The following is a 115,343-nucleotide window of genomic DNA, read 5'->3' as shown; positions in this document are numbered from 1 at the left end:
TGCTAACGAGAGAGACGATGCCAGCCGATCCGGATGGATCCCCGCCGCAAACAGAGATTCGCTGGCGTAGATATTCCCTACGCCTACCACCAGCTTGTTATCCATCAGCCACGGTTTAATCGCCGTTTTTTTCTTCACGCACTTCTGATGCAGGTACTCACCGTTGAAATCGTCGCTAAGCGGCTCCGGTCCAAGATGGGCCAGCACGTTGTGCCCTTCCAGCTCTTTGGTCCACAGCCAGGCACCAAAGCGACGCGGATCGGTGTAGCGCAGCACTTTGCCGTTGCTCATCACCAAATCAACATGGTCATGCTTTTCGGGGGGAAGTTCTTCTGGAAGGATGCGCAGGCTGCCAGACATCCCCAGATGAATGATAATCCAGCCCTCAGGCAGCTCCAGCAGCAGATATTTAGCACGGCGCTGTACACTTAGCACTGGTTGATCGCTTAAACGGTAGATTTCTTCCGAAACCGGCCAGCGCAAGCGTCCGTTGCGCACCACCACATGAAGAATGGTTGCACCAACGAGATGCGGTTCTATGCCGCGACGGCTGGTTTCAACTTCGGGTAATTCAGGCATAGCATCTCCAGGAATGAACAGATGCAGTCAATATGGGGGCAGGCAGATAACAAAAAACCCCGCCGTAGCGAGGTTTTTCGTTACATCAAAGCGAAAATTATTTGATTTTCGCTTCTTTGTAGATCACGTGCTGGCGAACAACTGGATCGAACTTTTTCAGTTCCAGTTTTTCCGGCTTAGTACGTTTGTTCTTCGTAGTGGTATAGAAGTGACCAGTACCAGCAGAAGAAACCAGCTTGATTTTCTCACGAATACCTTTAGCCATGATTTATTTCCTCTAAGTACTTAGTACTTTTCGCCACGGGCACGCAGTTCAGCCAGAACTGTATCAATGCCTTTTTTATCGATTACACGCATACCTTTAGCAGATACGCGCAGGGTGACAAAACGCTTCTCGCTCTCAACCCAGAAACGGTGAGAGTGCAGGTTCGGCAGGAAACGGCGTTTAGTCGCGTTCAGTGCGTGGGAACGGTTGTTACCGGTCACCGGACGCTTGCCAGTAACTTGGCAGACTCGGGACATGTCTATTCTCCAAAAATCAAATTAGCTCGAGCTTCGTATGGGGTATTGGCGCCTCGTCAGGCTTTACAGCCCGGTCATCGCAGTTCTATGTGAACTCTCGATTGCCAGGCCCAAATGCCAAACCCGAGATTCTCAAAGGTGGCGTAGTATACGCTGACTCGGCGATGTGCTCAAGTCCCGAACAGACAAAGATCCCGAGGGATCGCGCATAGCGGATTAAATCCAGCCGCGTTCGGCAAAAGAAACATATTCTCCACGCCCAATCACGATATGGTCGAGCACGCGTAAATCCATGAACTGACAACTTTTTATTATCCGTTCGGTAATGAGTTTATCCGCTTTACTGGGTTCAGCACAACCAGAAGGGTGATTATGGGCAAGGATCAGCGCCGAGGCGTTTATTTTTATCGCTTCACGAATAATTTCTCGTGGATGGACTTCCACATGATTTAACGTGCCGGAAAAGAGTCGGCTGTGAGTAAGGACCCGGTGTTGGGAATCGAGAAAGATCACCATAAAGATCTCTCGTTCCTCTCCCGTAAGTTGGCTTTGTAAAAACTCCCTCGTCATCTCTGGGCTGAGCAACGGGCTTTCTTCGCGCATCCGCACGTTGTAGTAACGCCGCGCCAGTTCCGCAACTCCCTTTAACTGGGCGAATTTCGCCACACCAATTCCATGAACGCCACTAAATTGTTCATATTCAGAGGATAACAAGCCGTAAAGCGACCCAAAATTCTCCAGCATCTCTTTCGCCAGGGTTAACACATCCTTACCGCGCGTCCCCGTACGCAGAAATAACGCCAGCAGTTCAACATCCGTTAACGCGCCAATGCCCAACTTCAGCATTTTTTCGCGCGGCATCAACAATTCTACCTTGTTTTTCACCTTCACCTCCTTTGTGGAGGGCGCATCCTGTCATAGTCGTTTGGTTAAATCGACGGCCAGTTTTCAATCCTGGAAAGCGCCTCGCAAAGTGATTCTCAGGTGAAAGCACGACAACAAAAGTATTGTGATAAAATCGCCAACTTCTGGTGTCCCCCTACAGGAAAAATCATCATGAGCCTGGCCGGTAAAAAAATCGTTCTCGGCGTCAGCGGCGGTATTGCTGCCTATAAAACCCCTGAGCTGGTGCGTCGTTTGCGCGATCGCGGAGCAGACGTCCGCGTAGCCATGACCGAAGCGGCAAAAGCCTTTATCACCCCACTTAGCTTGCAGGCGGTTTCGGGTTATCCCGTTTCCGATAGTCTGCTGGATCCAGCAGCCGAGGCGGCTATGGGTCATATTGAGCTGGGTAAATGGGCTGATTTAGTGATTCTCGCCCCAGCCACCGCTGATTTGATTGCCCGCGTAGCTGCCGGGATGGCGAATGATCTGGTATCAACGATTTGCCTGGCCACGCCTGCGCCTGTTGCCGTACTGCCAGCCATGAACCAGCAGATGTATCGTGCTGCGGCTACCCAACATAATTTAGAGGTACTTGCCTCACGTGGTTTGCTGATCTGGGGGCCAGATAGCGGCAGTCAGGCCTGTGGTGATATCGGCCCTGGGCGAATGCTCGATCCATTAACCATTGTGGATATGGCGGTAGCGCATTTTTCGCCCGTCAACGACCTGAAACATCTGAATATTATGATTACCGCCGGCCCGACGCGTGAACCGCTCGATCCCGTGCGTTATATCTCTAATCACAGCTCCGGCAAGATGGGCTTTGCTATCGCCGCTGCCGCTGCCCGTCGCGGAGCGAACGTTACACTGGTTTCCGGACCGGTTTCGCTACCGACACCGCCGTTTGTTAAACGTGTTGATGTGATGACCGCACTGGAGATGGAAGCCGCTGTGAAGGCCTCTGTACAGCAGCAAAATATTTTTATCGGTTGCGCCGCCGTGGCTGATTATCGCGCAGCCACTGTCGCCAGTGAAAAAATCAAAAAGCAGGCGACTCAGGGGGATGAATTAACAATAAAAATGGTCAAAAACCCTGATATCGTCGCCGGAGTTGCCGCACTAAAAGACCAAAGGCCTTATGTTGTTGGATTTGCGGCCGAAACAAATAATGTGGAAGAATACGCCCGGCAAAAACGTATTCGTAAAAACCTTGATCTGATCTGCGCGAACGATGTTTCCCGGCCAACTCAAGGATTTAACAGCGACAGCAATGCATTACACCTTTTCTGGCAAGACGGAGATAAAGTCTTACCGCTTGAGCGCAAAGAGCTCCTTGGCCAATTATTACTCGACGAGATCGTGACCCGTTATGATGAAAAAAATCGACGTTAAGATTCTGGACCCGCGCGTTGGGAAGGAATTTCCGCTCCCGACTTATGCCACTTCTGGTTCTGCCGGACTTGACCTGCGCGCCTGTCTCGACGACGCCGTAGAACTGGCGCCGGGCGACACCACCCTGGTACCGACCGGGTTGGCGATTCATATTGCCGACCCTTCACTGGCGGCGATGATGCTGCCGCGCTCCGGGCTGGGCCATAAGCACGGCATCGTGCTCGGTAACCTGGTGGGATTGATCGATTCTGACTATCAGGGTCAGTTGATGATCTCCGTGTGGAACCGTGGTCAGGACAGCTTCACCATTCAACCTGGCGAACGCATCGCCCAGATGATTTTTGTTCCGGTAGTACAGGCTGAATTTAATCTGGTGGAAGATTTCGACGCCACCGACCGCGGTGAAGGCGGCTTTGGTCACTCTGGTCGTCAGTAACACATACGCATCCAAATAACGTCATAACATAGCCGCAAACATTTCGTTTGCGGTCATAGCGTGGGTGCCGCCTGGCAAGTGCTTATTTTCAGGGGTATTTTGTAACATGGCAGAAAAACAAACTGCGAAAAGGAACCGTCGCGAAGAAATACTTCAGTCTCTGGCGCTGATGCTGGAATCCAGCGATGGAAGCCAACGTATCACGACAGCGAAACTGGCCGCCTCTGTCGGCGTTTCCGAAGCGGCTCTGTATCGCCACTTCCCCAGTAAAACCCGCATGTTCGATAGCCTGATTGAGTTTATCGAAGATAGCCTGATTACTCGCATCAATCTGATTCTGAAAGATGAGAAGGACACCACAACGCGCCTGCGTCTGATTGTGTTGTTGCTCCTCGGTTTTGGTGAGCGTAATCCTGGCCTGACCCGCATCCTTACCGGGCATGCGCTGATGTTTGAACAAGACCGCCTGCAAGGGCGCATCAACCAACTGTTCGAGCGTATTGAAGCGCAGTTGCGTCAGGTATTGCGTGAAAAGAGAATGCGTGAGGGTGAAGGTTACACCACCGATGAAACGCTGCTGGCAAGCCAGTTGCTGGCATTTTGTGAAGGTATGCTGTCACGCTTTGTCCGCAGCGAGTTTAAATACCGCCCGACGGATGATTTTGACGCCCGCTGGCCACTGATTGCTGCGCAGTTGCAGTAATTCTCCCCTAAACGTTCAGGCAGAAACGTCTGCCTGACGCTTTTCTTACCATGCCACCAGCATTCGCTTTACACTTTCCCTCGCCTGTTTAAAGGCCTCATCCTCAGGGTTGATTTGCAATAACCAGTTTATTCTTCCCTGCAAAGCATACAGATACGCCGTTGCCTGTGCGTGGAGATCGCCTGAAGGATCAAGTTCACCACGATGACTAAGATGCGAAATAACGCCATATTTTTGGCACAAATGCACCTCCTGACGCAGCGCCCGGCGAGCTTCACGGGCAAGCTGTGGTTTGTGATTAACAACAATCCCGGTTACCTGCTGGCGCTTACAGGCACCTATCAGGCAGCTTTTGCGTTGATTGAGGCTCAGGCCCAGTTCCGCTAACAATCCGCACACTTTATTTTTAACCTGGCGGGCATTGAAGTGACCGGAAAAGGTCATGTCATCGCAGTAGCGGGTGTAGGTAATTCCCCGAGTCTGACACCATTCCCCTATGCGCTCATCAAAACAGCGCATCACAAGATTGGAAATGGCTGGCGAAGTTGGTGCCCCCTGCGGTAACGCGTCGTTATAACAACAAAGCCAAGTCAGCATGGTTACCACATTACGTGGCAACTGGGCCTGGCGAAATACACGCCAGACCTGTAACCAGCTAATGCTATCGAAAAAGTTTTCGATATCGAGTTTCAGGATCTGCGGCTGTTGGCAGTGTGGCTGCGCGTTGCTGACGATTGGGCAACCTGGCCGGTAGGCGGTAGCAAAAGGGGAAAGCGGAAATCGTGAAAGTACGTTCTTAAGAATGTTGCGCTGTACGGTTTTGAGCAAGTAATCAGGGGCTAGCACCATCCGCTGACCACCGTGGCACTTAGAAAGAATAATGCGTCGGTAATGGCGTCCGACATGATTACTGAGCGCATACAGCCGCTGTATTTCTTTATCGGCACTCCAGCCCGGCGAGCCGAACAAATCGAGCGCCAGAAGGGTTATCCGGGTAGCATCCATTCCACTCTCCACATCACGGCGGCCAAAAGAGGCACCAACAGCGGCAATACCATCAAACCATCCCGAAGGCGCGTAACTGTACTGAGCGCGTCAGCGCGACGTACGCGAAGCGTACTTAAGTACAATGAAGCGGCTTTGGGTATATGGACAAACTACTGGCGTTAAGTCGGCGACTCGCCGACCCTCCCGGCACAAAAGGCCGGAAACGCTATCGCCACTGCTGGCGAAAGCAGATTAACACGATATCTTAAAGCGCATCACGCTGCGCACAGCAAAAACCCTGCGCAGCGCATATTTTTAAACGCCAAACTCTTCGCGATAGGCCTTAACCGCCGCCAGATGTTCCGCCATTTCTGGTTTCTCTTCCAGATAGGCAATCAAGTCTTTCAGGGTGATGATAGAGATCACCTTGCAGTTGTAATCACGCTCAACTTCCTGAATCGCCGAAATTTCGCCGCGACCCCGTTCCTGACGATCGAGCGAAATCAGCACGCCAGCAAGCGTCGCGCCATTGGCCTGAATAATTTCCATCGACTCGCGAATCGCCGTCCCGGCGGTGATCACATCATCCACCAGCATCACACGGCCTTGTAACGCGCTACCAACCAGATTGCCGCCTTCACCGTGATCTTTTGCTTCTTTGCGGTTAAAGCAGTACGGCAGGTCCAGGTCATGATGCTCCGCCAGCGCCACGGCGGTTGTGGTGGCAATCGGGATCCCTTTGTAAGCAGGGCCAAACAGCAGATCGAACTCAATGCTGGAATCCACCAATGCTTCAGCGTAAAAACGGCCTAACAGTGCCAGGTCGCGCCCGGTATTAAACAGCCCGGCGTTGAAGAAATAGGGCTTTTACGCCCGGATTTCAGCGTAAACTCGCCAAACTTTAACACCTGCTTGCTAAGCGCAAATTCAATAAACTGGCGCTGATATGGTTTCATGCCTTCGCTCCTCATCTTACTTTTCTACAGACAAAAAAAAGGCGACTCATCAGTCGCCTTAAAAATCAGTTTGCCAGCGCCGCCTTCTGCGTCGCTACAATGGATTCGATTCCCCCTCGGGCAAGCGCCAACAAGGTGAGTAGCTCTTCATGGGTGAACGGCTCGCCTTCTGCCGTCCCCTGCACTTCAATGATGCGCCCGTCTTCGGTCATCACCACGTTCATGTCCGTTTCAGCCGCTGAGTCTTCAACGTATTCCAGATCGCAAATCGCTTCGCCGTTAACAATACCGACAGAAACCGCGGCTACCATCCCTTTCATTGGATTGGTTTTCAGCTTGCCATTTTCAACCAGTTTATTCAGGGCATCGGCTAGTGCAACACAAGCACCGGTGATAGAAGCAGTGCGGGTGCCGCCATCGGCCTGAAGTACGTCGCAATCCAGCGTAATAGTAAACTCACCGAGGGCTTTCAAATCTACTGCGGCGCGCAATGCACGAGCGATCAGACGCTGGATTTCCATCGTGCGGCCGCCCTGCTTACCTTTCGCCGCTTCACGGGCATTACGGGTATGAGTAGAACGCGGCAGCATACCGTATTCTGCGGTGATCCAGCCCTGGCCCTGACCTTTCAGGAAGCGCGGCACGCCTTCTTCAATAGAGGCGGTACACAACACTTTGGTATCGCCAAATTCGACCAGCACCGAGCCTTCTGCATGTTTTGTATAGTTACGAGTCAGGGTAACGGGACGCACCTGATTATTGCTACGGCCTGCTGGACGCATATTGAAATCTCCGGCTTGAAACAAATGTGGCTGCGCATTATACGGACTTCCGGCGGTTATTCCTATCCTGACAAGGCATCGATGGCTATAATCCTTCCACCTCTCCTTTTATAAACAGGAACGTCTATGATCCGCAGTATGACCGCCTACGCCCGGCGTGAAATCAAGGGTGAATGGGGGAGCGCAACCTGGGAAATGCGCTCGGTAAACCAGCGTTATCTGGAAACTTACTTTCGTCTGCCGGAGCAGTTCCGTAGCCTTGAACCTGTCGTTCGCGAGCGTATTCGTTCTCGCCTGACGCGCGGTAAAGTGGAATGTACCCTGCGCTATGAACCCGATGTCAGCGCGCAAGGTGAGCTGATCCTCAACGAAAAACTGGCTAAACAGCTGGTAACTGCCGCGAACTGGGTAAAAATGCAGAGCGACGAAGGGGAAATCAACCCGGTTGATATTCTGCGCTGGCCAGGCGTGATGGCAGCCCAGGAGCAGGATCTCGACGCCATTGCTGCTGAAATTCTTGCGGCGTTGGATGGCACCCTGGACGACTTTATCATCGCGCGTGAAACCGAAGGTCAGGCGCTGAAAGCATTGATCGAGCAGCGTCTGGAAGGCGTCACCGCCGAAGTGGTCAAAGTCCGCGCCCATATGCCGGAAATCCTGCAATGGCAGCGCGAGCGTCTGGTCGCAAAGCTGGAAGATGCCCAGGTACAGCTGGAAAATAACCGTCTGGAGCAGGAGTTGGTTCTGCTGGCACAACGAATTGACGTTGCCGAAGAGCTGGACCGCCTCGAAGCGCATGTTAAAGAAACGTACAACATTCTGAAGAAAAAAGAAGCGGTTGGCCGTCGTCTGGACTTTATGATGCAGGAGTTCAACCGCGAGTCGAACACTCTTGCGTCGAAATCTATCAATGCCGAAGTGACAAACTCCGCCATCGAGCTGAAAGTGTTGATCGAGCAGATGCGCGAGCAGATTCAGAACATCGAGTAAGCGACATATCTCCGTAGGCCGTTGTTAATTACAGCGGCGCTACGCATATAGTTTCGTCCTCATATTTATTTACTCCATACTTTTTCTAATGCATTTTACTTATCACAAAATCAGAAAAATGCATTCTTACTACAGAAAATAGCAATTTCACATAACTACAAATTATCAATCCATTCTCTCCTTAAAAAATCTCAATCGTGACATTGCACACAAATCGCTACCCTGCCAGGCAGATTTTTAGGGAGAGAACCATGCTGTTACACATTTTGTATTTGGTTGGCATTACTGCCGAAGCCATGACAGGGGCGCTGGCGGCCGGACGGCGGCGCATGGATACATTTGGCGTAATTATCATTGCTACCGCCACCGCAATTGGCGGAGGATCAGTACGTGATATTCTGCTGGGCCACTATCCGCTTGGCTGGGTCAAACACCCGGAGTATGTGATTATCGTCGCCACCGCCGCCGTGTTCACCACCATCGTTGCTCCCGTGATGCCTTACCTGCGTAAAGTCTTTCTGGTCCTCGATGCACTCGGACTGGTGGTTTTTTCTATCATTGGCGCACAGGTCGCGCTGGATATGGGACACGGCCCGATCATTGCCGTTGTCGCGGCTGTGACGACTGGCGTGTTTGGCGGCGTTTTGCGCGATATGTTCTGTAAACGCATCCCTCTGGTATTCCAGAAAGAGCTGTACGCCGGGGTTTCCTTTGCTTCCGCCGTGCTGTATATCGCGCTGCAACACTATGTTTCCAACCATGATGTGGTGATTATTTCCACCCTGGTATTCGGCTTTTTCGCTCGCTTGCTGGCGCTGCGTCTTAAACTGGGATTACCGGTTTTTTATTACAGCCACGAAGGTCACTAAGGCACAAAACCTGTGATCTGCTGGGCAGCCAGCCAGTTGCCCAGCATCTTGATTTGCGCATTATTCTTCCATTCCATAACCTGACTTGCGCGACGCAGCCCTGTCCCCGGTAGTTGCTGCCAATACTGTTCGCTTCTCTGCAAAAGTTGCGCCCAGGAGCTGAAGTCGTTGGCATTAAGCGCCGTTTGGGTTAACGGTATTCCCATTGCCATCACCCAGCGAGTAAAAGGCTGCTGACGTGCCAGGTTAAACTGATGCCACAACTGCTCACCTTTACTCTTCGCGATCCCCGGCGTGTGCTGCAATTGCTCTGGCGTTAATGAAAGCCAGGAAAAAATATGCTCAAAGCGATGCGTCTGATGTAGCGAGCGCCAGCCAGATTCACCGATGCCCTCCAGCCCCAAAACCTGTTTTGATCCCAGCCAAACTAATCGCGATATGAATTGTTCCTGACAAACATCAGAAGCGAAGTAGCATGTCAACGCGTTAAAACGGTTTTCTGGCGGCGTCGGTTTTGTGCGTTCTGCTCCGCGCCAGACCACTTCATCAATGCGTGGAATACCCTGACCGGCAAGACTCACAAGGATTTGATCGCCAGGTGCAATGTCCCACTCCTGCCAACGTCTGACGGAACCAATGTTCACCCGCTGGACTTTTTTATCATCCAGCATGACAGGCGCGAGTGACGCCACCACCGAGATTTTTCCGCTCTTACCGACAGCAAACTGTATCGCGTTTACTTCAGTAACCTGGGCCACAGGCTGATATTTCCACGCTATCAGCCAGTCCGCCTGACCCGGTAGCCAATGACGGGATTCGGGTTCCTTAGCCGCTCGCACCACCACGCCATCGGTGACGAAGGGCAATTTCGCTTTCCACCACTCATTACGAGCTCGCTCAACCTCTTCTGCGCTTTTCACCGCAAGGGTATACTTCTGCGTCAAAGTAAAGCCCGCAGTAGCAAGCTGCTGTAATCGCTCGGCCATCAACTGTGGTCCATCCGGCCACGCCCAGATAAACACGCCCAGTGAATGCAGCGTGTCGCTATTGTCCTGACGCATCAAAATGCCAGCGACCTTTGAACGGGCATTCATTCCTCCCATTTGTTGTTGGATATGCCCATCACGCTGGAGAAATATCTCACCCTGCAGGGTGCTGTTGGCCAAAGCTCCGCTAACAGATTGCGGAACAGAAGGAATCAAGCGTATTTTCTGCGTCCAGTCCTCACCTTTAAGCCCATTGCCACGACTGATCGCTTTAATCAGTTTTCCATCACGGTAGACCAGTGTTACCGCAACGCCATCAACTTTTGGCTGCACCCAAAGATCGCTGTGCTCATGCATCCACAGACGTAACGCATTTTTATCCGCTAACTTACGTACCCCCGTATGCGCAACCGGATGGATAACCGTGCCACTCAACGGCGGCGGCATAGCGTCACCCGTTGTCTCTTCGCCAAAACAGCGTTGCCACTGTGCAAGGCGGGCGCTTAACTGATCGTAAACCCCATCCTCCACGTCACTTTTCCCTTTTTTCCAGTAATCATCGTCCCACTGTTTTACTTGCTGTTGTAGGCGGGAGATTTCTTCATGCGCTCTGGCTGGAGACCAGGCCGGGCAGACCGCCTTCGCTGATGATTGCCAGCACAAAATACTCATTAACACTGCAATCCATACTTTCATCGTCACCTCCGCTGTAGTCAGGCGGGCAGATATACAACGAGATGAATGCAAAACCGAGAGGCAAAAATAAAGTGTGAGATGACGCTTCCAGAGAATCGTCTTTGTTGCAGTAAATGACCGGGAATTGCGGAAACAGGTACGCAAAACGCAACAACTTTGCGCAAAAAGTGTGAGCAAGGGCTACGTCACATGACCGCGCCGTGTATAATAAGCCCGTATGTAGGCTTTATTTCGCTTAATCACATACGAAAGATACTCATGGCTCAAGGCACGCTTTATATTGTTTCTGCCCCCAGTGGCGCGGGTAAATCCAGCCTGATTCAGGCTTTATTAAAAACCCAACCGTTGTACGACACTCAGGTTTCTGTTTCACACACCACGCGCGCACCGCGTCCGGGTGAAGTACATGGCGAACACTACTTCTTTGTTAATCATGATGAATTTAAAGAGATGATTAGCAGAGATGCATTCCTTGAGCACGCGGAAGTGTTCGGTAATTACTATGGCACTTCACGCGAGGCCATTGAGCAAGTACTGGCGAGCGGCGTGGATGTTTTTCTGGATATTGACTGGCAGGGCGCACAGCAAATTCGCCAGAAAATGCCGCATGCGCGGAGTATCTTTATTCTACCGCCGTCAAAAATTGAGTTAGACCGCCGTTTACGGGGTCGAGGTCAGGACAGCGAAGAGGTCATTGCAAAGCGTATGGCGCAAGCAGTTGCAGAAATGAGCCATTACGCCGAATATGATTATTTAATAGTGAATGATGATTTCGACACCGCTCTGGGTGATCTAAAGACTATCATTCGCGCCGAACGCTTGCGCATGAGCCGCCAAAAGCAGCGTCATGACGCTTTAATCAGCAAATTGTTGGCAGACTGAACCTTCTTTCAGTATCATGCCCAGTCATTTCTTCACCTGTGGAGCTTTTTAAGTATGGCACGCGTAACTGTTCAGGACGCTGTAGAGAAAATTGGTAACCGTTTTGACCTGGTACTGGTCGCCGCGCGTCGCGCTCGTCAGATGCAGGTAGGCGGAAAGGATCCGCTGGTACCGGAGGAAAACGATAAAACCACAGTAATCGCGTTGCGCGAAATCGAAGAAGGTCTGATCAACAACCAGATCCTCGACGTGCGCGAACGCCAGGAACAGCAAGAGCAGGAAGCCGCTGAATTACAAGCCGTTACCGCTATTGCTGAAGGTCGTCGTTAATCACAAAGCGGGTCGCCCTTGTATCTGTTTGAAAGCCTGAATCAACTGATTCAAAACTACCTGCCGGAAGACCAAATCAAACGTCTGCGGCAGGCGTATCTCGTTGCACGTGATGCTCACGAGGGGCAAACACGTTCAAGTGGTGAACCCTATATCACGCACCCGGTAGCGGTTGCCTGCATTCTGGCCGAGATGAAACTCGACTATGAAACGCTAATGGCAGCGCTGCTGCATGACGTGATTGAAGATACTCCCGCCACCTACCAGGACATGGAACAGCTTTTTGGTAAAAGCGTCGCCGAACTGGTAGAGGGGGTATCAAAGCTTGATAAGCTCAAGTTCCGCGATAAGAAAGAGGCGCAGGCCGAAAACTTTCGCAAGATGATTATGGCGATGGTGCAGGATATCCGCGTCATTCTCATCAAACTCGCAGACCGTACCCACAACATGCGCACGCTGGGCTCACTTCGCCCGGACAAACGTCGCCGCATCGCCCGTGAAACTCTCGAAATCTACAGCCCGCTGGCGCACCGTTTAGGTATCCACCACATTAAAACCGAACTCGAAGAGCTGGGTTTTGAGGCGCTGTATCCCAACCGTTATCGCGTAATCAAAGAAGTGGTGAAAGCCGCGCGCGGCAACCGTAAAGAGATGATCCAAAAAATCCTCTCGGAAATCGAAGGGCGTTTGCAGGAAGCGGGAATACCGTGCCGCGTCAGTGGTCGCGAAAAGCATCTTTATTCGATCTACTGCAAAATGGTGCTCAAAGAGCAGCGTTTTCACTCGATCATGGACATCTACGCCTTCCGCGTGATCGTCAATGATTCCGACACCTGTTATCGCGTGCTCGGCCAGATGCACAGCCTGTACAAGCCGCGTCCGGGTCGCGTGAAAGACTATATCGCCATTCCCAAAGCGAACGGCTATCAATCTTTGCACACCTCGATGATCGGCCCGCACGGCGTGCCGGTTGAGGTCCAGATCCGCACCGAAGATATGGATCAGATGGCGGAGATGGGTGTTGCCGCGCACTGGGCTTATAAAGAGCACGGCGAAACCAGTACTACCGCGCAAATCCGCGCTCAGCGCTGGATGCAAAGCCTGCTGGAGCTGCAACAGAGCGCCGGTAGCTCGTTCGAATTTATCGAGAGCGTTAAATCCGATCTCTTCCCGGATGAGATTTACGTTTTCACACCGGAAGGGCGCATTGTCGAGCTGCCTGCCGGTGCAACGCCCGTCGACTTCGCTTATGCGGTGCATACCGATATCGGCCATGCCTGCGTGGGCGCGCGCGTCGATCGTCAGCCTTACCCGCTGTCGCAGCCGCTTACCAGCGGTCAAACCGTTGAAATCATTACCGCACCGGGCGCTCGCCCGAATGCCGCATGGCTGAATTTTGTCGTCAGCTCGAAAGCGCGCGCCAAAATTCGTCAGTTGCTGAAAAACCTCAAGCGTGATGATTCTGTAAGCCTGGGCCGTCGCCTGCTCAACCATGCGTTGGGTGGCAGCCGTAAGCTGAATGAAATCCCGCAGGAAAATATTCAGCGTGAACTGGACCGCATGAAGCTGGCAACGCTTGACGATCTGCTGGCTGAAATCGGCCTTGGCAACGCGATGAGCGTGGTGGTCGCGAAGAATCTGCAACATGGGGACGCTTCCATTCCACCGGCGACCCAAAGTCACGGACATCTGCCAATTAAAGGTGCCGATGGCGTACTGATCACCTTTGCGAAATGCTGCCGCCCTATTCCTGGCGATCCAATTATCGCTCACGTCAGCCCCGGTAAAGGTCTGGTGATCCACCATGAATCCTGTCGTAACATCCGTGGCTACCAGAAAGAGCCAGAGAAATTTATGGCTGTGGAATGGGATAAAGAGACGGCGCAAGAGTTCATCACCGAAATCAAGGTGGAGATGTTCAATCATCAGGGCGCGCTGGCAAACCTGACGGCAGCGATCAATACGACCAACTCCAATATTCAAAGTTTGAATACAGAAGAAAAGGATGGTCGCGTCTACAGCGCCTTTATTCGTCTGACCGCCCGTGACCGTGTGCATCTGGCGAATATCATGCGCAAAATCCGCGTGATGCCAGACGTGATTAAAGTCACCCGAAACCGAAATTAATGTTTTATGAACCCAACACGTTATGCACGTATCTGCGAAATGCTCGCCAGGCGGCAGCCTGATCTGACCGTCTGCATGGAGCAGGTCCACAAACCCCATAACGTTTCTGCGATTATTCGTACTGCAGATGCCGTTGGCGTACATGAAGTCCACGCCGTCTGGCCTGGCAGCCGGATGCGCACTATGGCTTCGGCTGCGGCTGGCAGCAACAGTTGGGTACAGGTGAAAACGCACCGCACCATTGGCGATGCCGTCGCCCATCTGAAAGGCCAGGGCATGCAGATTCTGGCAACCCATCTTTCTGATAACGCTGTCGATTTCCGCGAAATTGATTACACTCGCCCGACCTGTATTTTGATGGGTCAGGAGAAAACGGGCATCACTCAGGAAGCATTAGCCCTGGCGGATCAGGACATCATCATTCCGATGATCGGCATGGTGCAGTCGCTGAATGTTTCCGTTGCCTCAGCCCTCATTCTTTACGAAGCCCAGCGCCAGCGGCAAAACGCAGGCATGTACCTGCGTGAAAACAGTATGTTGCCGGAAGCAGAGCAACAACGTTTGTTGTTTGAAGGCGGCTATCCGGTGCTGGCGAAAGTCGCAAAACGCAAAGGCCTGCCTTACCCCCACGTCAATCAGCAAGGCGAAATTGAAGCCGATGCCGACTGGTGGGCCACGATGCAGGCCGTAGGGTAAGCGCCATGAAAGGTCGCCTGTTAGATGCTGTCCCGCTCAGTTCCCTAACGGGCGTTGGTGCAGCGCAAAGTAACAAGCTGGCGAAAATCAATCTGCATACCGTGCAGGATTTACTCTTACACCTTCCCCTGCGCTACGAAGATCGCACCCATCTCTACCCCATCGGTGAGCTACTGCCGGGCGTTTATGCCACGGTGGAAGGCGAAGTGCTGAACTGCAATATCTCCTTCGGCGGTCGGCGAATGATGACCTGCCAGATTAGCGACGGTTCCGGCATTCTCACCATGCGCTTTTTCAATTTCAGCGCGGCGATGAAAAATAGCCTGGCGACGGGCCGCCGCGTGCTGGCCTATGGCGAAGCAAAGCGCGGTAAATATGGTGCGGAGATGATCCACCCGGAATACCGCGTACAGGGCGATCTCAGTACGCCAGAGTTGCAGGAAACGCTCACGCCGGTTTACCCAACCACCGAAGGCGTAAAGCAGGCGACGCTGCGTAAATTAACCGACCAGGCGCTGGATCTGCTCGACACCTGCGCCATTGAAGAACTCCTGCCGCCGGAACTGTCACAAGGAATGATGACGTTACCGGAAGCGTTGCGCACTCTGCATCGCCCACCGCCAACGCTGCAACTTAGCGATCTGGAAACCGGGCAGCATCCGGCGCAACGTCGTCTGATTCTGGAAGAACTGCTGGCGCACAACCTTAGCATGCTGGCGTTACGCGCCGGAGCGCAACGTTTCCATGCCCAGCCGCTTAGCGCCAATGACGCGCTGAAAAATAAACTCCTCGCCGCCTTACCGTTCAAGCCAACGGGCGCACAGGCACGCGTAGTGGCGGAGATCGAGCGCGATATGGCGCTGGATGTGCCGATGATGCGTCTGGTACAGGGCGATGTAGGTTCCGGTAAAACGTTGGTCGCCGCCCTCGCCGCGCTGCGTGCGATTGCGCACGGCAAACAGGTGGCGCTGATGGCACCCACCGAGTTACTTGCCGAGCAGCACGCCAATAACTTCCGCAACTGGTTTGAACCGCTCGGTATCGAAGTGGGCTGGCTCGCCGGTAAGCAGAAAGGTAAAGCGCGACTGGCTCAGCAAGAAGCCATCGCCAGCGGTCAGGTGCAGATGATTGTTGGCACTCATGCCATTTTCCAGGAACAGGTGCAGTTTAACGGCCTGGCGCTGGTGATTATCGACGAACAGCATCGCTTTGGCGTGCATCAGCGTCTGGCATTGTGGGAGAAAGGCCAGCAACAGGGCTTCCATCCACATCAGTTGATCATGACCGCCACGCCGATCCCCCGCACGCTGGCAATGACCGCGTATGCCGATCTCGACACCTCGGTCATTGATGAACTGCCGCCAGGACGTACCCCAGTGACGACAGTGGCAATTCCTGATACGCGCCGTAACGATATTATCGACCGCGTGCGCCACGCCTGCATAACGGAAGGCCGTCAGGCGTACTGGGTTTGTACGTTGATTGAAGAATCGGAATTACTGGAAGCGCAGGCGGCGGAAGCCACGTGGGAAGAGTTGAAACTGGCGCTACCAGAGTTGAATGTCGGTCTGGTGCACGGGCGGATGAAACCAGCCGAGAAACAGGCGGTGATGGCATCGTTTAAGCAAGGTGAGCTACACCTGCTGGTTGCCACCACTGTTATTGAAGTCGGCGTTGATGTGCCTAACGCCAGTCTGATGATTATCGAAAACCCGGAGCGTCTCGGTCTGGCGCAGTTACACCAGCTTCGCGGGCGTGTAGGTCGTGGCGCGGTGGCTTCTCACTGTGTCCTGCTCTACAAAACACCGCTCTCCAAAACGGCGCAAATCCGCTTGCAAGTACTGCGCGACAGCAACGACGGTTTTGTGATTGCGCAGAAAGATTTGGAGATACGTGGACCGGGTGAACTGTTAGGCACACGTCAGACGGGTAATGCCGAATTTAAAGTGGCGGATTTACTGCGCGATCAGGCGATGATCCCGGAAGTTCAGCGCCTGGCGCGACATATTCATGAACGTTACCCACAGCAGGCAAAAGCCCTGATAGAACGCTGGATGCCAGAGACTGAACGTTACTCGAATGCGTAAAAGGCGGCGGTGAGAAGACCGCCGTTTCAGGTTGATCTACCTTCCTGCCGGATGCGGCGTGAGCGCCTTATCCGGCCTACAGAAACTTACGAACTCAATAAATTGTGAATCAATATGTAGGCCTGATAAGCGAAGCTCATCAGGCATTTGTCTTTGTTGAAGCGGCGCTTACACCGCCGCTTCATCGGTTAACCCGCAAAAATCGGCAACATCAAATACAGCTTAATCACCAGGGCGTTAACGATATCGATAAAGAACGCACCAACCATCGGCACCACCAGGAAGGCCATATGTGAAGGGCCAAAGCGTTCAGTAATCGCCTGCATGTTGGCGATTGCCGTTGGTGTTGCACCAAGACCAAAGCCACAGTGACCCGCAGCCAGCACCGCCGCATCGTAGTTTTTGCCCATCATGCGCCAGGTGACGAAGATGGCATACAACGCCATGAAGATGGTCTGTACCACCAGAATCGCCAGCATCGGCAGCGCCAGCGAAGCCAGCTCCCACAGCTTCAGGCCCATCAGCGCCATCGCCAGGAACAACGACAGACTTACGTTACCCAGCACCGATACCGCACGTTCAAAGACGCGATAAAAGCCCATCATTGACAGACCGTTGCTTAGAATCACGCCTACAAACAGCACACAAACGAAGGTTGGTAATTCAAAAGCAGTGCCAGCCAAAAGTTGCGCAACAATTTTCCCCACCGTCAGGCAGATAGCAATTAGCGCGATAGTTTCAATCAGCACCAGCGAGGTGATCATGCGCCCTACATCTGGCTTTTCGAACGCCGTCGGGACTTCCTGGTCATCCGGAATACCGTTCGGTGTAGTGGAGTGTTTCACCAGATAACGCGCCACCGGGCCACCAATCAGCCCGCCCAGCACCAGACCGAACGTTGCACAGGCCATTGCGACTTCCGTCGCATTAGTAAAGCCGTAACGTTCAATGAACAATTTACTCCACGCCGCGCCAGTCCCATGACCGCCAGAAAGCGTAATAGACCCTGCTAACAGCCCCATCAGCGGATCAAGACCTAACAGACTGGCCATACCAATACCGATGGCGTTTTGCATCACCAACAGACCAACAACCACAATCAGGAAAATACCCACCACACGGCCACCAGCACGTAAGCTGGCAATGTTGGCGTTCAGCCCGATGGTGGCAAAGAAAGCCAGCATCAACGGATCGCGCAGCGACATATCAAAGTTGACTTCCCAGCCCATGGTTTTTTTCAGCACCAGCAGCGCCAGCGCCACCAGCAAACCACCCGCAACAGGTTCAGGTATGGTGTATTTCTTCAAAAAGGAGACAGAGTGAACTAATTTGCGCCCGAGCAGCAACGTCAGAGTTGCTGCAACAAGCGTTGCTAAAGTGTCGAGATGAAACATAGATAGCTCCTTTGTATCCGCACCACTCTTTCATACTCGTCATACTGCATCGCACATGTACTGTAAGGTGCAGTATGACGAGTTTCGAGTCATGCTTTCCCGGTTCGAATTCTTAGCTGAAAATAAAAAAATGGCATGGATTTTAAGCAGAAAACAACCAAAAGTTATATAAAAAAGTGCATTTATCGCATTTAAATATTTAGAAGAATGCATGGCAAACGTTTGCTTTTGCCCTTCGGTCAGCTAAAATGCCCGCTTTGCTACCACGGGATTGTTTTCGATGTCTGTTTCCACCCTCGAGTCAGAAAATGCGCAACCGGTTGCGCAGACTCAAAACAGCGAACTGATTTATCGTCTTGAAGATCGTCCACCGCTTGCTCAAACTCTGTTTGCCGCCTGTCAGCACCTGCTGGCGATGTTTGTCGCGGTTATCACCCCTGCGCTTCTCATCTGCCAGGCGCTAGGTTTACCGGCACAGGACACACAACACATTATTAGTATGTCGCTGTTTGCCTCCGGTGTGGCATCGATTATTCAGATTAAAGCCTGGGGGCCGGTAGGTTCCGGGTTGTTGTCGATTCAGGGTACCAGCTTCAACTTTGTTGCCCCGCTGATTATGGGCGGCACGGCGCTGAAGACCGGTGGTGCTGATGTTCCCACCATGATGGCGGCACTGTTTGGTACGCTGATGTTGGCAAGTTGCACGGAGATGGTGATCTCCCGCGTTCTGCATCTGGCGCGCCGCATTATTACGCCGCTGGTTTCTGGCGTCGTGGTGATGATTATCGGCCTGTCACTAATTCAGGTTGGGTTAACGTCCATTGGTGGCGGCTATGCGGCCATGAGCGACAACACCTTTGGCGCACCGAAAAACCTGCTGCTGGCGGGTGTGGTCTTAGCCTTAATTATCCTGCTTAACCGCCAACGTAACCCTTACTTACGCGTGGCCTCGCTGGTGATTGCGATGGCGGCCGGATATGCGCTGGCGTGGTTTATGGGTATGTTGCCAGAAAGCAACGAACCGATGACGCAAGAACTGATTATGGTACCAACGCCGCTCTATTACGGTCTTGGTATTGAATGGAGCCTACTGCTGCCGCTGATGCTGGTCTTTATGATCACCTCACTGGAAACCATTGGCGATATCACCGCGACCTCTGACGTTTCCGAACAGCCGGTTTCCGGCCCGCTGTATATGAAACGTCTGAAAGGCGGCGTGCTGGCAAACGGCCTGAACTCGTTTGTCTCGGCAGTATTTAACACCTTCCCGAACTCCTGCTTCGGACAGAATAACGGTGTAATTCAGCTAACGGGTGTTGCCAGCCGTTATGTCGGTTTTGTGGTGGCGCTGATGTTGATCGTGCTGGGCCTGTTCCCGGCAGTGAGCGGTTTCGTGCAACACATCCCAGAGCCAGTTCTGGGCGGCGCTACGCTTGTGATGTTTGGCACCATCGCCGCATCCGGTGTACGCATCGTTTCCCGCGAGCCGCTGAACCGTCGGGCAATTCTGATTATTGCACTGTCGCTGGCCGTCGGTCTGGGCGTTTCTCAGCAGCCGCTGATTTTGCAATTTGCCCCTGACTGGCTGAAAAACCTGCTCTCTTCAGGTATTGCCGCTGGTGGTATTACTGCCATTGTGCTGAACCTGATTTTCCCGCCGGAAAAACCGTAATTCACTTAGCGGCGGTAAGTTTCTTTACCGCCGCAGCGGCCCTCTTTCACCATTCCCGCCTTGAGGAATGCGCGTAAATCGTGCATAACTCCCTTATGTGTATTTCGCGGGATGGAAGACTATGAAATTTATTGGGAAGCTGCTTCTCTACATTTTCGTCGCGCTACTCGTAGTGATAACTGGCCTCTATTTTCTTCTGCAAACCCGTTGGGGTGCGGAGCATATCAGCGCATGGATTTCCGAAAATAGCGACTACCATTTGGTCTTCGGGGCAATGGATCACCGCTTTTCCGCGCCGTCTCATATCATACTGGAGAACGTCACGTTTGGTCGTGATGGACAGCCCGCTACCCTGGTGGCAAAAAGTGTTGATATCGCCTTGAGTAGTCGGCAACTGACCGAACCGCGCCATGTCGATACCATTCTGCTGGAAAACGGGACGCTGAATCTCACCGACCAGACCGCCCCGCTACCGTTCAAAGCCGATCGCCTGCAACTGCGCGATATGGCATTTAATAGCCCAAATAGCGAGTGGAAATTAAGTGCTCAGCGGGTAAATGGCAGCGTCATTCCGTGGTCGCCAGAAGCCGGTAAAGTGTTGGGAACGAAAGCGCAGATTCAGTTCAGTGCTGGCTCCCTGTCGCTCAATGATGTTCCTGCCACCAATGTGTTAGTTGAAGGCAGTATTGATAACAATCGCGTTACGCTGACCAATCTGGGTGCCGATATCGCGCGCGGTACATTAACCGGAAACGCGCAGCGTAACGCCGACGGTAGCTGGCAGGTGGAAAACCTGCGCATGGCGGATATCCGTCTGCAAAGCGAAAAATCGCTGACTGATTTCTTTGCGCCATTGCGCTCTGTGCCTTCGTTACAGATTGGTCGCCTGGAAGTGATAGATGCTCGCCTGCAAGGCCCGGACTGGGCGGTGACCGATCTCGATCTCAGCTTACGCAACATGACCTTCAGTAAAGATGACTGGCAGACACAGGAAGGAAAGCTGTCGATGAATGCCAGCGAGTTTATTTATGGTTCGCTGCATTTGTTTGACCCGATTATGAACGCAGAATTTTCCCCGCAGGGCGTGGCGCTGCGCCAGTTTACCAGCCGTTGGGAAGGTGGCATGGTGAGAACGTCAGGAAACTGGCAACGCGACGGGAAAACGCTGATCCTCGATGATGCGGCAATTGTCGGGCTGGAATATACCCTGCCAAAAAACTGGCAACAGTTATGGAGGGAAACAACACCCGGCTGGTTAAACAGTCTGCAACTGAAGAGATTTAGCGCCAGCCGCAACCTGATCATTGATATCGACCCTGACTTTCCATGGCAACTCACCGCGCTCGATGGCTATGGCGCGAATCTGACACTGGTTGCCAATCACCAATGGGGCGTCTGGAGTGGCACAGCGAATCTGAATGCCTCCGCCGCCACGTTCAATCGTGTTGATGTTCGCCGTCCGTCGCTGGCACTGGCCGCCAACAGCAGCACGGTGAATATCAGCGAACTTAGCGCGTTTACCGAGAAAGGCATTCTGGAAGCCACTGCCAGTGTTTCACAAACGCCGCAGCGCCAGACTCATATCAGCCTGAATGGACGCGGTGTGCCGGTGAATATTTTGCAACAGTGGGGATGGCCTGAATTACCGTTGACTGGCGACGGCAATATTCAGCTTACCGCCAGCGGCGATATTCAGGCCGATGCACCGCTAAAACCCACGGTTAGCGGGCAACTCCATGCTGTGAACGCTGAAAAGCAGCAGGTAACCCAAACCATGAATGCTGGCGTAGTTTCCAGTGGCGAAGTTACGTCAACGGAGCCAGTGCAGTAAAAATCAATCTCACCGGGTACGACACAGCCGTACCCGGCATTTTTTCAATAAATAACAAACAGTAGAGTATCCAATTACCATGTTCGTTCCCGCTCATTGCACGGCGTAAACCATCCTTAAGAATACGGATAGTGCTATTTTTTGTTATCAACTTACGTTTCTTTTTTCTGGGAGCGCGGTTGTGCCAAAGTGTAACTTATGGATTTGCCGAGAGTTTCTGTGAAGAGGATCATGGCAAGGCGAAACGAAGCGGAAAAAAGTGTGATGGGGGATGTGATAAGGCGAGGAAGTAGCTATAATGCGCCCCGCCTCCATGTAGCAATCGAGGCGCGGAAGATCGTCGTCTCCGGTGAGGCGGCTGGACTTCAAATCCAGTTGGGGCCGCCAGCGGTCCCGGGCAGGTTCGACTCCTGTGATCTTCCGCCAAAATGCCTCTTCTGACGTTTACCAATCCCTTGTAATACCGTTTAAAGCAGATAATTTCTTCTGTTCATGATTCAACCTGCTTTACCGAAGTTGTTCTTAATATTTATTACAGCGGAAGCGAGATGTCAGACAAACGCTTAACCCAATCCCCGACAGGCGAATTTAACGAATCAACAACAGGCAGGAGAGATCGTCCCCGGCATTGATCATGTCGATCGCTTTATCCATCCGCTGGTTAATCGTTGACGAATGCAAGGTTTTCTCGGCAAGGCTCGCCACAATTTTCAGTACCGTTGCCTCATCCAGAGTTGCTTCCAGCGATGTCAGACTCAACAAATGCTTAATATAGAAATAGTCGAGAATTAAACGGTAAACCTGGCGCATGACCGTTGAGAAATCAGCATCCGGAAAATGGCAGTGGTATATTTTGTAGGTCAGTAAATTGCGCAATACATGCGGAGCACTGAGGATAGAATCCTGGCAAAGCTGCTGCCACTGTTTATTCAGGACAGCAAACTTGTCAGCCAGAACCTGCTTATCCGGGCTGTTTGCTACGTCTAAATACACCGCCATCTTTCGATGCGCGTCAGCAATAATACGATCCCTGCTGCTCTTATTCGCGACAAGCGACCCCAATACCGTCAGCGCACGCACCTTCAATCCCACCGACTCCGTAGGCGTTGATTGACTCATCAGGCTAATACCTGCCGCCAGCTCGCTTAATAGCTCCTGATGGTACTGTTCAGCCTGCGCAAAATGGTTGTGCAGATCGAACTCAATGCGCTGCAGGTAAACCATAAACTGTGCCAGTGCCATCAGGTTTTCTTCAACGTTCAACGATGGCGCCTGCAGGAGGTGCCAGGCAAAGAGATGCACAATCTGGTGGATCTGATTAACCGGCTGCCTGGCGGTGAAGGTGTTTTTCGCCTTCGCCAACAGATCATCCTGTTCGTGCACTAACATGCTGTCGGCATCAAACAATACCAGTCGGGCTACTTCTGGACATGAGAGCACCATCGAATGGCGAGTTGTATCCGCGTAGTACTTTTTGCTACGTGGATAAGTAGAACAGGTTTCTGAAAGTGCTTTTTCTCCCAGATCGCGATGGACCAGGCAGAATTTATTTTCATCGAGAAACGGACACTGACCCTGCGCGTCCAGTTTGATTATCGAATAGCGGCTTTTACCATTTCTCACCCGTAATAAATTCTCTTTCGCCAACAGGGCAATTTTCGGGTGTTGTTCGTTGAGGTAAGTATGATGGGTTTTCTTGTCGATGTGTATCTGCCATCCCTGACAGCAGGAAATCAGGCAGCTGGGGCCGACGCAGGCAAACCTCTTCACAAACTCGGGGGTTACTACTTTATGGATTTGCATAACATTCTTCGCGTTTAAAAAGCGAACAGTAGCACGCTGTCAGAACAAAATGATAACGTCATAACCTGACGGTTTAACAAGTATTTCACTCGTTTCATAAATGCTCGCCCCATCAAATGACGGGTTTACCTGAAGGGGTCATTCTCACCATTTTTGCTATCATGCCTGCATACATAAACGACAAAACAGTATGCAGAGGGAAAAATGGGTTCCACCAGAAAGGGGATGATAAACGTTCTGATTGCCGCCGTATTATGGGGAAGTTCAGGCGTTTGCGCGCAATACATCATGGAACAAAGTCAGATGTCATCGCAGTTTCTGACCATGACGCGACTGATATTTGCCGGATTTATTCTGCTGACGCTCTCTTTTGTCCACGGCGATAAAGTCTTCTCAATCGTTAAAAATCATAAAGATGCCATCAGCCTGCTTATTTTTTCCATTGTTGGCGCCCTGACCGTCCAGCTAACTTTCTTACTGACGATTGAAAAATCCAATGCAGCTACAGCAACGGTGCTGCAATTTTTATCACCAACGATTATCGTGGCCTGGTTCTCACTGGTACGAAAATCGCGCCCCGGTATTCTGGTATTTACCGCGATTTTGACCTCCCTGATAGGCACATTTTTACTGGTCACCCACGGTAATCCAACATCGTTGTCGATCTCTCCTGCTGCGCTGTTCTGGGGAGTTGCTTCAGCCTTTGCTGCCGCATTCTATACGACATACCCCTCAACGCTCATTGCCCGTTACGGCACGCTGCCCGTCGTCGGCTGGAGTATGCTCATTGGTGGGCTGGTCCTGCTGCCCTTTTATGCCGGGCAAGGAACAAATTTCGTGGTTAATGGCAGCCTGATTCTGGCTTTTTTCTATCTGGTGGTAATTGGAACTTCGCTGACCTTTAGTCTGTATCTGAAAGGCGCACAGTTAATTGGCGGGCCGAAAGCCAGTATTTTGAGTTGTGCAGAACCATTAAGTAGCGCGCTGCTCTCTTTGCTGTTGCTGGGGATCACCTTCACATTACCAGATTGGCTGGGAACGCTGCTGATTCTGTCATCGGTGATTTTGATTTCAATGGATTCCCGCCGCCGCGCCAGAAAAATGTAATCGTCCGGCGCGGCACGGTTGATCATTACCAGCCAGGCACCGCGCCACCGTTAAAGAGGGTTTCTGCCGCTTTAGCAACTTCTGGTGACTGATAAGATTGCAGAAACGCCTTCACGTTTTCTGCATCCTTATTATCTTCCCGCGCCACCAGAATGTTCACATACGGTGAATTTTTATCTTCAATAAATACGCTGTCGTGCACCGGAGAAAGTCCTGTTTGCTGGATGTAGGTGGTGCTGATAATCGCTACATCCACTTTCGGGTCGTCCAGTACACGTGGCAACTGTGCCCCTTCCAGCTCCATTATCTGCAAATGGCGTGGATTCTCAGTAATATCCAACGCCGTTGGCAGTAAACCTTTCCCCTCTTTTAAGGTAATAAGTTTCTCTTTTTGCAACAGTAACAGCGCACGCCCCAGATTGGTCGGATCATTCGGAATCGCTACTGTCGCTCCTTCTTTTAGCTGATCGACTGTTTTAATTTTTTTCGAGTAGCCAGCCATGGGGAAGACAAAGGTATTTCCTACCGCCACCAGTTTGTAACCGTGCGCCTGGTTATCCTGTTCAAGGAAAGGACGATGCTGGAAGACATTGGCATCCAGTTCACCCTGATTAGTTGCATCGTTCGGCAACAACGAACCACTAAATCCAACCAATTCAACTTCAAGGCCATACTTCTCTTTGGCCACTTTTTTAGCGACTTCTGCCACATCCTGTTCGGCACCGTTAATGACGCCAACTTTAATGTATTTTGCATCGCTGTTTTGCTGGTCGCAGCCTGCCAGCAGGATCCCCGCCAGAAATAATGCTGCCCCTGTCCGTAGATGATGTGTTGTCAGTTTCATTTTTTTATCCTTTTATTAATGATTACCTGACTATAGCGGTAAGGTCGCTGCGGTTTAAAAAACGAAACGCTATCGATAAGAATAAAAAGGAATAAAAGTGGAATATAAGGTCTGGCACTTCTTACTGACCACGCAAGCGCGTTTCGTACAGCATGATGAGAGCGATGAAAGCAAACTACACTTATGCTTCATTCGATACACATTTGTAAAAGGTTGAATCCATGAAACCAACGACACTACTGCTTATTTTCACTTTTTTCGCTATGCCAGGCATCGTATACGCCGAGTCGCCTTTTAGCTCACTGCAGTCCGCAAAAGAGAAAAATACGGTATTAGAGGATTTGCGGAAAATTTGCACCCCGAAGGCATCGTTGTCAGATGAAGCGTGGGAAAAGTTAATGTTGTCAGATGAAAACAATAAACAACATATACGCGAGGCCATCGTGGCGATGGAACGTAATAATCAGAGCAATTATTGGGAAGCGTTGGGTAAGGTAGAATGCCCGGATATGTAAGAACGGCAACAACCACTGACCAACGCTTCTTTGCCTGATATCAGGATTTCTTCATTTTCACCTTTGCAGTAACCAACAATGCAGTCAGCAACATCAATGTGCCGGACAACATCAGCGGCGAAGTCAGACCAATGTTATCCAACGCATAACCGCCGATTGCCGCACCGCAGGTATTGGCAAGCTGAATAACGGCCACCTGAATAGACCCAGCCTTTTCTGCCTGATCGGCCAATGAGCGAGTGATCCACGTTGACCAGCCAACAGGAATTAAAGCAAAGGTCAGCCCCCAGATAATCGCCACACCGGTAGCAACAATTTTATCGCTTCCCCACAGCGTCAGTACCAGCGCGCTCAGGGCGAGCACAAACGGTGCGCCCGCTAAGGCCAGTTTCACCGAACGTTTGAGAATGAACGACGAAAGCGATGTACCAACAAAACTGGCGATACCAAAACTCAACAGCACCAGCGTTAAGCCATCAACGCCGAATCCCGCCAGATTCATATACACTGGGCGAATATAAGTGAAAAAAGCAAACTGCCCGGCAAAGGACATAAAGATGGCGATCATCCCGGCCATCACCCCCGGACGCTGCAACAGGCGAAAGGCATTTTGTTTCTGATGTGACGGTTCGCCAGGCAGCGAAGGCAATGATTTGATAATCCAGATAATACATAGCACACCCATCACCGCCGCCGCATTAAAGACATTGCGCCAACCGATAAGCTCGCCTAAAAAACTGCCCAATGGCGCGGCAATTACTAGCGCAATGGACACCGCACCGAAGATCACCGACAGCGCCTTCGGCACTGTACGAGGCGGTACCAGGCGCATGGTCAGCGACGCCGACATCGCCCAGAATCCACCCAGCGCCAACCCCAGACAGGCGCGACCGATTAACAGCAGACTGAATGAGTTGGCAAAGGAAACCAGTAAGCAGGAAAGCGTCAGCAAAATGGCGAACAGAATGACAACGTAGCGGCGGTCAGTGGCCTGAATGGTCTGGGTAATAAACAAACTGGCAAACATCGCCACAAAAGCGGTTACGGTCACCGATTGCCCGGCAACCCCTTCCGAAATGCCTAAATCGTGCGCCATCGGCGTCAACAAACTGACGGGCAAAAACTCAACGATAATCAGACAGGCGACGCAAAACGCCACCGAGAAAACGGCTGACCAGTTCGGTCGGGTAATGGCGTCCGCGCCGCGGTTTTCTTCGATATATTCACTCATGGTGTTACCCGTGGCATGTTTCAGGGGAAAAGCCGACCAGTCTAACATTGAAATGTGTGATGCATTTAACGTTTTTGCAACTTTTACAGTGTTGCATGAGGTAGGGGTAAGATCGAAACGGAACAAGACAAAGATTGCCGGATGCGGCGTGAACGCCTTATCCGTACTCGGTCTGTAGGCCTGATAAGACGCGCCAGCGTCGCATCAGGCAAAGCGGTTTTAATGCAGCCAGTAAACGCCCTCAGCAGGCTGAAAAAACGCGTTGTAGCGCATCTGGAATGCATTAATCTCCTGCATTTCAGGCTCTATTTCGCGCAGAAAACCCAGCGCCAGCCTGACCTGAGCATCGGTAATCGGCGCGGCAAGGCGGGCTTTTTGTAAAATCCGATGCCATTGCAGCAGGTTCTGTTCGCTGCCATCGACAATGACAACCTGCCAGATAAGCAACACCTGCGCGGCATTTTGCAGGTGCGACTCATCCGGGCGATGCAGATAACGTAAAAATTCGTCACCGGCTGACTTTCCCATTTGATCGACCATTGACTCAACGGGTACAACATCAATATTCAACCGATCGCTGAGGCGGCGAATCGCTTTTCTGGCCCCGGATGTCAGCACCCGAAAACCAACCACAAACACCACCGCCAGCGTAGCGAGCATTATCCAGATCATGAGTTCTCCTGCGTAACCGGCACTCATGATATCTGGAAACGCTTATCAGATACTAATCCACCAGGATGATTTTCAGCGCAAACAATGCCGCTACAACCACCACACACAGATTCAGATCGCGCCAGCGACCAGTACACACTTTCATGATGCAGTAAGACATAAAGCCGAGCGCAATCCCTTCAGTGATCGAGAACGTAAAGGGCATCATCACCGTGGTGATAAATGCGGGTACCGATTCGGTAAAATCATCCCAGTTAACGCGTGCCAGGCTCGATGTCATCAATACGCCAACGAAGATTAAGGCCCCGGCGGTGGCGTAAGGTGGAACCATCGCCACCAGCGGTGAGAAGAACATAACCAGCAGGAACATAACGCCAACAACAACCGCAGTCAGCCCCGTGCGACCGCCGACCGCCACGCCAGAAGTACTTTCAATATAGGCGGTAACAGAGGAAGTTCCGATAAACGCGCCAGCCACCGAACTCACGCTATCAACATATAGCGCCTTATTCATGTTAGGGAATTTACCGTTACTATCTATTAAGCCAGCTTTATCAGTTACACCAATTAATGTTCCTGATGAATCAAATAGGTTGATCAACATAAAGGAGAAAATGATACCGGCAAGCTCAAGCGATAATGCCCCGCTCAAATCAACCTCGCCAATAACACCGCTAATATCAGGTGGAATAGAATAGATTCCGCTGAAATGAACATCTCCGAAAAATAATCCACAACAGGAAGTGACGACGATAGAAACCAACACCGCCGCATGAAAATTACGCGATGACAACACGGTTATAATAAAAAAACCTAAAATACCTAACAACACGCCGTGGGAACTTAAATCACCAATCATCACCAGCGTGTCTTTATTGGCGACAATAACACCGGTATTTTTTAATCCCATTAAGGCAATAAATAGCCCGATACCACTGGTGATACCAATACGTAAACTTAACGGAATGTTAGAGATCATCCAGTAACGGATACGAAAAAGAGTCAGCAAAAATAGCCCAATTGCGCCCCAGAAAATAGCGCCCATTCCCGTCTGCCAGGTGATACCCATTGCTCCCACCACTACGAAGGCGAAAAACGCATTCAGCCCCATCGCAGGCGCCAGCGCGACGGGAAGATTAGCAAAAACTCCCATCGCAATACTGCCAATGCCCGCAATCAAACAGGTAGTAACAAACACCACCTTTGGGTCCATTTGCGCTGCACCAAGAATTTGTGGGTTAACAAAAACGATGTACACCATAGTTAAAAAAGTAGTCATACCCGCAATCAATTCTGTGCGAACGGTTGTCCCGTGTTGCGGTAGTTTAAATAATCGCGAAAGCGTCCCTGATTCATTACTCACGTAATCGGTATTGTCATTATTCATTTTTTTGTCCATTGGAGGAGATTTAATCCCTTGCTTTTGTAAAACAAATGACAACAACGGTTCAGTGATAATTATCACATTTCAATTGCACATTAATGGATATTCTTTAATAATCTCGCGACGTTTCTTTATGATAAATAATAATCAAATTGATAAAATCAAAATGAGAAAAAATATGAACAATCCTATTAGCCATAAATTTCATCACATTAGTCGGGTAGAATACCAGGAATTGTTAGCCGTTTCCCGTGGCGAAGCCGCTGCCGATTATATTATTGATAATGTCTCTATTCTGGATCTAATCAATGGCGGAGAAATTCCCGGCCCAATCGTGATTAAAGGACGTTACATTGCCGGTGTCGGCGCAGAATACGCTGATGCTCCGGCTTCGCGCCGAATTGACGCCCACGGCGCAACGGCAGTACCGGGATTTATTGATGCTCACCTGCATATTGAATCCAGCATGATGACCCCAGTCACCTTTGAAACCGCCACTCTGCCGCGCGGCCTGACGACTGTTATTTGCGACCCTCATGAAATCGTCAACGTGATGGGCGAAGCCGGGTTTGCCTGGTTTGCTCGCTGTGCCGAACAGGCAAAGCAAAACCAGTATTTGCAGGTCAGGTCTTGCGTACCCGCACTCGAAGGCTGCGATGTTAACGGTGCCAGTTTTACCCTCGAACAGATGCTCGCCTGGCGCGACCATCCGCAGGTTACCGGCCTTGCAGAAATGATGGACTACCCTGGCGTAATTAGCGGACAAAATGCGCTGCTCGATAAACTGGACGCCTTTCGCCATCTGACACTGGATGGTCACTGCCCCGGTCTAAGCGGTAAAGAACTTAACGCCTATATTGCCGCGGGTATTGAAAACTGCCACGAAAGTTATCAGCTGGAAGAAGGACGCCGAAAATTACAACTCGGCATGTCGTTGATGATCCGCGAAGGGTCCGCTGCCCGCAATCTCAACGCGCTGGCTCCGTTGATCAACGAATTTAACAGCCCACAATGCATGCTTTGTACTGATGACCGTAACCCGTGGGAAATCGCTCACGAAGGGCATATCGACGCCTTAATTCGCCGCCTGATTGAACAACACAATGTGCCGTTGCATGTGGCATATCGCGTAGCCAGCTGGTCGACGCGCGCCATTTTGGTCTGAATCATCTCGGTTTACTGGCTCCCGGCAAGCAGGCCGACATTGTCCTGTTAAGTGACGCGCGTAAAGTCACAGTGCAACAGGTACTGGTGAAAGGCGAACCGATTGACGCACAAACCTTGCAGGCAGAAGAGTCGGCGAGACTGGCACAATCCGCCCCGCCATATGGCAATACCATTGATCGCCAGCCAGTTTCCGCCAGCGACTTTGCCCTGCAATTTACCCCCGGAAAACGCTATCGCGTCATTGATGTCATCCATAACGAACTGATCACGCACTCCCGCTCCAGCGTCTACAGCGAAAATGGTTTTGATCGCGATGATGTGTGCTTTATTGCCGTACTTGAGCGTTACGGGCAATGTCTGGCTCCGGCCTGTGGTTTGCTCGGCGGCTTTGGCCTGAATGAAGGCGCGCTGGCGGCGACAGTCAGCCATGACAGCCATAATATTGTGGTGATCGGTCGTAGCGCAGAAGAGATGGCGCTGGCGGTCAATCAGGTGATTCAGGATGGCGGCGGGCTGTGCGTGGTCCGTAACGGCCAGGTACAGAGTCATCTGCCGTTGCCCATTGCCGGGCTGATGAGCACCGACACGGCGCAGTCGCTGGCGGAGCAAATTGACGCGTTAAAAGTCGCTGCCCGTGAATGTGGTCCGTTACCCGACGAACCGTTTATTCAGATGGCGTTTCTTTCCCTGCCGGTGATCCCCGCATTGAAACTGACCAGTCAGGGGCTGTTTGATGGCGAGAAGTTTGCCTTCACCGCGCTGGAAATCTCTGAATAATAAAAAAAGCCCGGCGTCATGCCGGGCAAAAGTCACCAGTTACGTTTATGCCACTGTCAACTGCTGAATTTTTTTCTCGCGGCGGATTTTTCGTTCTTCCATCACCGCGACTATCGCCATCAGGCAGATACAGCCAATAGCGGCGATATCCAGTGCGGCGAAGGTGCCAGCCCAGCCGGTGAGGCCGAACACTGGCGTACCATCGGCAATCATTCCCAGACCTAATTTGGCAAAGCTGTCACCAATCAGGTAGGCGAAAGTGCCTTTAATCCCATCGGCAGCGCCGATCGCTTTTTTCGGTACGAAGCCAACAGCCGCCACGCCAATCAACAGTTGCGGACCAAATACCAGGAAACCTAATGCAAAGAGAGAAGCCAGATAGATATATTGGTTGCTGGCGTGTTGATACACACCAAGCGTGGCGATAATCAGCGCCAGTGCAACACACGCCACCAGGCCACGGCGCCCGTTCGCCAGGTCAGAGAGCCAGCCCCACAGCAGCGTGCCAACCAGAGCACCGGCTTCAAATAGCGTAAAGCCCTGAATCGCCACCGATTTAGAAAGTTTCAGTTCCTGAAAAGCGTACACGGTTGACCACTGGTCGATACCAATGCGTACCACGTACAGAAAGATGTTGGCGAAGCACAGCAGCCAGATCACTTTGTTTTTCAAAACATATTCGACAAAGATCTGCCACTTGGTCATGTCGGTGGATTCCGTCTCTTTGTCCTCTTCGCTGATCTCTTCACCGAATAGTTCTTCAGCTTTGCCAAGACCATACGCTTCAGGGGAGTCGCTGCCGTAACGCAGACCGATAAAACCGACAATCAACGCGATAATCGACGGGAAGATAAACATGCCGATCACGTGACCGTCGAACAGGTAATTTGCGCCGAATAGCGCCACACCCGCCGCACCCGCGCCGCCGAGGTTGTGGGAAATGTTCCAAAAACCGAGGAAGGTCCCGCGCTTACGACGCGGCGTCCATTTGGTAATCGTGGAGTAACTGCACGAACCGCCGGTACTCTGGAAAAAGCCGCTTAAGGCGTAGAAGGCAATCATCAGGAACAGGCTAACCGAGCCGCTGCCCATGCTGGCGCTGAAGCCCAGCATACAAATAGCAGACAGGATCAGCATGAACGGCAGGAATTGTTTGGTATTTTTGCCGTCGGCGTAGTAGGAAACCAGCGTTTTACCCACGCCGTAAGTGATGGAGAAGCCCAGGCCAATCATCCCCAGCTGCGTCATGCTCAACCCGTAGGTCGAGATCATGTCGTTCTGTGCGATGTTGAAGTTCTTGCGAATCAGGTACATCGTCAGGTAGCCAATAAAGACCACCAGATAGGATTGCATGAACGGTTTGAACCACATTTTGCGCCGCACTTCGAGCGGAAGATCCAGGGTCGGCTTGCGAACCTGGTTTAAGAAAGCCAGCATGGGTTACTCCTGATTTCCCTTCATACTTCAGGCCGCAGGTGCCTTAGCTGCTCGCGTTCCTGCAACTTGAATTATTTTGGGAAAGAATTAACGAATGATGGCATTGTAAAAACCTGCAGCAAATCAGGCTTGAGATAGCGTCCAGGCAAAACCAGGAAAATTTCTTAGTTTTGCCGGATATGAGGTAGAAAAGTGAGATGCATCACGCTTCGCGTGGAGCCTGGGCGTTCAAAAAGGGCAGTAACAACAGTGCCGAGACCCCGGCGGCAATGGCGATAACCACGAAAAAACCACTCCAGTGCCAGGTATCCAGCACTTTCGCCAGCGGCCAACCGGCAAGCGACGCCCCCAGATAAGCAAACAAGCCGACAAACCCCGTCGCCGCACCTGCAGCCTCTTTGTGGGAACACTCTGCCGCTGCCATACCGATTAACATCTGCGGGCCAAAGACAAAAAAACCAATGGTGAAGAAGCAGGTTGCCTGCATCACGTAGCTGGCAAATGGCATCAACCACAGCGAGCCGACGGAAAGCAAAATCCCCGCAGCAAAAATCAAATTCATCGGCCCACGGTTGCCGTTAAACAGTTTGTCCGAGCCCCAACCTGCAACCAGCGCACCGATAAACCCGCCCAGTTCAAACATCGTTACTGCCGTATTCGCCGTGACCAGATCGACGCCCAGCGTCTCGGACATATACAGGTTGCCCCAGTCGTTGATCGCCGCACGAACCACATAGACCAGCACATAACAGAACGAAAGCAGCCAGATATACGGATTCAGCAACACATATTTGGTGAGGATCTCTTTACGCGTCAGCCCTGCCCCTTCTTGTTGTTGGGCGATTTCCAGCGCATCGTGCCGCCATTCTCCGACCGCCGGTAAACCTAACGCCTGCGGGCGATCGCGCAGCCGCCAACAAAGAAAAATCCCCACGACTATCGCCATACAACCGGCAATCATCATCCCGGCACGCCAGCCATAATGCACCGCAGCAGCGGCCATCACGATGGGGATCAATGCGCCGCCGACGTTATGCGCCGTATTCCATAGCGCCCACCAACCGCCGCGCTCGGTACGAGAATACCAGGCAGTCAACAGACGCGCACAAACCGGCGAACCCCAGCCCTGGAAAAAGGCGTTCAGCACCCACAGCACGGCAAATGCCCACAACGAGGTGGAGAAGCCAAACAGAATGTTGATGATGCCCGTGGCGATAAGCCCAATCCCCATAAAATAACGGGCATTAGAGCGGTCACTGACAATGCCGGAGACAAATTTCGATACGCCATAGGTAATGTAAAACAGCGTTGCTAACAGGCCGATGTCGCTACGGCTGAGCACGCCGTTAGCAAGGATTTCTGGTACGGCGGCGTTAAAACTTTTACGCGTGAAGTAAAACAGCGCGTAACCCAGCCAGATGGTCAGCAGAATATGCCGACGCCAGTAGCGATAACGGGCATCAATTTCATGTTTATCAGTCATTAATGGCGCATCGGCAGGCGCTTTCAGAAACGGCAACATCATCGAACCTTAGACATAACGTTGAGGTAGAGAAACGCTGACACGCGTGCCGTGCAGACAGGAAATGTGTAATGTGCCGCCCAGCGCCGTTACGCGCTCGCGCATTCCGGTGAGGCCAAAACCTTGTTGCCCGGAACCCGGCGGCAAACCGCTGCCATCGTCTTCAATCACCAGCATCAACCGTTCATCCTGCTGCCAGCCTTGCAGCGTGACCGCGCTGGCATCAGCATGTTTCACAATGTTGTTCAGCCCTTCCTGGCAGACACGAAACAGCGTCACGCGCTGGTTTTCACTTAATGCTGATTCATCGATTCGCCATTCGAGATGGCTGACAATGCCGCGCCCTTCCAGCTCCATTTCCCGCATCAGTGAGCGGATGGCCTGCTCCAGGGTGAGATCATCCAACTGGCGCGGACGTAACCGTCCTAATAAACGGCGCACCGCGTCGTAAACGCCCAGCGATAGTTGTTCGATGAGCTGCCCGCTCTGCTTCACGCTGGCGTTATCTGCCGCCAGTCGCTGGACAATGCCCGCTTGAGTACGAATGGCAGTGATGGTCTGACCGATATCATCATGCAGCTCACGCGCTACGTCGCGACGCACGCTCTCTTCAGTTTCAAGCAACCGCTCGGCAAGATGTTGATTACGCGCCAGTTCCTTTTGCAGCGACTGGTTAAGTTCACGCAACCGCTGGATGCCTGCGCCCAGTAACAGGCCAGTGAGGCTTTGCACCAGCAGTGAAAGCAATAAATCGACCGGATGATCGCGCCAGGTTTGACTGGCGATCAGCGCGATGGCGTTCATCAGCGTCGCAATCAGCGCCCCTTGCCAGCCATAGTGCCAGGCCAGGGCGATAATCGGCAGCGCCAGACAAAACGGGGTAAAGCGCGAAAGTTCGTTCGGCAGCCCCAGTTGCAACCACAGGCTGATAACAAACAACAGCAAATACCAGACCAGATGCCGCCCACGCCAGTTGATCGGCTGGGAAACCAGCGATGGCCCCAGCGGCAGCCAGGTGTTATTCGCCAGATAGTGCCAGAACACCAGGCAAATGGGGGCCAGCGTCAGGCCGCCGGTTAAGGTCATCAGTAGGGCGTTCCAGGGCTCGTTTCCGTACCCATGCCAAAGCCAGGGGGATGACTGTAATAACGCCGCCGCCGTCAGTGCCGCGCCCTGTAACAGCAACGTGCGCCAGTCGCGCTGGTGGCGATAACGGGAAATCAACGCCACAGGTAGTAACGTCAGCAAACTACCGATCATCAATAACGGATCATGCGTTAACCCAACCGCCTGCGTCAGCCAGTAAATCAGCAGCCATTCTGCGCCCATCAGCACCAGCCAGTATCTGCGCGGGCATTGCAACATCAGCCCCAGTCGCAGACCGAACGGAAACAGCAATACCGCCAGATCCGGTCGTTCAACCAGGTGCAGGCTGATACTCCACAGGCAAAACCATGCGGCAGAGAAGATAAAAAAGCAGGAAACTACAGTATTTAAGCGGGAGAAAAATGTCTTCATCACCAGCCATCAAACATGCGGCGCGCCAGTTCAACGTCGTTGCTGACGCCCAGTTTTTCCATCAGATTGGCACGATGTACATGCACAGTTTTTGGCGACAACCCCAGTTCGGCAGCAATCTCTTTCACCGCCATCCCTTGCGCCAGTTTTTCCGCCACCTGGCGTTCGCGTTTGGTTAGCGGGTCCTGACGGCCAGATGCCAGTTTAATAGCGATATCCGGCGTCAGATAACAGCCGCCAGTTGCAACCGTATGCACGGCAGCGATCAGCTCGTCCGGGCTACAGCGTTTAGAGAGAAAGCCGCGCGCCCCCGCGTTAAGCGCCTGTTCAACCAGCGCCGGACTGTCGTGAACGGAGAGCATAATTGTCGCCATACCTTTCGGTAGCTGGCTTAACAGCTCCAGCCCAGAAATATCCGGCATTGAGATATCGCAAATACACACCTGAACACCGCGCCCAGGCAAGCCAGTCAGCGCCTCACGCCCGGAACCAAACTCGGCAACTACCTGCAAATCAGGTTCCAGCCCCAGCAGCTGCGCAAAGCCGGAGCGGACGATAAGGTGATCGTCTATAAGGGCAACGGTTATCATGGTCTTGTCCTGGCGGGTAAAAAAAACGCGCTTACCTTAACGATAAGCGCGCCACTGTTCAAGCCTTGAGCGGTTACTGAAAAAATACGGCTATCTTGTTAAACATTGTCGGGTCAGACTGATTACGCTGCACTTTCACCACATCCTCCAGTTTGTCGATTTGGCTTATCATTTGTTCCAGTCGCTGATCGTCATTGACCAGTAGCCAGATGTGGCTTTTATCACTGTTCTGAATCGGCAGACAAAGAATGCCTTCGACGTTAAAAGCACGACGGGCAAAAAGCCCACACACGTGGGTCATTACACCGGGATGGTTGCGAACGGTGAGTTCCAGAATCACGTTGTCATGAGTTGTGTTTTGCATGGCTTATTCCCCCACCATTTCAGTATTTGCCGCGCCTGGCGGCACCATTGGGTACACTTTTTCTTCGGCATCAATGCGTACGTGGATCAGCGCCGGACCAGGGCGACTGATAATTTCCTGTAATGCCGCCTGCGGATCGGTTTCATTATTCAAATCGCAGGTTTCGAGGCCGAACCCGGCCGCAATTTGCATAAAGTTGATTTTTCCCGGATAGGTGGCCGCAAAAACTCCCTGCTTGTAGAACAGACTCTGTTGCTGATGCACCAGTCCCAGCGCTTCGTTATTCATCAGGATGATTTTGACATCCAGCTGGTTTTCACTGGCGGTCGCCATCTCCTGAATATTCATCATCAGGCTGCCGTCGCCGGAGAAACACAACACTTTGCGATCCGGGTTAGCCAGCGCCGCACCTATCGCTGCGGGTAAACCGAAGCCCATCGTTCCCAGCCCACCAGAAGTCAGCCACTGACGTGGTCGATTGAGCGGATAGGCCTGCGCTGTCCACATCTGATGCTGACCCACGTCGGTGGTGATAATCGCGTTGTCATCGACACAGGCGGCAACGGCGTTAATCAGCCCGTAATGTGTTAATGGATCGCACGCTTTCGGAATAGGACACGGGAACTCGCGCTGCAAATCCGCCACCAGTTGGTGCCACTCTGCACGCGGCTGGGCTTCCACCTGTGGGATCAGCTGCGCCAGCACATCATCAACATCCGCCTGAATCGCCACGTGCGGTTGCTTAACTTTACCCAGCTCCGCGCGGTCGATATCCACATGAATAATTTTGGCATTCGGGCAGAACTCTTCAGTTTTGCCAATTGCCCGGTCATCAAAACGCGCACCGAGAACAATCAGCAGGTCCGCCTCCTGCAAGATATAGTTGGTGCTGCGCACGCCGTGCATCCCCAGCATGCCCAGCGACAGCGGATGTGCTTTTGGCAACATGCCCAGCGCCATTAAGGTCATGGTGGTGGGCAGCTGCGCTTTCTCAGCCAGCTCACGCACCCGCGCGGGCGCGTTAATGACACCGCCCCCCAGATAAAGCACCGGGCGTTTGGCGGCGTTAATCATTGCCGCAGCGTCACGAATGCTTTCTTCGCTAAAGGCGGGCGCGGCGGCTTTTTCTGCCGCCGCGGGCTGTTCTTCAATTTCAAAAACCGCCGTTTGTACATCCTTAGGAATGTCTATCCACACCGGGCCAGGGCGGCCTGATTGCGCAATGCGGAAGGCATCGCTCATGACCTGCGGGAGTTCTTCGATATGTCTGACCAGATAGTTGTGTTTGGTGATGGGGATAGAGATGCCGTAGGTGTCCACTTCCTGGAAGGCGTCGGTGCCGATCATCGAGGCGGGAACCTGGCCGGTGATGCAAATCAGCGGAATGGAGTCCAACCGCGCATCGGCAATGGCGGTCACCAGGTTAGTCGCACCCGGCCCGCTACAGGCCATACAGACCGCCGGTTTGCCGTCGGTACGCGCCATTCCCTGGGCGATAAAGCCCGCGCCCTGTTCATGACGGGCCAGAATATGGCGGATTTGCGTGCTTTGGCTTAAGGCGTCGTAAACAGGGAGAATCGAACCGCCCGGAATCCCCGTCACAATCTTAATGCCCTGCTGTTCCAGGAAATGAACGATAAATTCTGCGCCAGTAAAACGCTTACGTGTCGATGTTGTGCCCGAACTTGCCATGCTCCAGTCCTTTTCTTCTGGGCCGACTTTCCGGGAGGTGTTTAAACGAAAAACCCCGCCCGGTTTGCGCCGGCGGGGTTTTGGAATCGTGTGTTGTTCCAGTCCCTACGGCGCATTGCCGACGACCACCACCACACGCACGACGACCACTGCGGCGGATGGCGCAGTTGGTAGTAGTTTCGCGTTGAGCATGGAAGTAGTCATTGGGGACCTTGTTGGTTTTGTGTTTAACAATATTTATACAAGCACAGCTTTACAGGGGAGACAATGGAAAATTTTTCATCAAGGAATAATTGGGGAATTGATCACGTTTTGTACTGAAACGCAGGTAACAAAAAACCCCGCCGGAGCGAGGTTTTGTCAGCCGCCCGCGGCTGGTAACCGCAAAGCACACTGTGTTATGTCAACACTGAAAGTATACGTGTTCCGCGCAGAACGCGCAATTTCGGCACGAATTTTGACTTATTTAGCGCATAATTGAGTATCGATCACAGTTTTGACTTTGTCTAATTTTTACTGTTTATTTATACAGTATAATTCTATAATATCACTGTACGCAATGTGTTATGCGGGGCCGCATCGTTACCCGGCGCACTAAGTCCTGGCTGAAACGGGTGGTGCCGTCAGCGCCTTAACCCCGCGTGAGCACACTGTGTTATGTCAACAAGCACAACGTTTCTTCTGAAGAAGCTGCGTGCGCAACAGCTGGCAACAGGCAGCGGAAAGGTACGTCAGCTGGCAGTGCTCCTGAACCACAGGAGACGCGTATGAGCCTGGTGGATATTGCCATTCTTATCCTCAAACTCATTGTTGCTGCACTGCAACTGCTTGATGCTGTTCTGAAATACCTGAAGTGATTCAGATTCAAGCCGCACTAAAGGGGAGCGGGAAACCGCTCCCCTTTCATATTCTGCTGGCAGATTGGTGTCGTATGCGATGCTGACGCATCTTATCCGGCCCACAGTATTTATTTAAGCCAAAGTCCTTCCGGCAACATTTATTGCCGCTGTTGTTTATATTTTCTGCCGTTTTGTTATTCATCATTCCGTATATATATCTGGCTAACATTTATCAATGTGATAGATTCCTCTCCTGCATTTATTCGAATGCGTAGTAACTTATTCTAAATATATTTTTAAAAGCGTCCGTGATAATGAAAAGGCATAGAAACGTCAATTTATTATTGATGTTGGTATTACTCGTGGCCGTCGGTCAGATGGCACAAACTATTTATATTCCTGCTATTGCCGATATGGCACAAGATCTCAACGTCCGTGAAGGGGCGGTGCAGAGCGTAATGGGCGCTTATCTGCTGACCTACGGTATCTCACAACTATTTTATGGCCCAATTTCCGACAGGGTGGGACGCCGCCCGGTGATCCTCGTCGGAATGTCCATTTTTATGTTGGCGACACTGGTGGCAGTCACCACTTCCAGCCTGACGGTGTTAATTGCCGCCAGTGCGATTCAGGGGATGGGGACCGGGGTCGGCGGCGTAATGGCGCGTACATTGCCGCGTGATTTATATGAACGGACACAGCTTCGTCACGCTAATAGCATGTTAAATATGGGGATTCTCGTAAGTCCGTTGCTCGCACCACTCATTGGCGGCCTGCTGAATACCCTGTGGAGCTGGCGGGCCTGTTATCTGTTTTTACTGGTGCTTTGTGCCAGTGTGACGTTCAGCATGGCGCGCTGGATGCCGGAAACACGCCCTGTCGATGCGCCGCGTACGCGCCTGCTCACCAGTTATAAAACACTCTTTGGCAATGGCAGCTTTAACTGCTATTTGCTGATGTTAATTGGTGGTCTGGCGGGGATTGCCGCTTTCGAAGCCTGTTCCGGTGTGTTGATGGGTGCAGTGTTAGGGTTAAGCAGTATGACAGTCAGTATTTTGTTTATTCTGCCAATTCCAGCGGCATTCTTCGGCGCATGGTTTGCTGGTCGACCGAATAAACGCTTCTCTACATTAATGTGGCAGTCGGTTATCTGCTGCCTGTTGGCAGGAATGATGATGTGGATCCCCGGCTGGTTTAGCGTGATGAATGTCTGGACGTTGCTCGTTCCCGCCGCGCTGTTCTTTTTCGGTGCCGGGATGCTGTTTCCGCTGGCAACCAGCGGCGCAATGGAGCCATTCCCCTTCCTGGCTGGCACGGCTGGTGCGCTGGTCGGCGGCCTGCAAAACATTGGTTCCGGCGTGCTGGCGTCGCTCTCCGCGATGCTGCCGCAAACCGGTCAGAGCAGCCTGGGGTTGTTGATGACCTTAATGGGATTGTTGATCGTGCTGTGCTGGCTACCGCTGGCGACGCGGATGTCGCATCAGGGGCAGCCTGTTTAAGCTCACGTCACCGCAGCATCGTCATCAACTCCATGGGAGAACGATGCTGCTTTATCAGGTCACGCATCACCCGCATGTGCGGCGCAGAGTGGGAATAAAAAGCTTGATAGCCAACACAAAGCACGTTGCCAGGAGAATCCTCCTGGGAATGCCGGCACAAGCGATGCCAGTCGCACACCTGACACTCCCGCCGAAGTTGTACGTTTTCGCTCCCGCACCATTTTTGCAGCGTGGCGTCAAAAAGTTCGACTGATATACGACCAATATCTGCACGCACCCAATGCTCGAACAGAGCGATTAAAAATTGTCCCCACAGTTCAGCCGTCACCGAAGAAGCTGTCAGCTCGCCCCGGTCATCAAATTCTATATGGGGAATAATTTGCACGGAGCGAAGACCCCGCTGTTTGAAATTCTGATAAAAATCGGCAGGTTGTAGCGCGTCTTTATACTCTACAACCAGTTTATGCCTGTCCTCTTCAGCATTTACAACCTGACTTCCTGTCATGCGACTCTCTCAATCAATACGATTAGTTGATGTATATGCGTTACAGCAAACAGTATTGCAAGAGATAACACCGCGAGGGAGATCATAAATTTGTCACGGATTACGTTAAATTGAGAAAAATCACTATTAGTCACATCCATTAAATTACGATTACGGGTATAGCGCCAAAGTATTAATGCCACAATGGCGAGAATGCCAATAGAAATCCAGAACAACGCGCCGGCCTGATGCCAGTTGTGTTTAATTGCCAGCGCCATCAGCGCGCCATAGCCCAGCATGGTGCGAAACCACGCCAACGATGTCCGTTCTGGCTGAAGTCCGGGATCAGCAATGCGTCTGGCTTTGCGACTATCCGGCATACAGCACCAGCCCCATGACTATTACCGCTACGATCATCAATATTAAACTGATGATTAATAAGCTGTTGGTATAGGGTAAGTCCTCTTTCAGACGCATCGCTTTTTCATTGCGTAACCAGCGCAGATAGCCATACATCGCTAACCCGCCGGAAAACAGGCATAACAATAACGCCAGCAGCTCACGAATGACGGGCGTGGCGAAGTCTGGCGCAAGTTGATCCAGCCCGACGCCCGCCGCCAGAAATCCCAACGCGGTACGGATCCATGCCAGAAATGTACGTTCATTAGCCAACGAAAAGCGGTAATCAGGCGCTTCTCCGAGGCGGGAAATTTTCATTGTTGCTCCTTTGCACTTTCACTAACACTCTGCCTTTAGCGGTTATTTTTAAGAATTTCGTCCGCCCGTTTCCTGATATGCTTTTGCCATCCATTACAAGGAGGTCAGATGGGTATCATAGCGCAAAATAAAAGCAGTTCACTGGGCATACTGTTCGGTGCCATCGCTTTATTGATGGGTATTATCCACTTTTCATTCGGCCCTTTTGCCGCGCCACCACCAACGCTGGAAAGCATCGTGGCGGACAAAACGGCTGAAATTAAAAGAGGTCTTCTCGCCGGAATAAAAGGTGAAAAAATTACTACGGTGGAGAAAAAAGAGACGGTTGATGTCGATAAAATCCTCGATCAAAGCGGTATCGCACTGGCCATTGCTGCGCTACTTTGCGCATTTATTGGCGGTATGCGTAAGGAAAATCACTGGGGCATTCGAGGCGCATTGGTATTTGGCGGCGGGACGCTGGCTTTCCATACCTTGCTTTTTGGTATCGGCATCGTGTGCAGCATTTTGCTGATATTCCTTATCTTTTCCTTCCTGACCGGCGGTTCACTGGTTTAAGCAACGCGGTAATGTTCAGAAATGCATTGTGAATACCAGGTGGAGTACCATTGACGGTAACTCCACCCAAAAAGGAGTTAGCCGATACTCCAGAAAAGCACCGCCAGTAACTGCGGTGTGATAATGCGCAGGAACATGACTAATGGATACACCGTGGCGTAAGAGAGCGCCGCCGCACCACTGGTAGGATGAAGATTATTGGCAAACGCCAGCGCCGGAGGATCGGTCATTGAACCCGCGAGCATCCCGCACATCGTGAGATAATTCATTTTGACTAACATCCGCGCCAGAATGCCAGCCGTGATCAGCGGAATTGCAGTAATCAATGCGCCATAGCCTATCCAGCTTAACCCTTCGCCATCCACCAGTGTATGGATAAAATCGCCGCCGGATTTCAGGCCAACTACCGAGAGAAACAGTACGATACCCAGTTCGCGCAGCGCCAGGTTGGCACTTGGCGGCATAAACCAGTAAAGCTTACCAATGCTGCCGATACGCCCGAGGATCAGCGCCATAATCAGTGGCCCCCCCGCCAGCCCCAACTTCAACGCAGCCGGGAATCCAGGCACAAACACCGGAATGGAGCCCAACAATACGCCAAGCCCAATACCAATAAACACCGGTAACATTTGTACCTGTTGCAATTTTTGCTGCGCATTACCTAATACATTAGCAACGGCATCAATCGCGGACGGGCGTCCAACCAGGTTGAGAATATCGCCAAATTGCAGGCTAATATCGCTACTTGCAACTAATTCAACGCCAGCACGGTTCAGGCGCGAAATAACGACGTCATAGCGCTCCTTAAAGTGCAGGTCGCGAATACGTTTACCAAGCACATTCTCATTGGTGACCACCACGCGTTCGACGCGCAGATCGGTGCCTTTCGTCGACAGCGAGGTATCCACTTCCTGACCAATCACCAATTGCGCATTATGTAAATCCGCAGGCTGTCCCACCAGATGAAGCAAATCGCCCAACTGAATAATGGTTTCCGGAGAAGGTACTTTGAGGGTTTCCTCTCGTTTCAATCGCGAGCAGATAACTTTATCGCCATTGAGAATCGGTACATCTTTAATCGCTAAATTATGTAAGTTAGGGTTATCAACACGGATGTTAATGGTCCTGATCAGCACGCTACCGTTAGTCCGCGTGGACTCGTGTTGCAACGCCTCAGTCTCAACATTGACGCGGAAAATAACCCGCAGCATCCACATAGTGAACAAAATGCCGCAAATCCCAAATGGATACGCCATCGCATAGCTCATCCCCATTTGATCGACCATCTCCATCGGTGTCCCCAGGTCACGTAAGATCTGCTGACCTGCACCCAGCGCTGGTGTATTGGTGACCGCGCCGGAGAAAATCCCCAGTACCACGGGAAGTGGAATATCGAAAAGTTTATGCAGGATGGCGGTGACCAGACCACCGAGGATGACAACCAAAACAGCAAACAAATTGAGGCGTAATCCGGAGACACGCAACGAGGCAAAGAAGCCCGGCCCCACCTGAATACCGATAGTATAAACGAACAAGATCAGACCAAATTCCTGGATAACATGCAGCATGTCGCTGCTTAATGTCATCCCCGCCTGTGAAACAAAATGGCCGACGATGATCCCACCGAACAGCACGCCGCCAATGCCCAATCCAACACCGCGAAACTTGACGTTGCCGATAAACAACCCGACGACCGCCACCAAAGCCAGAATACTGACCGTTAATGCTATATCACTCATCGTCCATTTCTCTTGAAATAACATTTTAATTGCTACGGATTATGGCTGAATCGGTGAAGCAGATTTGCCTTATGGCGCACATTATCACGGTAAAGAAAGTGCCGGAACATCTTAAATTGGCGAAAATTAAAACATTGTTGAAGATTGCAGGCAAAAAAAAGCCCCACCAAACTGGCGGGGCAAAGAGAATAGCTAATTAGCTATTTAACGCGGGACGTTCGCTGATAGCGATACGCTGCGCTGCGATGGGTTCAGGCTCATTACGAATTAAATCAATATGCAGTAAACCATTAACGAAGGTTGCGCCAGAGACTTCCATATTTTCAGCCAGCGTAAAGCTCAGGCTAAACGGCTGATTCATAAGCCCTTGATGCAGCCATTTCTTCTCTTCTTTTGGCTGCTCCGGCGTGCCTTTTACGCTCAGGCGCGTTCCTTCCAGTTGAATCTCTAAATCTTCCTGACGAAAACCTGCCAGCGCAAGGGTAATGCGGTAGTGGTTATCGTCGCTTTTCTCAATGTTGTACGGCGGGAAGCTCTGGCTTTCACCGGCGTTTTGCAGTGCGTTGGCCAGTTTGTCAAAACCGATCCATTGACGCATCAGTGGGGATAAATCGAAGTTACGCATAGTCATTTCTCCTTCTAAGAAGCGAGTAAGTACCTGCAAATCCGAAGATTCGCATATGCTCCCTGACGGCGAGCATCAAATGTCAGGCCGCGCACTGCGGCCTTAGGGAATTAGTTGATTTCGATACGGCGCGGTTTTTTCGCTTCCGGAATCACGCGTTCGAGATCGATATACAGCAGACCGTTCACCAGGTTAGCGCCACGAACATGGATGTTCTCAGCTAACTGGAATTTACGTTCAAAGTTGCGTTCAGCGATGCCCTGGTACAGATAGGTGCGCTCTTTTTGTTCGTCGGCGTGAGCACCTTTCACCACCAGCAGATTGTCCTGGGCGGTAATTTCCAGTTCACTTTCGGCAAAGCCAGCCACCGCGATAGCAATGCGGTAATGGTTTTCGTCTACCAGTTCAACATTGTACGGAGGGTAGCCGCCATTACTCTGGCTCTGGTTGTTTTCTAAGTGGTTAAACAAACGATCAAATCCAATAGCAGAACGGTAAAGCGGGGATAAATCAAAGTTACGCATAATTAATAGCTCCTGAAATCAGCGAGAATGTAAGACCTTCCACAATGGACAGGTCGGATAGCCAGAACACCCATCAGGCGTGTTCTCATTGGCTACGGTATAAAAATGGGTCTGGATATGCACTTTTCAAGTCTTTTCGACGGACTTTTTTTTGCAGTTTGTGGTCTATTGCATAGACTGGGGGGCAGCACGAAACGTTAAAGTGCGATAGCCGCCACAGTGCGACGTAATGATGATGTTATTTTCAGCAAGGGATCGCTATAACACATCATGCCAACACCCACGATCAACAGATGAATTTATTATGATAAGAAATGTGTTGTTAGCGTTCATGATATGCAGCGGAATGGCATTACTCGGAGGATGCTCCAGCGTAATGTCCCATACCGGGGGGAAGGAGGGAACGTACCCCGGCACCCGCGCCAGTGCCACCATGATTGGTGATGACACAACAAACTGGGGAACCAAATCGCTGGCAATTCTCGATATGCCATTTACCGCTGTCATGGATACGCTACTTCTGCCTTGGGATGCGTTCCGCAAAGACAGTTCAGTGCGCTCGCGCGTGGAAAAAAGCGAAGCCGACGCGCAAGCCATCAATGCCGTCATTCCACCAGCCAGAATGCCCGTGAACTGATTTAGCGGCCAGTTTTGGTTATCCACAACTGGCCGGCTTCCATCCACGCCAGCCATTGACCATCCGGCGAGAAGACCACCGCGTCCGCCGAAGGTGGGTTGGCGTGATTTTCGGTTAAATACTCAACCGTACCGCTTTGCGCGTGTACGCAGGCAATACGGTTATCCAGCACAACGCCCAGCCATTCTCCCGATGGATGCCAGTTGAATGCTGACTGAATATCCGTTTTGTTATGGGTTAACTGGCGCGGTTCGCCGCCCTGTGGCGAGATAAGCCACAGTTGCACAATACCGTGATCATCACGCATTAAAAACGCGATTTGCGTTCCTTGCGGGTTACACCGCACCCAGTGGCGCGGGACGTTGACTAACCCCGGATAAGCCCGATGGTGGGTAAAGGTTAAACGTCGCTGCACGACGCCACGCGGTGGCGCGGGCAGAGTTGATTCCGTTCCGCTTAACGGCGCGTCGCCCGGCAATTTCCAGCCGTTTTCATCTTGCGGCAATTCAACAATATACAGCTCCGGCACTTTCTCGCCCTTTTGCGAAAGCGTATCGCCAATAAACGCCAGAGCGTGGTTTCCTACCCATCCTTCTTCATAAGCACGATTGATTTCATCGCTGCCCGGCTGCGGCGTGGGCGTTGTTTTACTCACCAGCACGCACCAGTGGCTACCGCTGTATTCACGTGGATGCTGCTTTTGCACATTGACCGGACCAAACGGCGCTGCCACCCCGACGTTTCGCAAATCCAGCGCTGGATCGCGTTCATGCAGCACGTGGTCGTTATAGGTAAAACTCACCCTTTCACCGTTCGGGCTAAAGACATGTACATGACTGCCACCGCGTAACGCCCCTGGAGTGTACGGAACGGTAATATCCATTGCATCGAGATTGCTCATCTTGCCGCCTTCAACAACCACGCCGCGACGGTGATGGAAATCGTAATACCATGTTTCATCAGGATTTTCAGGGCCGTGGATGAAGACATACTTTTCTGACTTCGGATGAACGGTCACCACGCCGACGTGCGCGCCCTGTGACGCGCGGTAGATAACCTCGACCTCGCCGGTATGGATATTCACACGCTCAATGGTCTCACCGGTAAACGACGCGCCAGAAGGACGCACGTCAAACACCAGCCACTGGCTGTCGGGCGTCCAGGTATTGGTATTGGTGAGCAGGTGATTACGGGGAGCAAAGGTTATCTGTTTCATGGCGCGGTCCTGATACAAAACGGTTCCCGCCATCATACTTCACAAGGACTTCACTTTCAGACATTAGTCTTTTGCCATCGTGATGAATGTGAGTGAAAAGATGGAACATTTTGACGTGGCGATTATTGGCCTCGGCCCGGCAGGGTCGGCGTTGGCGCGAAAGTTAGCAGGCAAAATGCAGGTGATCGCGCTGGATAAAAAGCACCAGCATGGGACTGAAGGTTTCAGCAAACCTTGTGGCGGTCTGCTGGCACCGGACGCGCAGCGTTCTTTTATTCGCGATGGACTGACGCTTCCTGTCGATGTGATCGCCAACCCGCAGATTTTCAGCGTCAAAACCGTCGACGTCGCCGCATCGCTCACGCGTAACTACCAGCGAAGCTATATCAATATTAATCGCCATGCTTTCGACTAGTGGATGAAATCGCTGATCCCCGCCAGCGTTGAGGTTTACCACGATAGCCTGTGCCGAAAAATCTGGCGTGAGGATGACAAATGGCATGTCATTTTTCGTGCAGACGGCTGGGAGCAGCATATTACTGCCCGCTATCTGGTCGGTGCCGATGGTGCCAACTCGATGGTGCGGCGACATCTCTACCCGGACCATCAAATTCGTAAATATGTCGCTATCCAGCAGTGGTTCGCAGAGAAACATCCGGTGCCGTTCTACTCCTGCATCTTTGATAATGAGATAACTGACTGTTATTCATGGAGTATCAGCAAAGACGGTTATTTTATCTTTGGCGGCGCCTATCCGATGAAAGATGGCCAGACGCGTTTCACAGCACTGAAAGAGAAAATGAGCGCCTTTCAGTTCCAGTTTGGTAAGGCGGTGAAAAGCGAAAAATGCACGGTGCTGTTTCCCTCGCGCTGGCAGGATTTTGTCTGCGGTAAGGACAATGCCTTTCTGATTGGTGAAGCGGCGGGATTTATCAGCGCCAGCTCGCTGGAGGGGATAAGCTATGCGCTGGATAGCGCAGAGATTCTGCGTTCGGTGTTACTGAAGCAGCCGGAGAAGAGCAACGCCGCCTACTGGCGCGCCACCCGCAAACTGCGTTTCAAACTCTTCGGCAAGATAGTAAAAAGCCGATGCCTGACCGCACCGGCTTTAAGAAAGTGGATTATGCGCAGTGGTGTCGCGCATATTCCACAGTTGAAAGATTATCCAACGCGCTTCACATCGCCCACCAGCAGGATGTAAGAGAGTGCGCCAATCAACGCGACGGCGGAGATATAAACCAGTGCAGGTGCGAAACCGTAACCCTGCGCCAGGTACCCCACCACCAGCGGAACGGTGATGCCGCCCAGACCACCGGCGAAGTTAAACACGCCGCCGGTTAAACCAATCAGGCGCATCGGTGCCAGAGAAGAAACCAGCGACCAGGTAATCGAAGCAAAACCGTTGCCAAAGAATGCCAGCGCCATCAGGCACATAATCATCATCGGATCGTTGGTGTAGTTAGCGCCCATAATGCAGGTGGAGATCAGCAAGCCGCAGATAATCGGCGTTTTACGCGCAAAGCCCAGTGAAAAGCCCTTACGTACCAGCAGATCCGCGACCCAGCCAGAGAGCAGGACGCCGACAAACGCCGCGAGGAATGGCACTGTGGTCATAAAGCCTGCTTTCAGCGCGGTGATCCCTTTTTCCTGGGTTAAATAGTTCGGGAACCAGGTTAAGAAGAACCACAGTGTAGAAGCCACCGCAAATTGCCCAAGATAGACGCCAATCAGTTTACGATGGAACACCAGTTTCCAGTCTTTGGCTGTTAACGGCTGACGCGCCTCTTTTTTCACCGGCGCATCGCCATCCACCAGACCGCCGCCATCACGAATGTAATCCAGTTCAGCTTTGCTGATGCCTTTGGTCAGGCGCGGCGGCTGATAAACCTTAAACCAAATCAGCGACCAGATAATGCCGATACCACCAGTGACAATGAACACCCAGTGCCAGCTCAACATTTCCTGAATCCAGATCAGCATCGGAGTCAGAAACGCCAGACCGACAAACTGACCAGACGTATAAAAACCAACGGCGGAAGCACGTTCATGTTCCGGGAACCAGCTGGTCACCATCCGGTTATTGGTCGGGAAAGCGGGCGCTTCGAAAATACCGGTTATCGCGCGCAGACCAATTAATGACATTAATCCCGTGGCAAAGCCCTGGAATAAAGTCGCCACTGACCAGCCAAATATCGCAATAAAATAAGTCACGCGAGAACCTACGCGATCTAAAAACCAACCGCCGGGGATCTGACATAGCGTATAAAGCCAGGCGAAGGCCGAAAATACATAGCCCATTTGCGCTTTGGTAATACCGAACTCTTCCTGAATATGGGCGGAAGCCACGGCCAGGTTAGCGCGGTCAACATAACAAATGACCACCGTAATAAAGATCATCACCAGCGTCAGATAACGCCGACGCCCCGGCTTTGCTGCATTAACGGGAATATCCATAGCGAGCTTTCTCCAGATTTTGGGCATAGCGAAGCCGCTCACCATGCCCTGTAATGTACAGAGGGTTATATTTTTGTATTGCTGTTTTAGTGCCCGATAAGGGGCTTACGTGGCAGGAATTACCACTCTGCTACGCTGTTATCTTCATGACGCCAGAGCGGATTACGCCAGTCCGGGGCATTTTTACTGAACTCAATAACTTTAGCTTCGTCGATTTCCACGCCTAAGCCCGGTTTCGTTAGCGGTTTAAAGAAGCCGCCGACCATGCTGAAGTCTTCTTTGTTTTTCACAAAGTCGAGTAACTCCGCGCCTTTGTTGTAATGAATGCCCATACTTTGTTCCTGAAGTACCGCGTTATAGGAAACAAAGTCGATATGCAGGCAAGCCGCCAGTGCAATCGGTCCGAGCGGACAGTGCGGCGCAAGGGTCACATCATAGGCTTCTGCCATTGCGGCAATTTTGTAGCATTCGGTAATACCGCCTGCGTGGGAGAGATCCGGTTGCAGAATCGAAATACCGCCTGCCTCCAGCACACGTTTAAAATCGAAGCGTGAGAACATGCGTTCACCCGCCGCCAGTAGAATATGCGTTTGTGCCGCCAGTTTCGGGTAGTATTCGGCTTGTTCCGCCAGCACCGGCTCTTCAATAAACAGCGGGCGGTACGGTTCCAGTTCTTTAATCAGCACTTTCGCCATCGGCGCGCTGACGCGACCGTGGAAATCAAGACCAAACTCAATCTGATTGCCAAAAGCTTCACGAATTTGTGCCACGGTGTTGACTGCCGCATCTACCGCGCGGGAGTTATCAATTAGCCCCAGTTCTTCACAACCGTTCAGTTTGAAGGTATCGAAGCCGATTTCGCGCAGGGTTTTAATGCCGTCGATAACATCCGCCGGACGATCACCGCCGACCCAACTGTAGGCTTTAATTTTGTCGCGAACCAGGCCGCCCATCAGTTGCCAGACCGGCGCATTCAGCACTTTGCCTTTGATATCCCATAACGCCTGGTCGATCCCGGCGATGGCGCTCATCAGGATTGGACCGCCACGATAAAATCCGGCGCGATACATCACTTGCCATAAGTCGTTGATGCGCGATGGATCCTGACCAATCAAATAGTCACCCAGCTCGTGAACTGCCGCTTCAACCGTGCGCGCGCGGCCTTCAATCACTGGCTCGCCCCAACCGACCACGCCTTCATCGGTTTCAATTTTCAGGAACATCCAACGGGGAGGTAAACGATACGTGGTAATTTTGGTGATTTTCATTGCACTGCCTCTCGATACGCCTTAACAAATGCTGCTGTCTGCTACGTGGTACGTTCTACGGATTGCCCGGTGCCTGCGCGCCGTGCAATTGGGTTTCTTCACCACGCATGTCATTGTGGTTATCGTCATGAGAGAGGCACACGCTGGGGATTATAGAGATATTCCCCAGTCAATTGCGATGTAGCACACTGTCATGTGATTTCCTTTAACCTTCGTGTCGAGCTGGCGATCATGGTAAGCGCCGCCTGCTCTGCCGCATCGCCGTCCTGATGCCGTATCGCATCGAACAACGCCTTATGTTCCTGGAGCGTTTGCGGCATGTTGGCCTCATCGCCCATCCAGGTTCGTTCAAAAACCGCCCGCTGCAGCGAACTGATCGCGATGCTAAGTTGCTGTAATACCGGGTTATGCACCGATTGCAGTACCGCCTCGTGATAGCGAATATCCGCTTCGTTAAACGCCTCTCGATCCTGATTGTTGGCAATCATCTCGTTCAGCGCGGACTCAATCTGCGCCAGATCGCTGGAGGTCGCGCGCTCCGCCGCCCAGCGGGCAATCGCAGGTTCCACCAGATTTCGTACTTCGCTCATTGCACTGATAAGCCGTGGATCGTAGTCGTTTTCCAGCACCCATTGCAGTACGTCAGTGTCGAGGTAATTCCACTGGTTACGCGCTGCCACAAACGCGCCGCGATAACGTTTCATTTCAATCAGCCGCTTCGCCATCAGTGAACGGAACACTTCACGGATGATGTTGCGCGAGGTTGCAAACTCCTCACAGAGTTCCGCCTCGGCCGGAAGCGGCGAGCCTGGCACGTATTTGCCGTGAACGATCTGTTTACCCAGCGTAATGACGATGCGATCGGTTTTATTGAGAGTCATGGAGAGTCCTTGTGCTCTGTATGTTCTTCCCTACTTTACCCCGATCGATGCATAACGCGGCAACTTTGTAGTACCAGCGTGATGACATTCGCGTTTGCCGTGCGCGTAATGTAGTACAAATTTATATTGTTGTACTACAATTTAGATCACAAAAAGAACAATGCATAAAAAATGACATGCGCCGGGCAGAAATCTGAAAAGGGATGTCGGGCGCTAATCAGGAGGGAAATAAGAGTATGCTTTCAACGGCTTAGCACTCTTGTTTAAAGGATTAATCATGAAATTGAATTTTAAAGGATTTTTTAAGGCTGCCGGTTTGTGTTCTTTGGCATTCGCGTTGACCGGATGTCTAACCGCAGGACTGGTTTTTAATACCGCAAGCCGTCCACATGCCCAGCAATGGCGGTCAGACACGATTACGGGTTTATCACTGGCAGAGGATAGTAACGGTTCGAAAGGCTATGTTTTTGTTGGCGAATCGCTGGACTACCTGCTGACCACGGGTGGCGGTGATGTGGTTAAAATGCTGAACGATCCGGCAATTCATGGCGAAAGAATCACCGTCCATGATAATGCGAAATTTATTTTAAGCAGCAGTAATAAGAAATTCTCTGGTGCTATTACGCTCTATTACGACTGGAACAACGAAGAAGATAAGGCACTGGCAACACAATATGGTTTTATTTGTGATACCCGGCGTTGTACTTGGGCACTTGACGGCTTGAAAGGCTCTATCCACCAGAAAAATAAAAAAGCGGATTACTCAAACGTGATGGTTTTCCATCAACCCTTTACGGTGGGATTTTATGAGTACAAAGCAACAGATGGCGTCCCGCGCGGCCTCGTTAATGCGCTGCTACCAGTCACTCTTACGCTGGATATAGTAACGTCACCACTCCAGTTCCTGATTTTATGCACGACCAGAAATTGTTAATCGCTGCGGGCAAACGCATTCATGCTGTTTGCCCGTCCACTGATTAATTCAGCACATACTTTTCAATAGCAAATGCCACGCCATCTTCAAGGTTGGATTTGGTGACAAAGTTCGCCACTTCTTTCACCGAAGGAATAGCGTTATCCATTGCCACACCAACACCTGCATATTCAATCATTGCGATGTCGTTTTCCTGATCGCCAATCGCCATAATTTCTTCCGGTTTAATGCCCAACACGTCGGCCAATGATTTCACACCAGTGCCTTTGTTAACGCGTTTATCGAGGATTTCGAGGAAGTACGGCGCACTTTTCAGCACGGTGTATTTCTCTTTCACTTCCTGTGGAATGCGCGCGATGGCCTGGTCGAGGATGGCGGGTTCATCAATCATCATCACTTTCAGGAGCTGTATATTGGGGTCCATTCTTTCCGCTTCGCAGAATACCAGCGGAATGGTAGCCACAAACGACTCATGCACCGTGTAATAGCTGATATCACGGTTAGCGGTGTACAGCGTGGTGCGGTCCAGCGCGTGGAAATGGGAACCGACTTCGCGAGAGAGTTTTTCCAGGAAACGGTAGTCGTCATAGCTCAGAGCGGTTTGCGCCACGGTGCTGCCATCAGCAGCCTTCTGTACCAGCGCGCCGTTGTAAGTAATGCAGTAGTCGCCTGGCTGTTCCATGTGCAGTTCTTTCAGGTAGTTGTGAACGCCTGCATAAGGGCGACCCGTCGTTAGCACGACATTCACGCCACGGGCGCGCGCTGCGGCAATCGCATTTTTAACGGCGGGTGAAATGGTGTGATCGGGCAGCAGAAGGGTGCCATCCATATCGATAGCAATGAGTTTGATAGCCATGAGTTCCCCAGGTAGATTGTTTCCTGACCCATGCTAACGCGATTGCGCTCAAAAATCAGTACAACACCCGAGGGAAAAGGGGGATGCAACGCGCGTTGCGTGTCCCCCTTTTGCTTAGCTGAAAAGTTTTCCTTTTAGCAACTCCATGCCTGCGGAAAGCAAATCGTTATTGGCTTGCGGCGAAACTTCGCCCTGCGGCGATAGAGCATCAATAATCTTCGGCAATTGTTCCGCCAGCATGTTGGAAGCAGCACTGGTATCAACACCGAGTTTTTGTCCAAGATCGGACACCGCATTTGTGCCGAGCGCCGACTCCAGTTGTTCTCCGCTCACCGGTTGATTACTTTGTTGGTTACTCAACCAGGATGTGAGAATGGCACCTAAGCCGCCACTTTGCAGTTTTTCCAGCAGCACCTGAATGCCGCCCTGCTCCTCAACCCAACTTAAAATCGCCTGATATTTCCCCGCATCGCCTTTCAGAAAGGCACCGACAACTTCATCAAAAAGCCCCATGATAATCACCTGTAAAGCGTTACGTGTTGACTCAAAAAGTATAGTTCTGCGGGATGATAATTGCGGATTGCAGAAATAAAAAGGGCGGAGATAATCTCCGCCCTTTTCTTAAAGCTTCTTGCCGGATGTGGCGTTAACGCCTTCTCCAGCCTACAAAATCATGAAAATTCAATACATTGCATGAGTCTTGTAGGCCTGATAAGCGTAGCGCATCAGGCACGCTCGCATTGTTAACGCCATTAAATATCGATATTCGCCGCTTTCAGGGCGTTCTCTTCGATAAATGCACGACGCGGTTCAACGGCGTCGCCCATCAGCGTGGTGAACAGCTGGTCGGCGGCAATCGCATCTTTAACGGTAACGCGCAGCATACGACGGCTTTCCGGGTCCATCGTGGTTTCCCACAACTGTTCCGGGTTCATCTCGCCCAGACCTTTATAACGCTGGATGGAAAGACCACGACGGGACTCTTTCACCAGCCAGTCCAGCGCCTGCTCGAAGCTGGCTACCGGCTGACGACGCTCGCCACGTTCGATAAACGCATCTTCTTCCAGCAAGCCACGCAGTTTCTCGCCCAGAGTGCAGATACGACGATATTCGCCACCGGTGATGAACTCGTGATCCAGCGGGTAGTCAGTATCCACGCCGTGGGTACGCACGCGAACAATCGGCTCGAACAGGTTTTTCTCGGCATTGGTGTGGACATCAAACTTCCACTGGCTGCCGTGCTGCTCTTTGTCGTTCAGTTCGCTGACCAGCGCGTTCACCCAGCGGGTAACGGTCTGCTCGTTGGAAAGGTCGGCTTCCGTCAGCGTTGGCTGATAGATAAGCTCTTTCAGCATTGCTTTCGGATAACGACGCTCCATACGCACGATCATTTTCTGCGCCGCATTGTACTCAGACACCAGTTTTTCTAACGCTTCGCCCGCTAAAGCGGGTGCGCTGGCGTTGGTATGTAAGGAAGCACCATCCAGTGCGATGGAGATTTGGTACTGATCCATCGCTTCATCGTCTTTAATGTACTGTTCCTGCTTACCTTTCTTCACTTTGTACAGCGGCGGCTGGGCAATGTAAACGTGGCCGCGTTCGATGATTTCCGGCATCTGACGATAGAAGAAGGTCAACAGCAGCGTACGAATGTGCGAACCGTCGACGTCCGCATCGGTCATGATGATGATGCTGTGATAACGCAGTTTGTCCGGGTTGTACTCGTCACGACCAATCCCGCAGCCAAGCGCGGTGATCAGCGTCGCCACTTCCTGGGAAGCCAGCATCTTATCGAAGCGGGCTTTCTCGACGTTGAGGATTTTACCTTTCAACGGCAGAATCGCCTGGTTCTTGCGGTTACGCCCCTGTTTTGCAGAGCCGCCCGCAGAGTCCCCTTCCACAAGGTACAATTCGGAGAGCGCCGGATCGCGTTCCTGACAGTCCGCCAGTTTGCCCGGCAGGCCTGCTAAGTCCAGCGCACCTTTACGACGGGTCATTTCACGAGCGCGACGCGCAGCTTCACGGGCGCGGGCAGCATCGATAATTTTGCCAACCACGATTTTCGCGTCGGTCGGATTTTCCAGCAGGTATTCTGCCAGCAGTTCGTTCATCTGCTGTTCAACCGCCGATTTCACCTCAGAAGAAACCAGTTTGTCTTTGGTCTGGGAGGAGAATTTCGGGTCCGGCACTTTCACGGAGACAACGGCAATCAGGCCTTCACGCGCATCATCGCCAGTGGCGCTGACTTTCGCTTTTTTGCTGTAGCCTTCTTTGTCCATGTAGGCGTTCAGGGTACGGGTCATCGCCGCACGGAAGCCTGCCAGGTGAGTACCGCCGTCACGCTGCGGAATGTTGTTGGTAAAGCAGTAGATGTTTTCCTGGAAGCCATCGTTCCACTGCAGCGCCACTTCAACGCCGATACCGTCTTTTTCGGTGGAGAAGTAGAAGATATTCGGGTGGATCGGCGTTTTGTTCTTGTTCAGATACTCAACGAACGCCTTGATACCGCCTTCATAGTGGAAGTGGTCTTCTTTACCATCACGCTTGTCTTTCAGACGAATGGAGACGCCGGAGTTGAGGAACGACAACTCACGCAGACGTTTCGCCAGAATTTCATATTCGAACTCGGTCACATTGGTGAAGGTTTCGAGGCTGGGCCAGAAACGCACCATCGTGCCGGTTTTATCGGTGTCGCCGGTAACCGCCAGCGGAGCCTGTGGTACACCGTGTTCGTAGATCTGACGGTGAATTTTACCCTCGCGCTGGATAACCAGCTCCAGTTTTTGCGACAGGGCGTTTACTACCGAAACACCAACGCCGTGCAGACCGCCGGACACTTTATAGGAGTTATCGTCAAATTTACCGCCTGCGTGCAGGACGGTCATGATCACTTCCGCCGCCGATACGCCCTCTTCCGGGTGAATACCGGTCGGAATACCGCGCCCGTCGTCCTGTACAGAGACAGAGTTATCGGCGTGAATGGTGACGATAATTTCTTTACAGTGACCCGCGAGCGCTTCGTCGATAGCGTTATCTACCACCTCGAATACCATGTGGTGCAGACCGGTGCCGTCATCCGTGTCGCCGATATACATACCCGGGCGCTTACGCACCGCATCCAGCCCTTTCAGGACTTTGATACTGGAGGAGTCATAAGAATTCGACATCAACGTTTCTCGCTCATTTATACTTGGGTTAATCCGTTATTTTACCCTTTTCCACGGTAAACATCTTCGAATTTTCGTCCGACATGTCTATAACGTGTTCAGCACTGATCGCGCTGACAAAGACCTGTGATTGCGTCGCTTTTAAGCGGCTGGCAAGCAACCCGCGACGCTCATCATCAAGCTCAGAGGCAAAATCATCTATCAGGTAGAGACACCGCCGCCCGCTTTCACGGGTGAGGAACTCTCCTTGCGCCAGACGTAAGGCGCACATCAGCAGTTTAAGCTGCCCACGCGATAAGGTATCTTCCACCGGCGCACCGTCGGCGCGAATGCGTAAGTCCGCTTTATGCGGGCCGTGCGCGGTGTAGGTTAGCTGGCGATCGCGTTCAAAATTACGTTCCAGCACCTCAGCATATTCTGTCTCTTTCTCCCAGCCGCGCTGGAAAGAGAAAGTCAGAGAAAACTCAGGGAGAAATTGCTTACAGGTATCAGCCATATCGGCCGCGATACCGGCGCTATACTCCGCGCGCCAGGTGCTGATTTGCTCCGCCAGCGGGATCAGTTCTTTATCCCACGGACGTAGCTGTTCGTAACGTGTCACCTGGCGCAGCGCCGCATTGCGCTGTTTGAGCAATCGCTTGAGATTGCTCCAGGCGGTGAAAAATCCAGGTTCGTTGTGAAAGCATCCCCAGTCGAGGAATGCTCTTCTGTATTTGGGGCCGCCGTTGAGTAAAGTAAACCCTTCTGGCGTTATCAGTTGCATCGGCATCAGATGCGCCAGCTCCGCGACTTTATGCCCGTCAGTACCGTCGATGCGGACTTTGCTGTCGCCCTGTTTGTCTTTGGTTAAGCCAATCGCCGTCTCGCGCTCTTCGCCCTGTAATCGCCCATGGAGAACAAACGCCTCCTGCTCATGGCGAATGACGCGACCAATCTGCAAACTGCGAAACGCCCGACCGTGGCCGAGCGTATAGATGGCTTCCAGCACGCTGGTTTTGCCGCTGCCGTTGGCACCTACCAGAAAGTTAAAGCCGGGAGATAAAGCGAGATCCGCGGTTTCGATATTGCGGAAATCGCGGATCAACAAGCGGGTGAGGGACATTACAGTCTCATTGGCATGACAACATAGGCAGCCGACTGTGATGCGGCATCTTCAATCTGCACGCTGGAAACCGAATCGGTCAGCATCATGCGCACGTTTTCGCATTTCAGCGCGTTCAGGACATCCAGCACATAGCTGACGTTGAAGCCGATTTCCATCTCCGCACCGCTATAGGTAACGTCGAGGATCTCTTCCGCTTCTTCCTGTTCCGGGTTATTGGCGGTGATTTTCAGCTGGTTTTCGCTGACATACAGACGCACACCGCGGAATTTCTCGTTAGAGAGAATTGCCGCACGGGCAAACGCCTGCTTGAGAAGATCGCAGCCTGCTTCCAGATGTTTGTCTGGGTTTTTCGGCAGAACGCGACGGTAATCCGGGAAGCGACCATCCACCAGTTTCGAGGTGAAGATAAAGTCGCCAACGTGAGCGCGAATATTGTTGCTGCCAATCTGCACGCGCAGCGGATTGTCGCCGCCGTCGAGCATACGCATCAGTTCAATCACGCCTTTACGCGGCACGATCACCGAATGGCTTGGCAAAGATTGACCAATTGGCATTGAACAGACCGCCAGACGGTGGCCGTCGGTCGCCACGGTGCGCAGTTCTTCACCTTCGGTTTCAAACAGCATACCGTTTAAGTAATAACGAACGTCCTGATGCGCCATAGAAAACTGAGTCGCTTCAATCAGACGCTTCATCGTCGCCTGTGGCAGGGTAAATTCGACTTCGCTCTGCCAGTCATCGAGGTTCGGGAAATCTGCCGCTGGCAGGGTAGACAGCGAAAAACGGCTGCGCCCGGAGCGCACCAGCATCCGCTCACCTTCCAGCTGCACGGCAATTTCCGCGCCTTCAGGCAGACCACGGCAGATATCAAAGAATTTGCGCGCCGGAACGGTCGTCGCCCCTGGTTCGTGCGGCTGAACCAGCGCAACGCGTGCCACCATTTCCATCTCGAGATCAGTACCGGTCAGCGACAACGTACCGTCAGCAACCTGTAACAGCAGATTACCGAGAATCGGTAGCGTAGGACGACCACCTAACGGACCGCTCACCTGTTGTAGCGGTTTTAATAAATGCTCACGTTCTACGGTAAATTTCATAGGTTTACGATGACAATGTTCTGATTAAATTAGAGAAATCTTCTTTGATATCGTGGCTCTCTTCACGCAATTGCTCGATCTTACGGCAGGCATGAAGCACCGTCGTGTGGTCACGACCACCAAACGCATCGCCAATCTCCGGCAGACTGTGGTTAGTCAGTTCTTTCGCCAGCGCCATCGCCATCTGACGTGGACGTGCTACCGAGCGGGATCGACGTTTGGAAAGGAGATCCGCGACTTTGATCTTGTAGTACTCTGCCACCGTCTTCTGAATATTGTCGATAGTGACCAGTTTTTCCTGCAAAGCCAGTAAGTCGCGCAGCGCCTCACGTACGAAGTCAATCGTGATCGCCCGTCCGGTAAAGTTGGCGTTAGCAATGACGCGGTTCAGCGCCCCTTCCAGCTCACGTACGTTAGATCGTAGACGCTTGGCGATAAAGAACGCCACTTCGCCCGGCAAACGAATGTCGTTTTCGTCGGCCTTTTTCATCAGGATCGCCACGCGGGTTTCCAGCTCTGGCGGTTCGATCGCCACAGTCAGCCCCCAGCCGAAGCGAGATTTCAAACGATCCTCAACACCGTTGATCTCTTTCGGATAGCGATCCGACGTGAGGATGATCTGCTGATTACCTTCCAGCAGGGCGTTAAAGGTATGGAAAAACTCTTCCTGGGATCGTTCTTTATTGGCGAAAAACTGAATATCGTCGATCAGCAGCGCATCAACGGAACGGTAGTAGCGTTTAAACTCTTCGATCGCATTGTTTTGCAGGGCTTTTACCATGTCCTGAACAAAGCGTTCGGAGTGCATATAAACCACTTTGGCATTCGGCTTGCGCGCCATAATGCCATTACCCACCGCATGCAGCAGGTGAGTTTTACCCAGCCCCGTGCCGCCATAAAGGAACAGCGGGTTATAGGCGCCGCCCGGGTTGTCTGCCACCTGGCGAGCCGCCGCGCGCGCCAGTTGGTTAGATTTACCTTCGACGAAGTTATCAAACGTATGTTTAACGTTGACGTTGGAACGATAGGTCGGTTCTGCCGGAGCCGGAACGTTATCCCAGCCTGAGCGCGTAGAAGGCGCAGCACGTTGCGGCTGCACCTGCGCTGCCTGAGCGGGTGCAACTGTATTGCTGGCAGGGACTTTCAGCGTTTGTGTCACGGGCTTTGTGCCCACTTCAAAACGCAGCTGTGGGGCATCCGCTCCACAGAAACTGGTTAGCAGTCCATTGATATTATTGAGGTACTTGTCCCTTACCCAATCGAGGACAAAACGGTTTGGCGCGTACAAGGCCAGCGTGTTATCGCTCAGTTCCGCCTGCAATGGGCGTATCCACATACTGAATTCTGTGGCTGGTAACTCATCCTGCAATCGGGCAAGACACTGCTGCCAAAGCGAAAGTGACACGGCGGACTCCACTCGAACAAAAGTCGATTATGACTAAGGCTGAAACATTCATGATTGTTGACGCACGTCGAAAAGACCCTGCATGAGGGTGACGCACGAACCGCTGTCTGCGGTTATATGCCCGATCAAGATCCTGCAAAACGATCGGGACCGCGGATCATAGCCTAAACTGCGCAAGAGATCTTCTGTTTCTCACAGATTTTCCCGATTTATCCACAGGGCTTTCCAGAACTCGCTAAGTGTAAACGATCCTGCCGCAAGGCGGGCACGATTTACGCCGCATATTGGAAAATTTAATGACCTTAGACAAAATTAGGCTTAATCGATCTAATAAAGATCCTGGACGATCCTTGCGCTTTACCCGGTAGCCCGTATAATCCTCGCCCCGGCGCGCCATGCTGGTTTTCACTGGTGTGAGACCGTACATTTTCCCAGCGAAAAGGTGCGGAAAAGCGCGGTAAATAAGGAAAGAGAATTGACTCCGGAGTGTACAATTATTACAATCCGGCCTCTTTAATCACCCATGGCTTCGGTGTCCATCGTTTCATTTTTCGGCGGATATCCAATAAAGCCATTGAATTTATTCAAGTTTAGGTAGAAATCGCCATGAAACGCACTTTTCAACCGTCTGTACTGAAGCGCAACCGTTCTCACGGCTTCCGTGCTCGTATGGCTACTAAAAATGGTCGTCAGGTTCTGGCACGTCGTCGTGCTAAAGGCCGCGCTCGTCTGACCGTTTCTAAGTAATATAGCTAACCCCTGCGTGGTTAAGCTCGCATTTCCCAGGGAGTTACGTTTGTTAACTCCCAGTCAATTCACATTCGTCTTCCAGCAGCCACAACGGGCTGGCACGCCGCAAATTACCATTCTCGGCCGCCTGAATTCGCTGGGGCATCCCCGTATCGGTCTTACTGTCGCCAAGAAAAACGTTCGACGCGCGCATGAACGCAATCGGATTAAACGTCTGACGCGTGAAAGCTTCCGTCTGCGCCAACATGAACTCCCGGCTATGGATTTCGTGGTGGTGGCGAAAAAAGGGGTTGCCGACCTCGATAACCGTGCTCTCTCGGAAGCGTTGGAAAAATTATGGCGCCGCCACTGTCGCCTGGCTCGCGGGTCCTGATAGCCCTCATTCGGGTCTATCAACGCCTGATTAGTCCGCTACTCGGGCCGCATTGTCGTTTCACTCCAACCTGTTCAAGCTACGGAATTGAGGCATTGCGCAGGTTTGGAGTGATAAAAGGCAGTTGGTTGACGGTGAAACGCGTATTAAAATGCCACCCTTTACACCCTGGTGGTGACGATCCCGTCCCGCCCGGACCATTTGATACCAGAGAACACTAACGATGGATTCGCAACGCAATCTTTTAGTCATCGCTTTGCTGTTCGTGTCTTTCATGATCTGGCAAGCCTGGGAGCAGGATAAAAACCCGCAACCTCAGGCCCAACAGACCACGCAGACAACGACCACCGCAGCGGGTAGCGCCGCCGACCAGGGCGTACCGGCCAGTGGCCAGGGGAAACTGATTTCGGTTAAGACCGACGTGCTTGATCTGACCATCAACACCCGTGGTGGTGATGTTGAACAGGCTCTGCTCCCGGCTTACCCGAAAGAGCTGAACTCTACCCAGCCGTTCCAGCTGCTGGAAACTTCACCGCAGTTTATTTATCAGGCACAGAGCGGTCTGACCGGTCGTGATGGCCCGGATAACCCGGCTAACGGCCCGCGTCCGCTGTATAACGTTGAAAAAGACGCTTATGTGCTGGCTGAAGGTCAAAACGAACTGCAGGTGCCGATGACGTATACCGACGCGGCAGGCAACACGTTTACCAAAACGTTTGTCCTGAAACGTGGTGATTACGCTGTCAACGTCAACTACAACGTGCAGAACGCTGGCGAAAAACCGCTGGAGATCTCCACCTTTGGTCAGTTGAAGCAATCCATCAATCTGCCACCGCATCTCGATACTGGAAGCAGCAACTTCGCACTGCATACCTTCCGTGGCGCGGCGTACTCCACGCCTGACGAGAAGTACGAGAAATACAAGTTCGATACCATTGCCGATAACGAAAACCTGAACATCTCTTCGAAAGGTGGTTGGGTGGCGATGCTGCAACAGTATTTCGCGACTGCGTGGATCCCACATAACGATGGCACCAACAACTTCTACACCGCTAATCTGGGTAACGGCATCGCCGCTATCGGCTATAAATCTCAGCCGGTACTGGTTCAGCCAGGTCAGACTGGCGCGATGAACAGCACCCTGTGGGTCGGCCCTGAAATTCAGGACAAAATGGCAGCTGTTGCTCCGCACCTGGATCTGACCGTTGATTACGGTTGGTTGTGGTTCATCTCTCAGCCGCTGTTCAAACTGCTGAAATGGATCCATAGCTTTGTGGGTAACTGGGGCTTCTCCATTATCATCATCACCTTTATCGTTCGTGGCATCATGTACCCGCTGACCAAAGCGCAGTACACCTCCATGGCGAAGATGCGTATGCTGCAGCCGAAGATTCAGGCTATGCGTGAGCGTCTGGGCGATGACAAACAGCGTATCAGCCAGGAAATGATGGCGCTGTACAAAGCTGAGAAGGTTAACCCGCTGGGCGGCTGCTTCCCGCTGATTATCCAGATGCCAATCTTCCTGGCGTTGTACTACATGCTGATGGGTTCCGTTGAACTGCGTCAGGCGCCGTTTGCACTGTGGATCCACGACCTGTCTGCACAGGACCCGTACTACATCCTGCCGATCCTGATGGGCGTAACGATGTTCTTCATTCAGAAGATGTCGCCGACCACTGTGACCGACCCGATGCAGCAGAAGATCATGACCTTTATGCCGGTCATCTTCACCGTGTTCTTCCTGTGGTTCCCGTCAGGTCTGGTGCTGTACTATATCGTCAGCAACCTGGTTACCATTATTCAGCAGCAGCTGATTTACCGTGGTCTGGAAAAACGTGGCCTGCATAGCCGCGAGAAGAAAAAATCCTGATTCGGTGAGTTTTCGCTAAAATAAGGGCGGTCAGTTGACCGCCTTTTTTCTTTTCGTAGGGCGGATAAGCACCGCGCATCCGCCACACAAAGCAACAGGAACATCATGAGCGATAATGACACTATCGTAGCCCAGGCCACGCCTCCGGGACGTGGCGGCGTTGGCATCCTGCGCATCTCCGGCCTCAAAGCCCGTGAGGTTGCCGAAACCATGCTGGGTAAACTGCCTAAGCCACGCTACGCCGATTATCTTCCGTTTAAAGACGCCGACGGCAGCGTGCTCGATCAGGGGATTGCGCTATGGTTCCCTGGCCCGAACTCGTTCACCGGCGAAGATGTGCTGGAACTGCAGGGTCATGGCGGTCCGGTGATCCTCGACCTGCTGTTAAAACGTATTCTGACCATTCCCGGCCTGCGGATTGCCCGACCGGGTGAGTTTTCCGAACGCGCGTTTCTTAACGATAAACTCGACTTAGCCCAGGCAGAAGCGATTGCCGATCTGATCGACGCCAGTTCGGAACAGGCAGCCCGTTCGGCGCTTAATTCGCTGCAAGGCGCGTTCTCCGCACGGGTTAACCATCTGGTAGAAGCCCTCACCCACTTGCGCATTTACGTCGAAGCGGCGATTGATTTCCCCGATGAAGAGATCGATTTCCTCTCCGACGGCAAAATTGAAGCCCAGCTCAATGACGTAATTGCCGATCTTGACGCGGTACGCGCCGAAGCTCGTCAGGGCAGCCTGTTGCGCGAAGGGATGAAAGTGGTGATTGCCGGGCGTCCTAACGCCGGTAAATCGAGCCTGCTGAACGCGCTGGCTGGGCGTGAAGCGGCGATCGTAACTGATATCGCCGGAACCACGCGTGACGTGCTGCGTGAGCATATCCACATTGACGGAATGCCGCTGCATATCATCGACACCGCCGGGCTACGTGAAGCCAGTGACGAAGTTGAACGTATTGGTATCGAGCGTGCGTGGCAGGAAATTGAACAGGCCGACCGCGTGCTGTTTATGGTCGATGGCACCACGACAGATGCCGTTGATCCGGCAGAGATCTGGCCGGAATTTATCGCCCGTCTGCCTGCGAAACTACCGATCACCGTCGTGCGCAATAAAGCCGATATCACCGGCGAAACGCTGGGAATGAGCGAAGTGAACGGTCACGCGTTGATTCGTCTCTCGGCAAGAACTGGTGAAGGTGTGGACGTGCTGCGTAACCATCTCAAACAGAGCATGGGCTTTGACACCAACATGGAAGGCGGCTTCCTGGCGCGCCGTCGTCACCTACAGGCGCTGGAACAGGCGGCGGAGCATTTGCAGCAAGGTAAAGCACAGCTGTTGGGCGCATGGGCGGGCGAATTGCTGGCGGAAGAGCTGCGCCTGGCGCAGCAGAACTTGAGCGAGATTACCGGAGAGTTTACCTCTGACGACCTACTGGGGCGGATTTTCTCCAGCTTCTGTATCGGTAAGTAACCGCACTTACGAAGCCGCATCTGGTAATCAGGATGCGGCTTTGTTTTCCTGTTTGCATACTTTTTATTAATCAATTCATCTTATAAACATTAAAATTTTAATGCAGCATATTTTTCTGAAAAAAAACATTTAATAATGCATCTCGAACGATTGTGATTCGATTCACATTTAATAAACTTAGGAATAGATATAAAAATCTTAATGTAATAGTGTAGCAACATGTCTTTCGAGGATAAGTGCATTATGAATATCTTACATATATGTGTGACCTCAAAGTGGTTCAATATTGACAACAGGATTGTCGATCACCGCCCTTAATTTGCCCTTCTGTAGCCATCACCAGAGTCAAACCAATTAGATTCAATGTGATCTATTAGTTTGCCATGCCTTAATTTTACCTTTTAGACAAGCCATTATTGCTTTATCTATTTGCTCGTCTAAATAAATGTACTCGTATACATAAATATGGTGAATTAATGGTTATTGCAGACGCAATATTCACAGGGATCACTGTAATTAAAATAAATGAAGGATTATGCAATGGAAAACTTTAAACATCTCCCTGAACCGTTCCGCATTCGTGTTATTGAGCCAGTAAAACGTACGACTCGCGCTTACCGTGAAGAAGCGATTATTAAATCTGGTATGAACCCGTTCCTGCTGGATAGCGAAGATGTGTTTATCGATTTACTGACCGACAGCGGCACTGGGGCGGTAACTCAAAGTATGCAGGCAGCGATGATGCGCGGCGACGAAGCCTACAGTGGCAGCCGCAGCTACTATGCGTTAGCCGAATCAGTAAAAAATATCTTTGGTTATCAATACACTATTCCGACCCACCAGGGCCGTGGCGCAGAGCAAATCTATATTCCGGTACTGATTAAAAAACGCGAGCAGGAAAAAGGTCTGGATCGCAGCAAAATGGTGGCGTTCTCTAACTATTTCTTCGATACCACTCAGGGCCATAGCCAGATTAACGGCTGTACCGTGCGTAACGTCTATATCAAAGAAGCCTTCGATACTGGCGTACGTTACGACTTTAAAGGCAACTTTGACCTCGAAGGATTAGAACGCGGTATTGAAGAAGTTGGCCCGAATAACGTGCCGTATATCGTTGCGACCATTACCAGCAACTCCGCAGGTGGCCAGCCGGTTTCACTGGCAAATATGAAAGCGATGTACAGCATTGCGAAGAAATACGATATTCCGGTAGTGATGGACTCCGCGCGCTTTGCCGAAAACGCCTATTTCATCAAACAGCGTGAAGCGGAATATAAAGACTGGACTATCGAGCAGATCACTCGCGAAACCTATAAATATGCCGATATGCTGGCGATGTCCGCCAAGAAAGATGCGATGGTGCCGATGGGCGGCCTGCTGTGCGTGAAAGACGACAGCTTCTTCGATGTCTACACCGAATGCAGAACGCTGTGCGTAGTGCAGGAAGGCTTCCCGACTTATGGTGGTCTGGAAGGCGGTGCGATGGAGCGTCTGGCGGTGGGTCTGTATGACGGCATGAACCATGACTGGCTGGCTTATCGTATTGCGCAGGTGCAGTATCTGGTCGATGGTCTGGAAGAGATTGGCGTAGTATGCCAGCAGGCGGGCGGTCATGCTGCGTTCGTTGATGCCGGTAAACTGTTGCCACATATCCCGGCAGATCAATTCCCGGCACAGGCACTGGCTTGCGAATTGTATAAAGTTGCCGGTATCCGTGCGGTAGAAATTGGTTCCTTCCTGTTAGGTCGCGATCCGAAAACCGGTAAACAACTGCCTTGCCCGGCAGAACTGCTGCGTTTAACCATTCCACGCGCAACATATACCCAAACACATATGGACTTCATTATTGAAGCCTTCAAACATGTGAAAGAGAACGCGACAAATATTAAAGGATTAACCTTTACCTACGAACCAAAAGTATTGCGTCACTTCACCGCAAAACTGAAAGAAGTTTAATTAACACTACAGAGTGGCTATAAGGATGTTAGCCACTCTATTTCCCCTACACCCTCAATAACAAAAATAGCCTTCCTCTAAAGGTGGCATCATGACTGATCAATCAGAAAAAAAGCACTCTGCATTTTGGGGTGTTATGGTTATAGCCGGTACAGTAATTGGCGGTGGGATGTTTGCTTTACCAGTTGACCTTGCCGGTGCCTGGTTTTTTTGGGGCGCTTTTATTCTTATTATCGCCTGGTTTTCAATGTTACATTCAGGCCTATTATTATTAGAAGCGAACTTAAATTATCCCGTCGGCTCCAGTTTTAACACCATCACCAAAGATTTAATTGGCAACACCTGGAACATTATTAGCGGTATTACCGTTGCCTTCGTTCTCTATATTCTTACTTATGCTTATATCTCTGCTAACGGCGCAATCATTAGCGAAACGATATCGATGAATTTGGGCTATCACGCTAATCCACGCATTGTCGGGATCTGTACGGCCATTTTCGTTGCCAGCGTATTGTGGATAAGCTCTTTAGCCGCCAGTCGTATTACCTCGTTGTTCCTCGGGCTGAAGATTATCTCCTTTGTGATCGTGTTTGGTTCTTTCTTCTTCCAGGTCGATTATTCCATTCTGCGCGATTCCACCAGCACGACTGCGGGGACGTCTTACTTCCCGTATATCTTTATGGCTTTGCCGGTGTGTCTGGCGTCATTTGGTTTCCACGGCAATATTCCCAGTCTGATTATTTGCTATGGCAAAAAGAAAGATAAACTAATCAAAAGCGTAGTTTTCGGCTCGCTGCTGGCACTGGTGATTTATCTCTTCTGGCTTTATTGCACGATGGGGAATATCTCGCGAGAAAGTTTTAAAGCGATTATCTCCTCGGGCGGCAACGTTGATTCACTGGTAAAAACGTTCCTCGGCACCAAACAGCATGGCATTATCGAATTTTGCCTGCTGGTGTTCTCCAACTTAGCTGTCGCCAGTTCGTTCTTTGGCGTCACGCTTGGGCTGTTCGATTACCTGGCGGATCTGTTTAAGATTGATAACTCCCACGGCGGACGTTTCAAAACCGTGCTGTTAACCTTCCTGCCACCCGCTTTGTTGTATCTCGTCTTCCCGAATGGCTTTATTTACGGGATTGGCGGTGCCGGACTGTGCGCCACCATCTGGGCGGTCATTATCCCCGCGGTGCTGGCAATCAAAGCTCGCAAGAAGTTTCCCAATCAGATATTTACGGTCTGGGGCGGCAATCTTATTCCGGCGATTGTCATTCTCTTTGGTATCACCGTGATTTTGTGCTGGTTCGGCAACGTATTTAACGTGTTACCTAAATTTGGCTAAGCCCTTAAAGAAGCCAGCGGTCATTCGCTGGCTTCTTGCCTGAAAGGAAATCTCTTTTGTCCAAATGGCAACTCGCCTGATTCTCCTTCACCACGTATGCTTTGCGTCACCTTCCCGTCAGGACGCTTTATCCCATGTCCCGCTTTTTAATTTGTAGTTTTGCTCTGGTTTTACTCTATCCCGCAGGTATTGATATGTACCTGGTCGGCTTACCGCGCATCGCCGCCGATCTCAATGCCAGCGAAGCGCAGTTGCATATTGCGTTCTCCGTTTACCTTGCGGGGATGGCAGCAGCAATGTTATTTGCCGGGAAAGTGGCCGACCGTTCAGGGAGAAAACCTGTCGCCATCCCCGGCGCGGCGCTATTTATTATCGCCTCTGTGCTCTGTTCACTGGCTGAAACCAGCGCGTTATTTCTTGCAGGACGCTTTCTGCAGGGACTCGGCGCGGGCTGTTGTTACGTGGTGGCATTCGCGATTTTACGCGACACGCTGGACGATCGACGTCGGGCAAAAGTGCTGTCATTACTCAACGGCATTACTTGCATCATTCCGGTGTTAGCGCCAGTGCTTGGCCACCTGATTATGCTTAAGTTCCCGTGGCAGAGCCTGTTCTGGGTAATGGCGCTGATGGGTGTCGCGGTACTCGTGTTGTCATTGTTTATTTTAAAAGAAACCCGCCCTGCGGCACCTGCCGCTTCGGGCAAAACACGAGAAAATACCGAGTCTTTGCTTAACCGCTTTTTCCTCAGCCGAGTGCTTATCACCACCCTCAGCGTCTCAGTCATCCTTACCTTCGTGAATACGTCGCCAGTATTGATGATGGAAATCATGGGCTTTGCGCGCGGAGAATACGCCACCATTATGGCGTTGACCGCAGGTGTTAGCATGACCGTATCATTCTCCACGCCATTTGCGTTGGGGATTTTTAAGCCACGTACGTTGATGATCACCTCGCAGGTGTTATTTCTGGCGGCGGGAATCATTCTTGCGTTTTCGCCTTCCCATGCAGTTTCGCTGTTTGGCATCACGTTGATTTGCGCTGGTTTTTCAGTGGGATTCGGCGTGGCAATGAGTCAGGCGTTAGGGCCGTTTTCATTACGCGCGGGCGTAGCCAGTTCGACATTAGGCATTGCACAGGTTTGCGGTTCATCACTGTGGATTTGGCTAGCGGCGGTAGTCGGCGTAGGCGCATGGAATATGCTGATCGGGATTCTGATTGCCTGTAGCATAGTGAGCCTGTTGCTGATTATGCTCGTCGCGCCTGGACGCCCCGTTACCGCTCATGAAGAAATCCATCACCACACTTGATCTGAATTTGCTGTTCTGCCTGCAACTGCTGATGCAGGAGCGCAGCGTGACCAAAACGGCGAAGCGGATGAACGTGACGCCTTCGGCGGTGAGCAAATCTCTGGCAAAGCTTCGGATATGGTTTGATGACCTGCTCTTTGTGAACTCACCGCTGGGCCTGACGCCAACGCCGCTGATGGTCAGCATGGAGCAAAATCTGGCGGAGTGGATGCAAATGAGCAATCTGCTGCTGGATAAACCGCACCACCAAACGCCACGTGGTCTGAAGTTTGAGCTGGCAGCAGAATCGCCGCTGATGATGATTATGTTTAATGCGCTGTCGAAACATATTTACCAGCGTTACCCACAGGCGACGATTAAACTGCGCAACTGGGATTATGACTCGTTGGATGCAATTATTCGTGGCGAAGTGGATATCGGTTTTACCGGACGAGAAAGCCACCCACGCTCGCGAGAACAGCTTAGTCTTCTGCCGTTGTCTATTGATTATGACGTATTATTTACAGACTTACCGTGCGTCTGGTTGCGCAAAGATCATCCGGCGCTGCGTGAAGAATGGGATCTGGATACTTTTGTACGTTATCCACATATCAGCATTTGCTGGGAACAGAGCGATACCTGGGCGCTGGACAATGTGTTGCAGGAATCAGGACGCGAACGCACGATTGCCATGAGTCTGCCGGAATTCGAGCAGTCACTGTTTATGGCGGCGCAGCCCGACAATCTGCTACTGGCGACCGCACCGCGCTACTGTCAGTACTACAACCAACTCCACCAGCTTCCACTGGTTGCACTCCCTCTCCCGTTTGACGAAATCCAGCAAAAAAAGCTGGAAGTGCCGTTTACTCTGCTGTGGCACAAACGGAACAGCCATAACCCGAAGATCGTCTGGTTACGGGAAACCATTAAAAATCTTTACGCCTCGATGACATAATTAAATCGTATAAAACGCGACCATATTTCGCGATAAAATGTAAAAAACATGTAATAAATTTGTCTGAATCGAACTTTTCGCCGCTTTAGTCTGTCCATAATTTCAGTAAATGATTACTCTGTATTCATAATGGACCATTAAGCATGGAGCGAAAAATGGCGACTCACTTTGCCCGAGGGATTTTAACGGAAGGACACCTGATATCTGTTCGTCTACCCTCCCAGTGTCATCAAGAAGCCCTAAATCTTCCCCCTCATCGTCAAAGTCGTTTCCTGGCGTCCAGAGGTTTACTCGCAGAACTGATGTTCTTGCTGTACGGCATTAGTGAATTGCCGGAAATCGTCACCCAGGCTAAAGGAAAGCCGGTTTTCCACGATAGAAATTTACCATCATTTTCAATAGCCTATGCCGGAAACATGGTCGGAGTGGCGTTAACAACTGAAGGTGAATGTGGCCTCGATATGGAACTACAGCGCGCGACTCGTGGGTTTCATAGCCCTCACGCGCCCGATAACCATGCTTTTTCCAGCAATGAATCACTATGGATCAGTAAGCAAAACGATCCTAACGAAGCGCGAGCACAGCTCATCACGCTGCGCCGAAGCGTGCTAAAACTTACCGGTGATGTTTTGAATGACGACCCGCGAAATCTGCAGTTGATGCCCATTGCGGGACGCCTGAAATGTGCCCATGTAAATCATGTAGAAGCGATATGCGACGCAGAGGAAGTGCTGGTATGGTCCGTGGCGGTCAGCCCAGCGATTGAAAAGCTCAATGTCTGGGAGTTTGATGGCAAGCAAGGCTGGAAAAGCCTGCCGGATATTCACAGCCGCGCCAATAATCCTACCAGCCGGATGATGCGTTTTGCCCAGCTCTCTACCGTGAAGTCATTTTTGCCAAATTGATAGACAACCACAGGAGTCATCATGTCTGAAAAATTGAAGGTGGTTACGTTATTGGGAAGCCTGCGCAAAGGTTCATTTAATGGCATGGTTGCACGTACCCTGCCGAAAATTGCCCCAGCGGGTATGGAAGTTAACGCGTTGCCATCTATTGCTGACATTCCCTTATATGACGCAGACGTACAGCAGGAAGACGGTTTTCCAGCAACGGTTGAAGCTCTGGCGGAACAGATTCGTCAGGCGGATGGTGTGGTGATCGTGACGCCGGAATATAACTACTCGGTGCCGGGTGGACTGAAAAATGCCATCGACTGGCTTTCCCGCCTGCCCGATCAGCCATTGGCCGGTAAACCGGTGTTGATTCAGACCAGCTCAATGGGCGTAATTGGCGGCGCACGCTGTCAGTATCATCTGCGCCAGATTCTGGTCTTCCTGGATGCAATGGTAATGAACAAACCAGAGTTTATGGGCGGCGTGATTCAGAACAAAGTCGATCCACAGACTGGAGAAGTGATTGATCCGGGAACGCTGGACCACCTGACCGGGCAGTTGACCGCATTTGGCGAGTTTATTCAACGCGTTAAGATCTAAATAAAAAACCCGCCAGCAATCATGCATGGCGGGTTTTTAACGCGCTATCGATTTTAGTGGGCGTCGATAAAGACAATTTTCAGCACAAACAGCAGCGCCACGATAATCACGCACGGGCTAAGGTCGCGCAGACGGCCTGTACCGATTTTCATCACGCAGTAGGAGATAAAGCCCAGCGCAATGCCTTCGGTAATCGAGAAGCTAAACGGCATCATCACGGCAGTAATAAACGCCGGAACGGATTCGGTGAGATCCTGCCATTTCACACGCGCAAGACTTGAGGTCATCAGTACGCCAACGTAAATGAGCGCGCCAGCCGCGGCGTAGCCAGGCACCATCCCCGCCAGCGGCGACAGGAAGATAACCAGCAGGAACAGCAAACCAACAACCACTGCCGTCAGACCAGTACGCCCACCAACGGAAACACCGGAGGAGGACTCAATATACGCTGTAACAGAAGAAGTACCGATAAACGAACCGGTCACGGAAGAGATACTGTCGACATACAGCGCCTGCTTCATGCGCGGGAATTTACCTTTCTCATCCGCCAGACCTGCTTTATCAGTCACGCCAATCAGCGTACCGGAGGAGTCAAACAGGTTAACCAGCATGAAAGAGAAAATCACGCCAGCCAGTCCGAGGTTGAATGAACCAGCTAAATCCACATGCCCCACCACGGTCATCACGCTCGGCGGCGCGGAGACAATGCCGTTGTAGTGCACATCACCCAACATCCAGCCCAGCAGCGTTGTCACCACGATAGAAACCAGCACCGCTGCGTGAATGTTACGTGAAGCCAGAATGGCGATGATGAAGAAGCCGAGGATACCCAGCAGCACACTGTGAGAAGTCAGATTACCGATACTCACCAGCGTTTCCGGATTAGCGACAATCACACCTGCGTTTTTCAGCCCCATCATGCCAATGAACAGGCCGATACCGCTGGTGATCCCCACACGCAGACTCACCGGAATGTTGGCAATCATCCAGTAGCGAACACGGAAGATTGTCAGTAACAGCAGACCAATTGCGCCCCAGAAGATTGCGCCCATCCCGACCTGCCACGGTAAGCCCATCGCCTGCACAACGACAAAGGCGAAGAATGCGTTCAGCCCCATAGCTGGTGCTAGCGCAACTGGAAGATTAGCAAACAGCCCCATCAGAATACTGCCGAACGCAGCAATCAGACAGGTGGTGACGAAGACGGCGCTGGTGTCCATGCCAGCAACGCCGAGAATTTGCGGGTTAACAAAAACGATGTAAACCATCGTCAGGAAGGTGGTAAAACCGGCGATCACTTCGGTCCGTGCCGTCGTGCCATGTTCGCGCAGTTTAAACACGCGTTCCAGCATCCCCTGGCCAGAAGCCTGGGTTGTGTGTTGTTGACTCATTATCTATTTCCGAACAAGGAGGGAAAATACGTCGCTATCGTATACCAAAATGAGACAATATGGACGGCTGAAGATAACTTTTTTTCATTGTATTTGCTTATACGGCAACGATTGCGTCATGCGAATATGCCTGACGAAAACGTTAAACTAACGATAAAGGAAAGACATGTCCCAGATAGAAGCGGTATTTTTCGACTGCGACGGTACGCTGGTCGACAGTGAGGTTATTTGCTCTCGAGCCTATGTCACGATGTTCAGGGAATTTGGCATTAACGTTGACCTTGAAGAAATTTTTACCCGCTTTAAAGGCGTAAAACTCTACGAAATCATCGACATCATTAGCAAAGAACAGGGCGTAGAAATGGTCCGTGCCGATGCCGAACACGTTTACCGTGCGGAAGTGGCGCGCCTGTTTGATAGCGAGCTTGAGGTGATTGCAGGAGCGAACGAATTGCTGGCTAGTGTGAAAGTGCCGATGTGCGTCGTCTCTAACGGTCCGGTCAGCAAGATGCAGCATTCGCTTGGTAAGCTCAATATGCTGCACTATTTCCCGGAAAAACTGTTCAGCGGTTACGACATTCAGCGTTGGAAGCCCGACCCGGCATTAATGTTCCATGCGGCAAAAGCGATGAATGTGAACGTTGAAAACTGCATTCTGGTCGATGACTCCAGCGCCGGTGCGCAGTCAGGAATCGATGCCGGTATGGAAGTGTTCTACTTCTGCGCTGATCCGCACAATAAGCCGATCGTTCATCCGAAAGTCACCACCTTTACCGAGTTGGCGCAGTTACCTGCACTCTGGAAGGCACGAGGCTGGAATATTACGGCATAACGCTTCAAACTCCCTTCACTTACCCCGCCCGGCAAGGCGCTCAAAGGTAAGCAAAGGGAGTTTGATATGTCAGTTCAACGTCGGGTAATGCATCACGCGTCTACCAGGATTCGGTATTTAATATCCTGAAACAGACTCTTTACGCTAAGCGGGATGCTTTATCTTTAAGCTACTCAAAAGCAGACAGGATGTTTCTATGACTCAAAATATCAGGCCGTTACCCCTATTCAAATATCATCCAAAACCACTGGAAACAGGCGCATTTAAGCAGGATAAAACCGTAGAGTGCGATTGCTGTGAACAACCGACGTCAGTTTATTACTCTGGTCCTTTTTATTGTGTTGATGAAGTTGAATATCTCTGTCCGTGGTGCATTGCGGACGGTTCTGCGGCAGAAAAGTTTGCAGGTAGTTTTCAGGATGATACAAACATTGAAGGCGTTGAATTTGAGTATGATGAAGAGGACGAATTTGCCGGTGTTAAGAACACATATCCTGACGAAATGCTGAAAGAGTTGGTTGAACGCACGCCAGGTTATCATGGATGGCAGCAGGAATTCTGGCTCGCACATTGTGGCGATTTCTGTGCTTTTATCGGCTATGTGGGCTGGAATGAGATAAAAGATCGCCTCGATGAATTTGCCAATCTTGAAGAAGATTGTGAAAATTTCGGTATTAAAAATTCTGATCTAGCTAAATGTTTGCAAAACGGCGGTGATTGTCAGGGTTATCTGTTCCGCTGTCTCCACTGCGGTAAGCTGAGACTGTGGGGCGATTTTTCGTAATGCTACTCTGCCCGGTAAGTTTTACCGGGCAGAGAGCCAGGTGCAGCGCACGCTTAGCGTTACGCTTTCGAATCTTTCTCTGCCAGCAATTTATCCAGCTCATCGCCGCCGACGTGACGGAAATCCTGCCCTTTCACGTAGTAGAAGATGTATTCACAGATATTCTGGCAGCGGTCACCTATACGTTCGATTGAACGTGCGCAAAACAGCGCGGTAAGTACGCTCGGAATGGTGCGCGAATCTTCCATCATGTAAGTCATCAGCTGGCGCACGATACCTTCGTACTCCTGATCGACTTTTTTATCTTCACGATAAATACGCACCGCTTCGTCAATATCCATGCGCGCAAACGCGTCCAGCACATCATGCAGCATCTGGATAGTGTGACGCCCCAGTGATTCCAGGCTTACCAGCAACGGCTGATGCTGCTGGGAGAATTTCTCCAGTGCAGTGCGACAGATTTTATCCGCCACGTCGCCAATACGCTCCAGCTCGGAAATGGTTTTACTGATAACCATAACCAGACGCAGGTCGCTCGCCGTCGGCTGACGTTTGGCAATAATGCGCACGCAGGCTTCATCGATTGCCACTTCCATCATGTTGACGTTCTTGTCGCCTTCGATCACGCGTTTTGCCAGATCGCTGTCCTGGTTGTGCATCGCGGTGATTGCATCAGAAAGCTGCTGCTCCACCATGCCGCCCATGGTCATCACCTGCGTGCGGATGCTTTCCAGTTCGGCGTTGAACTGGCCGGAAATATGTTTATTAAGATTGAGACTGTCCATAACGCACTCCTGAATCAACCGTAACGACCGGTGATGTAGTCTTCTGTTTGTTTCTTCGCTGGCTTGGTGAACAGATCGTCCGTGTTGCTGAACTCAATCAATTCGCCCAGATACATAAACGCCGTGTGGTCGGAACAACGCGCAGCCTGCTGCATGTTGTGGGTGACGATCACCACGGTGTAATCCTGCTTCAGTTCGGTGATCAGCTCTTCAATACGCCCGGTAGAGATGGGGTCGAGCGCCGAACACGGTTCGTCGAGCAGCAGCACTTCCGGGCGAATGGCGATACCACGCGCAATACACAGACGCTGTTGCTGACCGCCAGAGAGAGAGTAACCGCTCTGGTGCAATTTATCTTTGGTTTCGTTCCACAATGCAGCTTTGGTCAATGCCCACTGCACTCGCTCGTCCATGTCAGCACGGGAGAGCTTCTCAAACAGACGCACGCCAAAAGCGATGTTGTCGTAAATGGACATCGGGAACGGCGTCGGTTTCTGAAACACCATGCCCACTTTCGCACGCAGCAGAGCGATATCCTGAGTGTTGGTCAGAATGTTGTCGCCATCGAGCAGAATTTCACCTTCCGCGCGCTGCTCTGGATACAGTTCAAACATTTTGTTGAAGGTACGCAGCAGCGTCGATTTACCGCAGCCGGACGGCCCGATAAACGCCGTAACCTGGTTTTTAGCGATATCCAGGTTGATGTTTTTCAGGGCATGGAATTTGCCGTAGTAGAAGTTCAAATTACGAACCTGAATTTTACTCGGGGCAGTTTCAACCATACTCATTGCAATCTTTTCCTCATCGTGCCTGATGCACTTCGCGAATCAGGCTTACCGTAGGCCGGATAAGGCGTTCACGCCGCATCCGGCAAAGTGTTAACCGTGTTTATTCTTCGCAAAAACAACGCGCGCCAGAATGTTCAGCAGCAGTACGCACAGGGTAATGATCAACACCCCGGCCCAGGCCAGTTGCTGCCATTCCGCAAACGGACTCATCGCAAACTTAAAGATCGTCACCGGCAGGTTGGCGATCGGTTGCATCATGTCCGTGCTCCAGAACTGGTTGGAGAGCGCGGTAAACAGCAGCGGCGCGGTTTCACCAGCAATACGGGCAATCGCCAGCAGGATACCGGTCATAATCCCGGACACCGACGCTTTCAGCGTAATCGCGGAGATCATCTTCCACTTCGGCGTACCCAGCGCATAAGCCGCTTCACGCAGGCTGTCCGGCACCAGTTTCAGCATGTTCTCGGTGGTGCGGATAACAATCGGCACCTGTAACAGCGCCAGTGCAATCACACCCGCCCAGCCGGAGAAGTGCTCCATCTGCGCCACCACGATGGTGTAAACAAACAGACCAACCACAATCGACGGCGCGGAGAGCAGAATGTCGTTAATAAAGCGAATCACTTCTGCCAGCCAGGATTTACGACCATATTCCGCCAGATAAATCCCCGCCATAATGCCCAGCGGCGTACCGAATACCGTGGCCCACAAAATTAACAGCCCGCTACCCGCCAGGCGTTCGCCAGACCACCGCCTTCCGTATTTGGCGGCGGCGTCATTTCAGTGAACAGCGCCAGCGACATACCATCGATACCGCGAGTGATGGTGGACATTAAAATCCAGATCAGCCAGAACAGACCGAAGGCCATCGTCGCCATCGAGAGCGTCAGTGCAATACGATTTTTGAGGCGGCGACGCGCCTGCATTTTGCGGCGGGATTCTGCCAGCGCCGCAGTGGTTTGCATTTCAACCATAGCCATTAGCGTGCCCCCTCATTCTTAGCCAGGCGCATAATCATAAACTTCGATGCGGCGAGGACGATGAAGGTAATCACAAACAGGATCAGGCCCAGTTCCATCAGTGCGGCAACGTGCAGACCGGATTCCGCTTCGGCAAATTCGTTGGCCAGTGCAGAGGTGATACTGTTGCCCGGCATGTACAGCGAGGCGCTGTCGAGCTGGTAGGTGTTACCGATGATAAAGGTCACCGCCATCGTTTCACCGAGCGCGCGCCCCAGACCCAGCATAATGCCGCCGATTACCCCATTTTTGGTGAACGGAAGAACAATACGCCAGATAACTTCCCAGGTGGTGCAGCCAATACCGTAGGCCGACTCTTTCATCATCACCGGGGTTTGTTCGAACACATCGCGCATTACCGCCGCAATGTACGGAATGATCATGATGGCGAGGATCACGCCTGCTGCGAGGATACCGATACCAAAGGCCGGGCCGGAGAACAGCGCGCCGACAATCGGGATATTCGACATGATATTGCCGACCGGCTCCTGGAAGTAAACAGCAAACAGCGGCGCGAAGATAAACAGGCCCCACATGCCGTAAACGATACTTGGAATGGCTGCCAGCAGCTCAATGGCGATACCCAGCGGGCGCTTCAGCCAGCCAGGCGCAAGCTCGGTCAGGAACAGGGCGATACCGAAACTCACCGGGACGGCGATCAGCAGCGCGATAAACGAAGTTACCAACGTACCGTAGATCGGCACCAGCGCCCCGTAGATATCGTTCGGTGCATCCCACTCTTTGGTCCACAGGAAAGCCAGACCAAATTTCTGAATGCTCGGCCAGGAGGAGATGATCAGAGAGACAATAATGCCACCCAACATCAATAGCACAATCAGCGCCGCCAGTTTTACCAGCACGCTGAAAATTATGTCGCCCTTTTTACCCGGTGGGTTAAAAGCAGGCTTGGTTGCAGCCATAAGTTACTCTTCAGTTAAACGCGTTTACAAAGTCATTTTGTAATGCCGGATGCGGCGTTAACGCCTCATCCGGCCTGGAGTTTTATTAGTACAGCGGCTTACCGCTACTGTCTTTAATATTGGTCTTCCACGCAGCGCGAACCTGTTCAACTACGCTATCCGGCAGACTGGCATAATCCAGGTCATTCGCCTGTTTAGCCCCGGTTTTGTACGCCCAGTCGAAGAACTTCAGCACTTCTGTGCCTTGTTCTGGTTTCTTCTGATCTTTGTGGATCAGAATGAACGTGGTAGAGGTAATAGGCCACGCATCTTCGCCTTTCTGGTTGGTCAGATCCTGAGCGAATGTTTTGCTCCAGTCTGCACCTTTTGCTGCATTAGCGAAGTTTTCTTCGGTCGGACTAACCGGTTTACCGTCAGCGGAGATCAGTTTGGTGTACGCCAGGTTGTTCTGCTTCGCGTAAGCATATTCAACGTAACCAATTGCACCCGGCAGACGCTGAACGAACGCGGCGATACCGTCGTTACCTTTACCGCCCAGACCAATCGGCCATTTTACGGTAGAGCCAGTACCAACGTTGTTTTTCCACTCTTCGTTCACTTTCGCCAGGTAGCTGGTGAAGACGAAGGAAGTCCCGGAGCCATCTGCACGGCGCACTACAGCGATATTCTGTGAAGGCAGTTTCAGACCCGGATTCAATTTGGCGATGGCTTCATCATCCCACTTTTTAATTTTGCCCAGGTAGATATCGCCGAGGGTTTTACCATCCAGCACCAGTTCGCCAGATTTCAGACCCGGTAAGTTAACCGCCAGCACCACGCCGCCAATCACGGTCGGGAACTGGAACAGACCTTCCTGAGCCAGTTTTTCGTCAGACAGCGGCGCGTCAGAGGCACCAAAATCAACGGTATTGGCGATAATCTGTTTTACGCCACCAGAAGAACCGATACCCTGGTAGTTAACTTTATTACCGGTTTCTTTCTGGTAAGTGTCAGCCCATTTGGCATACACCGGCGCAGGGAAGGTTGCACCTGCGCCTGTCAGGCTTGCTTCTGCAAACACAGAGAAAGCACTCATCGATAAGGTCGCGGCGACAACAGTTGCGACGGTGGTACGCATAACTTTCATAATGTCTCCTGGGAGGATTCATAAAGCATTGTTTGTTGGCTACGAGAAGCAAAATAGGACAAACAGGTGACAGTTATATGTAAGGAATATGACAGTTTTATGACAAAGCAAGTTTATTGATTAACTTATTGATTTTCATGGCCAACAAAAAGAAAAACGATGTCATCTTTTTGTCATGTCATGTTAAAGAATAGCGGGAAAAATGCGTAAGATGGCAACGGCGAGTGGAAGCGCCGTTGTCCAGTTAGTTTAGCGAACAATCTCAACCGTTATCGTTGCAGTAGCGGTAAATGTTCCTGGTGCGGGGCGAGCCCCCGTGAGGCTTGCAGGAGCAGCAGAAAAAGTGACGCTACCGTCTTTTTCACCAAGGACGGTTGATTTACCCATATCTGTCGGCAGTTCACCACCGTTAACGTTGATTTCCTTATTATTTTTATCATAAATTTTTATCCCAACGTTCGGGTTTGATGTCACGACCATTGAGTTGTCAGTACTGGGTTCGGTAGCATAAAAAGAGGTACTGATATCATCAGTATTCAATACGCCTAAATTTTCACATTCAATAGTGACCGTTTTAGTAATTTTATGCGTTGTTACTGTACTCCCGACAACAGATGAAAAATCTGCTGCTGGAATTTCTCTAAAATCAAAATTAATCGTCTGTAAGTTATTAATTTCACAACTCTGCGGCGCGGTGATATCACCACGAATATAAATATCAGCCATCGGTTGCGAATAGTCAACCGGCGTATCATTACTTATAGTTCCGTACAATTTCGCCACAAGCGTTTGAGGAACAATCAATTTTCCCGCAAATGTTTTCTTGACATAAAAATAAATTCTCGCTTTTGCCCCGCTGGAAGCATTTAATGGTTCAGTGCGATCACATTTGTATTTACCGGAAGGCCTGTTGGCCTGATATTCAAAAGGGGCGTTAATATACCCTACACCAAGAATGTCTATTGATATCCCTACATCAAGGTTAGGATTCAGGTCATAGTATTTTACATTAGAGTGAACCCCCGCATAACTTAAGGCATCGTTTATTCTTGCTGTATAATATATATAAGGAAACTCTCCCACTGTTCCTGTATCACAATGACAATGTGCAGGATAAGAGTCTCCGTTTGTCACTACGGTATTAAATGTCGTTCCGACTCTGTTCTCGTTTGCCGTAATCAGAAAACCTGAAAAATCAAGTAAACTATGAAATACACCATTATCAGGGGTACAAATACCTTTCGGGGCTGCAAGTGCCACGCCACTAAAGGAGAAGATAAAGACAGCAAAGCACCACTGTATAATATACTTATTCATAAAAATCCTTTTAATGACATGTCACACCTTGTTCAATTAAGCCGCTCTCGCTTTCTGGTATTGAAAGGGAATAATCGAAGGTGCATTTAGTGACGGCATTTTCACCCCAGGAGAGCATCACCTGCCCCTTTTCAGGAAGGCCCGAGAGATAAAGTTCTCCCTGGTCACCGACAATTCCTGAATCAGCGCTGTATTTTGTACAGAAGCAATAGCGCCAAAAGGTGCTGGCTTACCTTTTGCATTCATTACTCTGAAAAGAACGCGATAGCCCACGTGGGTAACAAATTCTGCTTTAACCACCGCGCCACGGGTGGGAACCATCGTAACGACGGTATTATCAAGTTCTATATTCGACTTCGAGAAATAGTTATCGCTGATTGCTACCCGGTTTTCATCATAAGGGTTTAGCTGTGTCTTGACCGTATAGCCACGCCAGTCCGTTGCTGCACCACGCATATTATCGATTTCCAAACCGGCGGCCCCTGGCGCTTTAACGAGAGCGATTGTTTCACCCAATTCCTGGCTTAACGTTACTCCTTCACTGTGCGCCAGAATGCCGCCCCTGATACCATAATTAAGTCGCTGGGAATTTTGGCTGTAGTTATAACTGCCGTTCACTGTGCCGTAAGTTCCGTCATAGGTCAGTGACATATTACCGCCGACTTCATCATCACGGCTGTTATAGGACTGCATTAAATTCCAGGAAAGATTATTTCTCTCCAGAGCCGTACCACTGAGTCCAAGTTGATGTGAGCTACCGGAATTATCGTTTTGTGAAACAGAATAGGTGGCGTAACTATTTCCCCACCAGCCCGATAAAGGAACAGATAAAGAGAGCATGTAGATCTGCTCACTGGTGTTATCACTGGCATGGTTGTTACCCGTCCCCTGCCGGGCAGTATTGGAATAACTCCAGGAGACGTTCCACGAGAGACGCTTCCAGCTACTGCTGTAGCCAAATTGCATTAATCGTTCAACATCATCGGTATGCCAGTACTGTTGGCGACTTAATGTCAGATATAAGTTGCCATAATCTCTGCCCAGTGATTGCGTTAGCGTTCCTTCCACACGGCTGCGGCGGTTACCGGTTTCCCAAAAATCTTCAGGATTATTACGCCGGGACGCCCATTCATTGAGGGTATAATAGCCTTCGGTGGAGTAACGATAGCCAACCAGGCGCAAGCTGGTATCCGTATCATCAAAACGTTTCGAATACAGAAAGCGATAAGACTGACCGGTTTCCGTATCATCATGACTAAATTTCGCGCGGGCATGTGTCACATCAAAAGAAATTGCGCCCAGAGAACCTAGATCTTTACCCACGCCCAGAGCGGCAGAACCATAATTTTCAGCAGCCTGTATGCCACCATACAATGTAAAACCATGGGGAAAACCATGAAGGATCTGTGCCTGAAGAACATCAGGGGTAAAGCCATCTTCATCGCGCAATTCCCCCACACTGACATCAACATCGGTCTGACCTTCACGTTTGAGGATCGCCAAAGAGGCATAAGGTTGAGTGAATCGTTGTTCGCTACCATCTTCTTCTTTGATAGTCACGTCCAGATCGCCACCTGTGCTGGCAGTGTTGAGGTCGGTGATTTCAAAGGCACCTTGTGGAACGGCAGATTGATAAATCACGTAGCCATTCTGGCGAATGATGACAGTGGCATTGGATTTTGCAATTCCCCGAACTACTGGCGCAAACCCATTCTGGCTGGCAGGTAACATGTCGTTGTCGGTATACAGGCGTGCTCCGCGGATTTGTGTACTGTCAAAAATATCGCTCGCCGTCCACGTATCGCCGATCATAATCTGGCTTCTTAATGCCGCAATATCACGCTGTATCCAGGTGCTGATAGAGTTGTATTCCGCCCGACCATCAGTGGTGTTTAAGGTACTGTAATTACGTAGCCGCCATGACCCAATATTCAGCCCGTTGCGCAAATTGAGATAACTGGTATCTGTCTCCTCAGAACCATAATCCGAACGCAGGGTATGTGAACCAGAAAAATCGTAGTTGATAGTGAGCGCGTTAATCCCCTCATCCCAACGCGTGGGGCTTATGTAATCAAAAGCCATCGCGTCCATGTAGATTTGGGGAATGGATATATTCAGTTGTAATTTATCACTGTCGAACTGCCAGGATGAGCCTTCAATACGTGGCGCAGGATCAAGGCAGGTCGTTTCATCCACGTTATTGAGCGACTTCAAGGCATCAACTTTTACGCCAAAAGAGGCCAGCGTTTTTTTAATGGCAATAAAGCAGGCGTGTAGATCGGCATCGGGGTTATCCTGAACAAAAGTAACATCCTGACGTTCAAACATTTTCCCATTAATAAAAATATCAACGCTATAAACGCCAGGAGGCATCATATTTGCCCGGTTAAACTGACGAATATCGACTTCGGATTTATGGTCGATTTCCAGAAGCGCCGGATTGAATACACTGACCTCGGCCATCAGGCTTTGCGAGAAAATCAGACACGTCCCTGCCGTGAGGCCAACCACTATTCTGGTCGTCATCATAATACGCCTATCCTTATCCCTTGCTTACAGCATCATTTTTATCGGGTCACTGACTGCGCCGTAATCATTAATAAATCGCCAGGTCATTTGGCCTCCCGCAGAATTAGCAGGTAAAGGTAACGTGAGCGTTTCAAAAGGACGGATCATGTTGAGAGGCACATCATGACCATCAACGATGACATCCATCACACTGATATGAATTGGGTTGGGATTCTCTGCTATGAGATTTCGCCCTTCCCGGCGCCACTTCACCTTCGGTGCAGCCTCTTCGGGAATAAGGCGGATATTTGCTGGTCGCCAGAACAGCTTGATACGCGTTTTGACTGCGATTTCTAGCGAGTTCGCCGCTTTGTTGCTCGCAGAGGGCGGAATATTTTTAATATTCAGCCAGAAGACTGACTCGCGATCATCAGGCAATGACACACCTTTGGTGTGAATAATGCGTAATACTTTTTCTTGCGCGGGTTCTAATCGTGATACCGGAGGAATAACGGTAAACGGCGCTTTACTTTTATCCTCTTTATTAAACGGATCTACCCAAGCCTGGATGAGGTAAGGTATTTTTTCTTCTTTGCTAAATACAGAAATAGATTTATCGGCATTATTACTTAAGTAAACTACCCGCGTACCGCCAATGACAACACCTGCATAGGTTAATACTGGTTGGCCTAAAAAAACACTGAGTATAATCGCGGTAAATAACTTACATGAAACTGTTGTTTTAAAGAGCCTGATTAAACAACTTTTTCTGGACATAACGACTCCCTGGCCAAAGCCAACTGAATAAAAAGGCCCTTGATAAATTATTTCTTATATTCGACGGTAAATTGTGAATCAGCGTTCGCCGTACCCGCCGTTACGGTCACATTGGTTGCCACATAGCGTGCAATAAACTTCATTTCTGCCTTGCCTTCAGCGTCGATAGCGGTATAAGCAGAGTCGTTATAAAGTTTAACCTGCGAATTATCGGACTGGTTAAAAATACGGATGCCGACGCCAGTAGCAACTATTGCAGCTCCTGTGCCAGTATAATCACCCGGATCGCTCGCAGTAATTGGTGTACCTACTTTCAGGTCACCGTCTCCGCCAGGCGCTTCGGTACCATCAAAACGAACGGCTGCCTGAGTGTAGGTTGCCGGGCACTTTTCAAGTTTAATACTGAACTGCTGTGGTGACGCCAGACTACCTACACCTGAAAATGCGCTTTTGCTGACTTTACCCAGTGGAACGGTTTGATCGGCTGTATCGGAGGTAACTTCACAAGTAGTGTCGACAATTTCACCGACAAAATGAACAACACCATCCTCTGCCAGTGCATGCCCGGCCAACATTAAAGAAGCCAGAGTGAGTGCACTACCTATAATATTACGTTTCATAGAAACTCCATTGATATAATATATCCTTTAACCTGAATCATCACTTATATTAATAAGTGTGTTTATGATTCGCGGACATACTACATCAACGAAATAAAATTAGCTAAAAATAATATTAATTATTTGAATTTGAATATAAATTTATTATTTAAATATTATAAAAAATGTATAAAATCAAGTGTGCAATCAGACATTAAAAACAAATCAGAATATATTCATATTGCCTAATATATAAATCATAATTTTATTAATGTTATTTATGAAAAAAAAGGGCCGCCAGATGGCAACCCTTTCATTATGCGTGTTCTGTTTTACTCAACCGTTACCGATTTTGCCAGGTTACGCGGCTGGTCAACGTCGGTGCCTTTGATCAGCGCGACATGGTAAGCCAGTAGCTGCAGCGGAACGGTGTAGAAGATCGGTGCAATCACCTCTTCTACATGCGGCATCTCGATGATGTGCATGTTATCGCTACCGACAAAACCAGCATCCTGATCGGCGAAGACGTACAACTGACCGCCACGCGCACGAACTTCTTCAATGTTGGATTTCAGTTTTTCCAGCAGTTCGTTGTTCGGTGCAACGACGATAACCGGCATATCGGCATCAATCAGCGCCAGCGGACCGTGTTTCAGTTCGCCTGCAGCGTAGGCTTCAGCGTGAATGTAAGAGATCTCTTTCAGCTTCAATGCGCCTTCCAGCGCGATTGGGTACTGATCGCCACGGCCCAGGAACAGCGCGTGATGCTTGTCAGAGAAATCTTCCGCCAGGGCTTCAATGCGTTTGTCCTGAGACAGCATCTGCTCAATACGGTTCGGCAGCGCCTGCAGACCATGCACGATATCATGCTCAATGGAGGCATCCAGACCTTTCAGGCGAGACAGTTTCGCCACCAGCATCAACAATACGGTTAACTGGGTGGTGAATGCTTTGGTGGACGCCACGCCGATTTCAGTACCGGCATTAGTCATCAGCGCCAGATCGGATTCACGTACCAGAGAAGAACCCGGAACGTTACAGATTGCCAGCGAGCCCAAATATCCCAGCTCTTTCGACAGACGCAGGCCCGCCAGGGTATCCGCGGTTTCGCCAGACTGCGACAGGGTGATCATCAGGCTGTTACGGCGCACGGCAGATTTGCGATAGCGGAATTCAGAGGCGATTTCAACGTCGCACGGAATACCTGCCAGCGATTCAAACCAGTAACGGGAAACCATACCGGAGTTGTAAGAAGTACCGCAGGCGAGGATCTGAATATGCTCAACCTTCGACAGCAGTTCATCGGCGTTCGGCCCCAGCTCGCTTAAATCCACCTGGCCGTGGCTGATACGCCCGGTAAGGGTGTTTTTGATCGCGTTCGGCTGTTCGTAGATCTCTTTCTGCATGTAGTGACGGTAAATGCCTTTATCGCCCGCGTCATATTGCAGATTGGATTCGATATCCTGACGTTTCACTTCCGCGCCTGATTTATCGAAGATGGTTACCGAACGGCGAGTCACTTCAGCAATATCGCCTTCTTCGAGGAAGATAAAGCGACGAGTCACTGGCAGCAGTGCCAGCTGGTCAGAAGCGATAAAGTTTTCGCCCATACCGAGGCCAATCACCAACGGACTACCAGAACGTGCCGCCAACAGGGTATCCGGGTGACGGGTATCCATAATTACCGTGCCATAAGCGCCACGCAGCTGCGGAATAGCGCGCAGAACAGCTTCACGCAGAGTGCCGCCCTGTTTCAGTTCCCAGTTAACCAGATGAGCAATAACTTCGGTGTCGGTTTCAGACACGAAGGTATAACCACGCGCTTTTAACTCTTCACGCAGCGGTTCATGGTTTTCGATGATGCCGTTATGCACCACCACAATGTGTTCAGAAACATGCGGATGCGCATTCACTTCTGAAGGCTCGCCGTGCGTCGCCCAGCGAGTGTGAGCAATACCCGTGCCGCCATGCAGAGGATGTTCTTCCGCTGCCTGAGCCAGCATCTGGACTTTACCGAGACGACGCAGACGGGTCATATGACCTTCTGCGTCAACAACGGCCAGACCAGCAGAGTCATAACCGCGGTATTCCAGACGACGTAAACCTTCAAGAAGGATTTCTGCTACATCACGTTGCGCGATCGCGCCAACAATTCCACACATAGTTTTTGATTCCGGTTTATATCGTTGTCGGTCAACCTGTATGCCCGTTTTTTCGGGCGCCCCGAGCCTTGTAGAGAGTGGGGTTATTTTTATAGTTACTGCTTGTGGGAGGGAGATTATGTTATCTCCTCATCCCAGGAGGCCAGATTTACCCAGCCAGAATTACTTTTTCTTTGCCGGACGACGCCAGCCTTCTTTTTGCGACTGCGGCACGCGGCTGATAGCTAATGCGTTTTCGCCAACATTACGCGTCACAGTTGTACCGGCAGCAATCGTCGCACCTTTACCCACCGTTACTGGAGCCACCAGCTGGGTGTCGGAACCGACAAATACATCATCGCCGATAATGGTTTTGAATTTATTCGCTCCATCATAGTTGCAGGTAATGGTTCCCGCACCGATGTTAACGTTATCGCCGATCTCCGCATCGCCCAGGTAAGTCAGATGACCGGCTTTCGAACCTTTACCCATACGCGCTTTTTTCATCTCAACGAAGTTACCGACGTGTGCACCTTCTAGCAACTCAGCACCGGGGCGCAGGCGCGCAAACGGGCCGATGGTACAGGCCGCAGCCAGATTAGCATCTTCCACTACGGTATACGGGCTAATTTCGCAATCATCGCCAATCACGCTGTTTTTAATCACGCAACCGGTGCCGATTTTCACGCGATTACCGAGAGTAACGTTGCCCTCGATGATAACGTTAGTATCAATTTCAACATCGCGCCCGTGAGTTAGCGTACCGCGCAGATCAAAACGGGCTGGATCGCGCAACATAACGCCTGCTAACAACAGTTTTTCAGCCTGTTCGGACTGGTAAGCGCGCTCCAGACGAGAGAGTTGCAGGCGGTTATTCACGCCTTCAACTTCGCTTAAACGTTGCGGGTGAACGGCAACGATTTCACGTCCTTCCTGATACGCCAGCGAAATAATATCGGTGATGTAGTATTCGCCCTGAGCGTTATTGTTGGTCAGCTTCGCCAACCAGCGTTTCATATCTGCGCCGTTGGCGATCAGAATGCCGGTGTTGATTTCCTGAATCTGACGCTGCTCGTCGGTGGCATCTTTATGTTCAACAATACCAGTAACTTTGCCGTTTTCACGGGTAATACGACCATAACCGGTCGGATCATCCAGTTTCACTGTCAGCAGGCCAATGCCGCCCTGCGGTTTAGCATCACGCAGGCGCTGGAGTGTTTCAACAGAGATCAACGGCACGTCGCCGTAGAGCATTAAAATGTCTTCGTCATCGGCAAAGAAAGGTGCAGCCTGCTGCATGGCATGACCAGTACCCAGTTGCTCTGCCTGAAGCACCCAGTTCAGGTTGTCGTCTTTCAGTGCCTGTTTAAGTAGATCGCCGCCGTGGCCGTAAACCAGGTGAACGTGCGCTGCGCCTAATTCATTCGCAGCATCAATGACATGCTGAACCATCGCTTTCCCGGCAAGGGTATGCAGCACTTTCGGAAGATCGGAATACATGCGAGTGCCTTTGCCTGCTGCAAGGATCACTACGCTCATAGCATTATTCAACATACGCGTCCTGACTGTAATTTGAGAACGAATTTAAACCGCTTCACATTGAAAAAACTACATTTTTTTCATCGTGAAATGGACAGGGGATAAATTGCTCAATAACGGATTATCCCCGCTGGCGAAAGAGCCATTTTCGACCATCGTCACGCCTTTTGTCTTCATAAAAGTAAGACACCACCTTCATTTAAGCGTCAGGCTGATGTTTTTGCTCTTATTTCGATCAATGAATAAACAGGAAAATCAGCGAAGGATTTCGCGTAATTATAAAAATGAGTTTAATTGCGGGATATAAAAATGCGCAGGATATAGCAGAACCAATCTCGCTGCGGCGCGCGAAAAAAAAGCCAGCCTGTTTCCAGACTGGCTTTTGTGCTTTTCAAGCCGGTGTTACATCGCTTTTTTGGTCAACTCGATAACGCGCAGCTGCGCGATCGCTTTGGCCAGTTCCGCAGACGCCTGAGCGTAATCTACGTCGCCGTGAGAGCTGCTAATGTGCTCTTCAGCCTTACGTTTCGCTTCCATGGCTCGCGCTTCGTCGAGATCCTGTCCGCGAATTGCGGTGTCGGCCAGAACGGTCACGTTGCCAGGCTGCACTTCAAGAATGCCGCCAGACAGATAGATAAACTCTTCGTGACCGTGCTGTTTCACGATGCGAATCATACCAGGCTTAATGGCGGTGAGCAGCGGTGCGTGGCCCGGGTAAATTCCCAGTTCACCTTCGCTACCCGTTACCTGGATTTTCTCGACCAGACCAGAGAACATTTGTTGCTCTGCGCTGACGACGTCCAGGTGGTAAGTCATTGCCATATCACCCTCCGATTAAGGCGTTAAAGTTTTTTGGCTTTTTCCACAGCTTCTTCGATGGAACCGACCATGTAGAACGCCTGCTCCGGCAGGTGATCGTATTCGCCTTCCATGATGCCTTTAAAGCCACGGATGGTGTCTTTCAGGGAGACGTATTTACCCGGAGAACCGGTGAATACTTCTGCCACGAAGAACGGCTGGGACAGGAAGCGCTGGATCTTACGAGCACGCGCTACCACCAGTTTGTCTTCTTCAGACAGTTCATCCATACCCAGGATGGCGATGATGTCTTTCAGTTCCTGATAACGTTGCAGGATGGACTGAACGCCACGCGCAGTGTCGTAGTGTTCCTGGCCAACCACCAGCGGGTCCAGCTGACGGCTGGTGGAGTCCAGCGGGTCAACGGCCGGGTAGATACCCAGAGACGCGATCTGACGGCTCAGTACCACGGTTGCGTCAAGGTGCGCAAAGGTGGTTGCCGGAGACGGGTCAGTCAAGTCATCCGCAGGTACGTATACTGCCTGTACGGAGGTGATAGAACCGGTTTTGGTGGAGGTGATACGTTCCTGCAGAACGCCCATCTCTTCCGCCAGGGTCGGCTGATAACCTACCGCTGAAGGCATACGGCCCAGCAGTGCGGATACTTCCGTACCGGCCAGGGTGTAACGATAGATGTTGTCAACGAACAGCAGAACGTCACGACCTTCGTCACGGAATTTCTCAGCCATGGTCAGACCGGTCAGAGCAACGCGCAGACGGTTTCCCGGCGGCTCGTTCATCTGGCCATACACCAGGGATACTTTGTCGATAACGTTGGAGTCGGTCATTTCGTGGTAGAAGTCGTTACCCTCACGAGTACGTTCACCTACGCCCGCAAACACAGAGTAACCGGAGTGCTCGATCGCGATGTTACGAATAAGCTCCATCATGTTTACGGTTTTACCTACACCCGCACCACCGAACAGACCAACTTTACCGCCCTTAGCGAACGGACACATCAGGTCGATAACTTTGATACCGGTTTCCAGCAGTTCCTGAGAGTTTGACAGCTCTTCGTAGGAAGGTGCTGCGCGGTGAATCGCCCAACGCTCTTCTTCACCGATCTCGCCTTTCATGTCGACCGGTTCGCCCAGTACGTTCATGATACGGCCCAGAGTCGCTTTACCTACCGGGACTTCGATCGGATGTTCGAGGTCTTTTACATCCAGACCGCGACGCAGACCGTCGGAGGAACCCATTGCGATGGTACGCACGATACCGCCGCCGAGCTGCTGCTGAACTTCCAGCACCAGACGCTCATTACCATTTTGCACCTCAAGAGCATCGTACACGCGCGGTACGGCATCCTGAGGGAATTCGACGTCAACTACGGCGCCGATTACCTGGACAATCTTTCCAGTAGCCATCTTAAATCCTCTACGAAATAACCTGTTTAAACCGCGGCGGCCCCCGAGACGATCTCGGTGAGTTCCTGAGTAATGCTGGCCTGACGAGCTTTGTTGTATACCAACTGCAGCTCTTTAATCAGGCTGCCGCCATTGTCGGTCGCGGCTTTCATCGCCACCATACGGGCGGCCTGCTCGCTGGCCAGGTTTTCTACCACGCCCTGATAAACCTGAGATTCGACATAACGACGCAGCAGGGTATCCAGCAACGCCTTCGGATCGGGTTCGTACAGGTAATCCCAGGATTTATGTTTCAGATCATCATCATCTGATGCCGGTAACGGCAGCAGCTGGCTGATGGTCGGAACCTGAGACATGGTGTTAATAAATTTGTTGCTGACAATGTAAAGCTTGTCCAGACGGCCTTCGTCGTAGGCCTGCAACATCACTTTTACCGGACCGATCAGTTCGGACAGGGAAGGGTTATCTCCCATGCCTGTAACCTGGGCAACAACATTGCCGCCCACGGAACTGAAGAACGACACACCTTTCGAGCCGATCATTGCGAGGTCGCATTGAACGCCTTTGTCGGTCCAGGTCTTCATTTCCGCCAGCAGTTTTTTGAACAGGTTAATGTTCAAACCACCGCACAAACCACGGTCGGTCGACACCACCAGGTAGCCCACGCGTTTAACGTCGCGTTCTTCCAGGTATGGGTGCTTATATTCCAGATTACCGTGCGCAAGGTGACCAATCACTTTGCGCATGGTTTCTGCATAAGGACGGCTGGCCGCCATGCGATCCTGCGATTTACGCATTTTGGAAGCGGCGACCATCTCCATCGCTTTAGTGATCTTTTGCGTGTTCTGGACGCTTGCGATCTTACTACGTATCTCTTTTGCGCCGGCCATGAGCTTCTCCTCAATGCCTTGCGGCCTGCCCTAAGGCAAGCCGCCAGACGTTACCAGGATTGGGTTGCTTTGAAGGAATCGAGGATGCCTTTCAGCTTGCCTTCGATTTCGTCGTTGTAGCCACCGGTCTGGTTGATCTCTTGCATCAACGGAGCGTGATCACGGTCGACGTAAGCCAACAGAGCGGCTTCGAAGCTGCCGATTTTCGACAGTTCAACATCCGCCAGGTAACCACGTTCTGCTGCGAACAGAACCAGAGACTGTTGCGCAACAGACATCGGCGCATACTGTTTCTGTTTCAGCAGTTCGGTCACTTTCTGACCGTGGTCAAGCTGCTTACGAGTTGCATCGTCAAGGTCGGATGCAAACTGAGAGAACGCTGCCAGTTCACGATACTGTGCCAGAGCGGTACGGATACCACCGGACAGTTTTTTCATGATCTTGGTCTGTGCTGCACCACCAACACGGGATACGGAAATACCCGGGTTAACCGCAGGACGAATACCGGCGTTGAACAGGTTGGTTTCCAGGAAGATCTGACCATCGGTAATGGAGATTACGTTGGTCGGAACGAACGCAGAAACGTCACCCGCCTGAGTTTCGATAATCGGCAGCGCAGTCAGAGAACCGGTTTTCCCTTTCACTTCACCTTTGGTGAAGGCTTCGACGTATTCGGCGTTAACACGCGCAGCACGCTCCAGCAGACGAGAGTGGAGGTAGAATACGTCGCCCGGGAATGCTTCACGTCCTGGCGGACGACGGAGCAGCAGGGAGATCTGACGGTAAGCAACAGCCTGTTTAGACAGGTCATCGTAAATGATCAGCGCATCTTCACCGCGGTCACGGAAGTATTCGCCCATTGCGCAACCGGCATATGGCGCCAGGTATTGCAGTGCAGCGGATTCAGACGCGGTTGCTACCACAACGATGGTGTTAGCCAGTGCGCCGTGCTCTTCCAGTTTACGTACCACGTTAGAAATGGTGGACGCTTTCTGGCCGATAGCGACATAGATACATTTGATACCGGAATCGCGCTGGTTGATGATGGCATCAATAGCCAGTGCGGTTTTACCGGTCTGACGGTCACCGATGATCAATTCACGCTGACCACGACCGATTGGGATCATGGAGTCAACGGCTTTATAACCGGTCTGTACCGGCTGATCTACGGACTGACGTTCGATAACGCCTGGAGCGATTGCTTCTACAGCAGAGAAGCCGTCGTGATCCAGCGGACCTTTACCGTCGATTGGTGCACCCAGAGTGTTAACCACACGACCCAGCAGGCCACGGCCAACCGGAACTTCCAGGATACGGCCAGTACACTTAACTTTCATGCCTTCGGCAAGGTCAGCGTACGGACCCATAACAACCGCACCTACAGAGTCGCGCTCGAGGTTCAGTGCGATAGCGTAACGGTTACCCGGCAGGGAGATCATTTCACCCTGCATACAATCGGCCAGGCCGTGAATGCGGATAACACCGTCACTTACAGAAACAATAGTACCTTCGTTGTGAGCTTCACTCACAACATTGAACTGAGCAATGCGCTGCTTGATCAGTTCGCTGATTTCGGTGGAATTCAGTTGCATGCTCCAGTCCCCTTAAGACTGCAAGACGTCTGCAAGGCGCTCAAGACGACCGCGTACGCTGCCATCAATGACCATATCACCCGCTCGGATGATAACGCCTGCCATTACAGACTTATCGATTTTGCAATTCAGCTTAACTTTGCGTGACAGACGTTTTTCCATCGCAGCAGAAATTTTCGCGAGCTGTTGTTCACTCAATGCAGCAGCGGAAATGACGTCTACCTCAGCGGTAGCCTCACTCACGGCACGCAGGTGAATAAACTGCTCCAGAACATCCGGGAGCGCGTTAAGACGACCATTTTCAGCCATAACCCGAATCAGGTTCTGACCGTTTTCGTCCAGTTGCTCACCACAAACTGCGATAAACGACTCGGCGAGCGTTTCTGGCGCCAGTGCACCAGAGAGAAGCTCTGCCATCTGTTCGTTTTTGGTTACCTCGGCGGCAAACGCCAGCATGTCCTGCCAGCGTTCTACACTTTGGTGTTCGACGGCAAAGTCAAAAGCTGCTTTGGCGTAGGGGCGAGCTACCGTAATAAATTCAGACATCAGCCCCTCCCTCCTTACAGTTCAGCGACAAGTTTATCCACGATGTCGCTGTTAGCAGCTTCATCCACGGAACGTTCGATGATCTTCTCGGCGCCAGCAACAGCCAGGATAGCAACTTGCTTACGCAGCTCTTCACGGGCACGTTTACGCTCGGCTTCAATTTCCGCCTGCGCCTGGGCCACGATTTTAGTACGTTCCTGTTCTGCCTCAGCTTTCGCTTCGTCCAGAATCTGCGAGCGGCGTTTGTTCGCCTGCTCGATGATTACCTGGGCTTCCGCTTTCGCTTTTTTCAGCTGGTCGGTCGCGCTGGCCTTTGCAAGGTCAAGGTCCTTATGTGCTCGTTCTGCGGAAGCAAGGCCGTCAGCAATTTCTTTTTGACGTTTTTCGATGGCTGCCATTAATGGCGGCCATACGTACTTCATGCAGAACAGAACGAACAGGACAAACGCGATGGCCTGGCCGAGGATTGTTGCGTTAAGATTCACAGCACAATGCCTCTATTTAGTTAACGTTCTGATATTGCTCTTTAAATAAAAGCAACGCTTACTACGCGACAGCGAACATCACGTACAGACCCAGACCTACAGCGATCATCGGGATAGCATCCACCAGACCCATAACGATAAAGAACTGAGTACGCAGCAGAGGAATCAGATCAGGTTGACGCGCTGCGCCTTCCAGGAATTTACCCCCGAGGATGCCGATACCGATCGCAGCACCGATTGCCGCCAGACCCATCATCACAGCGGCAGCCATGTACAGCAGATCCATATTCAGGTTTTCCATGACAGTCTCCAGTTTGTTTCAGTTAAAACGTAGTAGTGTTGGTAAATTAATGTTCTTCAGACGCCATCGACAGATAGACGATCGTCAGAACCATGAAGATGAAGGCTTGCAGCGTAATGATCAGGATGTGGAAAATGGCCCACGGCACATTCAGGATCCACTGTGACCACCACGGCAACAGACCAGCAATCAGAATGAAAATCAGCTCACCGGCATACATGTTACCGAACAGTCGCAAACCGAGTGAAACTGGTTTGGACAGCAGGCTTACCCCTTCAAGGATTAAGTTGACAGGAATGAACGCCCAGTGATTGAACGGCTGCAGCGTCAACTCTTTCGTGAAGCCGCCGATGCCTTTCATTTTGATGCTGTAGAACAGAATCAGGATAAATACGCCCAGTGCCATAGACAGCGTTACGTTCACGTCCGCAGACGGAACCACACGCAGTGCAGGCAGACCCAGTACATGTTCAGCAATGTACGGCAGCAGGTCGATAGGCAGTAAATCCATCAGGTTCATCAGGAATACCCAGACGAAGATCGTCAGGGCCAGCGGAGCAATCAGCTTGCTTTTGCCATGGTACATGTCTTTCACGCTACCATTAACAAAGCCGATCACCAGCTCAATCGCGGTCTGAAACTTACCTGGCACACCGCTGGTCGCCTTTTTGGCTACGCTACGGAATAAAACCAGGAACAACAGACCCAGCACCACCGAGAAGAACATGGAGTCAATATTAATTGTCCAGAAGGTGGCTGGGGGGTTATGCGGATCCACCAGCGAGAATGTACGCAGGTCCAGCTGAAGGTTATTCAGGTGGTGTCCTATGTAATCCTGCGGCGTCATATTTTCTGAAGCCATGATGCCTTTTACCCTTTGTTGTTAATTACAGCCGGTGCCAGTATCTGAACCACCAGCACCAAAACCCACGTAACGATCAGCGGCAAGAATACCGCCTTTAAAACAGCCAACGCCACCACCAGTAACACCAACATCGCCAGAACTTTGAAAGCTTCGCCAAATGCGAACGTCCAGGCCACCCGGCCTTTCGCTGGTGTATGCGCCTGGTGACGCCAGGCAAATATCATAAAAAAAAACGTTAGGCAGAAAGACTGCCAGGCCTCCACTTAACGCAGAGACGCCCCAGAAGGGGTCTTTGAGGCTGAACAGCAATCCACTTGCTATCACCACCAGTAACTGAACGAGCAGAAGCTTCCGAGCAACGTTTCGACTCAAGAGCGACACAGACATCACGTTTTTCACTCCTGCTCCCTTCGAGGTATGCCGCGTGTCGTATAAAACTTTCTTTAAGGCTTAGAGTCAAGCATCAAAAAGCGGTCAAATTATACGGTGCGCCCCCGTGATTTCAAACAATAAGTAGCCAAAAGGTGAATAAATGTTTAAATATTTTTCCAGTGCATACAATTGCGACTTTTCTGCTAACCGTGGTGGATCATGAAAAACTGTAAATAACGCGTAAACACTAGTGGTAAAGCGTGCTTCAGATCACATATCGAGCATGTTCACCCGTAGCATATTTATTTACTTGGCAAATGATGCCTTTGCAAGCTTCTGATATTTCAGTCTAAAAACAGATACTCTTTTCACAAATAGCATTTACACAACAAAAACCCCCCATTGACATTCTTAATAAAACTTTAACAGACAATTATGGTTCTTAGCGCTAATTTTTAGCAGCCTGATATTTTCACTAATGACTTATTTTCTGCTTACCAAAAAAGCCACGTTACTTTGTTGATGCAAAATAGTGAACGTGGCGTTAAATGTAACCAGTTATATCAGTAGAAAACCTGGTTGTTGTTAACAGTCTAACCGGTCAATTTTTTATTATTTTTTTGATAAAAATTAAATTTTATTTGCTTTAATCACCACCAGATGACGTTCGCCATCCAGAGCGGGAACCTGAAGTTTAACCACTGATTCGACCTGATATTCTTCAGGCAACAAAGCGATTTCATCTTCCGGCATTTGACCTTTCAACGCATAAAAACGGCCTTGCTCACCAGGAAGATGATGGCACCAGCTCACCATATCGTTCAAAGACGCAAAAGCGCGGCTAATTACGCCATCAAACGGCGGCTCTGACGGAAACTCTTCTACCCTGCTCTGTACTGGTTCAATGTTTTCCAGTTTCAGTTCATGTTGCACCTGACGGAGGAAACGCACGCGTTTACCAAGGCTATCCAGCAGCGTGAAATGGGCTTCAGGACGCACGATAGAAAGCGGTATGCCAGGCAACCCCGGTCCGGTTCCCACATCGATAAAACGCTCACCTTGCAAATATGGAGCAACGACAATGCTGTCGAGAATATGGCGTACCAGCATCTCGTTAGGATCGCGGACCGAGGTCAGGTTGTACGCCTTATTCCATTTATGCAGCATATTTACGTAGGCAATAAGCTGATTTTTCTGGTGATCGGTAAGCGAAATTCCTGCGTCTTTCAGCAGTGAAGAGAGTTTGTTGAGCACGGTGATTACCTGTTCTTGATGCGTTGCCAGGTAAGCGGGTGCTTACCTGGCATTTTGAATGCGTTATGCGCTACGACGCAGCATACCCTGTTTTTTCAGCCACACCAGCAGAATGGAGATGGCCGCAGGTGTGACGCCAGAAATACGCGAAGCCTGACCGATAGAGGCCGGTTTGTGATCGTTAAGTTTGGCGATCACTTCGTTAGACAGACCGGATACCTGGCGGTAATCCAGCGTCGCAGGCAGCAGCGTGTTCTCGTTACGCTGTTGCTTTTCGATCTCATCTTGCTGGCGCGCAATATAACCTTCGTATTTAACCTGAATCTCAACCTGTTCCGCCGCCTGTTCGTCTGTCAACGCAGGGGAAAACGGCGTCAGCGTGGTTAATTTTTCATACGTCATTTCCGGACGACGCAGCAGATCTTCACCGCTGGCTTCACGGGAAAGCGGCGCAGTCAGGTGAGCATTCACTTCGGCTGCAGCTTCCGCCGACGGGGTTACCCAGGTCGATTTCAGACGCTGACGCTCACGCTCGATGTTCTCAAGCTTCTCGTTAAAGCGCGCCCAGCGTTCGTCATCTACCAGACCCAGTTCACGACCGATTTCAGTCAAACGCAGATCCGCGTTATCTTCGCGCAGCATCAGACGATATTCTGCGCGGGAGGTAAACATACGGTACGGTTCTTTGGTACCCAGCGTGCAGAGGTCGTCCACCAGCACACCAAGATAAGCCTGAGAACGCGCAGGCGCCCAACCTTCTTTGTCTGCGGACAGACGGGCAGCGTTAAGACCGGCCAGCAAACCTTGCGCAGCGGCTTCTTCATAACCGGTAGTGCCGTTAATCTGACCAGCAAAGAACAGCCCCTGGATAAACTTACTCTCCAGCGTCGGTTTCAGGTCACGCGGATCGAAGAAGTCATACTCAATGGCATAACCCGGACGCACGATCTTCGCGTTTTCCATCCCCTGCATGGAGCGGACGATTTGCATCTGCACATCGAACGGCAGGCTGGTGGAGATACCGTTCGGATAAATTTCGTTAGAGGTCAACCCTTCCGGTTCAAGGAAGATCTGATGCTGATTTCTGTCGGCGAAGCGCATGACTTTGTCTTCGATCGACGGGCAGTAGCGTGGGCCGACACCTTCGATCACCCCTGCGTACATTGGGCTACGATCGAGATTACTGCGGATCACATCATGGGTTTTCTCGTTGGTATGGGTGATATAACACGGCACCTGCTGGGGGTGCTGGGCCGCATTGCCCATGAACGAGAATACCGGCATTGGGTTATCGCCATGCTGTTGCGCCAGCACGCTGAAGTCGATAGTGCGCGCATCGATACGCGGCGGCGTCCCGGTTTTCAGACGACCAACGCGCAGCGGCAGTTCACGCAAACGGCGAGAAAGCGGAATGGATGGCGGATCACCAGCACGGCCACCGCTGTAATTATCCAGACCGATATGAATTTTACCGTCGAGGAACGTCCCAACGGTGAGCACGACGGCTTTGGCACGGAACTTCAGTCCCATTTGGGTGACAGCACCAACCACGCGATCGTTTTCGACAATAAGATCCTCAACTGCCTGCTGGAAGATCATCAGATTCGGTTGGTTCTCCAGCGCCGTGCGTACCGCCTGACGATAGAGCACACGATCCGCCTGAGCGCGAGTAGCGCGAACCGCCGGCCCTTTGCTGGCGTTTAGTATCCTAAACTGGATACCTGCCTGATCGATCGCTTTCGCCATCAGACCGCCGAGTGCATCCACTTCTTTTACCAGATGTCCCTTCCCAATACCGCCGATCGCCGGGTTGCAGCTCATCTGCCCCAGAGTGTCGATATTGTGTGTCAAAAGCAGAGTCTGTTGACCCATACGCGCCGCGGCCATCGCAGCCTCGGTGCCTGCATGACCCCCGCCAATGATGATGACGTCAAAAGGATCCGGATAAAACATGGTGATTGCCTCGCATAACGCGGTATGAAAATGGATTGAAGCCCGGGCCGTGGATTCTACTCAACTTTGTCGGCTTGAGAAAGACCCGGGATCCTGGGTATTAAAAAGAAGATCTATTTATTTAGAGATCTGTTCTATTGTGATCTCTTATTAGGATCGCACTGCCCTGTGGATAACAAGGATCCGGCTTTTAAGATCAACAACCTGGAAAGGATCATTAACTGTGAATGATCGGTGATCCTGGACAGTATAAGCTGGGATCAGAATGAGGGGTTATACACAACTCAAAAACTGAACAACAGTTGTTCTTTGGATAACTACCGGTTGATCCAAGCTTCCTGACAGAGTTATCCACAGTAGATCGCACGATCTGTATACTTATTTGAGTAAATTAATCCACGATCCCAGCCATTCTTCTGCCGGATCTTCCGGAATGTCGTGATCAAGGATGTTGATCTTCAGTGTTTCACCAATCTGTTTGGCTCCGGAATTTTTGAGTTCTGCCTCGAGTTTATCGATGGCCCCACAAAAAGTGTCGTATTCACGACTGCCAATACCGATTGCGCCAAAGCGCACCGCAGAAAGATCGGGCTTTTGTTCCTGCAATGCTTCATAGAAAGGAGAAAGGTTGTCCGGAATGTCTCCGGCACCGTGGGTTGAACTGATAACCAGCCAGATCCCAGAGGCAGATAAATCTTCTAACAGCGGACCGTGCAGCGTTTCGGTGGTAAAACCCGCCTCTTCCAGCTTTTCAGCCAGGTGTTCTGCTACATATTCGGCACCGCCCAGGGTGCTGCCGCTGATAAGAGTGATATCTGCCATAAACCGCCACCTTTATTAAGAGTGGCGTATTGTACGCTGTGAACGCGCTGGGATCTACCTGTGGAAAAGTATGGGATTAAAAAAGCTGATCAGGGCTTAATGGTACGCATGATCGGGTTCTGCAGGACGATCAATGTCTCGGTGGACTGAATTTCATCAATTGTTTGGATCTTGTTGATAAGTACATGCTGGAGAGCATCGATCGAACGGCACATCACTTTTATAAAGATGCTGTAGTGGCCGGTGGTGTAATAGGCTTCGGTGACTTCGTCGAGACTTTCCAGCTTTGCCAGCGCGGAAGGATAGTCTTTTGCGCTCTTCAGGATAATGCCGATAAAACAGCCTACGTCATAACCGAGCTGTTTTGGGCTGACGTCGATACGGGCGCCGGTAATGATCCCCGCCTGCTTCATTTTCTCTACACGAACGTGAATCGTCCCCGGGCTTACGCCAAATTGTTTCGCCAGTTCGGCGTAAGCGGTGCGTGCATTGCCCATTAACGCTTCCAGGATGCCGCGGTCCAGATTGTCGATCAGATAATTTTCCATAGGATTTTCTTATGTGTATTGATGATTTATTCTATTTTAGCCTTCTTTTTTGACGAATCAAAAGTGAGTTAGGCTTTTTATTGAATGATTATTGCATGTGTGTCGGTTTTTGTTGCTTAATCATAAGCAACAGGACGCAGGAGTATAAAAAATGAAAACCGCTTACATTGCCAAACAACGTCAAATTAGCTTCGTGAAATCTCACTTTTCTCGTCAACTGGAAGAACGCTTAGGGCTGATTGAAGTCCAGGCGCCGATTCTTAGCCGTGTGGGGGATGGCACGCAGGATAACTTGTCGGGCTGTGAAAAAGCGGTACAGGTAAAAGTGAAAGCTCTGCCTGATGCCCAGTTCGAAGTGGTTCATTCACTGGCGAAGTGGAAACGTCAGACATTAGGGCAACACGACTTCAGCGTGGGCGAAGGGCTGTACACGCACATGAAAGCCCTTCGCCCCGATGAAGACCGTCTTTCCCCGCTGCACTCGGTCTATGTTGACCAGTGGGACTGGGAACGTGTAATGGGCGACGGTGAGCGTCAATTCTCCACTCTGAAAAGCACAGTAGAGGCGATCTGGGCGGGAATTAAAGCAACCGAAGCTGCTGTTAGCGAAGAGTTTGGTCTGGCACCGTTCCTGCCGGATCAGATCCACTTCGTACACAGCCAGGAGTTACTGGCTCGTTATCCGGATCTCGATGCCAAAGGGCGTGAGCGGGCGATTGCGAAAGATCTTGGCGCGGTATTCCTCGTCGGGATTGGTGGCAAGCTGAGTGATGGTCATCGCCACGACGTGCGCGCACCGGATTATGATGACTGGAGCACCCCATCAGAGCTGGGTCATGCGGGTCTGAACGGCGATATTCTGGTATGGAACCCGGTACTGGAAGATGCGTTTGAGCTTTCTTCCATGGGGATCCGCGTGGATGCCGACACACTGAAGCATCAACTGGCGCTGACCGGTGATGAAGATCGTCTGCAGCTGGAATGGCATCAGGCGCTGTTGCGCGGTGAAATGCCGCAGACCATCGGCGGCGGTATCGGCCAGTCTCGTTTGACTATGCTGCTGCTGCAACTGCCGCATATCGGCCAGGTTCAGTGTGGTGTATGGCCGGCAGCTGTTCGCGAGAGCGTCCCTTCTCTGCTGTAATCGTTTATCGCCGCCAGCGTCTGAGCAGGCGGCTTCGCATCCCGGTATCAAAGCGCCAGATATGATCGAAAATGCGCATGATGCCGGGTTTGCCGTGTGCCGACATCGCCACGGCATGAAAGCGATGCTGATGTACCCGCTGCAACTCTTTCACTTTACTCGTCACATCGTCAGGCAACCGCTGGGCGATAAAATCAGAAATCACCACCGCATCAGCGTCAAACCATTCCCGACTTTGTAAGCGTTCCATAATGGCGCGAAAACAACTGGCCAGATCGGTGCCGCCACGAAACTGCTGACTTAAAAAGCGGATCGCTTGTTCAAGACCTTGTGGGCCTGAAAGCTCGTAACGGACGATCTCGGTGGAAAATAACATAATATAGCAGCGTCGATTTTCAGCTAGGGCTATGCGCATCAAGGCCAGGCAGAACGCTTTCGCACACTGCTCATTAAAACCGCCCATTGAGCCGGAAGTATCTACGCAGACAATAAACGGTCCGCGCGGTTGTTCGTCGTAATCTTTATGTACCACCGGGCGTTCGATCACTTTTTCACGCCATGATTCACCGTGCAGACGATAGGTGAGCAACTGTTTTTCCACCAGCCGACGATAAAATTCATATTCCAGTTCAGTGATGCCCAGTGTCGCCAGTTCCGGCGGCAGAAGGCGTAAAATATCATCGCTTTGTTGCAGGCCATCAACCTGCTCAGGAACGGTTGCCGGTTCGCGCACCATGGTGCGGAAGGTTTCCATCTGCGCATCGTTGCGGGGTATTGATTTGGCCTCCCGCGAACGTCCCAGCTGTTCCGCCAGACGTTTCAGTTCCGGCTGTTCGTTAAGAAATTCCCCGTATTTCACAATCAACTGATAGTCGCCGCGTTTAAGCTGACCGGCGCTCATATCCCACAGACGACCGGCTGCGGTGTTGTTATCTGCCAGAACTGGTTCGAGCTGTCCGCTTAATGTCATGCGTTCCTGAACTTCGCTCAACAGTTGTTCGCGTTCTTCTTCTAATAACTGCTGATTCAGGGTCGTCGCTTGCACAATCAGGCTTAAGCGCCAACGCTGGAGAAAAAGCGTATGCAATGACGGAGTGATAGTGCTGTTAGCATCAACCAGCTGTCGGGCTTGTTCGGCCCACGGGGAATTCAGACGATGCAGTAAGTCCAGAATCTGGGGTAGCTGCACAATAAACTGCGGCGTGGAGAGAAGCTGGCTTTGCTGATAGCACATGACCTCTTCAGTGAGTTCCGGCGGGACACGCGCATCTTTCAGGCGGCTATGCAGCACCTCACGCCAGCGGGGAATATCATCGGTGATTGCCGCCTTGAGGCGCGGGAATTTTTCAAAGAATACCGCCAGCTGCGGTGAGGCCAGCAGCGCGATGATCATCTCTTCGATCAATCCCTCTTCGCTGACGGCCAGCATCACATTGAGCGTATCCAGTGTTAGCATTGTTGCGCCTGGCGAATCTGGGCGCCGACATCCTGTAGGCTGGCTTCAATGCGACCTAACCAGTCGCCAGGGATAAACAGACATTTTTGCTGTTCGCTGAATAAAACGTGTTGCTTACGCCAGTCGCTTTCAAGCTCTTCCAGCTGTTGTTTTATTTCACCTGGTAGACCTTCAGCCGATGAACCGGGGAGCGCCAGCATACTGCCTTGTAAACTTACATCGCGTACAACCAGATGTTGGGCGCTATCAACTTCCAGATTCAGTTTCTGGGCAAAGCCGATACCGTTCAGTTTGCCACGAATTTCACCACCTTTGCTCAGCCACTGTTCCAGCGCGCTACGCTCAAAGGAGATATGAACTACTTCCATATCATGCAGTTTTAACGGTTTTTGCAGCAGCAGAGTCAGATTGGAAGCAGTAACGTTGACAGGAAGCTGATACTGCTGACGACGGCTGAAAATGCCGCCCAGACGAATTACCGTTAAGGCTGTTTTATCGCTTTGTTGCTGCTGGAGTTGCAGACGACGTTGCACAATCGCGCCCAGGCGGGTCAACATCCCCTGCTGTTGCCAGGCATGACCGGTCATCAATAAATCAATTTGTTGTTGAATCAAATTCAGGCTTTGCGCGTCATACCACAGGCAATCTTTCAGCAAGATAAGATCAACCGGGGCAACAGCACTGCGACCACTAAAAAAAGCGCTGGCCTGCAATAAGCGGATCGCTTTTTTCCAGCGACGATCGGAGACGTAAGGCGCATCTGGTAATTTATCCAGTTGCTGGCGCAGCATAAAAATCAGCTCAAATACATGATCGGGCAGCGTAATTTCACTAATCTCTTTCTGCCAGCGTTCATATTCTTCATCAGTGACCTGCAAGGCGGCAGGAACCGGATTGTTATTTTCATCTTGTTGGCTGGTCAGCATGGAGCGGAAATTCGCTTTATCCTGCACTTTATCTAACCACAGACGAATCAGCATGCGGTCATATAACGCTTCCAGACTGCTGTCTGCTTCCGGCAGCTCGTTGGAGGCCGCCACGAGCAAGCGCATCGGGATTTTTTCGACATGAGCACCGTTACGGAATTGACGTTCGTTAATGGCGGTGAGCAGGGTATTAAGAATCGCCGGGCCAGCTTTCCAGATTTCATCCAGAAAGACGATTTCTGCTTCCGGCAGGTAACCGCTGGTTAAGCGTTCATAGCGTCCCTCATCTTTTAACGCCTGAATGGAAAGGGGGCCAAAAACTTCTTCCGGGGTGGAGAAGCGGGTCATCAGATATTCAAAATCGCGCGCATTCTGGAAGGCGAATTTTAAGCGACGGGCGATCAGACTTTTAGCAATACCTGGGGGGCCAAGCAGGAACACGCTTTCACCACTTAATGCCGCTAACAAACACAGGCGGATGGCGTGGCTACGTTCATAAAGCCCCTTTTCCAGCGCGCTGCTCAGGCGGGAAATTCTTTCCGCTAATAAATGAGGGTGAGCCATAATGAAGTGGCGTCCTTTCGTCAAAAGTTCTGCGTAAATTGCGAGTATAGACGTTTCTTGCTGGTGGCAAAAATAGTCTCAAAGAAGGGATATTTTTCTTTGAGCCAGGTTAATGTGGCCGCATTTAGGAGTACGATTTTGCCGTTAATCGTGCATACTGAGCGCTTTTTTGTGGGCCAAGGGACTACGCACACATTTCATATTTCAACGAAAGACTAGTCTATGAGCACTGATAATAAGCAATCGTTGCCCGCGATAACCCTCGCGGCGATTGGAGTTGTCTACGGCGATATTGGTACCAGCCCGTTATATACACTTCGTGAATGTTTGTCCGGCCAGTTTGGTTTTGGCGTTGAACGCGATGCCGTGTTTGGCTTTTTATCGCTGATCTTCTGGCTGCTAATCTTTGTGGTTTCCATCAAATATCTTACCTTCGTGATGCGCGCGGATAACGCCGGAGAAGGGGGTATTCTGACGTTGATGTCGCTTGCCGGGCGTAATACGTCGGCGCGAACCACATCAATGCTGGTGATTATGGGGCTAATCGGTGGCAGCTTTTTCTATGGCGAAGTCGTCATAACACCCGCCATTTCGGTGATGTCTGCCATTGAAGGTCTGGAAATCGTCGCCCCGCAACTGGATACCTGGATAGTTCCCCTCTCAATCATCGTTCTTACTTTACTGTTTATGATTCAAAAACATGGCACGGCTATGGTCGGTAAGCTGTTTGCGCCGATCATGCTGACCTGGTTTTTGATTCTGGCAGGGCTGGGGTTACGTAGCATTATTGCTAACCCGGAAGTGCTGCATGCGCTGAATCCGATGTGGGCGGTGCATTTCTTCCTTGAATACAAAACGGTTTCTTTTATTGCATTAGGGGCGGTGGTGCTGTCGATTACCGGAGTCGAGGCGCTGTATGCCGATATGGGGCATTTTGGTAAGTTCCCGATTCGCCTGGCGTGGTTCACTGTCGTCTTGCCTTCCTTAACCCTTAACTACTTCGGCCAGGGAGCGCTGTTGTTAGAGAACCCGGAAGCGATTAAGAACCCGTTCTTCCTGTTAGCACCTGATTGGGCGCTAATCCCGCTGCTGATCATCGCTGCACTGGCAACGGTGATTGCCTCGCAGGCAGTTATCTCTGGCGTTTTCTCATTGACGCGTCAGGCGGTACGTCTGGGATATCTTTCGCCGATGCGTATCATTCACACCTCCGAAAGGGAGTCAGGGCAAATCTATATTCCGTTTGTGAACTGGATGCTCTATGTCGCGGTCGTGATTGTGATTGTCAGCTTTGAGCACTCCAGTAACCTGGCGGCGGCGTATGGGATTGCGGTGACCGGAACTATGGTACTGACGTCTATTCTTTCGACTACCGTGGCGCGTCAGAACTGGCACTGGAATAAGTATTTTGTTGCGCTGATCCTGATAGCCTTCCTTTGTGTCGATATTCCATTGTTCACCGCTAACCTCGATAAACTGCTCTCCGGCGGCTGGTTGCCATTGAGCCTCGGTACGGTGATGTTTATCGTGATGACCACCTGGAAGAGCGAGCGTTTCCGCCTGCTGCGACGGATGCATGAACATGGTAATTCTCTGGAAGCGATGATTGCTTCGCTGGAGAAATCACCGCCCGTTCGCGTTCCCGGAACCGCGGTGTACATGTCGCGTGCAATCAACGTCATTCCCTTTGCGCTGATGCATAACCTGAAACATAACAAGGTATTGCATGAGCGGGTGATTCTGTTAACTCTGCGTACCGAAGACGCGCCATATGTCCATAACGTCCGTCGGGTACAGATTGAACAACTGTCGCCCACTTTCTGGCGCGTGGTGGCAAGTTACGGCTGGCGGGAAACGCCAAACGTGGAAGAAGTGTTCCACCGCTGTGGCCTGGAAGGGTTAAGTTGCCGGATGATGGAAACCTCCTTCTTTATGTCCCATGAGTCGTTGATCCTCGGCAAACGCCCGTGGTACTTACGTTTGCGTGGCAAACTGTACTTGCTGCTGCAACGTAATGCGCTGCGTGCACCAGATCAGTTTGAAATCCCACCAAACAGGGTTATTGAACTGGGTACTCAGGTCGAAATCTAACGCCAGACGCCTCCTTTCTCCATAAAGGGGGCGTTTTTGTTTTTCATGCTTAATCACGATGTAAAACGTTTCGATGTTGATCACATTTCAGTAACGTTGCGATGGTTTTCTCTGTTCAGTCAGGATTAAACTGCTGGTCAGCGAAACGTTTCGCTGATGGAGAAAAAAATGAAAAAAGGCACCGTTCTTAATTCTGATATTTCGTCGGTGATCTCCCGTCTGGGGCATACCGATACGCTGGTGGTGTGTGATGCTGGTTTACCCATCCCAAAAAGTACAACGCGTATCGATGTGGCATTAACCCAGGGCGTACCTTCTTTTATGCAGGTACTGGGAGTTGTTACGAGTGAAATGCAGGTTGAGGCAGCCATTATCGCGGAAGAGATCAAACAACATAATCCGCAACTCCACGAAACGTTGCTCACTCACCTTGAGCAGCTGCAACAACACCAGGGAAACACCATTGAAATTCGTTACACCACGCATGAACAATTCAAACAACTAACCGCAGAAAGTCAGGCGATAATTCGCAGCGGAGAATGTTCTCCGTATGCGAATATCATTCTCTGTGCTGGCGTGACGTTCTGAGGTCGTCATGGAAGCATTACTACAGCTTAAAGGCATTGATAAAGCCTTTCCGGGCGTAAAAGCCCTCTCGGGCGCCGCGTTAAATGTCTATCCGGGCCGCGTGATGGCGCTGGTGGGCGAAAACGGCGCGGGTAAATCCACCATGATGAAAGTGCTTACTGGTATCTATACTCGCGATGCCGGTACGCTTTTATTGCTGGGGAAAGAAACGACATTTACCGGGCCGAAATCTTCCCAGGAAGCCGGGATTGGGATTATCCATCAGGAACTGAACCTGATCCCGCAGTTGACCATTGCCGAAAACATTTTCCTCGGTCGTGAGTTTGTTAATCGCTTTGGCAAAATTGACTGGAAAACCATGTATGCCGAAGCGGATAAATTGCTGGCTAAACTTAACCTGCGCTTTAAAAGCGACAAGCTAGTGGGCGATCTTTCCATCGGTGACCAGCAAATGGTTGAAATCGCCAAAGTGCTGAGCTTTGAGTCGAAAGTCATCATTATGGATGAACCGACTGATGCGCTGACTGATACCGAAACCGAATCCCTGTTCCGCGTCATCCGCGAGCTGAAATCACAAGGGCGCGGCATTGTCTATATTTCCCACCGCATGAAAGAAATCTTCGAGATTTGCGATGACGTTACCGTTTTTCGTGACGGACAATTTATTGCTGAGCGCGAAGTGGCATCACTGACCGAAGATTCGCTGATTGAGATGATGGTGGGTCGCAAGCTGGAAGATCAATATCCGCACCTGGACAAAGCGCCGGGAGATATCCGCCTGAAAGTCGATAATCTCTGCGGACCTGGTGTTAACAACGTCTCTTTTACCCTACGCAATGGCGAAATCCTTGGCGTCTCTGGTTTGATGGGCGCGGGGCGTACCGAATTGATGAAAGTGCTCTATGGCGCACTGCCGCGCACCAGCGGTTATGTCACGCTGGATGGGCATGAAGTTATTACTCGTTCACCGCAGGATGGCCTGGCAAACGGCATTGTGTATATCTCTGAAGACCGTAAACGCGACGGTTTAGTCCTGGGCATGTCAGTAAAAGAAAATATGTCGCTGACTGCGCTGCGCTACTTCAGCCGTACTGGCGGCAGTTTGAAGCATGCCGATGAACAACAGGCTGTGAGTGATTTTATTCGCCTGTTCAATGTGAAAACGCCGTCAATGGAACAGGCAATTGGCCTGCTCTCCGGTGGCAATCAGCAAAAAGTGGCGATTGCCCGCGGTCTGATGACGCGCCCGAAAGTACTTATCCTTGATGAACCTACCCGTGGTGTAGATGTCGGCGCGAAAAAAGAGATCTATCAACTGATTAACCAGTTCAAAGCCGATGGCTTGAGCATCATTCTGGTGTCATCGGAGATGCCAGAAGTATTAGGCATGAGCGATCGCATCATCGTCATGCATGAAGGGCATCTCAGCGGGGAATTTACTCGTGAGCAAGCCACCCAGGAAGTGTTAATGGCTGCCGCTGTGGGCAAGCTTAATCGCGTGAATCAGGAGTAAAAAAAATGACAACCCAGACTGTCTCTGGTCGCCGTTATTTCACGAAAGCGTGGCTGATGGAGCAGAAATCGCTTATCGCTCTGCTGGTGCTGATCGCGATTGTCTCGACGTTAAGCCCGAACTTTTTCACCATCAATAACTTATTCAATATTCTCCAGCAAACCTCGGTGAACGCCATTATGGCGGTCGGCATGACGCTGGTGATCCTGACGTCGGGCATCGACCTGTCCGTCGGTTCTCTGTTGGCGCTGACTGGCGCAGTTGCTGCGTCTATCGTCGGCATTGAAGTCAATGCGCTGGTGGCTGTCGCTGCCGCTCTCGCGTTAGGTGCCGCAATTGGTGCGGTAACCGGGGTGATTGTAGCGAAAGGTCGCGTCCAGGCGTTTATCGCTACGCTGGTTATGATGCTTTTACTGCGCGGCGTGACCATGGTTTATACCAACGGAAGCCCAGTGAATACCGGCTTTACTGAGAACGCCGATCTGTTTGGCTGGTTTGGTATTGGTCGTCCGCTGGGCGTACCGACGCCAGTCTGGATCATGGGAATTGTCTTCCTCGCGGCCTGGTACATGCTGCATCACACGCGTCTGGGGCGTTACATCTATGCGCTGGGCGGCAACGAAGCGGCAACGCGTCTTTCTGGTATCAACGTCAATAAAATCAAAATCATCGTCTATTCTCTTTGTGGTCTGCTGGCATCACTGGCCGGGATCATTGAAGTGGCGCGTCTCTCCTCTGCACAACCCACGGCGGGGACTGGCTATGAGCTGGATGCTATTGCGGCAGTGGTTCTGGGCGGTACGAGCCTGGCGGGCGGAAAAGGTCGCATTGTTGGGACATTGATCGGCGCATTAATTCTTGGCTTCCTTAATAATGGATTGAATTTGTTAGGTGTTTCCTCCTATTACCAGATGATCGTCAAAGCTGTGGTGATTTTGCTGGCGGTGCTGGTAGACAACAAAAAGCAGTAATAACGACTACAGGACATCTTGAATATGAACATGAAAAAACTGGCTACCCTGGTTTCTGCTGTTGCGCTAAGCGCCACCGTTAGTGCGAATGCAATGGCAAAAGACACCATTGCGCTGGTGGTTTCCACACTCAATAACCCGTTCTTTGTATCGCTGAAAGATGGCGCGCAGAAAGAGGCGGATAAACTCGGCTATAACCTGGTGGTGCTGGACTCCCAGAACAACCCGGCGAAAGAGCTGGCGAACGTGCAGGACTTAACCGTTCGCGGTACCAAAATTCTGCTGATTAACCCGACTGACTCCGACGCGGTGGGTAACGCCGTGAAGATGGCAAACCAGGCGAACATCCCGGTTATCACCCTTGACCGTCAGGCCACGAAAGGCGAAGTGGTGAGCCACATTGCTTCTGATAACGTACTGGGCGGCAAAATCGCCGGTGATTACATCGCGAAGAAAGCGGGCGAAGGTGCCAAAGTTATCGAGCTGCAAGGCATTGCCGGTACATCCGCAGCCCGTGAACGTGGCGAAGGCTTCCAGCAGGCTGTTGCTGCTCACAAATTTAACGTCCTTGCCAGCCAGCCGGCGGACTTCGACCGTACCAAAGGTTTGAACGTAATGCAGAACCTGTTGACCGCTCATCCGGATGTGCAGGCAGTGTTTGCGCAGAACGATGAAATGGCGCTGGGCGCACTGCGTGCGCTGCAAACTGCTGGTAAATCGGATGTGATGGTCGTCGGATTTGACGGTACACCTGATGGCGAAAAAGCAGTAAATGATGGCAAACTGGCAGCGACTATCGCTCAGTTACCCGATCAGATTGGCGCGAAAGGTGTCGAAACCGCGGATAAAGTTCTGAAAGGCGAAAAAGTTCAGGCGAAATATCCGGTTGATCTGAAACTGGTTGTTAAGCAGTAGTCTTGGTCAGGTTTTATAACCTGATAGTGGCATCAATACGTCATCGACAGATGAACGTGTAATATAAAGAAAAGCAGGGCACGCGCCACCCTAACCCGGTGGCGCATTTTATGGACATCCCGAATATGCAAAACGCAGGCAGCCTCGTTGTTCTTGGCAGCATTAATGCTGACCATATCCTTAATCTTCAATCTTTTCCTACTCCAGGCGAAACCGTAACCGGTAACCACTATCAAGTCGCATTTGGCGGCAAAGGTGCGAATCAGGCGGTGGCAGCAGGGCGTAGCGGCGCGAATATCTCGTTTATAGCCTGCACGGGCGATGACAGTATTGGCGAGAGCGTACGTCAGCAGCTCGCTACTGATAACATTGATATTTCTCCGGTCAGCGTGATCAAAGGCGAATCAACAGGTGTGGCACTGATTTTTGTTAATAGTGAAGGCGAGAACGTCATCGGTATTCATTCCGGTGCTAACGCTGCCCTTTCCCCTGTGCTGGTAGAAGCACAACGCGAGCGTATTGCGAATGCCTCAGCATTATTAATGCAGCTGGAATCACCACTCGAAAGTGTGATGGCAGCGGCGAAAATTGCCCATCAAAATAAGACTATCGTTGCGCTTAACCCGGCCCCGGCTCGCGAACTTCCTGACGAACTGTTGGCGCTGGTGGACATTATTACGCCAAACGAAACGGAAGCAGAAAAGCTCACCGGTATTCGTGTTGAAAATGATGAAGATGCAGCGAAGGCGGCGCAGGTACTGCATGAAAAAGGTATCCGTACTGTACTGATTACTTTAGGAAGTCGTGGTATATGGGCTAGCGTGAATGGTGAAGGTCAGCGCGTTCCTGGATTCCGGGTGCAGGCTGTCGATACCATTGCTGCCGGAGATACCTTTAACGGCGCGTTAATCACGGCGTTGCTGGAAGAAAAACCATTGCCAGAGGCGATTCGTTTTGCCCATGCCGCCGCTGCGATTGCCGTAACACGTAAAGGCGCACAACCTTCCGTACCGTGGCGTGAAGAGATCGACGCATTTTTAGACAGGCAGAGGTGACGCTTGGCTACAATGAAAGATGTTGCCCGCCTGGCGGGCGTTTCTACCTCAACAGTTTCTCACGTCATCAATAAAGATCGCTTCGTCAGTGAAGCGATTACCGCCAAAGTTGAAGCGGCGATTAAAGAACTCAATTACGCGCCATCAGCTCTGGCGCGTAGTCTCAAGCTTAATCAAACACATACCATTGGCATGTTGATCACCGCCAGTACTAATCCTTTCTATTCTGAACTGGTGCGTGGTGTTGAACGCAGTTGCTTCGAACGCGGCTATAGTCTTGTCCTTTGTAATACCGAAGGCGATGAGCAGCGAATGAATCGTAATCTGGAAACGTTGATGCAAAAACGCGTTGATGGCTTGCTGTTACTGTGCACCGAAACGCATCAGCCTTCGCGTGAAATCATGCAACGTTATCCGACAGTGCCAACCGTGATGATGGACTGGGCGCCGTTCGATGGCGACAGCGATCTTATTCAGGATAACTCGTTGCTGGGAGGCGATTTAGCGACGCAATATCTGATCGACAAAGGTCATACTCGTATCGCCTGTATTACCGGGCCTCTGGATAAAACGCCTGCACGATTGCGGCTGGAAGGTTATCGGGCGGCGATGAAACGTGCTGGCCTCGACATTCCCGATGGCTATGAAGTGACTGGCGATTTTGAATTTAACGGCGGGTTTGACGCGATGCGACAGCTGTTATCACATCCTCTGCGTCCTCAGGCGGTCTTTACCGGAAATGACGCAATGGCAGTGGGTGTTTACCAGGCGTTGTACCAGGCTGGATTGCATGTCCCACAGGATATCGCGGTGATTGGTTATGACGATATTGAACTGGCACGTTATATGACGCCACCGCTCACCACTATCCATCAACCGAAAGATGAATTGGGAGAGCTGGCGATTGATGTACTCATCCATCGAATGGCGCAGCCAACCTTACAGCAACAACGATTACAACTTACTCCGATTCTGATGGCGCGCGGCTCGGCTTAGATTTTTGCTGGCGTTTAATCAAATTATTACCATCAGTTGCCTTCAGGAGCATGAACATCGCTGCTGAAGCAACCGTAATAATCCCCATCGTAATAAACGTATAGTGGAATTGTTCAACAATCGTCGTACCTTCCATCCCTTCGTAAACGCGAAGAACGGCTGCGCTTACGGCTACACCTAAACTGATCGACAACTGTTGCGTGACCGCCAGGACGCTGTTACCACTGCTGGCGTTGTCATCGGTCAGATCGGCAAGTGTTATGGTATTCATCGCGGTAAATTGCGTCGACATCGCCATCCCTAAAATAAACAACGGCAAAATTAGCATCCAGATCGCCATTGCCGGAGATTGCAATGAGAACTGGGCGATCATCAAACCAATAATCACCGTGATTCCCACTAACGTATGGCGATAGCCCAGACGCCGTAAAACCTGCGTAACCATCGATTTCGCAATAATGGAGCCTAACGCTATCGGTGCCATCATGCAGCCGGCAATAAACGCCTGATAACCAAATCCTACCTGTAACATCAATGGCATAAGGAACGGTACACAGCCGGTCCCCAGACGGGTTGCAATATTGCCTACGATACCGATCGAGAAAGTGCGGGTTTTAAATAAATTTAATGAAATTAATGGGTTTGGCGTTCGTCGCGCATGGAGAATATAGAGAAGCAGTAACACTATGCTGGCCACAATGACCGTCAAGGCAATCCAGGTTTCAACAATTTTCTCACCAAACAGTTCTATTCCACTTGAGAAGAGCACAAGGCTAAGACCAAACAGTAAAAAACCAGTGATATCAAATTTTCGACGTGCTGTGGTGAAGTTGGGCATATGTTTGCGAGCGTAAAGAAGGCCCGCAATACCAATGGGAATATTGATTAAAAAGATCCAGTGCCATGTCGCCCACGTGACTAACATGCCCCCAAGAACGGGCCCTAAAATCGGCCCTACCAGACCCGGCATGGCGACAAAATTCAGTACCGGGAGGAGTTCATTGCGTGGGTATGCGCGCAGTAACGCCAGGCGAGCAACCGGCATCATCATTGCGCCGCCTATCCCCTGAATAACACGGAAGACAACCAGTTGTGGCAGCGAGTTTGAGAGTGCGCAGGCCAGAGAACCCAACGTGAACAAGCTAACGGCAATGGTAAAAACGCGGCGTGTGCCGAAGCGATCGGCCAGCCATCCGCTGACCGGAATAAGCATCGCCACCGTCAGCGTGTAACTGATGATGGCCGATTGCATAGCGAGGGGGGAGCGATTAAGACTATGAGCGATATCGGGTAGGGCTGTATTCAGGATGGTGGCATCAAGTGCCTGCATGAAGAAAGCCATCGCCGCAATCCATGGCAAACCCGCCATACTGCGCTTCTTTTTCTCGCTCATTCAATGTCCCTTTGTCTGGTTATTATCACTTATCCGGAGTGTGTAGTAGCGCCTGACAAGCTTTAAATGCCGCGTTGCCATCGCTTTGGATAATCGCATCGACGATCGCCTGGTGCAGATCCAGCTTTATCACGGTGTCACTGGTTATTGACGTGAAGTAAGTGTGATAAACCGAATGGAATAGCGAAGCGAAAGAGGTCAAAAACGGATTGGCGCTCATTTCATAGATGTGCTCATGCCAGGCCATATCGACCTCAACCCAACGTTCTCGGCGAAAGTTATCTTTTAATGCGACCATTTCGGCCATTAGCGTGTTGAGATGCGCCTTCTGTTCTGCTGTTCCTACCGTTGCAGCCAGTAAACAGGCTTGCGGCTCCAGACAGATACGCATAACCAAAAAGTGATCAATGACCTGATGAAAGTTCTCTTCTGTCATCCACCAGGTGAGTAATTCCTGATCAAGAAAGTTCCAGTTGGATTGTGGCATGACCCGAGTACCAATTCGTGGACGCGGTAAAACCATCCCCTTTGCCGTTAACGTCTTGACCGCTTCGCGTACCGCAGTACGACTCACACCAAATTGCTCACCCAGTTCAATTTCACCCGGCAAAATGGTGCCAGGTGCGTATTCACCTTTTAAGATTCGTTGTGCCAGCTTCTCAGCCAGAACATATGAAAGGTTTTTCTGTGCAGCTAACTGTTGTGCGCTTAAAGGCATTACTTATCTTCCTTTTTCTTTTTATTCCTCTTTAGTATGCCACCTGGAAGTGTGATTGCGGTTGCAAAAACGGCAAATTGCTTGTTTTATGGCACGCTTACAGGTGTTTTGCTGAAAAAACGCGCATTCGGAAAATTATTTTAAATTTCCTCTTGTCAGCTCAGAATAACTCCCTATAATGCGCCACCACTGACACGGAACAACGGCAAACACGCCGCCGGGTCAGCGGGATTCTCCTGAGAATTCCGGCAGAGAAAAGCAAAAAAATGCTTGACTCTGTAGCGGGAAAGCGTATTATGCACACCCCGCGCCGCTGAGAAAAAAAGCGAAGCGGCACTGCTCTTTAACAATTTATCAGACAATCTGTGTGGGCACTCGAAGATACGGATTCTTAACGTCGCAAGACGATAAATGAATACCAAGTCTCAAGAGTGAACACGTAATTCATTACGAAGTTTAATTTTTTGAGCATCAAACTTTTAAATTGAAGAGTTTGATCATGGCTCAGATTGAACGCTGGCGGCAGGCCTAACACATGCAAGTCGAACGGTAACAGGAAGAAGCTTGCTTCTTTGCTGACGAGTGGCGGACGGGTGAGTAATGTCTGGGAAACTGCCTGATGGAGGGGGATAACTACTGGAAACGGTAGCTAATACCGCATAACGTCGCAAGACCAAAGAGGGGGACCTTCGGGGCCTCTTGCCATCGG

General features: G+C 51.2%; 103 protein-coding genes, 1 tRNA gene, 1 rRNA gene, 9 pseudogenes and 1 other annotated feature (1 of these 115 running past the window's edge). Of the genes and pseudogenes, 46 read left to right on the top strand and 68 right to left on the bottom strand.

Annotated elements, in window-relative coordinates:
• From mutM to radC, 4 genes are all read right to left on the bottom strand, one after another.
• A protein-coding gene (mutM, locus tag FFT88_RS13300; protein WP_135403704.1) for a bifunctional DNA-formamidopyrimidine glycosylase/DNA-(apurinic or apyrimidinic site) lyase crosses the window boundary here: on the bottom strand, positions 1–579 show its 5' portion. Its footprint begins 231 nt before the window's first position; only the first 579 of its 810 coding nucleotides appear in the window; it begins with the start codon at positions 577–579; its stop codon lies off the left edge, out of view.
• A 97-nt stretch (positions 580–676) separates the two neighbouring features.
• A complete protein-coding gene (gene rpmG / locus FFT88_RS13295; protein WP_001051798.1) occupies positions 677–844 on the bottom strand; it encodes a 50S ribosomal protein L33 in 168 nt (55 codons plus the stop codon).
• A gap of 20 nt (positions 845–864) precedes the next feature.
• Positions 865–1,101, bottom strand: a complete 237-nt coding sequence (gene rpmB / locus FFT88_RS13290) for a 50S ribosomal protein L28 (RefSeq protein ID WP_000091955.1) — start codon at positions 1,099–1,101, stop codon at positions 865–867.
• A 216-nt stretch (positions 1,102–1,317) separates the two neighbouring features.
• Positions 1,318–1,986: a DNA repair protein RadC gene (gene radC, locus FFT88_RS13285; RefSeq protein WP_135403705.1), complete on the bottom strand. Its 669-nt coding sequence runs from the start codon at positions 1,984–1,986 to the stop codon at positions 1,318–1,320.
• A 171-nt stretch (positions 1,987–2,157) separates the two neighbouring features.
• Here radC and coaBC point away from each other — a divergent pair, with 171 nt between their 5' ends.
• The 3 genes from coaBC to slmA all read left to right on the top strand — a co-directional run bounded on the left by coaBC (position 2,158) and on the right by slmA (position 4,517).
• Entirely contained in the window at positions 2,158–3,378 is a 1,221-nt protein-coding gene (coaBC, locus tag FFT88_RS13280; protein WP_135403706.1) for a bifunctional phosphopantothenoylcysteine decarboxylase/phosphopantothenate--cysteine ligase CoaBC, read from the top strand.
• Entirely contained in the window at positions 3,356–3,814 is a 459-nt protein-coding gene (gene dut, locus FFT88_RS13275; protein ID WP_000976070.1) for a dUTP diphosphatase, read from the top strand. Before coaBC ends, dut begins: the two co-directional genes overlap by 23 nt.
• A 106-nt stretch (positions 3,815–3,920) precedes the next feature.
• Positions 3,921–4,517 carry a nucleoid occlusion factor SlmA gene (slmA, locus tag FFT88_RS13270; protein ID WP_130206731.1) on the top strand — a complete coding sequence of 199 codons (597 nt, stop codon included), beginning with the start codon at positions 3,921–3,923 and terminating at the stop codon, positions 4,515–4,517.
• A 45-nt stretch (positions 4,518–4,562) separates the two neighbouring features.
• Here the strand turns inward: slmA and FFT88_RS13265 are convergent, their stop codons facing one another.
• The 3 genes and pseudogenes from FFT88_RS13265 to rph form a co-directional block, all read right to left on the bottom strand.
• Positions 4,563–5,522, bottom strand: a complete 960-nt coding sequence (locus FFT88_RS13265; RefSeq protein ID WP_135403707.1) for a reverse transcriptase family protein — start codon at positions 5,520–5,522, stop codon at positions 4,563–4,565.
• Between the two features lie 297 nt (positions 5,523–5,819).
• Positions 5,820–6,460, bottom strand: a pseudogene (gene pyrE, locus FFT88_RS13260) (orotate phosphoribosyltransferase).
• Between the two features lie 65 nt (positions 6,461–6,525).
• Positions 6,526–7,242, bottom strand: a complete 717-nt coding sequence (rph, locus tag FFT88_RS13255; protein WP_001247086.1) for a ribonuclease PH — start codon at positions 7,240–7,242, stop codon at positions 6,526–6,528.
• 126 nt (positions 7,243–7,368) lie between these two features.
• Here rph and FFT88_RS13250 point away from each other — a divergent pair, with 126 nt between their 5' ends.
• Positions 7,369–8,232, top strand: a complete 864-nt coding sequence (locus FFT88_RS13250; protein WP_000621326.1) for a YicC/YloC family endoribonuclease — start codon at positions 7,369–7,371, stop codon at positions 8,230–8,232.
• Between the two features lie 251 nt (positions 8,233–8,483).
• Positions 8,484–9,101 carry a trimeric intracellular cation channel family protein gene (locus tag FFT88_RS13245; RefSeq protein ID WP_064526048.1) on the top strand — a complete coding sequence of 206 codons (618 nt, stop codon included), beginning with the start codon at positions 8,484–8,486 and terminating at the stop codon, positions 9,099–9,101.
• Here the strand turns inward: FFT88_RS13245 and ligB are convergent.
• The gene (gene ligB, locus FFT88_RS13240; RefSeq protein ID WP_135403708.1) at positions 9,098–10,783 is read right to left on the bottom strand and encodes an NAD-dependent DNA ligase LigB; all 1,686 of its coding nucleotides are present in this window, start codon (positions 10,781–10,783) and stop codon (positions 9,098–9,100) included. The two genes, FFT88_RS13245 and ligB, sit on opposite strands and share 4 nt — an antisense overlap.
• Before the next feature lie 258 nt (positions 10,784–11,041).
• Between ligB and gmk the strand changes: the two genes are divergently transcribed.
• The 5 genes from gmk to recG are packed head-to-tail and all read left to right on the top strand — an operon-like array spanning position 11,042 to position 16,905.
• Positions 11,042–11,665: a guanylate kinase gene (gene gmk / locus FFT88_RS13235; protein ID WP_010344504.1), complete on the top strand. Its 624-nt coding sequence runs from the start codon at positions 11,042–11,044 to the stop codon at positions 11,663–11,665.
• A 54-nt stretch (positions 11,666–11,719) separates the two neighbouring features.
• A complete protein-coding gene (gene rpoZ, locus FFT88_RS13230; RefSeq protein WP_000135058.1) occupies positions 11,720–11,995 on the top strand; it encodes a DNA-directed RNA polymerase subunit omega in 276 nt (91 codons plus the stop codon).
• Between the two features lie 18 nt (positions 11,996–12,013).
• Complete coding sequence (spoT, locus tag FFT88_RS13225) at positions 12,014–14,122, top strand: bifunctional GTP diphosphokinase/guanosine-3',5'-bis pyrophosphate 3'-pyrophosphohydrolase (RefSeq protein WP_130215150.1); 2,109 nt, start codon at positions 12,014–12,016, stop codon at positions 14,120–14,122.
• 6 nt (positions 14,123–14,128) lie between these two features.
• Complete coding sequence (gene trmH, locus FFT88_RS13220; RefSeq protein ID WP_135403709.1) at positions 14,129–14,818, top strand: tRNA (guanosine(18)-2'-O)-methyltransferase TrmH; 690 nt, start codon at positions 14,129–14,131, stop codon at positions 14,816–14,818.
• 5 nt (positions 14,819–14,823) lie between these two features.
• A complete protein-coding gene (recG, locus tag FFT88_RS13215) occupies positions 14,824–16,905 on the top strand; it encodes an ATP-dependent DNA helicase RecG (protein WP_130215146.1) in 2,082 nt (693 codons plus the stop codon).
• Positions 16,906–17,093: 188 nt separating this feature from the next.
• Here the strand turns inward: recG and gltS are convergent, their stop codons facing one another.
• The gene (gene gltS / locus FFT88_RS13210; protein WP_064526038.1) at positions 17,094–18,299 is read right to left on the bottom strand and encodes a sodium/glutamate symporter; all 1,206 of its coding nucleotides are present in this window, start codon (positions 18,297–18,299) and stop codon (positions 17,094–17,096) included.
• A gap of 280 nt (positions 18,300–18,579) precedes the next feature.
• Here gltS and xanP point away from each other — a divergent pair, with 280 nt between their 5' ends.
• From xanP to FFT88_RS13195, 3 genes are all read left to right on the top strand, one after another.
• The gene (gene xanP / locus FFT88_RS13205) at positions 18,580–19,971 is read left to right on the top strand and encodes a xanthine/proton symporter XanP (RefSeq protein WP_130222452.1); all 1,392 of its coding nucleotides are present in this window, start codon (positions 18,580–18,582) and stop codon (positions 19,969–19,971) included.
• A gap of 121 nt (positions 19,972–20,092) precedes the next feature.
• Positions 20,093–21,802, top strand: coding sequence for an AsmA family protein (locus FFT88_RS13200; RefSeq protein WP_135403710.1), 1,710 nt, complete (start codon positions 20,093–20,095; stop codon positions 21,800–21,802).
• A gap of 331 nt (positions 21,803–22,133) precedes the next feature.
• A tRNA-Sec gene (locus FFT88_RS13195) sits at positions 22,134–22,228 on the top strand.
• Positions 22,229–22,390: 162 nt separating this feature from the next.
• Here the strand turns inward: FFT88_RS13195 and fliB are convergent.
• Complete coding sequence (fliB, locus tag FFT88_RS13190) at positions 22,391–23,605, bottom strand: flagellin lysine-N-methylase (protein ID WP_135403711.1); 1,215 nt, start codon at positions 23,603–23,605, stop codon at positions 22,391–22,393.
• 204 nt (positions 23,606–23,809) lie between these two features.
• Here fliB and FFT88_RS13185 point away from each other — a divergent pair.
• A pseudogene (locus FFT88_RS13185) lies at positions 23,810–24,734 on the top strand (carboxylate/amino acid/amine transporter).
• Between the two features lie 3 nt (positions 24,735–24,737).
• Here the strand turns inward: FFT88_RS13185 and nlpA are convergent.
• Complete coding sequence (nlpA, locus tag FFT88_RS13180; RefSeq protein ID WP_135403712.1) at positions 24,738–25,556, bottom strand: lipoprotein NlpA; 819 nt, start codon at positions 25,554–25,556, stop codon at positions 24,738–24,740.
• 221 nt (positions 25,557–25,777) lie between these two features.
• Here nlpA and yicS point away from each other — a divergent pair, with 221 nt between their 5' ends.
• Entirely contained in the window at positions 25,778–26,071 is a 294-nt protein-coding gene (gene yicS / locus FFT88_RS13175) for a protein YicS (protein ID WP_064526021.1), read from the top strand.
• A gap of 40 nt (positions 26,072–26,111) precedes the next feature.
• Here yicS and nepI read toward each other — a convergent pair whose 3' ends face one another.
• From nepI to adeQ, 3 genes are all read right to left on the bottom strand, one after another.
• The gene (gene nepI / locus FFT88_RS13170) at positions 26,112–27,302 is read right to left on the bottom strand and encodes a purine ribonucleoside efflux pump NepI (protein WP_135403713.1); all 1,191 of its coding nucleotides are present in this window, start codon (positions 27,300–27,302) and stop codon (positions 26,112–26,114) included.
• A gap of 219 nt (positions 27,303–27,521) precedes the next feature.
• Positions 27,522–27,974: a DUF1198 domain-containing protein gene (locus FFT88_RS13165; RefSeq protein WP_130222486.1), complete on the bottom strand. Its 453-nt coding sequence runs from the start codon at positions 27,972–27,974 to the stop codon at positions 27,522–27,524.
• Positions 27,975–28,026: 52 nt separating this feature from the next.
• Positions 28,027–29,361 carry an adenine permease AdeQ gene (adeQ, locus tag FFT88_RS13160; RefSeq protein ID WP_130235748.1) on the bottom strand — a complete coding sequence of 445 codons (1,335 nt, stop codon included), beginning with the start codon at positions 29,359–29,361 and terminating at the stop codon, positions 28,027–28,029.
• Positions 29,362–29,536: 175 nt separating this feature from the next.
• On the opposite strand from adeQ, the pseudogene adeD reads away from it, so the two are divergent.
• Positions 29,537–31,302 (top strand): annotated as a pseudogene (gene adeD, locus FFT88_RS13155) (adenine deaminase).
• A 45-nt stretch (positions 31,303–31,347) separates the two neighbouring features.
• Here the strand turns inward: adeD and uhpT are convergent.
• From uhpT to ivbL, 7 genes are all read right to left on the bottom strand, one after another.
• Positions 31,348–32,739, bottom strand: coding sequence for a hexose-6-phosphate:phosphate antiporter (gene uhpT / locus FFT88_RS13150; RefSeq protein ID WP_130206773.1), 1,392 nt, complete (start codon positions 32,737–32,739; stop codon positions 31,348–31,350).
• Between the two features lie 202 nt (positions 32,740–32,941).
• On the bottom strand, positions 32,942–34,261 hold the full coding sequence (gene uhpC, locus FFT88_RS13145) for an MFS transporter family glucose-6-phosphate receptor UhpC (protein ID WP_135403734.1): 1,320 nt from the start codon (positions 34,259–34,261) through the stop codon (positions 32,942–32,944).
• Positions 34,262–34,270: 9 nt separating this feature from the next.
• Positions 34,271–35,779: a signal transduction histidine-protein kinase/phosphatase UhpB gene (gene uhpB, locus FFT88_RS13140; protein ID WP_135403735.1), complete on the bottom strand. Its 1,509-nt coding sequence runs from the start codon at positions 35,777–35,779 to the stop codon at positions 34,271–34,273.
• Positions 35,779–36,369, bottom strand: a complete 591-nt coding sequence (gene uhpA, locus FFT88_RS13135; RefSeq protein WP_047612689.1) for a transcriptional regulator UhpA — start codon at positions 36,367–36,369, stop codon at positions 35,779–35,781. Before uhpA ends, uhpB begins: the two co-directional genes overlap by 1 nt.
• Before the next feature lie 73 nt (positions 36,370–36,442).
• Positions 36,443–36,733, bottom strand: coding sequence for an acetolactate synthase small subunit (ilvN, locus tag FFT88_RS13130; protein WP_104920000.1), 291 nt, complete (start codon positions 36,731–36,733; stop codon positions 36,443–36,445).
• A gap of 3 nt (positions 36,734–36,736) precedes the next feature.
• Positions 36,737–38,425 carry an acetolactate synthase large subunit gene (ilvB, locus tag FFT88_RS13125; RefSeq protein WP_135403714.1) on the bottom strand — a complete coding sequence of 563 codons (1,689 nt, stop codon included), beginning with the start codon at positions 38,423–38,425 and terminating at the stop codon, positions 36,737–36,739.
• Between the two features lie 105 nt (positions 38,426–38,530).
• Positions 38,531–38,629 carry an ilvB operon leader peptide IvbL gene (gene ivbL / locus FFT88_RS13120; protein ID WP_001300753.1) on the bottom strand — a complete coding sequence of 33 codons (99 nt, stop codon included), beginning with the start codon at positions 38,627–38,629 and terminating at the stop codon, positions 38,531–38,533.
• A 563-nt stretch (positions 38,630–39,192) separates the two neighbouring features.
• On the opposite strand from ivbL, the gene tisB reads away from it, so the two are divergent.
• Entirely contained in the window at positions 39,193–39,282 is a 90-nt protein-coding gene (gene tisB / locus FFT88_RS13115) for a type I toxin-antitoxin system toxin TisB (protein ID WP_000060506.1), read from the top strand.
• A gap of 296 nt (positions 39,283–39,578) precedes the next feature.
• Positions 39,579–40,763, top strand: a complete 1,185-nt coding sequence (gene emrD / locus FFT88_RS13110) for a multidrug efflux MFS transporter EmrD (RefSeq protein WP_130215120.1) — start codon at positions 39,579–39,581, stop codon at positions 40,761–40,763.
• A 7-nt stretch (positions 40,764–40,770) separates the two neighbouring features.
• On the opposite strand, the gene FFT88_RS13105 is transcribed toward emrD, so the two are convergent.
• Genes FFT88_RS13105 through FFT88_RS13095 form a run of 3 tightly spaced genes read right to left on the bottom strand, consistent with a single transcriptional unit; the run spans position 40,771 to position 41,964 of the window.
• Positions 40,771–41,268: a radical SAM protein gene (locus FFT88_RS13105; RefSeq protein WP_135403715.1), complete on the bottom strand. Its 498-nt coding sequence runs from the start codon at positions 41,266–41,268 to the stop codon at positions 40,771–40,773.
• Entirely contained in the window at positions 41,265–41,627 is a 363-nt protein-coding gene (locus FFT88_RS13100) for a DUF202 domain-containing protein (protein ID WP_130206779.1), read from the bottom strand. Before FFT88_RS13100 ends, FFT88_RS13105 begins: the two co-directional genes overlap by 4 nt.
• Positions 41,617–41,964, bottom strand: a complete 348-nt coding sequence (locus FFT88_RS13095) for a YidH family protein (RefSeq protein WP_000703955.1) — start codon at positions 41,962–41,964, stop codon at positions 41,617–41,619. The genes FFT88_RS13100 and FFT88_RS13095 overlap by 11 nt, the downstream gene beginning before the upstream one ends.
• A 108-nt stretch (positions 41,965–42,072) precedes the next feature.
• On the opposite strand from FFT88_RS13095, the gene yidI reads away from it, so the two are divergent.
• Complete coding sequence (gene yidI, locus FFT88_RS13090) at positions 42,073–42,522, top strand: protein YidI (protein WP_135403716.1); 450 nt, start codon at positions 42,073–42,075, stop codon at positions 42,520–42,522.
• A 77-nt stretch (positions 42,523–42,599) separates the two neighbouring features.
• On the opposite strand, the gene FFT88_RS13085 is transcribed toward yidI, so the two are convergent.
• From FFT88_RS13085 to ibpA, 3 genes are all read right to left on the bottom strand, one after another.
• Positions 42,600–44,261: a putative transporter gene (locus FFT88_RS13085; protein ID WP_130206782.1), complete on the bottom strand. Its 1,662-nt coding sequence runs from the start codon at positions 44,259–44,261 to the stop codon at positions 42,600–42,602.
• A gap of 196 nt (positions 44,262–44,457) precedes the next feature.
• Positions 44,458–44,886, bottom strand: coding sequence for a small heat shock chaperone IbpB (gene ibpB, locus FFT88_RS13080; protein ID WP_001243431.1), 429 nt, complete (start codon positions 44,884–44,886; stop codon positions 44,458–44,460).
• Positions 44,887–44,996: 110 nt separating this feature from the next.
• Positions 44,997–45,410: a small heat shock chaperone IbpA gene (ibpA, locus tag FFT88_RS13075; RefSeq protein WP_001243437.1), complete on the bottom strand. Its 414-nt coding sequence runs from the start codon at positions 45,408–45,410 to the stop codon at positions 44,997–44,999.
• Positions 45,404–45,476 (bottom strand) — a sequence feature (ROSE (Repression Of Heat Shock gene Expression) occurs in the 5'-region of heat shock genes and acts as an RNA thermometer to modulate expression.). (Overlaps the previous gene by 7 nt.)
• A gap of 238 nt (positions 45,477–45,714) precedes the next feature.
• On the opposite strand from ibpA, the gene FFT88_RS13070 reads away from it, so the two are divergent.
• Complete coding sequence (locus tag FFT88_RS13070) at positions 45,715–46,047, top strand: YceK/YidQ family lipoprotein (protein ID WP_130215114.1); 333 nt, start codon at positions 45,715–45,717, stop codon at positions 46,045–46,047.
• Between the two features lies 1 nt (position 46,048).
• Here the strand turns inward: FFT88_RS13070 and FFT88_RS13065 are convergent, their stop codons facing one another.
• Positions 46,049–47,263, bottom strand: a complete 1,215-nt coding sequence (locus tag FFT88_RS13065) for a DUF3748 domain-containing protein (RefSeq protein ID WP_205714160.1) — start codon at positions 47,261–47,263, stop codon at positions 46,049–46,051.
• A 100-nt stretch (positions 47,264–47,363) separates the two neighbouring features.
• On the opposite strand from FFT88_RS13065, the pseudogene cbrA reads away from it, so the two are divergent.
• Positions 47,364–48,464 (top strand): annotated as a pseudogene (cbrA, locus tag FFT88_RS13060) (colicin M resistance lipid reductase CbrA).
• Here cbrA and FFT88_RS13055 read toward each other — a convergent pair.
• The 5 genes and pseudogenes from FFT88_RS13055 to dgoR all read right to left on the bottom strand — a co-directional run bounded on the left by FFT88_RS13055 (position 48,425) and on the right by dgoR (position 51,866).
• Complete coding sequence (locus tag FFT88_RS13055; protein WP_167851588.1) at positions 48,425–49,762, bottom strand: MFS transporter; 1,338 nt, start codon at positions 49,760–49,762, stop codon at positions 48,425–48,427. The pseudogene cbrA and the gene FFT88_RS13055 overlap by 40 nt on opposite strands.
• Positions 49,763–49,836: 74 nt before the next feature.
• Positions 49,837–50,985 (bottom strand): galactonate dehydratase, encoded by a 1,149-nt coding sequence (dgoD, locus tag FFT88_RS13050; RefSeq protein ID WP_135403718.1) that lies wholly within the window; start codon positions 50,983–50,985, stop codon positions 49,837–49,839.
• A pseudogene (locus FFT88_RS13045) lies at positions 50,982–51,053 on the bottom strand (2-dehydro-3-deoxy-6-phosphogalactonate aldolase); the annotation flags it as partial. The gene dgoD and the pseudogene FFT88_RS13045, both read right to left, overlap by 4 nt.
• Positions 51,047–51,148: pseudogene (locus FFT88_RS13040) on the bottom strand (2-oxo-3-deoxygalactonate kinase); the annotation flags it as partial. The pseudogenes FFT88_RS13040 and FFT88_RS13045, both read right to left, overlap by 7 nt.
• A 28-nt stretch (positions 51,149–51,176) precedes the next feature.
• Complete coding sequence (gene dgoR, locus FFT88_RS13035; protein WP_000174297.1) at positions 51,177–51,866, bottom strand: D-galactonate utilization transcriptional regulator DgoR; 690 nt, start codon at positions 51,864–51,866, stop codon at positions 51,177–51,179.
• Positions 51,867–52,143: 277 nt separating this feature from the next.
• Here dgoR and FFT88_RS13030 point away from each other — a divergent pair, with 277 nt between their 5' ends.
• A complete protein-coding gene (locus FFT88_RS13030; protein WP_135403719.1) occupies positions 52,144–52,800 on the top strand; it encodes a hypothetical protein in 657 nt (218 codons plus the stop codon).
• Positions 52,801–52,843: 43 nt separating this feature from the next.
• Here FFT88_RS13030 and yidA read toward each other — a convergent pair whose 3' ends face one another.
• From yidA to dnaA, 6 genes are all read right to left on the bottom strand, one after another.
• Entirely contained in the window at positions 52,844–53,656 is an 813-nt protein-coding gene (yidA, locus tag FFT88_RS13025) for a sugar-phosphatase (protein WP_130215106.1), read from the bottom strand.
• Positions 53,657–53,770: 114 nt separating this feature from the next.
• Entirely contained in the window at positions 53,771–54,169 is a 399-nt protein-coding gene (locus FFT88_RS13020; RefSeq protein WP_205714159.1) for a YidB family protein, read from the bottom strand.
• 239 nt (positions 54,170–54,408) lie between these two features.
• Complete coding sequence (gyrB, locus tag FFT88_RS13015) at positions 54,409–56,823, bottom strand: DNA topoisomerase (ATP-hydrolyzing) subunit B (protein ID WP_135403721.1); 2,415 nt, start codon at positions 56,821–56,823, stop codon at positions 54,409–54,411.
• 28 nt (positions 56,824–56,851) lie between these two features.
• Positions 56,852–57,925 carry a DNA replication/repair protein RecF gene (recF, locus tag FFT88_RS13010; RefSeq protein ID WP_000060112.1) on the bottom strand — a complete coding sequence of 358 codons (1,074 nt, stop codon included), beginning with the start codon at positions 57,923–57,925 and terminating at the stop codon, positions 56,852–56,854.
• On the bottom strand, positions 57,925–59,025 hold the full coding sequence (gene dnaN, locus FFT88_RS13005; RefSeq protein WP_000673464.1) for a DNA polymerase III subunit beta: 1,101 nt from the start codon (positions 59,023–59,025) through the stop codon (positions 57,925–57,927). The genes recF and dnaN overlap by 1 nt, the downstream gene beginning before the upstream one ends.
• Before the next feature lie 4 nt (positions 59,026–59,029).
• Positions 59,030–60,430 carry a chromosomal replication initiator protein DnaA gene (gene dnaA / locus FFT88_RS13000; protein ID WP_000059100.1) on the bottom strand — a complete coding sequence of 467 codons (1,401 nt, stop codon included), beginning with the start codon at positions 60,428–60,430 and terminating at the stop codon, positions 59,030–59,032.
• A 296-nt stretch (positions 60,431–60,726) separates the two neighbouring features.
• On the opposite strand from dnaA, the gene FFT88_RS12995 reads away from it, so the two are divergent.
• The 13 genes from FFT88_RS12995 (at position 60,727) to yieF (ending at position 71,925) form a co-directional block, all read left to right on the top strand.
• Complete coding sequence (locus FFT88_RS12995; RefSeq protein ID WP_123057980.1) at positions 60,727–60,798, top strand: hypothetical protein; 72 nt, start codon at positions 60,727–60,729, stop codon at positions 60,796–60,798.
• A gap of 238 nt (positions 60,799–61,036) precedes the next feature.
• The gene (gene rpmH, locus FFT88_RS12990) at positions 61,037–61,177 is read left to right on the top strand and encodes a 50S ribosomal protein L34 (protein WP_000831330.1); all 141 of its coding nucleotides are present in this window, start codon (positions 61,037–61,039) and stop codon (positions 61,175–61,177) included.
• A gap of 16 nt (positions 61,178–61,193) precedes the next feature.
• Positions 61,194–61,553 carry a ribonuclease P protein component gene (rnpA, locus tag FFT88_RS12985; protein ID WP_000239730.1) on the top strand — a complete coding sequence of 120 codons (360 nt, stop codon included), beginning with the start codon at positions 61,194–61,196 and terminating at the stop codon, positions 61,551–61,553.
• Complete coding sequence (gene yidD / locus FFT88_RS12980) at positions 61,517–61,774, top strand: membrane protein insertion efficiency factor YidD (RefSeq protein ID WP_001307474.1); 258 nt, start codon at positions 61,517–61,519, stop codon at positions 61,772–61,774. Before rnpA ends, yidD begins: the two co-directional genes overlap by 37 nt.
• A gap of 2 nt (positions 61,775–61,776) precedes the next feature.
• The gene (yidC, locus tag FFT88_RS12975) at positions 61,777–63,423 is read left to right on the top strand and encodes a membrane protein insertase YidC (protein WP_064525945.1); all 1,647 of its coding nucleotides are present in this window, start codon (positions 61,777–61,779) and stop codon (positions 63,421–63,423) included.
• A gap of 105 nt (positions 63,424–63,528) precedes the next feature.
• Positions 63,529–64,893, top strand: a complete 1,365-nt coding sequence (gene mnmE, locus FFT88_RS12970) for a tRNA uridine-5-carboxymethylaminomethyl(34) synthesis GTPase MnmE (RefSeq protein ID WP_135403722.1) — start codon at positions 63,529–63,531, stop codon at positions 64,891–64,893.
• Between the two features lie 243 nt (positions 64,894–65,136).
• Positions 65,137–65,211, top strand: a complete 75-nt coding sequence (gene tnaC / locus FFT88_RS12965) for a tryptophanase leader peptide (protein WP_127447239.1) — start codon at positions 65,137–65,139, stop codon at positions 65,209–65,211.
• 222 nt (positions 65,212–65,433) lie between these two features.
• Positions 65,434–66,849, top strand: a complete 1,416-nt coding sequence (gene tnaA / locus FFT88_RS12960; protein WP_130206804.1) for a tryptophanase — start codon at positions 65,434–65,436, stop codon at positions 66,847–66,849.
• 91 nt (positions 66,850–66,940) lie between these two features.
• On the top strand, positions 66,941–68,188 hold the full coding sequence (gene tnaB, locus FFT88_RS12955; protein WP_130215102.1) for a low affinity tryptophan permease TnaB: 1,248 nt from the start codon (positions 66,941–66,943) through the stop codon (positions 68,186–68,188).
• A 134-nt stretch (positions 68,189–68,322) separates the two neighbouring features.
• On the top strand, positions 68,323–69,498 hold the full coding sequence (mdtL, locus tag FFT88_RS12950; RefSeq protein WP_135403723.1) for a multidrug efflux MFS transporter MdtL: 1,176 nt from the start codon (positions 68,323–68,325) through the stop codon (positions 69,496–69,498).
• Complete coding sequence (gene yidZ, locus FFT88_RS12945) at positions 69,473–70,432, top strand: HTH-type transcriptional regulator YidZ (RefSeq protein ID WP_135403724.1); 960 nt, start codon at positions 69,473–69,475, stop codon at positions 70,430–70,432. The genes mdtL and yidZ overlap by 26 nt, the downstream gene beginning before the upstream one ends.
• 155 nt (positions 70,433–70,587) lie before the next feature.
• Positions 70,588–71,337: a 4'-phosphopantetheinyl transferase superfamily protein gene (locus FFT88_RS12940; protein WP_130258394.1), complete on the top strand. Its 750-nt coding sequence runs from the start codon at positions 70,588–70,590 to the stop codon at positions 71,335–71,337.
• 21 nt (positions 71,338–71,358) lie between these two features.
• Positions 71,359–71,925, top strand: coding sequence for a class I chromate reductase YieF (gene yieF / locus FFT88_RS12935; protein WP_130215096.1), 567 nt, complete (start codon positions 71,359–71,361; stop codon positions 71,923–71,925).
• Between the two features lie 53 nt (positions 71,926–71,978).
• Here the strand turns inward: yieF and adeP are convergent, their stop codons facing one another.
• Positions 71,979–73,316: an adenine permease AdeP gene (gene adeP, locus FFT88_RS12930; protein WP_064525932.1), complete on the bottom strand. Its 1,338-nt coding sequence runs from the start codon at positions 73,314–73,316 to the stop codon at positions 71,979–71,981.
• Between the two features lie 166 nt (positions 73,317–73,482).
• On the opposite strand from adeP, the gene yieH reads away from it, so the two are divergent.
• Both yieH and cbrC read left to right on the top strand, forming a co-directional pair.
• Positions 73,483–74,148: a 6-phosphogluconate phosphatase gene (yieH, locus tag FFT88_RS12925; RefSeq protein ID WP_135403725.1), complete on the top strand. Its 666-nt coding sequence runs from the start codon at positions 73,483–73,485 to the stop codon at positions 74,146–74,148.
• Positions 74,149–74,344: 196 nt separating this feature from the next.
• A complete protein-coding gene (gene cbrC, locus FFT88_RS12920) occupies positions 74,345–74,932 on the top strand; it encodes a PF03691 family colicin E2 tolerance protein CbrC (RefSeq protein WP_130222515.1) in 588 nt (195 codons plus the stop codon).
• A 59-nt stretch (positions 74,933–74,991) separates the two neighbouring features.
• Here cbrC and phoU read toward each other — a convergent pair whose 3' ends face one another.
• The 24 genes and pseudogenes from phoU to asnC all read right to left on the bottom strand — a co-directional run bounded on the left by phoU (position 74,992) and on the right by asnC (position 100,304).
• Complete coding sequence (gene phoU / locus FFT88_RS12915; RefSeq protein ID WP_130206818.1) at positions 74,992–75,717, bottom strand: phosphate signaling complex protein PhoU; 726 nt, start codon at positions 75,715–75,717, stop codon at positions 74,992–74,994.
• A 14-nt stretch (positions 75,718–75,731) separates the two neighbouring features.
• The gene (pstB, locus tag FFT88_RS12910) at positions 75,732–76,505 is read right to left on the bottom strand and encodes a phosphate ABC transporter ATP-binding protein PstB (protein ID WP_000063126.1); all 774 of its coding nucleotides are present in this window, start codon (positions 76,503–76,505) and stop codon (positions 75,732–75,734) included.
• Positions 76,506–76,595: 90 nt separating this feature from the next.
• Positions 76,596–77,485, bottom strand: a pseudogene (gene pstA, locus FFT88_RS12905) (phosphate ABC transporter permease PstA).
• Positions 77,485–78,444 carry a phosphate ABC transporter permease PstC gene (gene pstC, locus FFT88_RS12900; protein WP_000741620.1) on the bottom strand — a complete coding sequence of 320 codons (960 nt, stop codon included), beginning with the start codon at positions 78,442–78,444 and terminating at the stop codon, positions 77,485–77,487. The pseudogene pstA and the gene pstC overlap by 1 nt, the downstream one beginning before the upstream one ends.
• 85 nt (positions 78,445–78,529) lie before the next feature.
• The gene (gene pstS / locus FFT88_RS12895; RefSeq protein ID WP_000867162.1) at positions 78,530–79,570 is read right to left on the bottom strand and encodes a phosphate ABC transporter substrate-binding protein PstS; all 1,041 of its coding nucleotides are present in this window, start codon (positions 79,568–79,570) and stop codon (positions 78,530–78,532) included.
• Positions 79,571–79,819: 249 nt separating this feature from the next.
• Positions 79,820–80,887: a fimbrial protein gene (locus tag FFT88_RS12890; protein ID WP_130222517.1), complete on the bottom strand. Its 1,068-nt coding sequence runs from the start codon at positions 80,885–80,887 to the stop codon at positions 79,820–79,822.
• 10 nt (positions 80,888–80,897) lie between these two features.
• Positions 80,898–83,416, bottom strand: a pseudogene (lpfC-O113, locus tag FFT88_RS12885) (long polar fimbrial usher protein LpfC-O113).
• 24 nt (positions 83,417–83,440) lie between these two features.
• Complete coding sequence (gene lpfB-O113, locus FFT88_RS12880) at positions 83,441–84,172, bottom strand: long polar fimbrial chaperone LpfB-O113 (RefSeq protein ID WP_135403726.1); 732 nt, start codon at positions 84,170–84,172, stop codon at positions 83,441–83,443.
• A 47-nt stretch (positions 84,173–84,219) separates the two neighbouring features.
• Positions 84,220–84,792, bottom strand: a complete 573-nt coding sequence (gene lpfA-O113, locus FFT88_RS12875; RefSeq protein ID WP_135403727.1) for a long polar fimbria major subunit LpfA-O113 — start codon at positions 84,790–84,792, stop codon at positions 84,220–84,222.
• A 311-nt stretch (positions 84,793–85,103) separates the two neighbouring features.
• Positions 85,104–86,933, bottom strand: a complete 1,830-nt coding sequence (glmS, locus tag FFT88_RS12870) for a glutamine--fructose-6-phosphate transaminase (isomerizing) (protein ID WP_130215082.1) — start codon at positions 86,931–86,933, stop codon at positions 85,104–85,106.
• Between the two features lie 162 nt (positions 86,934–87,095).
• The gene (glmU, locus tag FFT88_RS12865; RefSeq protein ID WP_135403728.1) at positions 87,096–88,466 is read right to left on the bottom strand and encodes a bifunctional UDP-N-acetylglucosamine diphosphorylase/glucosamine-1-phosphate N-acetyltransferase GlmU; all 1,371 of its coding nucleotides are present in this window, start codon (positions 88,464–88,466) and stop codon (positions 87,096–87,098) included.
• 387 nt (positions 88,467–88,853) lie between these two features.
• Entirely contained in the window at positions 88,854–89,273 is a 420-nt protein-coding gene (locus FFT88_RS12860) for a F0F1 ATP synthase subunit epsilon (protein WP_001251965.1), read from the bottom strand.
• Positions 89,274–89,293: 20 nt separating this feature from the next.
• Positions 89,294–90,676 carry a F0F1 ATP synthase subunit beta gene (gene atpD / locus FFT88_RS12855; RefSeq protein WP_000190506.1) on the bottom strand — a complete coding sequence of 461 codons (1,383 nt, stop codon included), beginning with the start codon at positions 90,674–90,676 and terminating at the stop codon, positions 89,294–89,296.
• A gap of 26 nt (positions 90,677–90,702) precedes the next feature.
• Complete coding sequence (gene atpG / locus FFT88_RS12850; RefSeq protein WP_130215078.1) at positions 90,703–91,566, bottom strand: F0F1 ATP synthase subunit gamma; 864 nt, start codon at positions 91,564–91,566, stop codon at positions 90,703–90,705.
• 50 nt (positions 91,567–91,616) lie between these two features.
• Positions 91,617–93,158, bottom strand: a complete 1,542-nt coding sequence (gene atpA, locus FFT88_RS12845; RefSeq protein WP_001176745.1) for a F0F1 ATP synthase subunit alpha — start codon at positions 93,156–93,158, stop codon at positions 91,617–91,619.
• Between the two features lie 12 nt (positions 93,159–93,170).
• Positions 93,171–93,704, bottom strand: a complete 534-nt coding sequence (gene atpH / locus FFT88_RS12840; RefSeq protein WP_001288587.1) for a F0F1 ATP synthase subunit delta — start codon at positions 93,702–93,704, stop codon at positions 93,171–93,173.
• 14 nt (positions 93,705–93,718) lie between these two features.
• Positions 93,719–94,189 carry a F0F1 ATP synthase subunit B gene (gene atpF / locus FFT88_RS12835; protein ID WP_001052219.1) on the bottom strand — a complete coding sequence of 157 codons (471 nt, stop codon included), beginning with the start codon at positions 94,187–94,189 and terminating at the stop codon, positions 93,719–93,721.
• 61 nt (positions 94,190–94,250) lie between these two features.
• Positions 94,251–94,490: a F0F1 ATP synthase subunit C gene (gene atpE / locus FFT88_RS12830; RefSeq protein WP_000429386.1), complete on the bottom strand. Its 240-nt coding sequence runs from the start codon at positions 94,488–94,490 to the stop codon at positions 94,251–94,253.
• Between the two features lie 46 nt (positions 94,491–94,536).
• Positions 94,537–95,352, bottom strand: a complete 816-nt coding sequence (atpB, locus tag FFT88_RS12825; protein ID WP_000135618.1) for a F0F1 ATP synthase subunit A — start codon at positions 95,350–95,352, stop codon at positions 94,537–94,539.
• Between the two features lie 8 nt (positions 95,353–95,360).
• Positions 95,361–95,742, bottom strand: a pseudogene (gene atpI, locus FFT88_RS12820) (F0F1 ATP synthase subunit I).
• A 615-nt stretch (positions 95,743–96,357) separates the two neighbouring features.
• The gene (gene rsmG, locus FFT88_RS12815) at positions 96,358–96,981 is read right to left on the bottom strand and encodes a 16S rRNA (guanine(527)-N(7))-methyltransferase RsmG (RefSeq protein WP_033804388.1); all 624 of its coding nucleotides are present in this window, start codon (positions 96,979–96,981) and stop codon (positions 96,358–96,360) included.
• A 63-nt stretch (positions 96,982–97,044) separates the two neighbouring features.
• The gene (gene mnmG / locus FFT88_RS12810; protein WP_130206830.1) at positions 97,045–98,934 is read right to left on the bottom strand and encodes a tRNA uridine-5-carboxymethylaminomethyl(34) synthesis enzyme MnmG; all 1,890 of its coding nucleotides are present in this window, start codon (positions 98,932–98,934) and stop codon (positions 97,045–97,047) included.
• A gap of 378 nt (positions 98,935–99,312) precedes the next feature.
• Positions 99,313–99,756, bottom strand: a complete 444-nt coding sequence (gene mioC, locus FFT88_RS12805; protein ID WP_130206832.1) for an FMN-binding protein MioC — start codon at positions 99,754–99,756, stop codon at positions 99,313–99,315.
• Between the two features lie 89 nt (positions 99,757–99,845).
• Entirely contained in the window at positions 99,846–100,304 is a 459-nt protein-coding gene (gene asnC, locus FFT88_RS12800) for a transcriptional regulator AsnC (RefSeq protein WP_000432970.1), read from the bottom strand.
• A 151-nt stretch (positions 100,305–100,455) separates the two neighbouring features.
• Here asnC and asnA point away from each other — a divergent pair, with 151 nt between their 5' ends.
• Positions 100,456–101,448, top strand: a complete 993-nt coding sequence (gene asnA, locus FFT88_RS12795) for an aspartate--ammonia ligase (protein ID WP_046081397.1) — start codon at positions 100,456–100,458, stop codon at positions 101,446–101,448.
• 4 nt (positions 101,449–101,452) lie between these two features.
• On the opposite strand, the gene viaA is transcribed toward asnA, so the two are convergent.
• The gene (viaA, locus tag FFT88_RS12790; protein ID WP_130215076.1) at positions 101,453–102,904 is read right to left on the bottom strand and encodes an ATPase RavA stimulator ViaA; all 1,452 of its coding nucleotides are present in this window, start codon (positions 102,902–102,904) and stop codon (positions 101,453–101,455) included.
• Entirely contained in the window at positions 102,898–104,394 is a 1,497-nt protein-coding gene (gene ravA / locus FFT88_RS12785; protein ID WP_135403729.1) for an ATPase RavA, read from the bottom strand. The genes viaA and ravA overlap by 7 nt, the downstream gene beginning before the upstream one ends.
• A 222-nt stretch (positions 104,395–104,616) precedes the next feature.
• Between ravA and kup the strand changes: the two genes are divergently transcribed.
• From kup to rbsR, 7 genes are all read left to right on the top strand, one after another.
• Complete coding sequence (kup, locus tag FFT88_RS12780) at positions 104,617–106,485, top strand: low affinity potassium transporter Kup (protein ID WP_135403730.1); 1,869 nt, start codon at positions 104,617–104,619, stop codon at positions 106,483–106,485.
• Between the two features lie 168 nt (positions 106,486–106,653).
• On the top strand, positions 106,654–107,073 hold the full coding sequence (gene rbsD / locus FFT88_RS12775) for a D-ribose pyranase (RefSeq protein ID WP_135403731.1): 420 nt from the start codon (positions 106,654–106,656) through the stop codon (positions 107,071–107,073).
• 7 nt (positions 107,074–107,080) lie between these two features.
• Entirely contained in the window at positions 107,081–108,586 is a 1,506-nt protein-coding gene (gene rbsA / locus FFT88_RS12770) for a ribose ABC transporter ATP-binding protein RbsA (RefSeq protein ID WP_135403732.1), read from the top strand.
• A 5-nt stretch (positions 108,587–108,591) separates the two neighbouring features.
• Complete coding sequence (rbsC, locus tag FFT88_RS12765) at positions 108,592–109,557, top strand: ribose ABC transporter permease (RefSeq protein WP_000211858.1); 966 nt, start codon at positions 108,592–108,594, stop codon at positions 109,555–109,557.
• Between the two features lie 24 nt (positions 109,558–109,581).
• The gene (gene rbsB, locus FFT88_RS12760; RefSeq protein WP_001056273.1) at positions 109,582–110,472 is read left to right on the top strand and encodes a ribose ABC transporter substrate-binding protein RbsB; all 891 of its coding nucleotides are present in this window, start codon (positions 109,582–109,584) and stop codon (positions 110,470–110,472) included.
• 125 nt (positions 110,473–110,597) lie between these two features.
• Positions 110,598–111,527, top strand: coding sequence for a ribokinase (gene rbsK / locus FFT88_RS12755; protein ID WP_135403737.1), 930 nt, complete (start codon positions 110,598–110,600; stop codon positions 111,525–111,527).
• A 3-nt stretch (positions 111,528–111,530) separates the two neighbouring features.
• On the top strand, positions 111,531–112,523 hold the full coding sequence (gene rbsR / locus FFT88_RS12750; RefSeq protein WP_130261125.1) for a ribose operon transcriptional repressor RbsR: 993 nt from the start codon (positions 111,531–111,533) through the stop codon (positions 112,521–112,523).
• Here rbsR and mdtD read toward each other — a convergent pair.
• Entirely contained in the window at positions 112,489–113,916 is a 1,428-nt protein-coding gene (gene mdtD, locus FFT88_RS12745; protein WP_135403733.1) for a multidrug transporter subunit MdtD, read from the bottom strand. The genes rbsR and mdtD overlap by 35 nt on opposite strands.
• Before the next feature lie 25 nt (positions 113,917–113,941).
• A complete protein-coding gene (locus FFT88_RS12740) occupies positions 113,942–114,634 on the bottom strand; it encodes a FadR/GntR family transcriptional regulator (protein ID WP_130222537.1) in 693 nt (230 codons plus the stop codon).
• A 481-nt stretch (positions 114,635–115,115) separates the two neighbouring features.
• Between FFT88_RS12740 and FFT88_RS12735 the strand changes: the two genes are divergently transcribed.
• A 16S ribosomal RNA gene (locus FFT88_RS12735) occupies positions 115,116–115,343 on the top strand; the annotation flags it as partial.

Origin of the sequence: Escherichia sp. E4930 (assembly GCF_005845405.1) — a bacterium.
Lineage (GTDB): Bacteria > Pseudomonadota > Gammaproteobacteria > Enterobacterales > Enterobacteriaceae > Escherichia.
This window is presented reverse-complemented; position numbering and strand designations above follow the sequence as displayed.

Bases quoted from the DNA above. Each gene is read 5' to 3' on its own strand.
- rpoZ (WP_000135058.1), top strand. From the start codon at position 11,720: ATGGCACGCGTAACTGTTCAGGACGCTGTAGAGAAAATTGGTAACCGT.
- rbsB (WP_001056273.1), top strand. From the start codon at position 109,582: ATGAACATGAAAAAACTGGCTACCCTGGTTTCTGCTGTTGCGCTAAGC.
- tisB (WP_000060506.1), top strand. From the start codon at position 39,193: ATGAGCCTGGTGGATATTGCCATTCTTATCCTCAAACTCATTGTTGCT.
- cbrC (WP_130222515.1), top strand. From the start codon at position 74,345: ATGACTCAAAATATCAGGCCGTTACCCCTATTCAAATATCATCCAAAA.
- FFT88_RS13200 (WP_135403710.1), top strand. From the start codon at position 20,093: ATGAAATTTATTGGGAAGCTGCTTCTCTACATTTTCGTCGCGCTACTC.
- atpH (WP_001288587.1), bottom strand. From the start codon at position 93,704: ATGTCTGAATTTATTACGGTAGCTCGCCCCTACGCCAAAGCAGCTTTT.
- glmS (WP_130215082.1), bottom strand. From the start codon at position 86,933: ATGTGTGGAATTGTTGGCGCGATCGCGCAACGTGATGTAGCAGAAATC.
- asnA (WP_046081397.1), top strand. From the start codon at position 100,456: ATGAAAACCGCTTACATTGCCAAACAACGTCAAATTAGCTTCGTGAAA.
- yidC (WP_064525945.1), top strand. From the start codon at position 61,777: ATGGATTCGCAACGCAATCTTTTAGTCATCGCTTTGCTGTTCGTGTCT.
- recG (WP_130215146.1), top strand. From the start codon at position 14,824: ATGAAAGGTCGCCTGTTAGATGCTGTCCCGCTCAGTTCCCTAACGGGC.
- lpfA-O113 (WP_135403727.1), bottom strand. From the start codon at position 84,792: ATGAAACGTAATATTATAGGTAGTGCACTCACTCTGGCTTCTTTAATG.
- FFT88_RS13020 (WP_205714159.1), bottom strand. From the start codon at position 54,169: ATGGGGCTTTTTGATGAAGTTGTCGGTGCCTTTCTGAAAGGCGATGCG.
- FFT88_RS13105 (WP_135403715.1), bottom strand. From the start codon at position 41,268: ATGACAGGAAGTCAGGTTGTAAATGCTGAAGAGGACAGGCATAAACTG.
- ravA (WP_135403729.1), bottom strand. From the start codon at position 104,394: ATGGCTCACCCTCATTTATTAGCGGAAAGAATTTCCCGCCTGAGCAGC.
- yidZ (WP_135403724.1), top strand. From the start codon at position 69,473: ATGAAGAAATCCATCACCACACTTGATCTGAATTTGCTGTTCTGCCTG.
- uhpA (WP_047612689.1), bottom strand. From the start codon at position 36,369: ATGATAACCGTTGCCCTTATAGACGATCACCTTATCGTCCGCTCCGGC.
- rbsK (WP_135403737.1), top strand. From the start codon at position 110,598: ATGCAAAACGCAGGCAGCCTCGTTGTTCTTGGCAGCATTAATGCTGAC.
- gmk (WP_010344504.1), top strand. From the start codon at position 11,042: ATGGCTCAAGGCACGCTTTATATTGTTTCTGCCCCCAGTGGCGCGGGT.
- slmA (WP_130206731.1), top strand. From the start codon at position 3,921: ATGGCAGAAAAACAAACTGCGAAAAGGAACCGTCGCGAAGAAATACTT.
- FFT88_RS13100 (WP_130206779.1), bottom strand. From the start codon at position 41,627: ATGCCGGATAGTCGCAAAGCCAGACGCATTGCTGATCCCGGACTTCAG.
- FFT88_RS13250 (WP_000621326.1), top strand. From the start codon at position 7,369: ATGATCCGCAGTATGACCGCCTACGCCCGGCGTGAAATCAAGGGTGAA.
- atpD (WP_000190506.1), bottom strand. From the start codon at position 90,676: ATGGCTACTGGAAAGATTGTCCAGGTAATCGGCGCCGTAGTTGACGTC.
- atpA (WP_001176745.1), bottom strand. From the start codon at position 93,158: ATGCAACTGAATTCCACCGAAATCAGCGAACTGATCAAGCAGCGCATT.
- FFT88_RS12940 (WP_130258394.1), top strand. From the start codon at position 70,588: ATGGCGACTCACTTTGCCCGAGGGATTTTAACGGAAGGACACCTGATA.
- mioC (WP_130206832.1), bottom strand. From the start codon at position 99,756: ATGGCAGATATCACTCTTATCAGCGGCAGCACCCTGGGCGGTGCCGAA.
- nlpA (WP_135403712.1), bottom strand. From the start codon at position 25,556: ATGAAACTGACAACACATCATCTACGGACAGGGGCAGCATTATTTCTG.
- mdtD (WP_135403733.1), bottom strand. From the start codon at position 113,916: ATGAGCGAGAAAAAGAAGCGCAGTATGGCGGGTTTGCCATGGATTGCG.
- dgoD (WP_135403718.1), bottom strand. From the start codon at position 50,985: ATGAAAATCACCAAAATTACCACGTATCGTTTACCTCCCCGTTGGATG.
- yidD (WP_001307474.1), top strand. From the start codon at position 61,517: ATGGCGCCGCCACTGTCGCCTGGCTCGCGGGTCCTGATAGCCCTCATT.
- coaBC (WP_135403706.1), top strand. From the start codon at position 2,158: ATGAGCCTGGCCGGTAAAAAAATCGTTCTCGGCGTCAGCGGCGGTATT.
- gyrB (WP_135403721.1), bottom strand. From the start codon at position 56,823: ATGTCGAATTCTTATGACTCCTCCAGTATCAAAGTCCTGAAAGGGCTG.
- FFT88_RS13095 (WP_000703955.1), bottom strand. From the start codon at position 41,964: ATGAAAATTTCCCGCCTCGGAGAAGCGCCTGATTACCGCTTTTCGTTG.
- dnaN (WP_000673464.1), bottom strand. From the start codon at position 59,025: ATGAAATTTACCGTAGAACGTGAGCATTTATTAAAACCGCTACAACAG.
- nepI (WP_135403713.1), bottom strand. From the start codon at position 27,302: ATGAGTGAATATATCGAAGAAAACCGCGGCGCGGACGCCATTACCCGA.
- rpmB (WP_000091955.1), bottom strand. From the start codon at position 1,101: ATGTCCCGAGTCTGCCAAGTTACTGGCAAGCGTCCGGTGACCGGTAAC.
- mnmG (WP_130206830.1), bottom strand. From the start codon at position 98,934: ATGTTTTATCCGGATCCTTTTGACGTCATCATCATTGGCGGGGGTCAT.
- lpfB-O113 (WP_135403726.1), bottom strand. From the start codon at position 84,172: ATGTCCAGAAAAAGTTGTTTAATCAGGCTCTTTAAAACAACAGTTTCA.
- fliB (WP_135403711.1), bottom strand. From the start codon at position 23,605: ATGCAAATCCATAAAGTAGTAACCCCCGAGTTTGTGAAGAGGTTTGCC.
- FFT88_RS13265 (WP_135403707.1), bottom strand. From the start codon at position 5,522: ATGGATGCTACCCGGATAACCCTTCTGGCGCTCGATTTGTTCGGCTCG.
- pstS (WP_000867162.1), bottom strand. From the start codon at position 79,570: ATGAAAGTTATGCGTACCACCGTCGCAACTGTTGTCGCCGCGACCTTA.
- yicS (WP_064526021.1), top strand. From the start codon at position 25,778: ATGAAACCAACGACACTACTGCTTATTTTCACTTTTTTCGCTATGCCA.
- viaA (WP_130215076.1), bottom strand. From the start codon at position 102,904: ATGCTAACACTGGATACGCTCAATGTGATGCTGGCCGTCAGCGAAGAG.
- yieH (WP_135403725.1), top strand. From the start codon at position 73,483: ATGTCCCAGATAGAAGCGGTATTTTTCGACTGCGACGGTACGCTGGTC.
- FFT88_RS13245 (WP_064526048.1), top strand. From the start codon at position 8,484: ATGCTGTTACACATTTTGTATTTGGTTGGCATTACTGCCGAAGCCATG.
- uhpC (WP_135403734.1), bottom strand. From the start codon at position 34,261: ATGTTGCCGTTTCTGAAAGCGCCTGCCGATGCGCCATTAATGACTGAT.
- pstB (WP_000063126.1), bottom strand. From the start codon at position 76,505: ATGAGTATGGTTGAAACTGCCCCGAGTAAAATTCAGGTTCGTAATTTG.
- dut (WP_000976070.1), top strand. From the start codon at position 3,356: ATGATGAAAAAAATCGACGTTAAGATTCTGGACCCGCGCGTTGGGAAG.
- FFT88_RS13030 (WP_135403719.1), top strand. From the start codon at position 52,144: ATGAAATTGAATTTTAAAGGATTTTTTAAGGCTGCCGGTTTGTGTTCT.
- phoU (WP_130206818.1), bottom strand. From the start codon at position 75,717: ATGGACAGTCTCAATCTTAATAAACATATTTCCGGCCAGTTCAACGCC.
- tnaA (WP_130206804.1), top strand. From the start codon at position 65,434: ATGGAAAACTTTAAACATCTCCCTGAACCGTTCCGCATTCGTGTTATT.
- gltS (WP_064526038.1), bottom strand. From the start codon at position 18,299: ATGTTTCATCTCGACACTTTAGCAACGCTTGTTGCAGCAACTCTGACG.
- atpB (WP_000135618.1), bottom strand. From the start codon at position 95,352: ATGGCTTCAGAAAATATGACGCCGCAGGATTACATAGGACACCACCTG.
- kup (WP_135403730.1), top strand. From the start codon at position 104,617: ATGAGCACTGATAATAAGCAATCGTTGCCCGCGATAACCCTCGCGGCG.
- ilvN (WP_104920000.1), bottom strand. From the start codon at position 36,733: ATGCAAAACACAACTCATGACAACGTGATTCTGGAACTCACCGTTCGC.
- FFT88_RS13085 (WP_130206782.1), bottom strand. From the start codon at position 44,261: ATGAGTGATATAGCATTAACGGTCAGTATTCTGGCTTTGGTGGCGGTC.
- uhpT (WP_130206773.1), bottom strand. From the start codon at position 32,739: ATGCTGGCTTTCTTAAACCAGGTTCGCAAGCCGACCCTGGATCTTCCG.
- adeQ (WP_130235748.1), bottom strand. From the start codon at position 29,361: ATGAATAATGACAATACCGATTACGTGAGTAATGAATCAGGGACGCTT.
- rbsA (WP_135403732.1), top strand. From the start codon at position 107,081: ATGGAAGCATTACTACAGCTTAAAGGCATTGATAAAGCCTTTCCGGGC.
- rbsD (WP_135403731.1), top strand. From the start codon at position 106,654: ATGAAAAAAGGCACCGTTCTTAATTCTGATATTTCGTCGGTGATCTCC.
- rph (WP_001247086.1), bottom strand. From the start codon at position 7,242: ATGCGTCCAGCAGGCCGTAGCAATAATCAGGTGCGTCCCGTTACCCTG.
- rbsC (WP_000211858.1), top strand. From the start codon at position 108,592: ATGACAACCCAGACTGTCTCTGGTCGCCGTTATTTCACGAAAGCGTGG.
- FFT88_RS13165 (WP_130222486.1), bottom strand. From the start codon at position 27,974: ATGATCTGGATAATGCTCGCTACGCTGGCGGTGGTGTTTGTGGTTGGT.
- FFT88_RS13070 (WP_130215114.1), top strand. From the start codon at position 45,715: ATGATAAGAAATGTGTTGTTAGCGTTCATGATATGCAGCGGAATGGCA.
- FFT88_RS13055 (WP_167851588.1), bottom strand. From the start codon at position 49,762: ATGGTGAGCGGCTTCGCTATGCCCAAAATCTGGAGAAAGCTCGCTATG.
- mnmE (WP_135403722.1), top strand. From the start codon at position 63,529: ATGAGCGATAATGACACTATCGTAGCCCAGGCCACGCCTCCGGGACGT.
- atpE (WP_000429386.1), bottom strand. From the start codon at position 94,490: ATGGAAAACCTGAATATGGATCTGCTGTACATGGCTGCCGCTGTGATG.
- rpmH (WP_000831330.1), top strand. From the start codon at position 61,037: ATGAAACGCACTTTTCAACCGTCTGTACTGAAGCGCAACCGTTCTCAC.
- ivbL (WP_001300753.1), bottom strand. From the start codon at position 38,629: ATGACTACTTCCATGCTCAACGCGAAACTACTACCAACTGCGCCATCC.
- yidA (WP_130215106.1), bottom strand. From the start codon at position 53,656: ATGGCTATCAAACTCATTGCTATCGATATGGATGGCACCCTTCTGCTG.
- mdtL (WP_135403723.1), top strand. From the start codon at position 68,323: ATGTCCCGCTTTTTAATTTGTAGTTTTGCTCTGGTTTTACTCTATCCC.
- uhpB (WP_135403735.1), bottom strand. From the start codon at position 35,779: ATGAAGACATTTTTCTCCCGCTTAAATACTGTAGTTTCCTGCTTTTTT.
- emrD (WP_130215120.1), top strand. From the start codon at position 39,579: ATGAAAAGGCATAGAAACGTCAATTTATTATTGATGTTGGTATTACTC.
- ligB (WP_135403708.1), bottom strand. From the start codon at position 10,783: ATGAAAGTATGGATTGCAGTGTTAATGAGTATTTTGTGCTGGCAATCA.
- trmH (WP_135403709.1), top strand. From the start codon at position 14,129: ATGAACCCAACACGTTATGCACGTATCTGCGAAATGCTCGCCAGGCGG.
- adeP (WP_064525932.1), bottom strand. From the start codon at position 73,316: ATGAGTCAACAACACACAACCCAGGCTTCTGGCCAGGGGATGCTGGAA.
- glmU (WP_135403728.1), bottom strand. From the start codon at position 88,466: ATGTTGAATAATGCTATGAGCGTAGTGATCCTTGCAGCAGGCAAAGGC.
- FFT88_RS12740 (WP_130222537.1), bottom strand. From the start codon at position 114,634: ATGCCTTTAAGCGCACAACAGTTAGCTGCACAGAAAAACCTTTCATAT.
- FFT88_RS12890 (WP_130222517.1), bottom strand. From the start codon at position 80,887: ATGAATAAGTATATTATACAGTGGTGCTTTGCTGTCTTTATCTTCTCC.
- dgoR (WP_000174297.1), bottom strand. From the start codon at position 51,866: ATGACTCTCAATAAAACCGATCGCATCGTCATTACGCTGGGTAAACAG.
- FFT88_RS12860 (WP_001251965.1), bottom strand. From the start codon at position 89,273: ATGGCAATGACTTACCACCTGGACGTCGTCAGCGCAGAGCAACAAATG.
- xanP (WP_130222452.1), top strand. From the start codon at position 18,580: ATGTCTGTTTCCACCCTCGAGTCAGAAAATGCGCAACCGGTTGCGCAG.
- ibpA (WP_001243437.1), bottom strand. From the start codon at position 45,410: ATGCGTAACTTTGATTTATCCCCGCTTTACCGTTCTGCTATTGGATTT.
- recF (WP_000060112.1), bottom strand. From the start codon at position 57,925: ATGTCCCTCACCCGCTTGTTGATCCGCGATTTCCGCAATATCGAAACC.
- yidI (WP_135403716.1), top strand. From the start codon at position 42,073: ATGGGTATCATAGCGCAAAATAAAAGCAGTTCACTGGGCATACTGTTC.
- yieF (WP_130215096.1), top strand. From the start codon at position 71,359: ATGTCTGAAAAATTGAAGGTGGTTACGTTATTGGGAAGCCTGCGCAAA.
- atpG (WP_130215078.1), bottom strand. From the start codon at position 91,566: ATGGCCGGCGCAAAAGAGATACGTAGTAAGATCGCAAGCGTCCAGAAC.
- FFT88_RS13065 (WP_205714160.1), bottom strand. From the start codon at position 47,263: ATGAAACAGATAACCTTTGCTCCCCGTAATCACCTGCTCACCAATACC.
- pstC (WP_000741620.1), bottom strand. From the start codon at position 78,444: ATGGCTGCAACCAAGCCTGCTTTTAACCCACCGGGTAAAAAGGGCGAC.
- ibpB (WP_001243431.1), bottom strand. From the start codon at position 44,886: ATGCGTAACTTCGATTTATCCCCACTGATGCGTCAATGGATCGGTTTT.
- tnaB (WP_130215102.1), top strand. From the start codon at position 66,941: ATGACTGATCAATCAGAAAAAAAGCACTCTGCATTTTGGGGTGTTATG.
- ilvB (WP_135403714.1), bottom strand. From the start codon at position 38,425: ATGGCAAGTTCGGGCACAACATCGACACGTAAGCGTTTTACTGGCGCA.
- rpmG (WP_001051798.1), bottom strand. From the start codon at position 844: ATGGCTAAAGGTATTCGTGAGAAAATCAAGCTGGTTTCTTCTGCTGGT.
- asnC (WP_000432970.1), bottom strand. From the start codon at position 100,304: ATGGAAAATTATCTGATCGACAATCTGGACCGCGGCATCCTGGAAGCG.